This is a genomic window from Allomuricauda sp. CP2A (assembly GCF_001683915.1).
Classification (GTDB): domain Bacteria; phylum Bacteroidota; class Bacteroidia; order Flavobacteriales; family Flavobacteriaceae; genus Flagellimonas.
In genome coordinates this window covers 1-81,826 of record NZ_LXTT01000088.1, presented here as the reverse complement: position 1 = coordinate 81,826, position 81,826 = coordinate 1, and the positions used below count along the sequence as shown (strand labels likewise).

Genomic DNA, 81,826 nt, shown 5'->3' with positions numbered 1-81,826 from the left:
GGATGGAGAGTGGTACAGCTTCGAACAAAAAATAGATGGTAAATATGAAATGAAAAATTATGGTAATCCTAGACAACAATATGAATTACCAGAAGGAGTTAAATTTTTGAATTTCTATTCAGCTCTAAATGATATCCTAGATTTGGAAAAGAAATTTGCCTATTTTTTCGCAGATTTAAAAAATGGATGCTATTCGAAAAATGGGGAACATACAATTATTTGTAAAACCAGGAAATAGAGACATAACTGTAGGCAACATCGGTTAAGCGCAAATAGCGGGCAATCTGGTGAAAAGTGTTATTTTAGACACCAAGTAAAAAAACAACTAAGCCGACAAGAACGCGTCCCTACTCCACGCCACTTGCCTTAACCAAGAACGATAACGAAATCCCTTTTTAACCAAAAACCCCCTTTTTGTTCAAATCCGCCATCCGAGGCCATAAAAAATCCAAAAACTGTACCTTTAAGGTTAAAAGCAGTCTAAACCCATATGCCCAAAAAAGTTTTCCTCAGTTTACAGTACCCCCAGCTCGCCATTGACATGCTGGAACAAGCCGGATTCGACATCACCATCAATAAAAGCAACAACCCCATACCTCGGGAGGAACTGATCCACATTTGCAAAGACTACGATGCCCTGCTCAGTACGGGCTCCAATAAAATCGATGCGCATTTTTTGAAAAGCAGTCAGCATTTGGACATCATTTCGCAATTTGCCGTGGGCTATGACAATATCGATGTACAAGCCGCAAAACAATACGGCATTGTCATTGGTAACGCCCCCGGTGCCATGACCGAGGCCACGGCAGATGTGGCTTTCGGACTTATGATCATGGTCTCCCGAAAAATGGTACACATGCACAAAACCATAGAAAAAGGGCAGTGGAAGCACTTTGTCCCCACCGCTAACCTCGGTTTTGAACTCGATGGTAAAACCTTGGGGGTTTTTGGCCTGGGAACCATTGGCATGGTCAAGGCCAAACGCTGTAAGGCCGCTTATGGGATGGATATCATCTATCACAATCGGTCCAGAAACCAAGAGGCCGAGGGTACGCTCAATGCCCAATACGTCTCTTTTGACGAACTGTTGGCTCAAAGCGATGTCATCTCCGTGCACTGCAATCTAACCGAAGAAACCAAAGGTTTGTTTGATAAAAATGCCTTCGGTAAAATGAAAAACAGTGCCGTTTTTATCAACACCGCCCGAGGTGGAATCCATAATGAAACCGATTTGATAGCGGCCTTGAAAAATGGCTCCATTTGGGGTGCTGGCCTAGATGTGACCGACCCCGAGCCCATGCAACCCAACAATCCCTTGCTCCAAATGGAAAATGTGGCCGTACTGCCCCATATTGGCTCCTCCACCGTGGAAGCCCGCAACGAAATGGCCCGTATGTCCGCCCAAAACATCATCGATTTCTACAAAACAGGCAAAATACCCTATCCCGTGACCTAGTTGGAACCTTATATGGCTCAGGTATTGCACAAAAATCCATAACTTCAGCCATTACTAAAATCCGACTACTATGAAACTCCGTTTACTACTTCTGAGCCTTGTTGTTCTGGCAAGCTACTCCTGTAAAAATGAACCCACCTCTTCCTTGGCCGATTACCAAGGGGACGAAACCTACACCGTAATTGTGGGTGAAAACAAGGTAGGGCATCTTAAGACCCACATTTCTGGTGACACCATCCATATTGATTACGACTACAAAAACAATGGTCGTGGACCAACCATGAAGGAGACCATTGTCCTGAACGCCGAAGGTTTCCCAACCAGCTGGGAAGTTACCGGAAACACCACCTTTGGGAATGCCATTGACGAACACTTTTCGTTGGAAGGCGAAAATGCCTCATGGACCGATGCCACAGGCTCGGGAACTGCCACCCTTGAAGCACCTCAATTGTATGTCAACCAATTTGGAAGCCCCTACTCCACCGTTTTGGCGGCCCGTTTGTTGCTAAAAGCCCCAGAAAATACATTGCCCGTGCTTCCTGCCGGGAATTTGACCCTCACCAAAATGGAAGATGTGACCGTACCGAATGCTTCGGGCGAGGGTGAATTGGCACTTACGTCATACGCCCTGTCCGGCGCAGACCTTGACCCATCCTATTTTATTTTGGACGATGCCAAAAAGTTCTTCGCCTTCATTTCGCCGCGCTATATTGTTATCCGCGAAGGTTACGAGGCCGTTGAAAAAGACATGCGCCAACTATCTGAAAATTATTCTGCGGAACGCTACGAGAACCTCCAAAAACAATACGCCCACAACTACACTAAAAAAGTTCGCATTAAAAATGTAAAGGTTTTCGATCCCAAAACGCTTTCGTTGACCGATCCGGTTTCCGTGGTGGTGGAAGATGATAAAATTACCGCCATTGAGGCTGCTGATGCTTCCGGCGATGACGAAGTGGAAATTGAAGGCAATGGGGGCTCCCTGGTTCCCGGATTGTTTGAAATGCATGCCCATACCGGTGATGATGATGCACTTTTGAATGTGTTGGCGGGGGTTACATCATTTCGGGATATGGGGAATGATACCGAAGTGCTGAGCAGCCTTATCGAAAAAATTGAGTCGGGCGTTTTGGCCGGCCCACGGGTTACCCGATTGGGCTTTATTGAAGGGAAAAGCCCCTACAACAGCAACAATGGCATTCTGGTGGAAACCAAGGAAGAGGCACTGGCCGCAGTGGACACCTATGACAGTCTTGGGTTTTATGGGGTAAAACTCTACAACAGCATGAACGGCGATTGGGCTCCGGACATCGTGAAAAAAGCACATGACAAAGGGATGTTCGTAACCGGGCACGTACCTGCATTTTCCAATGCCAATGCCATGCTGAATGCCGATTTTGATGAAATGACCCACATCAACCAGACTATGTTGGGCTGGGTTTTGGAACCTGATGAGGACACCCGCACCTTGTTGCGCCTCACGGCCATGAAACGCTTCCCAGAGTTGGATTTGAACAGCCCCAAAGTGCAAGAGACCTTGGATTTGTTTGTGGCGAACAAAACGGCCATCGACCCAACCTTGGCCATCCACGAAATGTTGATGCTCTCCCGAAACGGAGAGGTTACCCCCGGAGCGGTGGATTATATTGACCACATGCCGCCCAACGAACAACGTAGCCTTAAAGTGGCCCTGGCGCAAATTGCGGATGACGAAGAGGACAAAGCCTACCGCGAAGCCTATGCTAAAATTGTGGAGACCCTGCGACTGATGAAGGACAAGGGTATTTTGATCGTGGCGGGGACCGATTTGGGCGGCGCCTTTAACCTGCACCGCGAGTTGGAACTCTATAACCAACAATTGGGCTACACCCCTGCCGAACTTCTAAAATTGGCCACCTACGACATGGCCGCGTATTTGGGAAAAGAAGATTTGGGCAGTATTGAGCCCGGTAAACTGGCCGATTTCTTTTTGGTGCCCGGCAACCCTGTGGAAGACATTAAGGCGATAAAGACCATTGCATTGGTCTCCAGAGGGGGAACGTTTTACTATCCCACCGAAGTCTACCCTGCTTTTGGTATAACCCCGTTTACGGAAAAACCTGAGGTGAAGGAATAATTCTTTTTCTTTAATGAATTATAAAGCCAGTGGCGTGTTGCTGCTGGTTTTTTTGTTGATAAAAGTTTAAAATGCTATTTGTCAACACATTGAATTTATGCGGTTTTTAGGCGAACTTGGTCATTTGTGCTGAAATCCTGACTGCTTAGCGGGCAGGCAGCCGAAGTATTTAAAACGAATCATACCTTAAGCGTTGGGTGAAATTTGAAAATAAAGAAATATTTTTTCTGTACGGTGATATTCCGTACATTTGTGTCATGGATACAAAAGTTGCCAGATTCGATACCAGATGGACAGAGGAACAAAAGCGTTTGTTCGAACGTGCATCCACATTAGGTGGTTTTCGCTCACTTTCTGAGTTCGTGTTTTTTGCCGTACAACAACGTGCTGAAGAAATTATTGAAAAACATGAGAAAATTATCTCTACGAAAAGAGACCAAGAAATATTTGCAAACGCATTAATGAATCCTCCTAGTCCTAATTCCAAACTCAAGAAAGCCGCCAAAAGATATCTTGATTTAATTGAACCAGATGGGGTACGAAACAGGGCCACTAAAATCAAATCATAATCGAAGTAATTTTAACTGCGGCTATGATTTATTAGATAATTATCTCAAAAAGCAAGCGAGCCAAGATGTAAAGAGAAACCTCTCCATATGTTTCGTTTTATCTGACGAGTCATATGTTGTTAAAGGTTATTATACACTTTCAAATGCATCGATCAAGAGAGATTTGCTTCCAAATGCCATAACAAAGCGGCTTCCAAGAAACTATAAGGAATTACCTGTAACTCTGCTTGGTAGACTTGCAATTGACACCTCAACAAAAGGAAACGGATTCGGTGAATTGATGTTGGTCGATGCGCTAAAACGAGCATTTGATGTCTCTCAGGATACCATTGGTTCAATTGCAGTAATTGTGGATCCCATTGACGATAAAGCCAAAGGATTCTATTTAAAATATGGCTTTATTGACCTTCCCGATTGTGGCAAAATGTTTCTTCCAATGAAAACAATTGGGCAATTGTTTTCATAAAAACCTATTACCAACACGGTGTATGACCAACTCCTGCTATCAATTATTTTAGGAAATGGTAGGTATTATAATTTGAAAAATCCCTGTTACTCATATCCGAGAACGAAAACCAAGAAAAAACTAATACTTCCGCCACTTTTGCGTCAGCTCAAAAACGTGCTCCAAAATTTTGGCTTCGGTATCGTTGAATTCCATGTTGCGGCGTTTCATCATGGCAGTGGCCACTTCAAAAGCCTTGTCCGTTTTAAACGCTGTAAATCCTGAGGCACCGCCCCAACTAAAACTGGGAATAAAATTTCGGGGGTACCCGCTGCCAAAGATGTTGGCGCTCACCCCTACCACCGTTCCTGTATTGAACATGGTATTGATGCCGCACTTGCTATGATCGCCCATCATCAGCCCACAAAATTGCAGTCCGGTTTTGGCAAAACCTTCGGTTTGGTAATCCCATAAACGTATTGGAGCGTAATTGTTTTTCATATTGGAGGTATTGGTGTCCGCTCCCAGATTGCACCACTCCCCCAACACCGAATTGCCCAAAAACCCTTCATGCCCCTTATTGGAATAGGCAAACAAGACCGAATTGTTGACCTCACCCCCCAATTTACAGAAAGGTCCGGCTGTAGTGGGTCCGTAGATTTTTGCCCCCATTTTTACAATAGCACCTTCGCAGAGCGCAAAACCACCACGGATAATACAACCTTCCATTATCTCAGCATCCTTGCCTATGTAAATAGGCCCTGTGGACGCATTTAAAATACTGAACTCCACCTTTGCCCCTTCTTCCAAAAAAATATTTTCTGGGTTCACTGCCTGATTGGTACTGGATAGGGGTTGACTCTTCCGTCCGGCGGTCAATAGAGCAAAGTCGGATTGCAGGGCTTCCCCGTTTTTGGAGAAAATGTCCCATGTATTTTTTATGGTCAACCCTTTGGGTTGATGGTCCACAATCACAAAATTTGAAGGGTCGAAATCATTTTCAGCTTGGGCAGTGACATAGGCAATATAGGCCTCCCCCTCCATCAGGGCCTCCCCCATTTTCAGTTTTTTGATGGCTTGCACCAAATCTGTATCGGGAAGATAACTGCCGTTGATAATCACATTTTCCGAAGCGGTCTTTAGCGGGAACTTTGTGGAGAGGTAGTCCTCCGTCTTCACACTGACGGATGTCTTCAACCATTTTTCCCATTTTTCACGAATGGTCAGGATCCCCACCCGAATTTCGGCCACGGGCCTGGTGAACGTAAAGGGAAACAGGGATTCTCTATGGGTTCCGTCGGAAAGAATGTAGTTCATGGCTCAGTGTTGATGGTATAAAAATAAAAAACGCCCCTGAAAATCATCAGGAGCGTCCATATATTTCGTCAAAAAGAGTGACCTACTCGGTCTCCTTCTCTTCTTTGCTGAATTTCTTGTACTTGTTCTTGAACTTATCGATCCTACCTGCGGTATCCACCAATTTGGTTTTTCCGGTATAGTAAGGGTGCGAAGTTCTTGAAATCTCCAACTTTACCAAAGGATACTCCTGTCCATCCATAGTGATGGTTTCTTTCGCCTCTGCAGTGGATTTAGTGATGAACACATCGTCATTGGACATGTCTTTGAAAGCCACTAATCTATAATTCTCTGGGTGTATGCCTTTTTTCATCGTCTTAACTACTTAATCTCAGAATTTTCGAGGTGCAAATTTAAAGATTTCTTTGATTCTTCCAACTGAAAAAAGAAAAAAAGAAAAAAACTACCTTTAACTGTAACAAATTCCCCTCTCAATTTACTAATAAACCATAATCAACACTAAAAATAAACAAATGGAAGAACAACAACCAAAAGCCAGTAAATTTATGCTGAACTACGGCCTTATTCTGGGGCTGGTTTCAGTAGTATTCGGCGTAATGCTCTATACACAAAAGATGCATTACGAAATGAGCACGCCCATCATTGTAATTTCGATCCTATTGAGCGTGGTGGCCATTTTTCTGGGCATCAATGCGTACAAAAAAGCAAACGGAGGGTATTTAACCATTTCCGAAGCGCTAAAAATTGGGGTCGGGATAGCCTTGGTCTCGGCCATCATCTCCTTGCTCTACCAATATTTGCTCGTCAATTTTATTGAACCCGATTTTATGGACAAGGCCATAGAAATGGCAAAGCCCAAAGCTTTTGAGCAAAATCCATCCATGACAGAGGAACAATGGGAACAAGGGGTGGCCATGCAAAAAAGTTTGGGTTGGCTTCGCTATCCCATCGGTTTAATATTCAGTTGTGTCATTGGTTTGGTCGTTGGGCTCATCACTGGGCTTATCCTGAAAAAATCCAAGTCGGAATACTAAACCAAAAAATACTACTTTTGAAGGGAATTCGAGAAACAAGCAATGCAGATTTCCATTGTAATTCCTTTACTTAACGAGCAAGAATCGCTTAACGAACTACATGATTGGATTGTACGGGTAATGCAATCCAATCATTTTTTATATGAGATCATTTTTATTGACGATGGCAGTACGGATGGCTCTTGGGAGACCATTCAGGAGCTTTCCCAAAAAAATGAACACGTAAAGGGCATCCAATTTTTAAAGAATTATGGCAAGTCGCAGGCACTGCACGCTGGTTTTAAAGCGGCCCAGGGCGATGTGGTCATTACCATGGATGCCGACCTTCAGGACAATCCTGAAGAGATTCCGGCACTCTATGAATTGATCGCCAATGAAGGCAACCATATCGTTTCCGGCTGGAAAAAGAAGCGGTACGACTCCGTTATCACCAAAAACATCCCCTCCAAACTCTTTAATTGGGCGGCCCGAAGAACTTCTGGGGTCAAATTGCACGATTTTAATTGCGGGCTTAAGGCGTTTGACGGCCATGTGGTAAAAAATATTGATGTACATGGGGAGATGCACCGGTACATCCCGGTCTTGGCCAAAAATGCGGGCTTTTCCAAAATCACCGAAAAAGTGGTGCAGCACCAAGCCCGAAAATACGGGACCACCAAGTTTGGGGTGGAGCGTTTCATCAACGGTTTTTTGGATTTGATCACCATTTGGTTCGTATCCAAATTTGGTCGCCAACCCATGCACCTTTTTGGCGCTTTGGGTGTGCTCATGTTCATTGTAGGCCTCGGATTTGCCCTTTATCTGGGTATCGATAAGTTGTTTTTGAATCCCACTGGACGATTGATCACGGAACGACCCCAATTCTTCATCGCCCTAACCGCAATGATCATAGGGACACAACTTTTTTTGGCGGGGTTCATTGGGGAAATCATGGTACGGTCCCGAAAAAATGATACCCGCTACTCCATTTCCAACAAAATAAATATTTAGAAACGTCCAAAACGTATAATCTTTGTATTTTTAAAGCATTACTAAACAAGCCTATTCTATATGGATTCCATTACTTCTGCAGCGCAAGCTTGGTTGACCGATTTTTTTGACGAAAACACAAAAAAGGAAATTCAAAATTTGATAGAAAACGATACCGAGGAACTCAAGGATCGCTTTTACAAGGATTTGGAATTTGGTACCGGAGGTATGCGCGGTGTAATGGGGGTTGGAACCAATAGAATCAACAAATATACCTTGGGGAAAAATACCCAAGGGCTCAGCAATTATCTCAAGAAGTCGTACACCGATAGCGATCTTAGGGTGGTGATTGCCTATGATTGCCGACACAATTCGGATACCCTGGCCAGAACGGTGGCAGAGGTTTTTTCCGCCAATGGGATTAGGGTCCATTTGTTTTCTGAACTCCGTACCACCCCAGAGCTTTCCTTTGCGGTGCGTCATTTGGGCTGCCATGCCGGTATTGTGTTGACCGCTTCCCACAATCCGCCAGAGTACAACGGGTACAAGGTCTACTGGGCCGATGGAGGACAGATTGTGCCACCCCAAGATGGCGAGATCATCGATGAAATCAATGCGCTGTCTTTTGAGGACATCAATTTTAATGCGGATGAAAGTATTATTCACACTATTGATAAGGAAGTGGACGATGCCTTTTTTGAGGCTTCCGTAAAAAATGGAAGTTTTGATGCCAAGGGAAAAGACGATTTTAAGATTGTTTTCACTTCCCTGCACGGAACATCCATCACGGCCATCCCCGAAGTATTGAAACGTGCCGGATACCACAATGTCACCATTATTGAGGAACAGGCAAAGCCTGACGGTTCCTTTCCAACGGTTAAATCTCCCAATCCAGAAGAACCGGAAGCACTTTCCATGGCCATACAAAAAGCTGAAGAAATTGGGGCAGATATGGTTGTGGGCACCGACCCTGACAGTGACCGACTCGGCATTGCCGTGCGAAATCTGGAAGGGAAAATGGAACTGCTCAATGGAAACCAGACCATGGTGTTGATGACCAAGTTCCTACTGGACCAATACAAGGAAAAAGGATTCAAGGGCAACGAATTTATCGCCACCACCATTGTTTCCACCCCAATGATGGAGCAAATGGCCCGCGCTTATGGTGTGGAATACAAAACTGCCCTCACCGGGTTTAAATGGATCGGTAAAATGATCAAGGATTTTCCCAATTCCAAATTCATTGGTGGCGGGGAAGAAAGCTTTGGCTATATGGTGGGCGATTTTGTCCGGGACAAGGATGCCGTCACCGCTACCCTACTGGCCTGTGAAATTGCTGCGAACGCCAAGGCCAACGGCAGCTCTTTTTATAAGGATTTGATAGACTGCTACGTGCAGTTTGGATTCTACAAGGAAAAATTGATTTCCCTCACCAAAAAAGGGATTAGCGGCGCCGAGGAAATCAAACAAATGCTTAAAGACTTTAAAGAAAATCCGGTGGAATCGGTGCAAGGTTCAAAATTGTTGTGGATTGAGGATTATAACACCTCCGTGGCCAAAAACGTGCAGACCGGAAGGGAACGAACCATTCATTTGCCCAAATCCAACGTATTGATCTATGAAACCGAGGATGGCACCCGAATCGCGGCCAGACCCAGCGGTACCGAACCCAAAGTGAAGTTTTACATCAGCACCAATGCAAAATTGGATAAGGCCGAGGATTATAAATCCGTAAATTCGCAGTTGGATACCAAGATTGAAGGCATCCTTTCTGAACTGAATTTGTAGGTGAATGAACTACTTTAAAAAGATTCTCCGTTTTGCGGGACCTTACCGCAAATATGGTTATTTGAATATTTTCTTCAATATTCTCTATGCACTTTTCAGTGCCCTGTCCTTTGCTGCCCTTATTCCCATGCTGGATGTGCTGTTCAAACCAGAACAAAAGGTCTATGTAAAGCCTGTTTATGAAGGTTTTTCCAAATCAAAGGATTATTTGCAGGACTATATCAACTATCGGGTAACTGCCTATTCCGGGGATGACGATATGAAAGGTTTGGTACTCGTCATTAGTTTGGTGCTGGCCCTTTTCCTATTAAAAAATGCATTTAATTATCTGGCGATGTATTTCATTACATTTTTGAGAAACGGGGTGCTCAAGGATATCAGAAATAAGATGTACAAAAAAATAGTGGATCTCCCTATTTCCTATTTCTCGGAAAAACGAAAAGGAGATGTCATTGCACGCATCACTTCGGATGTTTTGGAAATACAACATTCCTTTCTGTCCATTTTGGAATTGATTGTAAGGGAGCCGCTCACCATCCTCTTCACCATTTTGGTGATGTTTGGAATCAGTACCAAACTGACCCTCTTTGTTTTTGTTTTCATCCCCATCGCCGGAATGTTGATTTCCAGAATCGGAAAATCCCTGAAACGAAAATCGGATAGGGTTCAAAAGGAACAAGGGGAATTTCTTTCCATTGTGGAGGAAACTTTGGGTGGGCTCCGGGTTATCAAAGCCTTTAATTCCGAATCCAGATTTTACAATACCTTCAAAAATTCAACAACCCGCTTTTTTAAGTTTTCCAACTCGCTTTTAAATAGACAGAACTTGGCCTCTCCCACGGGTGAGTTCTTGGGAATTCTGGTCATTGGGGTGTTGCTCTGGTTCGGCGGAAAAATGGTATTGGTGGACAAAACGTTGGATGCTTCATCATTCATCGCCTATATGGGTTTGGCCTATAACATCCTAACCCCGGCCAAGGCCATCAGTAAGGCATCCTACGGCGTTAAAAAAGGAAATGCAGCTGCAGAACGGGTCTTGGAAATCTTGGAATCTGAAAATCCCATCAAGGATATGGAAGGTGCCGTGGAGAAAACCGATTTCAATTCAGGTATCGAGCTCAAAAATATTTCCTTCAAGTACGAGGATGATTATGTGCTGAAAGATTTCAACCTAAAGGTTGATAAGGGAAATACGGTGGCCTTGGTGGGCCAATCTGGTAGTGGAAAAAGTACCGTGGCCAATTTGGTCACCCGTTTTTATGATGTCAATGAAGGCGAATTGTTGATTGATGGCACCAACATCAAGAACATCACCAAAAAATCGCTCCGCGGACTCATGGGCTTGGTCACCCAGGATTCCATTCTGTTCAATGATACAGTAAAGAACAATATCGGATTAGGCAAAGAAAATGCGACATCCGAAGAGATTATAGCTGCTGCCAAAGTGGCCAATGCCCACGATTTCATCATGGATCTACCCCATGGCTACGATACCAATATTGGCGATAGTGGCAATAAATTGAGTGGCGGGCAAAAACAGCGATTGTCCATTGCACGGGCTGTGCTCAAAAATCCGCCCATTATGATCTTGGACGAGGCTACTTCGGCCTTGGACACCGAAAGCGAGCGATTGGTACAGGATGCCCTGGAGAAAATGATGAAGAACAGGACCTCAATCGTCATTGCCCATAGATTGTCCACCATTCAAAATGCAGATTCCATTGTGGTGATGAGCAAAGGAAAAATTGTGGAGCAAGGCACACACGAAGAGCTGATGAAATCCAAAAAAGGCTATAAAAAGTTGGTGGAAATGCAATCGTTTTAAAGGAGATTCTTCGCTTTGCTCAGGATTACAATCCACTGTTCACTGCCAATTGTTGATTGTCAATTGTCTGTTGCATTAAACCTTTTACCTTTAGTGCAGTCAAAGCACCAAATTGTACAATCAATTGATTGCTGAAGAAGCCCTAGTCAACGAGCTCAAACAAAAAGAAAGCCAAGCAAAGGCCTTTGAGGTGTTGGTCAATACCTACAAAGAGCGTCTGTATTGGCATATCCGAAGGATAGTTTTGGACCATGATGATACCGATGATGTACTCCAGAATACTTTTATCAAAGTGTACAAAAACATCGATGGGTTTAAAGGAGAAAGCAAATTGTATTCTTGGATGTATCGGATCGCCACCAACGAATCCCTCACTTTTTTAAAGCAGAAGTCCAGAAAAATGGGGGTGAGTGACGAGGAACTCAAAAACCGGATGGTTGAAAACCTTCAAGCTGACGTGTATTTTGAAGGCGATGAAATACAACTGAAACTACAAAAGGCTTTGGCCACGCTTCCCGACAAACAAAAATTGGTCTTTACCATGAAATATTTTCAGGAAATGAAATATGATGGGATTTCCGAAGTGCTGGAAACCTCGGTTGGGGCTTTAAAGACCTCGTATCATTTGGCAGTAAAGAAAATTGAGGCGTATCTTAAGGAAGATTAAACCTTTGGTTTATTTTGATGTCTATACGTTAAATGAAAAAGGACAAACAAAATGGTTTCAATACCCCGGAAGGCTACTTTGAGAACTTCCATGAACGACTCATGGACAAAATCAAAAAAGAAAAGGCCCAAACGGAATCCATCATGCCCAAATCGGATGGGTTTGGTGTGCCTGAAGGATATTTTAGTGGGGTTACCAAAAAGGTGCTTTCCAAAACCGTTGCGGAAAATGGTAAAGTTATACAACTCAAGTCCTTCAGAAAATTCTATTACGGTGCTGCCGCAGTGGCCGCTGTATTCCTTTTGATTTTTGGTCTCAACTGGAAATCAGATAAGCCCATCAGCTTTGAAGATTTGGCCAATACAGAAATTGATGCCTATTTTGAGCGCACGGAAATTGATATGAGTACATATGAGATTGCTGAATTGATCCCATTGGAAAATCTGGAGCTAAATGACGTGTTGGACAAGGACATTGAGGCTGAGAGCATCTTAGAATATTTGGATGAAAATGTGGAGGATATTGAAGATTTAAACTTAGATTACACCAATTATGAATAAAAAAGTACTTATCCTGATTGTATTTCTGGCCGGAGCCTTATGGGTGAATGCCCAAGGCCCCAATAGAGATCGCATAAAGACCTTAAAGGTTGCCTTTATCACAGAAAGGGTTGGTTTAACCAGTCAAGAAGCCCAAGAGTTCTGGCCCGTATACAATGAACATGAAGATGCTTTGGAAGGTGTTAGAAGAAGGGAAAGGCAATATCGATTGTCATCTGCCCAGGATCTTTCCGAAAGTGAATCCGCTGCACTTTTGGATAATCTCCTTGCTCTCCAAACTGAAAAACACAATGCCGATAAGACCTTCATTTTAAAAATCAGAAAGATCATCTCCCCCAAAAAGGTATTGTCATTGCTAAAAGCGGAAGATGATTTTAAAAAACGTCTTTTACAACAATACCGAAGACGGCAAGAAGGGGGATGATTTTCAACATCTATCAGAAGGAGATAGCAAAATGTGGAAATGTAGACATTACTTTTTTAGATGATTTCATCGAGTTTTTGAATCCATTGAGCTAATCTACAGACATACATGATATTTGTCATATTTAGTGTAATCTTCTCCCATTATTTTGCTATATTATTTACAAAACTGGAGATATGCGGGTCATTCAGGATAGAAATGCTTGGACACAAGTAATTGATCAATGTGAGCAAGCAGATTTTTATCACACATACGATTACCATCAAATATCAAAAAAAACTGGTGAAAGCCCCATCTTAATTCAATATGAAAAGGGGGATGCTTTTATCGCACTTCCTTTGCTGGTGAGGGATATTGAAGGGTCTACGCTTAAGGATGCTACTTCCGTTTACGGCTATGCGGGTCCAGTTGGTAAAAATATTGGCCCAGATTTCAAGAATGAGCAATTTCGAAAACAGCTCAATGAGTTCCTGAAGGATAATCAGATTGTTTCTGTATTCTCCAGATTGCATCCATTTATTACCAAACAAGATGCCATTTTAAGGGGCATAGGAAAAATAGTGCCCCATGGGAATGTGGTGAACATAGACCTTACCCAAAGCTTGGAACAACAAAAACAACAATATAATAGGAGGCTTAGAACCTACATCAACAAAGAAGCCAAGGAATATGACATCATTGATGGGGTCCAAGAAAAGTACGTGGATGAGTTTATTGGAACGTACTGTGAAAATATGAAAAGACTTCATGCCAAACCCAACTACTTCTTTGGCAAGCAGTATTTTTATAAACTTTTGGGCAGCGGACGAATACATGCCGAGCTTTTGGTGGCGCAACATAAAAAATCAGGCGACTTTGCCGGCGGTGCTATTTTCACTAAAAATAATGGAACAGTACAATATCATCTATCGGGGGTTAAAAGTGAATATTTTCATCTGAATCCTATTAAGCTACTCATAGACCACGTCCGAAAAAAATGCACTGAGGAAGGTTGTGTCAACTTTAATTTAGGAGGTGGGCTAAACGGACAGGATGATGATTCTCTTTTTTATTTCAAATCTGGATTCTCAAAGGATTTTAGGAAATTTTGTACTTGGCAACATATCGTGGATGATACCCAATATGAGAAACTATTAAAGCAAAAAGAAGTGCAAAATGCCTCTGAAATTAATAAGAACTCATGCTTTTTCCCACTTTACCGCCAAGATTTCACCAATAAAACGGAAGTTTCTAAAATAAACTGCTTGGGCGATGATTGACAACCCATTTTTGTCTGAGAACTTTATTAAAACATGGACTAAAAGTTTCGGCAAAGAAAAGACACCAATTCAGGTTGAGGGAATTTTTGGCCCTAAGTTCCATCGAGAAAAATGGGAAATATATACCAATTGTGGAAGAACCCATACAAAGGGGGTGCAATACACCTTGGAGCATTCCTTGGACCTAAGAAATAAAACGTTGTTGATTTTTGATGTGCCAAGTTATTTCAAGAATCCAGAACCTTATGGTTCAAAACCCACAAAACTTATAAAAGTCAAACAATATCCTGGTTTCTTAATCGAGCTAAACCTTTTTTTGAACCTACAGGATTACATGCAGAAAAAGTTCAAGAAGTCAAGCAGGTACAAACTGAACAAGTACAGCAGAAGACTCTCTGAATGTTTCAATATAAAAACTAAGATGTATGTAGGTGATATGGCCCAAGAAGAGTACCATTTCCTCTTTGAAAGGTTCAGGGAGCTTTTGGAAAAACGATTTCTTGAAAAGGCAGAGCATAATAACAATTTGGATAAAAGGGAATGGGACTTCTACCAAAAGGTGGCATACCCTATGCTTCAAAAAAAGCTATCGGGATTGTTTGTTGTTTATAATGGAGAGCTCCCCATTGCCATAACATTGGTCTATTTTTCCAAAGAAATCATCTTTGATGCAATTACCGTTTTTGATATTGACTATGCCAAATTTCATTTAGGCTCTGTAAATATTATGTACCTTATTGAATGGGGTATGGCCAACAAATTCCAAATATTGGACTTCTCCAAAGGATATTTTGATTATAAGGCCAGATGGTCCACCAAAAAGTATGACTTTGAATACCACATTCTCTATAATTCCAAATCGCTTTCATCTACCGCAAAGGCCATCATAATCAAAAATTACTATACCATTAAACAACGCCTCAGGGAGAAGAACCTTAACCTACTGCTGAACAAAATCCTCTTTCGTTTACACAAAAAAGGGGCAGAACCCCCGATTAGCACTAATGAAAAGTACAAATCAATCGTTTTTGAAGAAATTGGAGCCCAAGATAATTCAAACCTTGTCAAAGTAGACGGGTATAATCCTCAGGTCATTAAAATTTTTTTTGAGTTTTTATACCTGAACAATGAAGACGCCAAAGATGTAGCCGTATTCCGTACTAATGGTGGGCAGTATCTGCTTCGGGGCAAAAATTCGGAAAAAGTCGCCTATTTCAGCTAATGTATCTTCCTGTTACCTTTGTACCTTATGGGTTTTTCCAATCGAATCCCTTCAGTTTATTGGACATCCGGCGGTAAAGTATCCGGTCCATACTGAACACTTTGCCCAAAATCCCCTTGTCCCGTAAATATTGCTTTAACCGTAACTTGGCTTTTGTAAACTGCATTTTTAGATAACCTACCATCGAACCAGCTTTATAAAACAAATGATGGTCGTACACGTAAGTGCGATTGGACCATTTGATTTTATAGTAAGTCTCCCCCATTAAAAAATCGAACACTTTGAAATTATGCTCTAACAACCAATCCAAACGCTCCACCATACATACATCGCCCATATAGTATTTTTGGTATTCCAAATCAAATACTTGAATATAGCCAAAGCAAATATCCTCCACATAAAAGTCCATGGCCATGGCAATAGGCTCTTTGTCATTATAAATAACAAACAATGAAGCTTCTTTACGCAAAATCATAGAATAGACTAGCTCGTGGTATTCTTTCCATACTAACAGATATCTGTTTTGCATTTTCTTCTCGTCAAACCTTTTTTTTAACAGCTCATGGAACCTGTCAAACAGAAAATCGTAATGTTCCTTTTCTATGTTCCCATAATGGTTTTTATAGACAATGTTGTAATGGATTTCCAACTGTCTCTTTTTGGCCCTAATGTTCTTGATGGATTTTTTACTGAACTTGGTTGCCATATATTCCATGGCTGTTTCGCAGCCCGACAAATCACATAAAAAACCTTGGTATTGTTTCACTGCCTTGCACCTAAATTGAACCAAATTTGGATCAACTTTAGTCTCAAGATAATCCGGAATATCGGTAACCATTGAAAAGTTGACATCCTTGGACGGAATAGGGCTAAAAGACATTGGGGCAAAGGTGCTGTTGGTAACTGAGTTCTGAATGGGATTGGAATAGTTCGGATGAAGTTCCCGCCTCAAAAATAGATCAAAAATAAAACCAGAAGCATGAGTCATAATATCCAATGCCATTTTGAAAGTCAATCGTCAGTAAGCAAGAGACTTAAACTCTCGAACAACTTGAAATATAAAGGTAAGGCACATCAATAAGTTTTCCATGAAAAAACGATAAGTGGGTGCTTCACCCAGATGTATAAACAAGGATTGTTCTCTATTGAAAAACCAACTTCGCAATTCGGTTCTTGCCAGCAGCATAAGCCACAGAATCGTTCAAAAATCGAAGGGTGTAAAAAGACGCATCACTTAAGGATTTCCAATGCGCTCCCCCATCCCCAGAGTACGAAACCCCAGTAAATCCAACGGCCACCAGTCCCCTTCCTTCAGCATTGGGAACAAATTGCACACAACTTTTGTAATTGGGTTCTTGTCCGTCCGCAATCAGGTTCCACGTTTTTCCACCATCACGGGTGATAATTTTGTTGGCTTTATTGGATTCAGGTTGGGTATAATCCCCTCCAATGGCAAACCCTGTGTTCCCATCATAAAAATCCATGGAATATATGCCTTGGGTCTCTTCTTTGTGAACAATTGGAGTTTGTTGCACATCCCAGGTGCTGCCTTTGTCATCGGAATGATAGACCCGTCCCGCCGTGGTGCCAATCCAAGCCTGGTTTCCTGCCACGGCAATATTACTGTTGCTTGCGGCAAAAGCACCTTCGCCTTCAATACCTTCCGGTAGGTCTTCACATGGGATTTTGCTCCAGGTTTGTCCGCCATCCCTGGTAATGATAATGGACAGGCATCCACCAACAGTATCACCCACTGCAATACCTTCGGTATCGTTCCAAAATGTCATGCAATCATAAAACACCCCTTCACCGTCTTCTTTGTACACCAATTCCATCTTCCCACCATCTCCCGTTTTATAAAGTAAGGCCGGACTATCGATGGAAAGCATGAAAAAATCATTGGATGTTTTTGCCACGGCCCGAAACGCAGGCACAATGGAATCGTATAGTTGGATGCTGGACCGAACCTTCTGACTGGTCACATCAACAGTTCCGTACATCCCTCCGCTTCCTGCGAACGCCAAAGTCCTGCCATCCAAAAATGTAATGGCCCTGATACTGACCGAATCTTCATAAACTGGAGTGATTGAGACCGTTTGGAAAGGTCGGTAGCGCTGTTCTTCGGCACAAGAAACCAAAATCAAGGCCAAGAAAAGAAAAAGGGGAAATCGCATGCTATTTATTTTCCGTAAAAGTAAGCAGAAATGATACCTTTGCAACCTTATTTTATACCATGCGTTTACACCGAAACCTTGTTTTTGCCGTAATTGATGCCTTGAATATGATCTTCAATGAAGGGGAATATGCCGATAAGGTCATTGAAAAAGTGTTGCGTTACGATAAACGCTGGGGTGCCCGTGATCGTGCTTTCATTGCCGAGACCACGTATGATATTGTTCGCTGGAAACGGCTTTATTCTGAAATTGCTGAAGTCCATGACCCCTACACGCGTCCAAATTTGTTCCGATTGTTTGCCGTTTGGTGTGTATTACGGGGCATTCGCCTCCCGGATTGGAAACAGTTGGAAGAAACCCCGGAACGTCGCATCAAAGGAAGGTTCGATGAGTTGTCAAAAATCCGAAAGTTCAGAGAGTCCATTCCAGATTGGATGGATGAATTGGGTGAAAAAGCATTGGGAAACGAACTTTGGACCAAGGAAATTGCCGCACTCAACCAACAAGCCGATGTAATCCTTCGCACCAACACCCTCAAAATCCAAAAAGAACAATTACAGGCCTTTTTGGCCAAGGACGAAATTGAAACCGAAGTCTTGGAAGGCTACCCAGATGCTTTGCGACTCAAGGAACGAAAGAACGTTTTTACCACCCAAGCCTTCAAGGATGGACTATTTGAGGTACAGGACGCTTCTTCCCAATTGGTTGCCCCATTTTTAGAGGTAAAACCAGGCCAACGTGTGGTTGATGCCTGTGCGGGTGCCGGAGGCAAATCCCTCCACTTGGCTTCGCAAATGGAAAACAAGGGACAACTGATCGCGTTGGATATTTACGAGAGTAAATTGAAAAAACTCAAAATAAGAGCACGACGAAACGGGGTTCACAATTTTGAGACGAGGGTGATTGATTCCACCAAAGTCATCAAAAAATTGCACAACAGTGCGGACCGATTGTTATTGGATGCTCCCTGTTCCGGTCTTGGGGTGCTTCGTAGAAATCCAGACTCCAAATGGAAACTGGAACCTGAGTTCATTGACCGCATCATGGGCGTGCAGCAGGACATTCTTCAGAATTACAGCAAAATGCTCAAAAAAGGTGGACAAATGGTCTACGCCACCTGTTCCATCCTACCCCAAGAAAATACGGAGCAGATCAAAAAATTCCTAGCATCCGAAGCGGGACAAGATTTTGAGTTCATCAAAGAGAAAAACGTCTATGCTTCAGAAAGTGGCTTTGACGGGTTTTATATGGCATTGCTAAAAAAGAACGCTTAAATGCTATATCGAGCGCAGTCGAGATGTGCCTTGAAGGGTTCTCGACTGCGCTCGAACTGACAATTCACTTTACTTTTACTCCTTCACCGTAGGATACTCAATTCCCAATTGCTCCAAGTACGTATCGTATTTAGTCTCGTCGTAGTAATACTGCTCCAATTCACTTCGGAACGTATCCTGCTTGTCCTTGTTTAAATAAATTGGGGGCATATCGTCCGCAGCAATCATGGGCCGATACTTGGTCTCCTTGCTCTGTTCATTGTTGAAATAATCCCAAGCCCCTTTTAGCAATTCAGGTTTCAACAAAAAGTCCAACAAAGTCATCGCTTCCGCTTTTGCCCCTGCCGTTACGCCTTTATGTGCAATGGGTGTGGCCATGGCTATGGCATTGCTCCAATGGTGCCCTTGCAGGCCGGGAATGTTGGAGGGAAAACGCATCGTAACGGTTGGAACCTTCCAGGAAATGTCCCCAATATCATCAGAACCACCACTTACAGGCTCTAGAACCGGAAGACCCAATTCAGATATCTCGGTGGGCAAGCCCTCAATCTCATCGGAACCGACCTCAGTTTGAACGGCCATGGCCAACTCTTGGTCTGCTTCGGACCAGGTGGGCAACCCAACTTCCTTAATGTTTTCATACATGGTCTCGGCAATTACTTTGTTGTAGTGTCTGGGCCAAGCCGTTCCCAAAACCCGAGACGTCATTTTGGTTCCCGTCATCAAAGCAGCACCTTTGGCAATATCGTTCGCCTCTTCGTACATCTCCATAATGCCTTCATATTTTATATCCCTAAAATAGAACCAAATAGCTGCTTTGGAAGGTACCACATTGGGCTGGTCACCAGCATCCGTAAAAATGGAGTGAGATCGTTTTAAAGGGTGCAAATGTTCCCGTTTATAGTTCCAGCCAATGTTCATCAACTCGGCGGCATCCAAGGCACTTCGTCCACGCCAAGGTGCACCGGCAGAGTGTGCGGCTTCCCCTTCAAAAAGATACTCCACTGAAATTAATCCGGTACCTCGGGTGGGGCCCCAAGAAACTCCAAAATTGTTTCCTACGTGGGTAAAAATGCACATATCAATGTCATCAAAAAGACCATCACGCACATACCATGCTTTGGCAGCCACCAATTCCTCTGCGATTCCGGGCCAAAGAATCAAGGTGCCGCCAATGTTTTCGCGTTCCATGATTTCTTTCACGGCCAGTGCCGATGTAATGTTCAATGGAATTCCGGAGTTGTGGCCTTCACCATGGCCGGGAGCACCTTCCACAATGGGCTTGTGATAGGCCACGCCGGGATATTGTGATGCTTTGGGAATACAGTCCACATCGCTGCCTAAGGCAATTACGGGACCATCGCCATTAGTCCACGTGGCAAACCAAGCGGTGGGAATCCCCGAAATGGAATGCTCTATGGCAAAGCCATTCTCTTCGAGAATGCCTGTGAGATATTTGGAGCTCTCCACCTCTTGGAAACCGAGTTCAGCAAAGCTAAAAATCTTGTCCACCATCACTTGGGACTGTTTTTTATGGTCCTCTACGATTTGGGCGACCTCGGTCTTTAATTTTTCTATTTGTCTTTTGGAGTATTTTTTTTGGGCGGTTGCGGTGGCAACACAGCAAAGAAGTACCACCCCGGACAACAGGGTCTTGACAGTTTTCATACGGTTGGATTTTGAATTAGCGTTAATCCTTCTAAGATAGGGAAACAGGATGAAAACTACCAATTGCCATGCAGATGCATTTCAATAATAGATACTTCATAAAATTCAGGTCAAATTATTGCATTTCAAATCAATTAAATACCTGTGGTTTGAAATTTGTGAACTACCATTCGTTAGCAATTGTTCAACGCATTGAAATATCCATCAAAATATTCTTCGGAAGATATTTTTTAATAGGTGCTTAAATAGGAGAATCCAGTCTCCCTCGTTCAAAATGCTCACCAAAATCAATAGGATTGATAAAAATGTAGCAAAAATGAGCAAGTGCTTGATGGTTTCCTTTCTTTTCTCTTTCATTTTGAGTGCAAGTAAATGTTTTTAAAGCTAGTAAAACCAACTTGTCACCCACATGATGAATTCATCCATGATGGTTTTCAGTTGATAAATCAACTATCAACATATATGGTTCAAAACTCTATCATTGAAAATCATAAAATCCAGCCCAAAATCGTAAATTTGCACTTTCTTAAACCGTTCAACGCAAAGATTGTATGATCCATTTTTTTGGGGACAAGGCTACCAAGGTTTTTGCCGTCCAGACTACTCAGGAAATCAATAAGGAAGATAATGAAAAGTTAACATGGTTGTTCGGCAACCAACCCAAGATAGAAGCGGCGTCACTCGACGCCTTTTTTGTTGGGCCACGTGCGGCCATGATTACCCCATGGAGTACCAACGCCACCGAGATTACCCAAAACATGGGGATTACAGGAATCCTTCGAATTGAGGAATTCCATGCCGTTTCGGAGGACTACACGGATTACGACCCCATGCTAAAGCAAAAATACAAGGGGTTGGGTCAGGATATTTATACCATCAACATCGTCCCCGAGCCCGTTTTGGAGATTGAGGACATTGCCGCCTACAACCAAAAAGAGGGGCTTGCTTTGAGTGATGAAGAAGTGGATTACCTTGAGGATCTTTCCAAAAAACTAAATCGCAAGTTGACCGATTCGGAAGTGTTCGGCTTTAGTCAGGTGAATTCGGAGCACTGCCGTCATAAAATTTTCAACGGTACTTTTATCATTGATGGGCAAGAGATGCCTTCTTCCCTGTTCAAGCTCATCAAAAAGACATCTGAAGCCAACCCAAATGATATTGTTTCGGCCTATAAAGACAATGTGGCCTTCATCAAAGGCCCTAAAGCGATGCAGTTTGCCCCAAAAAGTGCAGACCAACCCGATTTTTACGAGGAAAAAGAATTTGATTCGGTCTTATCCTTGAAGGCCGAAACCCACAACTTCCCCACCACCGTGGAGCCCTTTAACGGGGCAGCAACAGGTTCCGGAGGGGAAATCCGTGACCGTTTGGCGGGTGGAAAAGGATCATTGCCCTTGGCAGGAACGGCAGTATATATGACTTCCTATTCCCGACTTGAGGAAAACCGTCCCTGGGAGAAAGGAATGAAAGAAAGGGATTGGCTGTACCAAACCCCAATGGATATTTTGATCAAGGCCTCCAACGGTGCATCCGATTTTGGAAACAAATTTGGGCAGCCACTTATTGCGGGTTCTGTACTCACTTTTGAGCATGATGAATCTAAAAACATCTCTGCTGTGTTCGATATGACACCTCGAAAACTGGGCTTCGACAAGGTGATTATGATGGCCGGAGGTATTGGCTATGGAAAAACAGACCAAGCTTTAAAGGATACACCCAAAAAAGGAGACAGAATAGTCGTTCTGGGTGGTGATAATTACCGGATCGGAATGGGTGGTGCAGCGGTTTCCAGTGCCGATACAGGAGAATTCAGTTCCGCAATAGAACTGAATGCCGTGCAACGTTCCAACCCAGAAATGCAGAAACGGGCCTCCAATGCCATTCGTGGACTCTTGGAAAGTCATGATAACCCCATTGTGTCCATCCACGATCACGGTGCTGGTGGACACCTCAACTGTCTTTCGGAATTGGTAGAAGAGACCGGAGGAAATATCAATACGGACAAATTGCCCATTGGGGACCCCACCCTTTCCAAAAAAGAATTGATCGGGAACGAATCCCAAGAACGCATGGGATTGGTGATTGGCGAAAAAGATTTGGATTTATTGGATCGCGTAGCGGCCCGTGAACGTTCGCCCATGTACAATGTGGGTGAAGTCACTGGTAACCATAAATTCACCTTTGAATCTCAGAAATCTGGTGAAAAACCGATGGATTTGGAACTTTCGGATATGTTTGGAAGCTCTCCCAAGACCATTATGGATGACAAATCCACACAGCAGACCTATCCTTCCCTCTCCTATGCGTTGGAGCATTTCCATGATTATCTGGAGCAAGTGCTGCAATTGGAAGCCGTGGCCTGCAAGGATTGGTTGACCAACAAAGTGGATCGCTGCGTGGGTGGACATGTGGCCAAACAACAATGTGCGGGACCACTGCAATTGCCCTTGAACAACTGTGGAGTGATGGCCTTGGATTTTAAAGGAAAAGAGGGTGTTGCCACCACGATTGGACACTCCCCCATTTCAGCCCTGATTGATCCTGTTGCTGGAAGCCGAAACAGTGTCACCGAATCCTTGACCAATATGGTTTGGGCCCCTTTGAAGGACGGTTTAAAGTCCGTTTCCCTATCTGCTAACTGGATGTGGCCCTGCCGTAACGAAGGTGAAGATGCCCGTTTGTACAAGGCTGTGGAGTCGCTATCGGATTTTGTGATTGAACTGGGCATCAACGTGCCCACCGGAAAGGACTCGCTTTCCATGAAACAAAAATACAAGGATGATGAGGTGCTGTCACCGGGAACCGTGATCATTTCTGCAGCTGGGAATTGCAATGATATCACCAAAGTTGTGGAACCCGTATTGCAAAAAGATGGCGGGGACATCTACTACATCAACATATCAAAGGACGACCACAAGCTGGGTGGCTCATCTTTTGCCCAAATACTAAATGGTATCGGGGATGAAGCCCCTTCAGTTTTGGATGCCGATTATGTAAAGACGGTTTTCAACACCCTTCAGAAACTCATCAAGAACGACCAGATTTTGGCAGGTCACGATGTGGCTTCGGGTGGATTGATCACCACCCTTTTGGAACTCTGCTTTGCAGATAATGATTTGGGTGCGAAATTGGATTTGACCCCCATCGGGGAATCGGACAGCATCAAATTGTTGTTTTCAGAAAACGCCGGGCTTGTTTTTCAAGCCAAGGATGTTTCCATAGAAAAAATATTGAAAGATGCTGGTGTTGACTTCCATAAAATCGGAAGTGTCACTTCGGAAAGCACCTTGAAAATCAAAAATAACGGGGTGGAAGTCGGGTTGAACATTGCTTCACTCCGAGATACCTGGTTCAAAACCTCCTTTCTGTTGGACAACAAACAGACCGCCAACGGTTTGGCCAAGGAGCGGTATGCCAATTACAAGAATCAGGCATTGGATTATGTTTTTCCGAAAGATTTTGATGGTAAATTGTCACCTCGAGCGCAGTCGAGAGGTACTGACAGACCAAAAGCCGCCATCCTCCGTGAAAAAGGAAGCAATTCCGAACGGGAAATGGCCAACGCCATGTACTTGGCAGGTTTTGATGTGAAGGATGTGCACATGACCGACCTTATCACAGGCCGGGAAACCTTGGAGGACATTCAATTTATTGGTGCTGTGGGTGGTTTCTCCAATTCCGATGTTCTCGGAAGTGCCAAAGGTTGGGCCGGAGCTTTTAAGTACAATGAAAAGGCCAACAAGGCACTAAAGGACTTTTTCGCCCGTCCCGATACCTTATCCATAGGTATTTGCAATGGTTGTCAATTATTTATGGAGCTGGATTTGATCAATCCAGAACATGAAACCCACGGCAGACTAACGTATAATGATTCCCACAAGCACGAAAGTGGTTTTACTTCGGTGAAAATTCAAAAAAACAATTCCGTGATGCTCTCCAACATGGCTGGCACCACACTTGGGGTCTGGATTTCACATGGTGAGGGCAAATTTAGTCTTCCACATGCTGAAAATGAATATGACATTGTGGCCAAATATGGCTATGAAGGCTACCCTGCCAATCCCAATGGAAGTGATTACAATACCGCCATGCTCTGCGACAAAACGGGTAGGCACTTGGTGACCATGCCGCATATAGAGCGGTCCACTTTCCCATGGAACTGGGCCCACTATCCAAAGGATAGAAACGATGTGGTTTCTCCCTGGCTACAGGCTTTTGTGAATGCGAGGGAATGGGTGGAAAAAACAAACCATGAAAATTCGGAAAGCTAAAAAAGAAGACGTTCCTGCCATAGTGCAAATGCTGGCCAATGACAAGCTGGGAAGGCTTCGGGAAGATTATAGAGACCCTCTTCCCGATACATATTATCACGCATTTGAAAATATACGCAAAGACCCCAACCAAGAATTGGTTGTTATAGAAAATGAGGATGGCCGGGTCATTGGAACGCTGCAATTGAGCTTCATTCAATACCTTACCTACCAAGGAGGGATTCGGGCACAGATAGAGGCCGTGAGAGTCCATGAAGCCTATCGGGGAAAAGGGATAGGGAAAAAATTATTCCAATGGGCCATAGCCAAATCAGAAGAAAAAGGTGCCCATGTGGTACAACTCACCACGGACAAAAAACGACCTGAGGCGGTGGCATTTTACAAATCATTGGGGTTTACTGATTCCCATGAAGGCATGAAATTACATTTTGTGTAAAATTGGCAGCTATTTATGCCTTTTTTTAAATAACTCGTTTTAAAATACCGTTTCCTTTCCCTATTTTGCAATTACTTTACAGAAACTTACTATGCAAAAAGTTACCCGATTATTCGATTTTCCATACTACCAAATGGAAAAACTCCCCCTCGAAAAGGCATTGGTCACCAAAAAAAACGGCCAATGGGTAGCAACCTCAACAAAGGAATATATTGATAAAGCCAATGCGGTGAGCCGCGCCCTTCTGCGGATGGGCGTAAAACCCAATGACAAAATTGCGGTCATCTCCATGACCAACCGCACCGAATGGAACATTGTGGACATCGGCATCTTGCAATTGGGAGCGCAAAACGTGCCCATTTATCCCACTATTTCGGAAGAGGATTATGAATACATTTTAAATCATTCTGAGGCAAAGTATTGTTTCGTTTCCTGCGAAGAGGTATTGGAAAAGGTACTGGCCATAAGCTCCAATCTCACCAATTTGGAGGAAATCTACTCCTTTGATGAACTGAAAAATTGCAAAAATTGGACAGAAGTTTTGGAACTCGGGGCAGATGATTCCAACCAAGATGAAGTGGAGAAGTTGAAAGCCGAGGTGAACCCCATGGATTTGGCCACCTTGATATACACTTCGGGGACGACAGGAAGGCCAAAGGGCGTAATGCTGTCACATAATAATATTGTATCCAATGTCATTGCCAGTGAAGTTCGCGTACCTTTTGAGGCGGGAGGAACCGCACTTAGTTTCCTTCCCGTTTGCCACATTTTTGAGCGAATGATATTGTACCTCTATCAATATTGTGGTATCGAGATCCATTTTGCCGAGGGATTGGACAAAATCAGCGACAACATCAAGGAAGTCAAACCAGATGTGATGACCGTGGTTCCACGATTGCTGGAAAAGGTATATGATGCCATTATCGCCAAAGGTGCCCAGCAGAAAGGCATTAAAAAAAAGCTTTTCTTTTGGGCCGTTGAACTTGGACTCAAATTTGAGCCTTATGATGCCAACGGTTGGTGGTACAAATTTCAATTGGGCATTGCCCGAAAATTGATTTTTAGCAAGTGGCAAGCTGGCCTTGGTGGAAATCTTTCGTGTATGGTGTCCGGTAGTGCTGCCCTTCAACCAAGATTGGCACGGGTTTTTGCGGCCGCTGACATGCCTGTCATGGAAGGGTATGGCCTTACCGAAACTTCACCCGTGATTTCGGTTAATGACCAACGCAATAAAGGTTGGAAAATAGGTACGGTGGGTAGAATCATTGACGATGTGGAAGTGAAGATTGCCGAAGATGGGGAAATCCTTTGCAAAGGCCCCAATGTAATGATGGGCTACTACAAAGACCCGGAAAAAACGGCAGAGGTCATGACGGGGGATTATTTCCATACCGGTGATATTGGTGAAGTGGATGCAGACGGTTTCCTTAAGATTACCGACCGTAAAAAAGAGATGTTCAAAACCTCGGGCGGCAAATATGTCGCCCCCCAATTATTGGAAAACCGATTCAAGCAATCCCGTTTTATTGAACAGATCATGGTTATAGGCGAAGGTGAAAAAATGCCCGCCGCTTTGATTCAGCCTAATTTTGACTTTGTTCGTGAGTGGGCCAAAAGACATCGGGTTGCGATTGGAGAAAACTCGGATTTGGTCAAAAATGAAAAGGTCATAGCCCGTTTTCAGGAAGAAGTGGACCTCTCCAATGAGGACTTTGCCAAATGGGAAAAAGTAAAACAGTTTCGGTTGACCCCAGATACTTGGAGCGTGGAAGAGGGACACCTTACCCCTACCATGAAGCTAAAGCGGAAAATTGTGAAGGAGAAATATTTAGACCTTTACAACGACATTTATGGGCATTGATATTCCCAATGGCATTCTAAAATCATAAGCCTAAAGTAACAATCTAACCTACTTAACTTTCATAGGGTATTTTGTTGTAATTTATTATGCATGCATAATAAAATTTCCTATATTTGAAAACACCAAACCTGTTCCATGAAAGATTTGACCATTGATTATGCTTTGAGAGCCACATGGCAAGCCGTCAGCAAAATGTACAATGAAGAGGCCAAGAATTACGGAGTTACCATGGCCATTGGCTTTACGCTCTTGAGCATTGACCCAAAGCAAGGCACTCCAAGTACTGCGTTGGGGCCCAAAATGGGAATGGAGTCCACAAGTTTATCCAGGATCTTAAAAAATATTGAGGAAAAGGGATTTATCCAACGAAAACCAAACCCCAAAGATGGCAGGGGGGTATTGATTCACCTCACCGCCCTGGGTCTGGAAAAAAGAAAGGAATCCAAGGACGTTGTGCTTCGCTTTAATGAAGTGGTCAAAGAACACGTTTCCGAAGAGGATTTATCCGGTTTTTTTAAGACTGTGGATATCATCAACAAACTGATTTCAGATAAGAAAGTTTACATAAAAACAACTAATTAAAACAAACATACATCAATGAAAAGGCATATCAACAAAGTTGCCGTTATCGGTTCTGGTATCATGGGAAGTGGCATTGCATGCCATTTTGCCAATATCGGGGTCGAGGTTTTATTGCTGGATATTGTACCAAGGGAACTCAACGACAAGGAAAAGGCCAAAGGGCTGACCTTGGAGGACAAAGTTGTTCGAAACCGATTGGTGAACGACGCCTTGGCCACAGCACTAAAATCAAAACCCTCCCCTATTTACCATCAAAAATTTGCAAACCGAATCACTACCGGAAATCTGGAAGATGACATTTCCAAAGTTTCCGAAGTGGACTGGATTATTGAGGTGGTCGTGGAACGGTTGGACATTAAAAAACAAGTTTTGGAAAACTTGGAAAAACATAGAACGCCCGGCACCCTCATTACTTCCAATACCTCCGGTATTCCCATTAAGTTTATGAGCGAAGGGCGAAGCTTGGATTTCAAGGAACATTTCTGCGGAACCCACTTTTTTAACCCGCCACGGTATCTAAAGCTTTTTGAAATTATCCCCGGACCTGAAACGTCCCCGGAAGTATTGGAATTCCTGAACCGCTACGGCGAACAGTATTTGGGCAAAACTTCCGTGTTGGCCAAGGACACCCCGGCCTTTATTGGGAATCGAATCGGGATTTTCAGTATTCAGAGCCTTTTCCATGCTGTGAAGGATTTGGGAATGACCGTTGAGGAAATTGATAAACTTACCGGACCTGTCATTGGCAGACCGAAATCGGCTACGTTCCGTACTGTGGATGTAGTGGGGTTGGACACTTTGGTGCATGTTGCCAATGGCATCAGTGAAAATTGCACGAACGATGAACGCCACGAAGTCTTCCAATTGCCTGATTTCATCAAAACCATGGTGGACAACAAGTGGTTGGGGAGCAAGTCTGGGCAAGGTTTCTACAAAAAAGTACAGGGCGACGATGGCAAGAGCGAAATCCTAACGTTGGATTTGGACACGATGAATTATCGCGCCAAAAAAAGTGCAAAATTTGCCACTTTGGAGCTTACCAAGACCATTGATAAAGTCATTGATAGGTTTCCGGTGTTGGTGGATGGCAAGGACAAGGCCGGTGAATTTTACCGAAAAAGTTTTGGAGCATTGTTTGCCTACGTCACCCATCGTATTCCCGAAATCACGGATGAGCTTTACAAAATTGATGATGCCATGAAAGCCGGATTTGGATGGGAACACGGCCCATTCCAGATTTGGGATGCCGTAGGACTGGAAAAAGGTTTGGAATTCATCAAAGCCGAAGGATTGGAAGCTGCCCCTTGGGTGGCCGAAATGAAAGCAGCTGGGATTGATTCATTCTATTCCGTGAAAGACGGGGCCACTTATTTTTATGACATCCCCACAAAGGCCATGGAAAAAGTTCCAGGGCAGGATGCCTTTATCATTTTGGACAACATCCGTAAATCCAAAGAAGTATTTAAGAATAGTGGTGTGGTCATCGAGGACTTGGGCGATGGAATTTTGAACTGTGAATTCCAATCCAAAATGAATACCATTGGCGGTGATGTCCTCGCCGGATTGAACAAAGCCGTTGATTTGGCCGAAAAGGATTTTCAAGGATTGGTGGTCGGAAACCAAGCTGCCAATTTCTCTGTTGGAGCCAATATTGGTATGATATTCATGATGGCCGTGGAACAGGAATATGACGAACTGAACATGGCCATAAAATATTTTCAGGACACCATGATGCGAATGCGGTATTCCTCCATCCCCACCATTTCAGCACCACATGGCATGTGCCTGGGGGGTGGTTGTGAGCTTTCCATGCATGCCGACAAAGTGGTCGCAGCCGCAGAAACCTATATTGGATTGGTGGAGTTTGGCGTTGGGGTCATTCCCGGTGGCGGTGGTTCCAAGGAAATGACGCTTCGGGCATCCGATACTTTCAGGAAAAATGATGTGGAACTGAATGTGCTGCAAGAGTACTTCCTCACCATCGGTATGGCAAAAGTGTCCACTTCGGCTTATGAAGCCTTCGATTTGGGCATACTCCAGAAAGGAAAAGATGTAGTGGTCGTGAATAAAGACCGTCAAATTGCTACCGCCAAGGCTTATGCCCAATTAATGGCAGAAGCAGGATACACCAAACCCATACAACGAAAAGACGTGAAAGTCCTTGGTAAACAAGCGCTAGGAATGTTCTTGGTAGGAACCGATTCCATGGAAGCGGGTCACTATATTTCGGAACATGACAAGAAAATAGCGAACAAACTGGCCTATGTCATGGCCGGTGGAGACCTCTCGGAAGCTAATTACGTTTCAGAACAATACTTGTTGGATTTGGAGCGCGAAGCATTCCTTTCGCTATGTACAGAACGAAAGACTTTGGAACGCATTCAACATATGTTGAAAACAGGGAAACCACTAAGAAATTAGATTTTGGACATATGGCTAAAAAATATAAAGGTAAATACCGAATCGATACAACCCGAGCCAAATGGTGGGACTATAGTCAAAACGGGACTTACTTTATTACACTAAACACGCTTAATAGAGAACGTTTTTTTGGAATTATAAGCAAAGGAAAAATGAACTTGTCAAATATTGGAAAAATAGCTCAACATTGTTGGGAAGAAATCCCAAATCATTTTCCATTTGTCAATCTTGGTGCCTTTGTTATTATGCCCGACCACGTACATGGCATACTGAACATCAATAAAAAGAAGAAGGTTGATAAATCAGAAAAACAATACTCAACCAACACTTTTGGGCCGCAATCAAAAAACCTCGCATCAGTTATCCGAGGTTATAAAATAGGCGTAACGAAAAGCGCTCGTAAGACTGTTTCAAACTTTACTTGGCAAAGTAGGTATCACGATCATATAATAAGAAACCCTTTTGAATACAAACGTATTGAAAACTATATCATAGACAACCCCAAAAACTGGGTGAATAGTTAAAACCTCAACAACCAGCTGAATTGGAAAGCCGCAAAATATTGCGGCTCAACTAATCAGAAACTAAAAATATAATTATGAGCAAGACTGCATATATCGTAAAAGCATACAGAACCGCAGTGGGGAAAGCTCCACGAGGTTTGTTCCGATTCAAAAGACCGGATGAACTGGCAGCTGAGACCATCGAATACATGATGAAGGAATTGCCCCAACTCGATAAAAAACGCATTGATGATGTCATTGTGGGGAACGCCATGCCAGAAGCCGAGCAAGGCCTGAATATGGCCCGACTCATTTCCCTAATGGGATTGGACATCGAAGATGTTCCCGGGGTAACGGTCAATCGTTATTGTGCCTCTGGATTGGAGACCATTGGCATTGCTACTGCAAAAATTCAATCTGGAATGGCAGATTGCATCATTGCTGGCGGTGCCGAGAGCATGAGTTACATTCCCATGGGTGGCTACAAGCCCACCCCGGATTATGCCACGGCCAAGGAAGGTCATGAAGATTATTATTGGGGTATGGGCCTTACCGCAGAGGCTGTGGCCAAACAATTCAAGGTTTCGCGTGAGGATCAGGATGTGTTTGCCTATAATTCCCACATGAAAGCATTGAAGGCCCAAGAGGAAAATCGATTTCAGGACCAAATCGTTCCCATTGAGGTAGAACACACCTTTGTGAACGAAGCTGGTAAAAAAGAGACCAAGAGCTATACCGTCAACAAGGACGAAGGACCAAGAAAGGGTACCAACATCCCCACTTTGAACAAATTGAGACCCGTTTTTGCTGAAGGTGGCAGCGTTACGGCCGGTAACTCATCACAAATGAGTGATGGAGCAGCATTTGTGTTGGTGATGAGCGAAGAAATGGTGAAGGAATTGAATCTGGAACCCATTGCCCGTTTGATCAACTATGCTGCAGCCGGAGTTGAACCACGAATCATGGGAATCGGCCCGGTAAAAGCCATTCCAAAGGCATTGAAGCAAGCTGGAATGAAGCAAAACGATGTGGAACTCATTGAATTGAACGAGGCCTTTGCTTCGCAATCCTTGGCCGTTATCCGTGAATTGGGCTTGGACCCGGAAATGGTCAATGTAAATGGCGGAGCCATCGCTTTGGGCCATCCATTGGGGTGTACCGGAGCTAAGCTATCCGTCCAACTTTTTGATGAAATGCGAAAACGCAATATGAAAGGAAAATATGGAATGGTAACCATGTGCGTGGGAACAGGTCAAGGAGCGGCAGGGATATTTGAATTCTTTAACTAAACTTCAGAAAATAGATTAGAGAGTAAAGAAAAAAGACTTATCAAAATGGCAAAAAGGCATAACTATAAAAACTTGAAAATATGGCAACTTGGCCTTGATATTGCCAATAATATTTCTGATGTTCTGATGAAATTTCCAAAGCATGAAAGATATGACTTATGCTCCCAGTTGAGCAGATGTTCGATTTCTATACCAAGTAATATTGCCGAAGGTTCAGCCAGAACAGATAAGTCATTCAAGATTTTCATTGATTATTCGCTTGGTTCTTCCTTTGAATTGGGTACCCAGCTTTTAGTAGCGAACCATAGAAATTATATCGATGGTGAAACTTTGAAACTTCTTGAAAATAAAATAGAGGAGTGGCAAAGAATGACCATGGGGTTTCAAAACAACCTTGAATAAAAATCTCTTGTCTCTATTCTATTTTCTTTTCTCTAAAACAATAAAAACATGAGCACAGAAACAACAAACAAAGACATATTGAGAGGTGGCCAATTTTTGGTCAAGGAAACCAATTGTGAGGACATTTTCACATTGGAAGACCTCAACGAAGAACAAAAAATGATGCGTGAAAGCACCAAGGAATTTGTAGATCGGGAGCTTTGGGCGCACTGGGAACGTTTTGAGAAAAAAGACTACGCCTATACCGAAGAATGTATGCGAAAAGCTGGTGAACTGGGGCTTTTGAGTGTTGCGGTTCCTGAAGCTTATGGCGGAATGGGAATGGGATTTGTCTCCACCATGCTGGTATGTGACTATATTTCAGGGGCCACGGGTTCGTTTAGTACGGCGTTTGGCGCGCACACAGGGATTGGGACTATGCCCATCACCCTGTATGGGACTGAGGAGCAAAAACAAAAATATGTTCCAAAACTGGCTTCGGGCGAATGGTTTGGTGCCTACTGTTTGACAGAACCAGGAGCGGGTTCCGATGCCAATTCAGGGAAGACCAAGGCCGTTCTCTCCGAAGATGGAAAATACTACAGCATCACGGGACAGAAAATGTGGATTTCCAACGCAGGATTCTGCAATATGTTCATTGTTTTTGCCCGAATCGAAGATGATAAATACATCACCGGATTTATCGTTGAAAACGACCCGGAAAATGGCATTTCCTTTGGGGATGAAGAAAAGAAACTGGGCATCCACTCCTCCTCTACCCGTCAGGTATTCTTCAACGAGACGAAAGTTCCTGTCGAAAATATGCTGTCTGAGCGAGGTAATGGTTTCAAAATTGCCATGAACGCCCTCAACATTGGTAGAATCAAATTGGCTGCGGCCTGTTTGGAGGCACAAAGACGTGTCCTTAATGAGGCGACCAAATATGCCAATGAACGGGTGCAATTCAAAACGCCCATCATAAACTTTGGTGCCATCAAAGCTAAGATTGCCGATATGGCCACCAATGCCTATGTGGATGAATCCGCCTGTTACCGAGCTGCCAAAAATATTGAGGACAGGATAGCCATTCGCGAAGCCGGAGGCAACTCCCACCAAGAAGCAGAGCTTAAAGGTGTTGAGGAATATGCCATTGAATGTTCCATATTAAAAGTGGCCGTTTCCGAACACGTACAACACACCACCGATGAAGGCATCCAAATTTTTGGAGGGATGGGCTTTAGTGCCGATACCCCCATGGAATCCGCTTGGCGTGATGCCCGTATTTCCAGGATTTATGAAGGAACCAACGAAATCAACAGAATGTTGTCCGTGGGTATGTTGGTAAAAAAGGCCATGAAAGGTCATGTGGATTTACTGGGGCCAGCCACAGCCGTTGGAGAGGAATTGATGGGCATTCCGTCTTTTGATACTCCAGATTTCTCGGCATTGCTTTCCGAGGAAAAAGATATGGTTGCCCGTTTGAAAAAAGTGTTCTTGATGATTGCTGGTAAAGCCGTTCAAAAATATGGCCCAGATTTGGAAGAGCACCAAATGCTATTGATGTCCGCTGCTGATATTTTGATTCAAGTGTATCTGGCAGAATCCACCATCCTTCGTGCCGAGAAAAATGCAAAACGATTTGGTGAGGATGCACAAGCGGCTCAAATAGCCATGGCCAAACTCTATTTGTACAGAGCCGTGGATATCGTCAGCCAAAAAGGAAAAGAAGCCATTGTTTCCTTTACTGAGGGTGATGAACAACGCATGATGCTCATGGGACTAAAACGTTTCACGAAATATACAAATCAACCCAACGTTGTGGCACTCCGCACCCAGATTGCGGACAAGGTAGCTGCGGATAATGGGTATACCTTCGACTAATTCAAATAATGCTGAAACAAAGCTAATTTTGGAAACCGTCTCTGTTGAGGCGGTTTTTTTGTTTGCCTCAATACATGATATACTGATGTCAGGTCGAGCGCAGTCGAGACCTTATTGAAATTTCACATGTTAAAGACCTCCCGACTGCCTGACCGTCCGGCAGGTGGGCGCTTGAGGTGACATAATTTTCTGTATTGAACCCAAGTCAACTTATCGACTCCAAAATCCGTTCCTCACTTCGTTTTCGGGAGAAGTTGATGGCACACTCGATCAGAGCCAAATGCGAATAGGCCTGCGGGAAATTCCCCAACAATCGCTTGGTCTTAAAGTCAATATCCTCACTAAAAAGCCCCAAATGATTGCTGTAGCTCAACAAACGCTCAAAATGTTCCAAGGCTTTCTCCTCTTCCCCAATTTTAAAGAGACTATTGATGAACCAAAAGGTACAAATGGTAAAAGATGAGGAAGGAAGCCCAAAATCATCTTCATTTTTATAACGGTACAACAGCCCATCATTGCTCAGACCTTCCTCAATGGCACGTACCGTATTTACAAATTTTGGGTCTCTGGCATGGATAAAACCGTAGGATTCCATCAACAGCACCGAAGCGTCCAAATGTCGGGAACCATAACACTGTACAAATGCATTGATATCGCTGTTCCAAGCGTTATTATGGATATCCTCCTTAATTTCCTGTTCCAGTGCGGTCCATTTTTCAATTTTATGGGTCTTTCCAAAAATTTTGGCCACTTTTATGGCTCGGTCCAGAGCCACCCAGCACAGCACCTTGGAAAAGGTGAAATGCTTGTCCTCTCCTCTAAATTCCCAAATCCCTTTATCTGGCTCTTGCCAGTGTTTGCCCACAATCCAGACAATTCCCTTGGTAATGCTCCAAAGTTCTTCCCCATTTTCAATATCAGTGCTGAATTTCATCAACTGTTCATAGATCACATCCATCAAAATGCCGTAAATGTCATTTTGACGTTGTTTATAAGCAGCATTCCCAACCCGGACAGGTTTGGAACCCTTGTACCCATCCAAATGGTCCAAAGTTTTCTCGGTAAGGGTCTTTTCCTTATTGATGCCATACATGATCTGGAGTTTTTCATCCTTATCGGGCATCAAATCAATAATAAACTGCAAATATCGTTTGGCTGAATTCTTGTGGCCCAATTCAGAGACCACTTTTATAACCATGGAAGCATCCCTGATCCAACAGAAACGATAGTCCCAATTACGCACTTCGCCAATGGTTTCTGGCAAAGAAGTGGTGGCCGCGGCCAAAACGGCTCCTGTTTTATCGTAGGTGAGTAGCTTAAGGGTAATGGCACTTCTAATGATTTGCTCCCCAAATCGATGATAATTGGGGGTTTTATCCGCCCAATCCAGCCAATATACCTTGGTCCTTTCCAGTTCCAAGGCCATTTTATCGGTGGTGGCTTTCAAAATTTTTTCATTGTAGCAAATCAAAAAGTAGCCGTCTTGGGTAAGGGTTATCTCACTCCCATCCAAAATGGCATTTTTATCAAAGGAAGTATACAAAAATAAGGTGTCGTATTTCTGTTTATGGGTAAGGCTCGCTATAAAATCCTTTTTCACGTAGTGCTTGGTCTGGCCAAGTCCGTACTCAAGTCTGGGGTCGTACTTTACACTGAATTTTGGTTTTCCAGAAACAAATTTGATGTACCGTACAATTTCAGGTGGGGCATTGTATTTTCCATTATTGAGCTTGTGATGCCTGGGCATAAAGTCATGCACTTCAAAGATATCCTCTCCGTTGGAAAAACGAGTGATCAATATAGCCGTGTTGGGGTGATACTTTTGGTGAACACTGTACCCTTCATCCAATTTGAACCCAAAACTGCCTCCTTTTTCTTCATCCAATATCTTCGCAAAGACCGAGGCAGAGTCAAACTGGGGCAGACAGCACCAATCCAATGAACCTGCTTTTGAAATCAAAGCGGCCGTTCTACAATTTCCAATAATTCCGTAATTCAAGTTGTCCATAGGTCAATTTTCCTCAAAAGGTTTCTTATGAATTGGTTTTAAGCCCGAATTTCCCGAAATTTAAAGAAACAAAAAACTAAAATCTGACAAAAGCATCCTTTTATGGGCAAAACTATCATAATCTCAAATCGACTACCCGTTCAATTGCAAATTAACAATGGAAGTATTGATGCAGTGCCAAGTGTGGGTGGGCTGGCCACAGGTATGAAATCCGTACACAGTGGCGGTGAAAGTTTATGGATTGGATGGTCTGGACTTACCGATGAAGACATCCCCCCGGAACTTGAGGGTGATATTGACGAGGCCCTTAAAAAAAATGGGTGCTCCAAGGTAGGACTCAATGCCCAAGAAATTGATGGCTTCTACTATGGTTTTAGCAACAGAACGGTATGGCCCCTTTTCCATTATTTTTTGGAATATTCGGAGTTTGAACTCGAATTTTGGGATACGTACAAGTCCGTAAACCAAAAATTCGCGGATGCCATTATTGAAAACTCGGACGACGACGATACCATTTGGGTGCATGACTACCAGTTGATGTTGGTGCCGCAAATGGTACGGGAAAAACGCCCGGACACTACTATTGGATTCTTTTTGCACATTCCATTTCCTTCCTACGAAATTTTTAGGACCATTCCATGGCGGGAAGAAATTTTGGAAGGATTGTTGGGCTCAGACCTCATCGGTTTCCATACCTATGACTATGAAAGACATTTTCTAAGTTCGGCTCGAAGGCTTCTGGGGCTGGAAGTCAGCTTCAATGAGATTTTTATGGACAATCGTATCATTAAGGTGGATTCATTCCCCATGGGGATCGACTATAAAAAGTTCAAGGAGGCTGCCATGTACCATGATCAAAATAAAAAGGGCGGGCAGAGCGACCTTCAAAAACGATTGGACAGTCATAAGGCTTCGGCACCGGACACAAAACTGATTCTCTCCATAGACCGATTGGATTACAGTAAGGGTATCGCCAAGCGACTCAATGCCTTTGAATATTTCCTGAAAAAATATCCAGAATACAAGGAAAAGGTACGGCTGATCATTCTTGCCGTTCCTTCCCGATCTAATGTTCCCCAATACCAATTGCTGAAAAAAGAGATAGATGAACTGGTTGGGCGCATCAATGGGGAACTGTCCACGGTAAACTGGACACCCATTTGGTACTTTTACCGTTCCTTACCTTTTGAAAACCTCATCGACCTGTACACCTTCAGTGATATTGCGTGGTTGACACCACTGCGTGATGGAATGAACTTGGTGGCCAAAGAGTACATCGCCACGCGAACGGACAAGACGGGGGTCCTCATTTTAAGTGAAATGGCAGGCTCTGCGTATGAGATGAACGAAGCTCTTTTGATCAATCCCAATAATTTTGAAGAACAGGCCGATACCCTGAAGCAGGCCATTAACATGCCCGTGGAGGAGCAAATATCTCGAAATACCTTCCTGCAAAATCGTTTGGAGCGGTACAATGTGGAGGTTTGGGCCAATGAATTTATGAATTCCTTGAACCAAAAAAAGGAGCTGGGCCATGCCTTTATCTCCCAAAAAATTACGGAGGATCGTTTAAAGAAAATTGCCAAAGAATACTCCGAGGCCTCTAAACGTCTCTTGTTCTTGGATTATGACGGTACGCTGTCCGGATTCCACAAAGACCCCCAAAAAGCGTCTCCCGATGAGGAATTGTATGAACTTTTGGATCAACTGAACAGTCAGGAAAACACAACCTTATTTTTAATAAGCGGAAGGGACAAACAGACTTTTGGCCGATGGTTTCTCCCTAAAAAGTACAATATGATAGTGGAACACGGCGTGTGGATATCCAAGAATGGGGAGGATTTTAAGATGCTGGAAAAAGTAAAAGGGGAATGGATGGAAAAAATACGTCCTGTTTTGGAATCGTTCGTGGATCGTACCCCGGGCTCCTTTATTGAGGAAAAAAACTATTCCCTGGCTTGGCATTACAGAAACACGGACCCGGATTTCGGGAATAAAAGAGCCACTGAATTGAACACGGTATTGACAAGCTTGATCGGTAATGATGACATTAGTGTCCTCAATGGAAACAAGGTCATGGAAGTAAAGAGCAGCAACGTGAACAAAGGACGGGCCGCTACGCGGATGCTAAATGAAGATGAGTACGATTTTGTGTTTGCCATTGGCGATGATTGGACCGATGAATTCATGTTTCAAGATCTTCCGGATTCGGCCATTACGGTAAAAGTGGGTTTGAAAAAAACCCAGGCCAAGTACCATGTTGAAAACACCAAAAGGGTAAGGGAACTTTTAAAACGGTTTGCAAAACCATGACATCCAAATTAATTACACTGTTGTGCCTCTTCACCGTATTCCATATGAGTGGGCAGGCAAATACCGAGGTCTATCTTTTTGACCTTGGCCTGAACAGTGGAAATCCAGTTTTGTCCAATCCAAAAAATATCTCAAATAACGAAGGGTATGACAACCAGCCTTCATTTTTGGACGACGATACCGTGTTATTTTCCTCTACAAGGGAAGACCAAACCGATGTTCTACGCCTCAACATCAATGAAGGCAGTACCACGTCATGGGTGACCAATACCCCTATTGGAAGCGAATATTCACCGCTTAAAATTCCGGGAAAGAATGCCATATCGGCCATTCGATTGGATTTGGACGGACTGCAACGCTTATACGAATATGATTTGAAAACGGGAAAGTCCACTCCAATCTCAGATCTTAAAATAGGATACCACGTTTGGTACAACGATCATGTTTTGGTTGCCACGGTCTTGAGAGAAAATCGGATGGATTTGGTGGTGATCAACCTTAAGGATAACACCAATACCACTTCACAAAGGAATGTGGGAAGGTCACTGCACAAAATTCCGGGAACAGATCTGGTTAGTTATATCAGCAAGGAAAACAAAACTTGGGAAATTAAATCCTTGAATCCTATGTCAGGAGCTACCAAAAAAATTACGGACACCTATAAAAATGAAGAGGATGTCTGTTGGTTGGACAAGAACACGCTGGTAACGGGCTCTGGGAAATCCATTCTAACCTATGACATACGGACTGAGGTTGCGTGGGATCCCGTTATCCGTTTTGAGCAAGAAGAAATCAACAATATTACCCGAATCGCCATCAATACCTCCAAAACCCGGTTGGCTTTTGTGGCCGAGGAATCACCAAGGACCATTGTTCAAAAACAGCTTGAAGCCTACAATGCACGGGATATTGAAGCATTTATGGCAACCTATTCAGAAAATATCAAACTCTACCATTACCCCAACAACCTCTTTTTGGAAGGTCAAGCAAAAATGAGGGAGCACTACAGAACTTTTTTCAAAAGCACTCCGGATTTATATTGTGAAATCAAAAATAGGATTGTCATTGGCAATAAGGTAATTGATGAAGAATACGTTACGGTCAATGGTTCAAAAATCAGTGCCGTGGCCATCTACGAAGTAGAAAAAGGCAAAATTGTGAAGGTGACCTTTATTGATTGAACGTAATTCCCAATTAGGCCTATTGGGTTTTTACTTTGGCCCTTTTTTGCTACTTTCATGCGCTATAACTATTCAAACCGCAACAAAATGAAACGTCTTTTCCTAACCCCGATTTTTATGGTACTGGCATTAAGTCTTTGTCAGGCCCAAAACGAAGTTGAAAACCCTTCCATTTCCATTGCCATGATCGCATCGGACATGGACACCTCTTACGATTTTTACACCAACATTATTGGTATGGTTGAAACTGGAGGTTTCAGTATTGATGAATCTTTCGGTAAAAAATCTGGTTTGACCGGAGGTGCGCCCTATGATGTGAAAATCCTAAAACTTGTTGATGACCCGCATTCCACAGAATTCAAATTGGCATCCTTTGGCAATCCAAAGGTCGATGCCGGAAACGTCATACAAGACAAAAATGGCCTTCGATACATAACTATTTACCTTAAATCAACGGAGGGTGTATGGCAACGCATCAAGGATAACAACATTAAAACCTTGGGGGATACTCCCTTGCAATTGCCCAACGGAAAAACTTTTATTCTAATCCAAGATCCCGATGGGTTGTTCATTGAACTCATCGGAAACTAAACCGTACCCATGAAGAAATTTCACATACTGCTATTTGTACTTTCGAGCATTCCCGTGCTCCAGGCACAAACGGATACACGTTTGTACGATATCATCAACTCCGTATCTGCGGAGCGCATTGAAAAAGATGTGACCAAACTGGCCAATTTTGGTACGAGGCACACTTTGAGTGATACCGTTTCACAAACTCGTGGAATTGGAGCGGCCCGTCGTTGGATAAAATCTGAGTTTGAAAATATCTCCACAGCCTGCAATGATTGCTTGGAGGTTTTTTATCAAAAGGATTTGATCAAAAAAGGTGACAATGCCCGAATCGTGAAGGATGTTTGGGTGGTGAATGTGGTGGCCATTAAGCGTGGCACCAAATACCCCAATCGGTTTATTATTATGAGTGGGGATATTGATTCCAGGGTGAGCGACCCCACAAACTATACTTCAGATTCACCCGGGGCCAATGACAATGCCAGTGGAATGGCAGGAACCATCGAAGCTGCACGAGTATTATCCAAATACGATTTTGAAAGCAGCATTATCTTTGTTGGGCTTTCCGGAGAAGAACAAGGGCTTTACGGTGGTAAGGGATTGGCCGCTTATGCCAAGGAAAACAATTGGGATATTGTTGGGATTCTCAATAACGATATGATAGGCAACATCACCGGGGTGGATGGCGTTGTCAGTAACCGTGATTTCCGAATTTTTTCTGAACCTGTTCCCCCAACCGAAACCGAGGAAGAACGGAATGCAAGACGCTTTTACGGTGGTGAAGTGGATGGCATCTCCCGTCAATTGGCGCGATATGTTTACAAAACCACAAAAACCTATATGCCCGAAATGAATCCCATGCTCATTTACCGTTTGGACCGATTTGGCCGGGGAGGGCACCACAGACCGTTCAATGATGCAGGTTTTGCCGGCATCCGAATCATGGAGGCCCATGAAAACTACACCCAACAGCATCAGGACATTCGAGTGGAGGATGGCATTGCGTATGGTGATGTTTTGGAGCATGTAAACTTTGAATATGCCAAAAAACTGACTTCGGTGAATGCCATTAACCTGGCCTCCATAGCTTGGGCTCCCCCTGCCCCAGAAACTGTGGAAATAGGGGGTGTTGTGGAACCCAACGCCAAGCTTAGATGGAGCAAAGTGGATGGTGCTGAAGGATATAAAATTTACTGGCGGGACACCACTTCACCTACTTGGGACAATTTCAGATATGTTGGCGATGTGACCGAACATACCTTAAAAGGTATTGTCATTGATAATTTTTTCTTTGGGGTAGCGGCTGTTGGCAAGGACGGCCATGAGAGTCCTGTGGTTTTCCCGAACAAAGTTTTTAGATAGAAAATGCCAATCATCATTCAATCAAAAATGAACATCATTATTAATACTACATGAAACAATTTCTTATTACAGCATCATTTATAGTGGGCATATTGACTGCCAATGCCCAAAATTTTACCCGTCAAGACAGCTTGAGGGGCAGTATAACCCCAGAACGGGAATGGTGGGACTTGAACTATTACGACCTGCATGTGAAAGTGGAACCAGAGAAAGAGTTTATTTCTGGGCACAATGTGGTTAGATATAAAGTCCTAGAGGCCTCAGATGTGCTTCAAATCGACCTGCAAGAGCCCATGCAGATAGCATCTATCACCCAAGATGGCAAAAAATTGAAATTTACCTCAGAAGGGGCTGCCCATTTTATCAAACTAAAGAAAAAACAGGTGCCGGGGGAATTCAATGAAATCAAGATTCAGTATTCCGGAAATCCTAGAAAAGCGGTACGGGCACCATGGGATGGCGGTTTCTCATGGAAAAAAGATTCGGAAGGCAATCCGTTTGTGGCCACATCCTGCCAAGGATTGGGTGCCAGTGTTTGGTGGCCCAACAAGGACCACATGTACGATGAGGTGGACAGTATGCGCATCAATGTAACGGTTCCCAAAGATTTGATGGATGTTTCCAATGGAAAACTGGAAGGTGTTACTGAGGATGGGGACTTCAAAACCTATCACTGGTTTGTTGCCAATCCCATCAATAATTATGGGGTCAACGTAAACATTGGAAACTATGTTCATTTTGGTGAAAAATATGAAGGTGAAAAAGGCACGTTGGATTTGGACTATTACGTACTTCCCGAAAATTTGGAGAAAGCCAAGAAACAATTCGTGCAGGTGCCCATGATGCTTCAGGCCTTTGAATATTGGTTTGGCCCCTACCCTTTTTATGAAGATGGGTTTAAATTGGTGGAAGTTCCCTATTTGGGTATGGAGCACCAGAGCTCGGTCACCTATGGAAACCAATACGCCAATGGGTATTTGGGTCGAGATCTATCTGGTTCTGGTTGGGGACTTGAGTTTGATTTTATCATCATCCATGAGGCGGGCCATGAGTGGTTTGCTAACAACATCACCTACAAGGATATTGCAGACATGTGGATTCATGAAGGATTTACCGCCTATTCCGAAAACCTGTATTTGGATTACCATTTTGGAACAAAAGCCTCTTCCGAATATGTGGTCGGTACCAAAGCCAATATACAGAACGATATTCCCATTATTGGCCCGTATGATGTCAATACCAGTGGTTCTGGGGATATGTACTACAAAGGCGCCAATATGCTGCACACCTTACGTCAACTTATTGAGGATGATGACCTTTGGCGAAAAATCCTAAGGGGATTAAATGCCGATTTCTACCATCAAACCGTGACCACAAAGCAAATAGAGGATTATCTCAGTGAAAAAACAGGAAAGGACCTCACGGCTTTCTTCAATCAATTTTTACGGACCACCATGATTCCCAAATTGGAATATAAAGTGGAAGGTGACTCCATTACCTATCGTTATGTGGATGTTGTTGCGGATTTTGATATGCCCATTCGTGTATTTGTGGAAGGTAAGGAACACTGGCTTTTTCCCAATTCGGAATGGAAAACTGAAAAGCTAAACGGGGCCAACATGGTTTTTGACGAGAATTTCTACATTGAAACCGAAAAACAATAGCCTTCAAAACCCTGAATAAAATAACACTTCAGCGAAATAAAAAGGGCCCGCATTAACGGGCCCTTTTTTTGGTTGGTTGTCATTTAATTAATCAGTTAAACCGAACCTGTGTCAAGGCAAATGTACTTGGCTCTTCGCCTTCTGCTTTGTAGGTCAGGTACAGCTCTTTCTGAACGCCTTCGGTTTTTTCTATAGATATTGGAATGGTTCCACCTTGACCAGAAAGACCACTTGGGTTCATTTTTCCGGTACCCAAGACTTTTCCATCTGGAGCTCCTGAACGAAGTTCCATGATATAGGGTATAGTGGGCGGAGCTTGCCAACCAATGACCGCGGTTAAAGTGCTCACCCCGGACAAATCCACATCTTCAATTTTCAACCATCCATTGGTGGCATTCAACAATTGTAGTTGTCTTCCACCAAAAGCAATGGACTGCATACCTTCCGTTGGCGTACCCTCTGGGAAACTCATGGTATTGCTTGCCAAAACAACAGTTTCTGAACCTGTTAGCGGTAAGGCCGCTTCAGTTCCTTGATCCGTATAACTTGCCGTCAATAAAAATACCTCTCCATTTTCCTTGGCCTCCGGCGTAACCGTACCTATCAGCGGAAGTGATGGTTTTTTGTTCCCATCTCCCGTCAATGACTGAATATACTGTGCAATTTGTCTGGCCTCCAATTGGGATACATTAGGATGGGCAGGCATTACAACCTCTCCCCAAACACCAGAGCCTCCTCCAATGATTTTTGCCATTAAATAATTGGTGGCGCCACGTTGGGCCTTATACTTTTCGGAAACCTCAAGATAATTGGGTCCAATGGAGGCTTCTTTTTCTTTGTGGCAAGATTTACAATCCAAGCTCAGAGTGAGTGCTTTACCCATAACAGCGCCAGATACTTGTTGATGGCCCAAATTCATATCCACCTCGTCCATCCCAGAACGGTATTCAACCGATACATAAACATTGGCCTCATCAACCTCACTATCCGCATCAGAAACCGAAACTTTATAGTTAATGGGCTGTCCAGGTACGTAAAATGATGTGTTTGCCTGTTCCAAATCTATTGTTACGACTGGACGTTCGTTACCAGCAACAATGGTTTGGTCCATACTTGAAGCTTCTTCACCATCTGAATCCTTAGCGGTCACATTCAATTTATAAGAACCGGCCTCGCTGTAGGTGTAGGTCAACGTTGGTTCGGTGGTTTCTTGGGTTGTGCCATCGCCCAAATCCCAAACATAGGTCATGTCATCACCTTCCCTATCATGGGCTTCAACTGTTGCCGTAACCGAGAGTGGAAGGGAGCCAGAGTCATTGTTTACCACAAAACTATCTATGACAGGAGGACGGTTACCTCCATTGAATTCAATATAACCCAATCCACTGTCCGGGTTTGCAGAGAACCAGCCACTCCCGTATTCCAATAGGTAAACCCGCCCATCGGGACCCATTTCCATATCAATCAAGTTGCTCAATTCAATATCGGAGGCAAAAGGTTCTGTTTTGTTTATGGAGCCGTCTTCAAAAAGATGTACGGCTTTCATCCAGTTCCTCATCCAATCATAGATGATCACCTTCCCGTCATAATAGGCCGGTAATCCACCGCCATTGGGGTACAAATCTGACCAATAGGTAGGCCCTGCCATTGCATTTCTTCCTCCAGTACCAAATTCTGGAAATTCTTGACTCTCTCCATAGTGATAATACGCATAGGCAGGTTTGGCAGGTGGCAACTCACTTAATCCGGTGTTGTTCTTGGAGTCGTTTATGGGTTTTTCTGGATTAAAAACCCTACCTGATTCACCCGTTGCATAGTCGTATTTTCTATACGCAAAATTGTCTCCGATAAACATGGGCCAACCATAATTTCCTGGGCCACGGGCTTGGTTCATTTCATCATATCCACGAGGACCACGGGTTCCAAGACTGTCCACACGGGCATCTGGTCCAATATCACCCCAATACAGGTAGCCCCGTTTTACATCCACAGAGATCCTGTATGGGTTACGATGCCCCATGGTGTATATTTCTGGTCGAGTTTTTTCAGTACCCTCAGGAAAAAGATTCCCTTCGGGAATATCATAGCTTCCGTCTTCGTTAACCTTGATTCTAAGTATTTTACCTCGAAGGTCATTGGTGTTTCCAGAAGAACGTCTCGCATCATACTGTTCTTTTCCCGGTAAATCATTTAAGGGAGCGTACCCGTTGTTCACATATTTTACACCACGTTCGTTAAAGGGTGTGGAATTATCCCCTGTGGATAGATACAGAAGGTTATCGGGTCCAAAGGCAATAGATCCTCCAGTATGGCAGCAAATTTCCCTTTGGCTGTCCACCTCTAGGATAATTTGCTCAGAATCCAAGTCAAAATTGCCATCTATATACTTAAAACGTGAAAGTCGGTTTATCCAGTCATCCCCAGTGGGGGAATAATAAACGTAAATCCAATGGTTCTCTGCATAATTTGGATCTTTTTGCAATCCCATCACTCCTTCTTCGGCATTTACTCCCGGAGCATCCAAGGCTTTATAATACACATCCAAAAAGGCTACTTGGGAGAGCTCTTGGTTCGCATCGGAAAATAACAGTATTTCACCCCTGCGCTGGGCAATCAGCACATCATTGTTTGGCAGAACGGTCATTTCCGTAGGCTCAAAAAATTGCCCTTTGGACAGAACAACCTTGCTAAAGCGATCGGCCTCAGGTGGTGTCTGGGATTTGGCCTTGGTATAATCCAATTCCAAATTTTCACCAATGGCATAGTTGATTCCTCCCAAAAGATGTTTTAAGAACAAATCTTCTGAAAAACTCTCATCGGTATGTCCGCCGGCTGTGTAAAAGGCCCTTCCCCCATCAAAATCATGGTACCAGGCCATCGGATGGTGGTCGCCGTTCTCACCACCCTCATAGGTAGACTCATCCACTGTGACCAAAACGTTTACATCATCATTTAAGTTTTTAAAGTTGTACAGTTCATCGGTTCGGTGCCAAATGCTGTCTGTAAAAAATTCGGTGGACGGGTGATTTTTATCCTTAATGATAAAATCTGCTTCTGGGGTTCCTCTGGGATGACTCAGGAATTGTGCTCCCACCAATTTGTTGTACCAACTCCAGTCATATTCGGTATCGGTGGCCGCATGGATTCCAACAAATCCGCCACCTGATTGAATATAGCGCTCAAAAGCTGCTTCTTGCCTGTAGTCCAACACATTTCCGGTAGTGCTTAAAAAAACAATCGCTGAATAATTTTTCAGCTGATCATCTGTAAAGCGTTCGGCATTGGCAGTGGTATCCACCTCAAAACCGTTTGCAGAACCTAACTTTTGAATGGCTTCCGCCCCTGCGGGAATTGAGGCGTGTACATAGCCCGCAGTTTTTGAAAAGACCAACACTTTTGGTGGGCCATTTCTCTTTTTACTGCAGCTTGTAAGGCCCAATACAAGTGCCACAGCGGTCAATACCAATAAATTTTTCATTAAAGCTAATTTAAGTGCTGTTAAAAATACACATAACTGAATCACTGCGCCAAATTCATTTTTTAAATCTTGCCCCAGTATTTAACATTTACACCTTTTGATGATATATTCAAAACAGCTTTTTATGAAAATTTTAGGATATACGGGCTTGCGTAAGGGGAACTGTATTGGCCGTTCCCACCAAATGAGAGGAAAACCTCCCCAAAAGAATACAGGAAATCGTAGCTTTATAAGCGTAAACCAAAATACCAGAACCGAAGGTGAAGAACCCCAAAAACACATTGCTATTTCTATTGACCGTATTGGTCTTGGCAGCTTGTCAGGACAAAAAAACTGAAGTTGTGGATTTGGCTATTCTAAATGCCAATGTAATTGACCTGGAATCTGGAGAAGTTACGGTAAAAAATATTTATATCACCAATGGTGAAATCAAAGCATTGCTGGCATCAGATTCGGAGAACATATATAAAGCTGATTCTTTAATCGATGCTACCGGAAAATATGTCCTTCCCGGCTTTTGGGACAACCACATTCACCTACGAGGCGGTGACACTTTGATTGCCAACAACAAAAATTTTCTAAAACTCTTTATTGCCAATGGCGTTACAACCGTCAGGGATGCTGGAGGTGATTTGACCACCTCGGTCATGGAATGGAAAAAACAGATTGCCAATGAACGTTTGGTGGGCCCCACCATATTCACCGCAGGCCCAAAAATTGATGGCCCCAATGCTACCTGGGCCGGGTCACTTGTAGTGGATAATGAAGCGGATATTTCTGTGGCATTGGACTCCCTGCAAGCACTGAAGGTTGATTTCGTAAAGCTGTATGATAGTCGATTTTCCGGGGAACTTTACCTCAAAACCATCGAGGAAACCGAAAAAAGGGGACTTACCGTTTCCGGTCACATGCCCTTTACCGTTACTTTGGATGAAACCATAAATGCCGGTATGGATGCCATTGAGCATTTATATTATGTGATGAAGGGTTGCGCCAGCAACGAAGCAGAGGTTACCGAGAAATTGAAAAGTGGGGAAATGGCTTTTTGGGATGCCATGCCCTCCTTGATGAATGGATATACGGACAGTACCGCCCAAAGCACATTTCAAAAATTGAGGGAGAATGAGGTTTTTGTGGTCCCAACCCTTTTCATTGGAAATACGTTGAGCTACCTGGACGAAGTGGACCATTCCAAAGACCCTTATCTAAACTATATGGGCAAAGGGGTTGTTAAAACCTACGAAGGTAGAATTCAAAGCGCATTGCGGTCATCCGAGGATGCACGAAAGAACAGAAAGGCATTGAACACCTTTTTTGGTCAATTGGCCAAATCGCTCAATGCTGCCAATGTCGGTCTTTTGGCAGGTTCGGATTGTGGAGCCTTCAACTCCTATGTGTATCCCGGGATTTCGTTGCACAATGAATTGAAGGCCATGGTAGAAAATGGAATCTCCCCATTGGATGCCTTACGAAGCTCGGCCTACAACGGCGCAACATTTTTGCATAAATCCAACGTCTATGGAACCATTTCCGAAGGAAAAGTATCGGATTTGGTCATTTTAGAAGGCAATCCCTTGGAAAATATCGAGCAGACCCAAAATATTTACACCGTTATCAAGGGAACCCAAGTGTTCAGCAAAGAACAGCTCAACGAACTACTGGAAAGTGCTGCAATGGAATAAAATTATACCATGTCAAATTTTGTTGTTCCTAAAATCTGAATCGACCTGAATATTTGGGATTTGTACTGTTACCCAGTTTGCCAATCCCGATTACAGCTTTTCAGTTAACATCCTTTTAAGAAATCCACTTTGGGTTTTTGGTATCTTTAGCCGACTAATTGACTCAACAATGAAAAAGCTTCTTTACCTCTTGATGCTTCTTGCATCCGCACCCCTATTTTCCCAAAATTTTTCCATGGATTTGGTCCAGGACATGAAACCCAGAAACATCGGCCCTGCCGGAATGAGCGGTCGTGTCACCGCCATTGATGTGCTACATTCCAACCCAGATGTCATGTATGTGGGCACCGCTTCCGGTGGGTTGTGGAAATCTACTTCAGGGGGAATCAAATGGGAACCTATTTTTGATGATCAGGTCACCGCTTCCATTGGAGCCGTGGCCCTCCAACAATCCAATCCCTCTGTTATTTGGGTGGGAACGGGTGAAGGAAACCCCCGGAACAGTCTCAATGGTGGATATGGGATCTATAAATCCTTGGATGGCGGAAAGACTTGGAAATCCATGGGGTTGGAAAAAACCCGGCACATTCATCGGGTTATCATAGACCCCACGGACCCGAATACTGTTTATGTTGGCGCCATTGGCTCACCATGGGGCGAGCATCCGGAGCGTGGTGTATTCAAAACCACGGATGGCGGAAAGACTTGGGAAAAGATTTTGTTCGTCAATAACAAAACGGGGGTGGCCGATTTGGTCATGGACCCCTCCAATCCCAATAAATTGATAGTAGCGATGTGGGAACACAAGCGTGAGCCTTGGTTCTTTAAATCCGGTGGAGAAGGCAGTGGATTGTACATGACCCATGATGGCGGTGTTACCTGGAAAGAAATTACTGATAAAGATGGTTTGCCCAAAGGTGAACTCGGAAGAATTGGAATTGCCATAGCCCGAAACAAGCCCAATATTGTCTATGCTTTGGTCGAAGCAAAGAAAAATGCCCTATACAAATCCACAGATGGTGGGTTTAAATGGGAAAAAATCAATGATAAAAACGACATTGGCAATCGTCCCTTTTATTATTCTGAAATTTATGTGGACCCCCAGAATGAAAATAGGGTGTATTCGGTTTTTACCTATATCAATGTTTCAGAGGATGGTGGCAAAAACTTCACACAGTTGATGCCCGCTTATGGTGTGAGCAATGGAGTGCATCCCGACCATCATGCATGGTGGATACATCCCGAAAATGGCCAGTTTATGTTGGACGGCAATGACGGCGGATTGAACATCACCAAAAATGGAGGCAAAACTTGGCGTTTTATTGGGAATTTGCCCGTGGCCCAGTTTTACCATATCAATGTAGACAATGAGTTTCCCTATAATGTGTACGGAGGCATGCAGGACAATGGTTCCTGGCGCGGACCCGCTTATGTTTGGAAAGAGCAGGGCATTCGCAACAGCTATTGGCAGGAAATTGCTTTCGGGGATGGTTTTGATGTCGTTCCAGATAAAGATGACAGTCAATATGGCTACGCCATGAGCCAGCAGGGCAATGTACGGCGTTACGATTGGGTAACGGGAAACAATTATACGGTTCGCCCTACTCCACCCGACCCGGAGACCATGCTCCGTTTCAATTGGAATGCGGCCATTGGGCAGGACCCTTTTGATAACAGCACCGTGTACTTTGGAAGTCAGTTTGTACATAAATCAACCGATAAGGGTTTGACTTGGGAAGTGATTTCCCCCGATTTGACCACCAACGACAAGGAAAAACAAAAGCAGAGCGAAAGTGGCGGGCTTACCATGGATGCCACTGGTGCTGAAAACCATTGTACCATCATTGTTATTGAGCCTTCTCCGGTTGAAAAGGACATGCTATGGGTAGGAACCGACGATGGCCGGGTACATTATTCCCAAAACGGTGGGGCTTCATGGGTTGAGGTAACCAATAACATCAAAGGACTGCCCAAAGGCAGTTGGATTCCCCAAATTAAAGCTTCCCACAACAATAAAGGTGAGGCACTTTTAATCGCCAATGATTACCGACGGTTCAACTATACCCCCTATGCGTATAGAACCAAGGATTATGGAAAAACTTGGACCCGAATTGTTGACCAAAATGATGTGGAAAGCTATACCCTTTCCATCATTGAAGACCCAGAAAATCCAAATTTGATGTTCTTGGGTACGGATGATGGGCTTTATATTTCCCTCGATGCTGGGAATCAATGGCAAAAATGGAACAAGGGTTTTCCAACGGTATCCACAAAGGATTTGGCCATTCACCCCAGAGAGCAGGACTTGGTGATCGGTACCTTTGGGAGGGCCGCTTGGGTGTTGGATGATATTCGTCCGCTCAGGGCATTGGCGGGAAACACTTCCATTTTACAAAAAGAAATTGGGCTCTTTAACAGCCCGGATGCGTACTTGGCCGCTTACCAACAGCCAACCGGGAGTCGTTTTGGCGGCGATGCACTCTACAATGCCGAAAACAGGAAATCTGGCGCCATGATTACCTATTATCTCAAGGAAGGGAACAAAAAGGAGGAGAAAGCAGAAAAGAAAGATGAAGGAGATGAAGCGTCCAATTCAGAAGAGAAAACCAAGGAAAAAACCAAAGATTCCATCTTCTTTGAATTTTATGATGGGGACAGATTGATACGGACCCTAAAATATAAAACCCCTGAAAAGGGCGGTTTTCACAGGGTTTATTGGAATCTGGATGAAAAAGGCCCTGATTCGCCATCCAGGACCCTCTCAAAAAGTAAAACAGAATCTGGGGGAATCACTGTAAAGCCAGGCACTTACAAGGTAAAAGTCAGCTATGGGGAAGCAACCGATTCCACATCGGTAACCGTAAAAACGGACCCAAGATTGAATACCTCCTTGGCTTCCATCAATGCGGTCCATGCTTTAGGGATGAAACTGCAAGAATATACACAGACCGCTGCAGATGCTGTAAAACAATTGGTAGAGAGCAAGAATTTGGCCAACAAGTATCAAAAAGAACTCCAAGACATGGACAAGGAAAAATACAAGGAGCAGATTGAGGCTTCCAAGACCATTGCAAAGCAAATCGATTCTGTGATCGCCCTTTATCTTGGCAAAGAGGACAAGCGCCAAGGCATTACCCGAAACCCCGAACCATCGGTTATGCTGCGCTTGAATACGGCTGAATCCTACGTCAATTCCAGAAAAACAGGGATTACTGCCACAGAAAAAACGTTGGTGGAATTTGCGGAAGCTGAATTAAAAAATGCTTTGGACAAAACCAATGCATTCTTCAATGAAAAGTGGAAACCCTATCGGAAATCCATAGAATCATTAAATTTGTCGCCCTTTAAAGAAACCGAAACCTTTAGCTTAGATTAATGAAGAGAATATCAAAAAGAGTAACGACCCTATTGGTCGTATTGAGTACTGTAATAGGAAATGCCCAAGAAACGGGAGAGGATAAATGGGGAGCATGGTACATGTATTTTGGAACCAATAAGATTGCAGAACGTTTCAGTGTCCATACCGAGGCCCAGTTCCGTTTTTATGAAACCACCAGTAATTTCAACCAATTATTGCTTCGCACGGGGCTCAATTATCACATCAACCCCAATGCCATAGCCACTGGGGGGTATGGTTTCATTTCAACCGATGGTACGTTTGAAGAGTTTCCCAATGAAACAAACAGCAAGGAGCATCGGATTTTTGAGCAGTTTATTCTAAAGAATAAAGTCTGGGAATTTCTCTTTGAACACCGTTATCGGTTGGAGCAGCGTTTCCTCGATTTTGGTGAAACTACAGACACCCAGCACCGGGCAAGGTACCGTATTCAAATGACCTTCCCGCTGACAGATACCTTTTTCCTGAACTTTTATGATGAACTGTTCATCAATCTACAGGATGATTTGTTTGGCCAAAATAGATTATATGGAGCGGTAGGTGCACATATTACCGAAAACAGCAGCATTCAAGTTGGATACTTAAGGAACCAATTCGCCAATGCGGTCTATGATCGTTTGCAAATTGGGTTCTTTTACAACCCAGATTTAAGGGGACTTTTCAAAAAGCAGGGTGTGGATGGGGATTAACCCTCAAAGGCGCATGTGTCGGATATCAAAATAGTCCAATTCCAGTTCAATGGTGGCATTGTATATTTTACGTAAGGATTTTGCGTAATCTTTTTGATCAATATACCCCTTTAGTTTGTTTTGCCTCAAACGTTGATACCCTTTGCAAAAAGATTTTCTCTTTTTGCAATAGATCAAAAAGTTGATGTAGTTAGAAGCTAAATGAGTCAATATTTGAATGCTTTACGGTTAACGTATTGGACATATTTTTATAACGATTGAACTTGAAAATTCGTATTGTCTTAAATTAAAACTCATTGTCCGTAATCAATCATAAGATGTTGTCTCCTCGAGCGCAGTCGAGAAGTTATTTGAACTTAACATCTTAAAAATGAGGTATCGACTGCGCTCGACCTGACAATGATATTGTCTATATGATCGATTACGGATATTCAAAAATTAAAATCAAAAAATGGATTGATGGCACAAATTATTGACATCACTCCAAATATTGAGTACCTTAGACTTAAACCTAAAAATACTTACGATGAAAAAATTACAAGCACTTGCATTGGGGCTGATTTTAGTAACGGCCTTTAGCTGCAAGCAAGTAAAAAAAGAAGCGGAGGAAACCTCCGAAGAAATAGAAGAAACGGTTGACCAAATGGCCGAAAAAGTGGAGCCAACGGTCATCACGTTTAACATGGAGCCCAAAAGCGATAGTGGTGTAAGTGGAGAGGTCACTTTTACGGAGCATGATGGAAAGGTAGTCATGAAGGCCGTTTTCTCAGGTCTTTCCGAGGGCGAGCATGCCATCCACCTTCACGAAAAAGCAGATTGCTCCGCAGATGACGGGACTTCCACAGGAGGTCACTGGAACCCAACATTCCAACCTCATGGCAAATGGGGCGCCGAAGAAGGGTTTCACAAAGGCGACATCGGTAATTTTACCGCTGATGCTGATGGCAATGCCACTGTGGAGTTTGAAACCGACCAATGGTGTATTGGCTGTGATGATGAGACCATGAACATTTTGGGCAAGGCGGTTATTGTTCACCAAGGTGTGGATGATTTCACTTCGCAACCCAGTGGAGCAGCTGGTGCCCGGATTTCCTGTACCGGTATTATCCAATAAACTATAAAGGAGGGTGTCTAAAAAGTATTGAAACACGTCATTCTGAGAACCTGAATCAACTTCAGGTTGACGAAAACTGACTTTTTAGACAACCCTCTTTTCACCTATCACTCACCTAAAACTAACTGCTATGAAAGACAAAACCTATTCCAATGGTGAAATCACCGTGGTCTGGAAACCCAAGCTTTGCCAGCATGCCGGAGTTTGCGTAAAAATGCTGCCCAAGGTGTACAACCCGAAAGAAAGACCTTGGATCAAAGTTGAAAATGCAACCACACAAGAATTGAAGGACCAGATATCCAAATGTCCCTCTGGGGCATTGAGCTATTACTAAAAACGCCCAGGGCTATGGAAAAGGAATATAAGCTTGTTGACAACATTGAGGCCAAACAGTTTCAATTTGATTTGGGCGATGCCATCGCAAAAATTGAATACATAAAGGCCAAGGAAAAAATCTATCTGACCCATACCGAAGTCCCCAACTCTTATGAAGGCAAAGGCATTGGTTCAGAACTCATAAAGCAGACGCTTGAGCATATCAAATCCCAAGATTGGACCCTTATTCCGCTCTGCCCCTTTGTGGCCCTTTACCTAAAACGGCATCCCCAATGGAAAGAATTGGTGTTGAAAGGAATCAATATCGCATAATCCAGTTTGCCAAGGTTTTCTTGTTGTCAAAACCCCTACTTTTGTCAGCTGACAACCAACCATGTCCAAATTCCAGAACAGTATTACCATCAATCCTGCAAAAAGTCCATTTTTTTATGGCTACGTCATCCTGTTTATGGGCACGCTGGGGGTGTATTGCAGTATTCCCGGACAAACCATTGGGGTTTCGGTCTTTACCGATCCCGTAAAAGATGCCTTGGGACTCAGCCGTAATCAATTTAGCAATGCCTATATGATCGGAACCATTATGAGTTCCCTGTTCATTAGCCGTGGTGGTGTTTGGTTTGACCGTTATGGTGCCCGCTATGTGGCCTTTTTTGCCACTTTGGTCTTGGCAGCAACCCTCTTGCTCTGTTCGTGGTCGGCACAGATGAGCGAGTTCATCAAACAAGCCTTGAACCAAGAAACATGGATCATTCCTTTTGTGTTGATTACCTGCCTGTTCTTTCTCTTGCGTTTTACGGGTCAAGGCATCTTGACAATGGCCTCCCGAAACATGATCATGATCTGGTTCGATAAAAACCGGGGAAAGGTAAACATGTTCAGCAGCGTTGCCCTTTCCTTTGGGTTTTCCTCCTCACCGCTTTGGGTCAGTGCATTGATAGACGGAAATGGGTGGCAGAATGCATGGCGCTATTTGGCATTGGGATTATTTGTTTTCAGCATTTTGGTGTTTCTTTTTTATAAAAACAAACCCGAGGAGCATGGACTTTTCCCCGATGGGTATAAGAACGGTACGGAAACGGACGACAAAACTCCACAAATTGGGTACAAACAATTCAACCTTAAGGAAGCCATGGCAACCCGTGCCTTTTGGATGTATGCCTTTATGTTGGCTTTCAACAGTTTTTTTATTACTGGATTGACGTTTCATGTCATCTCCATTTTTGCCAGCGAAGGCTATCCGAAAGAAGATGCCATCGCCATTTTTCTGCCGGGTTCAGTGGTCGCAGTTACCGTCTCTACCGTCTTCAATTGGTTGAGTGACAGTCTTCCCTTAAAATTATATCTCTATTTGATGCTGGCTGGCGGTATTTTGGCCGCGTCGGGCTTTTTGTTCCTGGCCTACCCTTTTGGAATCCCTTTTTTAGTGGCCGGGTTTGGAATCATGGGCGGTTTTTTTGCAGTATTGAACGCCATTGCCTGGCCTCGCTTCTATGGGCGTGACCACTTGGGTGCCATTACGGGAAAAGTGATGAGTTTTTTGGTCTTGGCCAGTGCTTTGGCCCCACCTATTTTTAGTTTCTTTTTCTCCACTTTTGGGTCCTATCGCTTGGTTGGGTATTTGGGTTTGGCCTTCCTTACCTTTATGGCTCTGGCTAGTATCAAAGCCAAAAATCCACAATAACCAATATCCTAGTGGAGAGCCCATTTCCACTCTTTTTAAAGAGCTCTATAAAAATAAAGAACCAACACTATTTTTTATATCTTTAGCTGCCTTGCTATGGATCTAGATAACCTCATACAACAATTCCAAAAGAAAGATAAGGTCGCGTTTGAGACGTTGTACGATATGTATGCTGAAAACATTTGTGGGGTCATCAATGTAATCCTCAAGGACCCAGAGCGTTCCCAAGAACTTTGTCAGGATGTGTTTGTGAAGATTTGGAACAAATCCGATCAGTACGACACCTCCAAAGGCCGTTTTTTTACTTGGATATTGAATATTGCACGGAACACCGCAATCGATGAACTGCGCTCAAAATCCCATAAAAACCAAAAGAAAAACCTAGCTGTTGATTCTCTCGTAGGTATTTATGAAAATAGTGAGGACCTCAATGGTAAAATTGATACGATTGGGCTACAATCCCTGTTAAAAGGGCTAAAAGACAAGTGTATCATTCTGATAGACATGCTCTATTTTAAGGGATTTACCCAAAAAGAAGCTGCCAAGGAGCTTAAAACACCCATTGGCACCATAAAAACAAGAATACGAAGCTGTATTTCCGAGATTCGGAAAAAAATGGCATAACACATGGACGTTGAAAAGTACATAGCATCCGGAATTTTGGAACTCTACGTTGCTGGGGCATTGTCGCCCGAGGAAAACTTGGAGGTGCAGCACTATGCCATACAATATCCCGAAGTAAAGAAGGAAATCGAGGCCATTGAGGCGGCCATGTTAGAGCTTACACGCACAACCTCCCCAAAAATGCCCGCAGATGCCTTTTCCAAAATACGGGCCGAATTGGATGAGGTGATTCCATTTATGCCTACGGCATCCGAAAAGAAGACACCGTGGAGCAATTACCTAGGTTGGGCTGCATCAATACTATTTGCAGTAGGTATGTTATGGATGTATATGCAGAACAGTGACTTAAAATCGGAAATTGAGGTCACCCATCAAGAAAAAGAGAGTCTGGAAGAAATCATTTCAACCACCCGTGAAGAAGTTGCTGACAAAGAGAGCTTATTGCAAGAGCTTCGGGATAGAAATGTGACCGTTGTGGCTCTTGGTGGCCAAACCGTTTCCCCAAACTCCTATGCAAAGGCATACTGGAACAAAGAAGAGCAAAAAGTGATTATAGATGCCCAGGGACTTCCCGATCCACCGCCAGGATTCACCTATCAGGTCTGGTCCTTGAAATTGGATCCCTTGACCCCCACCAGCCTTGGTTTGTTGGATGATTTGGCATCAGACGACACAAAATTGTTCACCCTTGAAAACCCAAATGCATCAGAAGCTTTTGGTATTACTTTAGAACCAGAAGGCGGAAGCGAGACTCCTACTCTGGAGCAATTGTACACACTGGGCGCGGTTGGAGCCTAATCCATTCTTTTTTAAATATAGTTTTATGTAACTGGTTACTTATTTTTAATATATTTGCGTAACTAGTTACGTATTTATATGGAGGCCGATTTTTTACAGGAAATACAACATTTAGGATTTACCGCACGTATAAAAAGACTCAATGAAAAACTTGTCGCAAGTACGTTAGAGCACTATTCGGATTTAGGCTTTGGTGTTGAGCCCAATTGGCATGTCATATTTTTGCTGTTGAAGGAAAGGGAAAAACTTACCGTGACAGAAATTGCCAGTACTTTGGGGTTTTCACATCCAGCCATAATCAAAATTACTCGAAAAATGAAGGCTCAGGGATATCTTGAAAGCCATAAAGACCCGAATGATGCCCGGAAGACTTTTATTCAACTCTCCAAAAAAGGAGAAGATGCGTTGCCTTCTTTTGAGAAAGAATGGGATCGGATTAGGGAGATACTAAAAGAGTTCGTCAGTGATGTATTTCTTGAAAACCTGAATCAGTTGGAGCAAAATCTTAATACTGCAAGCTTTAAAGAGCGTTACCAGAAACGTTTTGGACCAAAAGCGTACACCATTCGAAATGCTAGACCACAAGATTTTAAGGCTATCGGCAAACTTATGGTAGATGTGTACTCTGGCCTGGAAGGGTTCCCCAAAGCGAATGAACAGCCGCAATACTATAAAACCTTGGCCAACATAGGGGATTTTACCCAAAAACCTGAGGTGGAACTTTTGATGGCCCTATCTCATGATGCAAAAATCCTTGGTGCCGTTCTTTACTTTGGGGATATGCAGCATTATGGTGCCGGGGGAACGGCTACCCAAGAAAAAAATGCCTCAGGATTTCGATTGTTGGCTGTTGACCCTTCAACCCGAGGGTTGGGCATAGGAAAGGCCTTAAGTGTTGCTTGTATTGAAAAGGCAAGAAAAAAAGGACATTCACAGGTTGTTATCCACAGTACCGCATATATGAAGGTTGCTTGGAAAATGTATGAAAAACTGGGATTCGTCCGCTCAGAGGATTTGGATTTTAAACAAGAGGACCTCCAAGTATATGGGTTTCGGTTACAACTGGAATGATATAGTCTTCGCAATGATGTAAATGAAAACAGCTTGGTATTGCCAAGCTGTTTTCCCCGAATCAATTAACGTACCAAAAACCGTCAACTTAAAGTTTCACTCCCACTCCAAATCCAAAAATCCATGGATTGATATCCACATCTGCAACCACTGTGGCTCCCAATGCCGTAGTAGCGTTTACCGTCACATCAGTATTCAAGAATAATTTTTTGACATCAAGGTTTAGAAACCATTTATCATTGAGCATGAAGTCAAAACCTCCCTGCAAGGCATAACCTACGGCAGTATCATAATCCACATCATCTGCAACAGGGCCTTCATCCACCCCATAGAACAAGGTAAGGTTTAGCCCGGCACCCAAATAGGGCACAAAATCTCCTCCGGTAAAATGGTATTGACCTGTCAACGTTGGGGGCAGCAACCAAACATGGCCCAAATCTATATCACCTGCTGCGGTTCCAACGGCTTCAACATCATGTTTTGTGGTGGCCAAAATCAATTCCATTGACCATTTTTCATCAAAGAAATATGAGATATCAAATTCAGGCACAAATGCCGTAGAAATGGATGCATCTCCCCCAATCGCTTCAATATCCGCGCTTTCATCCGGGGTCACCACAATGCCCCGCAGGCGGAACTGCCATGGACCTCCATCATTGCTCGAAGAAGAATCTTGGGCCATTATGCCATTCATCATTCCCATTAACGCTACCACTGCTAAAAGTGCTGTTTTTCTCATTGTTTTGTATTTTAAGGTTGAGCAAAACTACCTAGCAGTGGTTTCCAAGAATATGATGTTTATCATTGGAAAATAGTTTTTGGCACTATATTCACAGTAATCTATTATGATGTTTAAATCAAAAAAAAGGCAACTAAAACCATTTTTTACGCTTAAAGATGATAATGGAAATCAAGGTAACGACCAACATCAATCCTAAAAGGATAAAATAGCCATAATGCCATTTTAACTCTGGAATATTTTCAAAATTCATTCCATAGATACCAACCATGAAAGTGAGTGGGATAAAAATTACGGAGAAAATGGTGAGCGTTTTCATCACCTCGTTCAATCGGTGTCCCTGGATACTGAAAAAGAGGTTGATCTGACTTTCCAACTCGTGGATATCCGAATCAATGTCGTTGGTGAGCCCGTTGATTTGCTCCCGAAGTTCACTGAAATATTTGGTCTGAAATCCTTTTACCTCCACTCGCTCCAGTCGTACCACAATATCACGGAGTCCATGTGATGCCTTTTTAAATTGATGGATCATGGCCTTTTTTTGTTCCACTTCAAACATAAACTCCGGGGTGGGTTCCAAATTGGTGGCGCGGTCCAGCATATTCTCCATTAACACGATTTCTTCGTACTTCTCCCTATAATTGGAAATTATGGTCTCCAGTATAAAGTATAGCAAATAGTCTGCCCGCTTCTTCCTGATGATGCCTTTGTTGTCAAAAATCCGGGCGCGAATCCAATCAAAATGATCTCCACGCTTTTCTTGGATGCACCAAATAAAGTCCTTACCTGCCACAAAAAATAGTTGTTCAGATTCCAAATTTTGGTTTTCTGTTTTTAAAATCCGAACAGCAATGAAAAGCTGTTCTTCCAACTCAATGACCTTATTCCCCAGATTTTGATTAGCCAATAGTCTTAAAAGAAAATCATCCAGTTCATTGTTCAGCACCACGATCCTAAACTCATCCATATAATTTAATCCATAGGTATTGATCCATGTGATGGTCTTGTCCTTTTTGGAAAGTTGCATATCCTCCGCCAAGGAAAACTTACGGTTGTAGTATTCATCGGTGGAGTAGTTGATGACCCATGTATTATTTTCAAAATCTGTTGTCATTGTAGTAAAAGTAAATACGTTATTTGTAGTTTAGAGTAATAAGTTAACCCAAATTAATTAAGTATAGCGCATGTTAGATCCAATGTCCTTTAAAAACGAGATCCTGTTCACCGTAATTCTACTGGTGGTGATCATTGCCGTTAATTCGTTAAGCAAACGGGCCATCCGAAGGTATGGAAAGACCAGTTCCATTGATATGAACAGCAGGAAGATTATTTTTTATCTGAGCAATCTTTTTTTCTATGTCTTGGCGTTCGTGGGGATTTCCTTGATTTGGGGTGTCAATTTAAAGGATTTTTCCCTTTTTCTCTCATCCGTACTTGCTATTGTGGGCATTGGTTTTGTGGCCCAATGGTCCATTCTTTCCAATTTAACGGCCAGTGTCATCTTGTTTTTTAGCCATCCATTGCGATTGGGGGACCGTATCAGGGTCCAGGACAAGGATTTTGATTGGACGGGCAAGGTTGAGGACATCAGTGGCTTTTATCTTTTTATGCGAACAGATGATGGACGAAGGATCACCATTCCCACCAATTTGGTCATCCAAAAGGGAATTGAGATTCTTAAAAACGAAGAAGAGGAGGCCCAAGAACAAACAGCAAAGGATTAAATGCAATACGCCACGGAAAAACCATGGCGTATCCAAAACAACAACCAAGCAATAGCATGAACCACCGCTAAATTTTAACTAGTAATGCCCAGAGCCAGTTATAAACTCAAGATTTGGGATTCTTTTACGGGCCCCAGTTCATAAATGGCACCTACCAATTCCTGCTTTAGTTCCTTTACCTTTTTATAGTTGCCATTGGCTTTATAGATTTCTGCAGCTTGGGAAAGCACTTCGGGCTCAAAGGTTTTGCCTGCGATATGTTTTTCCACCAGCTCCAATGCCTTTTCTTTGTCTCCTTTTTTGTAGTAACTATAGGCCAAAAGTCCATACGATTCTGGGGTAGGCCTGTTTTCAACTTCCTTTTTGGCCAGTTTCATTGCCTTTTCCTGAACTTCCATGTCAATGTAAAAATCCACATTATGGGCATTGTACATAGCGCCATAATCTGTTCGTTGCACTTTTTTATAGTAGTTGTCCAAGGCCTCAAGCTTAAGCACTTCGTCACCTATGAATTCTGCAATTTCCGCCTTCAACAGATAGTAGTCGGGGGACTGGTATTTCACAAGGATGGAATCCAAGATTCGCAAAGCCTCCTCCCCATTGCGCTCATGGGAGTACACAATCCATGCAATTCCTTTTTTGGCATAGGCATTTTGTGGGTCAAGTTGCAATGCCTTTAAGTACAATTGGTATGAATCTTCAATGCGTCCGGCATGGCCATAAAAATCAGCCAAGTTGGTATAGGACCATAAGAGCATGTTTTTATTTTTGGACGATTCTGCCTTTTGGGCCGCCTTTTCCATAAAACGGATAGCGGTATCCAAATCACCTTTATGATCGTTCCATTTGGCCAATCGAATCAAATACCCAAAATCTGACATGTTACTGATACTATCCAGATACGCATGGGCTTCGTCATAATTGCCCAATTCCATGTGAACATCAAAGAACAGTCCTTGGGTAGCTTTAGCGCCACTTCCCATTTTTTGGGCTTTTTGGGCCAATTCCAAGGCTTCCCTAAATCGGTGTTGGGAAATATAATTACGTGCCAAGGCCCTGTAGTAACCTGCTTTTCCAACGGCAGCAATATCAACTGCCTTTTGCAGCGATTGCTCTGCCATTTTTAAATATTTGATGTCACCAGTTCCCTGGAAAAATCGATTGTACTCCCCTGCCACATTTCCCAGGCTCAACAATTGCAAGCTGTCTGGTCTTATCTTGGAATCCCAAAGCTTAAAGTACTTTGAAGTGGTCTTTACCGGTTCCGCTGCCAAATAGTGATTATAATCTTCTTGATTGGTACTGAAACCCATTTCTTGTTTGCATGACAATAAAACCATTGTCATCAAAAAAAGTAGTGTGTATTTTAATTTAAAAGTGTCCATAATTGAATTGTGTTGTTGTTAAAAAAGGGAGAGGACGAGCCTCTCCCCGCTCCTTTTCATAGCAATTACTCAGGATCTCCCAAATAAGGGAAAGTTGTTGAAATGTTTGCTGTAAGTCCAACACCATCTGATGTCAGTCTTGGCAAATCTGCCATTCCGTCGTCATCCAAATCCTGACCACTGAAACGATCTCCTTCAGCTCCACCGAAGAACAAAATCAGGGAAACGTCAATGATGTCATCATTGGGATGTCTTCCCGTCAAGGCTACCTCATCACCATCCGGCACCAAGATTCTGCCGTCATTATCAAAATCCGTTCCCGGATTGAAATAGGTAGTGGGTAAATCCGGGGCCACTTCCAAGACATCTGCTGCCAACACGGTAGTGAGTGTGGCTGCATCCAACCCTAAAATGTTGTTTTCATAGTTTACATCTGCTGGATCTAGACCCAGTTTTAGGGCATACACATCATGATACTGCTCCAATCTGGCCTGAAAACCTGCTTGAAAGGTAGCTCCCATCTCTGATGGAATAGTAGTGTTGTGCGCATCCTTTACGCTGGGTTCTCCCTCCATGTCAAAGCTCAGGGTTGTATTGATTCCGGGTCTTCCCAAGTGGTCTACTTGTGCATAGGTTCCGCTGAAATCAACCCCCATCATGTCATCATCATCCATCATCATGTCATCATCCATCATCATATCATCATCCATACCTGTGAAGTCTGGAGATTCGTCATCATTACTACATCCTGTTGCCAAACCTAAACTTAGCGTCAAGGCCATTACATATGTTATCTGTTTTAGTCTCATGTTTTTTCTTTTTGAAGTTTTTATTGTTTTCTATTTGTGGTCACCCAAGTTTTGTACACGGTGAGTCCCAAGGCATTGGTGGCCGTGGGTGCTCCCAACATATCATTGGGGATTTCCACGATGATGGACAAGGTATTTGCACCATCAAATGTGTCCGCTGCCTCTTCCAGTGGAAGGAATCCACCCGGCGCTGAATCTGTTTCAGGAGAAATCACTGCATTGAATTGGAAGAAATCAAAAAAGAAAGGGTCTTGTCTGGGACCTGCGAACAGCGAAACACCATCTGATGTGGTCTCCACGGTTGGGGTTGTACCAGAAATCTCCACATCACCCAATGGATAATCGGTAAGTACCTGACTGTTCAATCCTGTTTGACCAGGAGCAGTTGGTCCAAAAAAGTACATTCTGCCATCCCTTGCAATAGCTTGAATGACCTGATCTTCGACCAAATCGCCATCCAAATCTATGTTGATCTCCGTGAGCACATCTTCATCAAAAGTACCATAGGCCAATTCGGGAAGGACATCGGATTGTACATCCACTACAAATACCGTATTGTCCGAACCCTCACTGGGCTCAAAGGCATAAAAGTCGGCAATGTCCGCTGTGGAACCTGCCGCTGACGGTGCGTCAATGTGATCTGCTGATACCAATGCAATGGCCAAAAAAGCCAAGGCTCCAAAGCCCATTACAATTTTTGTTGTTTTTTTCATGTCATCTGTTTTTTAAGATTCTTACACCTCTACCTACGGAACCTTGTGAAGGGCGGTTTGGTTTTTATTTGTTAAAAAATTCTTAACGGGTTTTTAACGGTGGAAAGGGGTTCCCCTCTTAAAATGTCCTATAATTTGCGTTACTTTGACCCGCAAACATGACACAATGAACCCTTCAGCTTCTGGATGGATTAGTAAGTTTGGCCACCTTGTTGACAAGGAGACCGAAATTTTTTCTGATTTTGAGAGCTTGTACCAAGAACTTAAAAGGAATGGGTTCGTATATGGTGTGCATCTGGACATCCCCCCTTTTATTGAGGTGGAACACACCCTCAGCGAGGACGAGATTGCAAAGATCAATTTGCTCACCGCGCTCTATTTTACCTTTCAATTTGAAAAGAAAAATGCTGACTTTACCGATTTTGTCAATACTATTTTTGAGTATTACAAAGCCTTGGAAGTGGGCCAAATTTCTATTCTCAACAAGATTTTGAGCGGTTCCAAAACTGAGTCACAGCTGGAAAAGTTGATTGATTCCCGAATCTATTTGGGAGGAAATGCGTTCAACCGTGCCTTTGGCAATAGTTTGACCAATTCCCTTCTCTATGTGGATGTATTGATTTTTAGAATCTATTTGCATGGCAAGATTCCAATGATGGCGCACGCCCAATTGTTGGAATATGTTACCATTAACATTGCATACCACGCCCTGAACTCCAAAGAGACCCACGAAACAGATGCCAAATTACTACAACTGTTGGCCTCTTCCCTAACGTATGTCAATCTGGATGAGGCAAAATTTGATGGTTCCTACCGTGATCTGTTCAGTCAGAATTTTACCCAGATCGAGAAGAATTATTTTCTGGATATGGCCTGCTTGACCATCTGGGAGGACAAGTCTTTGGACTATACCGAATCCGACTACATTTTTGGCCTTGGAAAGGACTTGGGAAAGTCGGAAAAAGAAGTGCAATCTGAACTGAATTTTGTGAAGAATTTTTTTGAAAACAACAAGGACAAAATTGCCTACTTGAACGACAAAAATTTAGCCGTCCAATTCTATGACGGCATGTCAAAAAATGTGAGTAAATTAATTCTCAGAAATAGCAAAAGACTCAAAAAAGAGCTTTTGGAAAGTAGGGAACTTTTGGCGCTTTTATCCAAGTCAACCGTCAAGGATCTAAGTGCCGAAGAGAAGAAAAAAGTGCAGAACCAATTGTTGGATATTTGTAAAAGTATTCCCTCCTTGGCCATTTTTATGCTACCGGGCGGAGCTCTTTTGTTGCCCATTTTCATCAAGCTGATTCCCAAATTGCTTCCGTCCGCTTTTGATGACAACCGCATAGAGGAAAACTAGCCTTTTTGAAGCAAAAAAGCCACTATAAGAAAAATTTATAGTGACTTTTTATATATCTTAATATTTTGATTTTCAGATTTTTATTATATTTCACTCCAACCATAACTTAAAATCTTTTACACGCTCCCTGCTCACAATGATTTCTTGCTCAGTAAAGCGTTTCATCTTGATTTGAAGCCTGGAATTGGTATATGAAATGATGTCGTTTATGTGGCTGACGTTCACATAAAATTTTCGGCTCACCCTAAAAAAAAATTTTGGGGATAGCTCCTCCTCCAACTGCTCCAAAGTGGTGTCCAACAAATAATTTCTTCCATCGGAAGTTGCCGCATAGGTTCCCTTGTTCTCCGAATAAAAACATTCCACATCATCCGCATTTACAATTTTTAAATGCTGTCCCACTTTTACCGTAAAGCGTTTTTTGTACTCCCGATCCAGAGGGTCTATCAACAATTTTTTAATGTCGTTGAAATCCACCGAAATTTTTCGGTTTTCCGGTTTAAAATTCTGGTACTTTTTTACGGCACTTTCCAGATCTTCGTCATCGATGGGTTTGAGCAAATAATCGATGCTGTTCAACTTGAATGCTTGGAGTGCATATTCATCAAAAGCGGTAGTGAAAATAATGGCGCTTTTTACATCGACCACATCAAAAATTTCAAACGACAGACCATCGGATAATTGAATGTCCAGAAAAATAAGATCAGGTTGCGGATTGTTCTGGAACCACTCAATGGATTCATCCACGGAATGCAACATGGTGGAAACATCCACGCCCAGTTCTGCCAGCAATCGACTTAATCGTCTTGCGGCCGGTTTTTCATCTTCGATGATGATTACGTTCATTGTTTTTGGTATTGGCTATTTTTTCTGTTATCGGTACTTCTTGGTTTCGTTTTCCTCTTTTTCCAAATATTTTTGGATTTGGCGCTCCTCCCATTTTTGAAGGAAGGTCAATTTATATCGAAATAGATATGCTGCATGCACCGCCAATATTGCTATCCAAATTACCAGATGGATGTCCACCCAATTAAAATAATAGGGCTTTAAAGGGAATCCTTCTGGAAGGAACGATTGCAACACCCCACTTTTCATCAGGTATAGAAAGACGTTTACTGCTACAAATATTAGTACGTGTCGGTAAAAATCCTTCAATTCTTTGACCCGCTTGCTTGCCTTGGCGTATTTGTTCTCTAGGTTTTCCATGTTGTATGCCTATACGTACTTGTCCGCGTCTTTCTTGTCTTTATCAATATACTTTTGGATTTGCCGCTCTTCCCAGTTTTTTCCAAATATCAAGCTAAATCCAAATACCTTCGCCCCATGCATGGTTAAACCTATGCCCCAAGCAAACAGGGTGATGAAATGGGGCCACTGCCAAAAATGATCGGAATGCAGATAGATATTCAAAAGTATAAATGTATTGATCACCAGGTAGATGGAAAGGTGAATATAAAATCCTTTCATTTCTTCCACCCGTTTTTTGGCCCTTTTATATTTGTCTTTTTCCAAATTTTCCATGATCATCTCCATTTTTTTGTTTCTTCATCGTCTTTCATAAATTCTTTGATCTTTCTTTCTTCCCAACCTTTTCCAAAGAATGGATTAAGGTTAAAAGTACCCACGGCATGGAAAAACACCCCAATGCCCCAACCGAAGGCGGCCCATAAGAACCACATATAACTAAACCCATTGGTCAGGTAATTGATCAAGGCCAAAACCGAAATGACCAGAATATAGGACCAAAGATTGGCGTAGAACTTTTTAAGCTCATCAACCCGTTCCTTTGCCCTCATGTATTTGCTTTCCTTATCTAAATTTTCCATGTGTCTTACTTTGGATAGTACACCTAAATATAGGTATTGTTAGAATTCTTTGTCCTTCATAAGTTCCTGAATCTTACGCTCCTCCCAATCTTTTCCCAAAATAGGGTTGTATCCCTTGGCGCACATCCATAGAAACACAAGTCCAATTCCCCAACCCACGGCAGGGAAAACCACCCAAGGAAAATCAGTGGTCCTGTAGTTTAAGTACGCTAAAATTGGAATTACAATGCAATAGGCCAACAGGCTTGAATAAAAGGCCTTGATTTTCTCGATCTTTTCCTTTGCTTTAATATACCGGTATTCATCTAAGTTTTCCATAACTGATCGGATTTGTTTTTTTGATTACACTTCAAAATTCGCAATACTGACAGGTATGGGAAAAAGTAGTTTCCTGAACTGTTATTTTTTTGGGATGAGTTGTGGGGATGGTGATGGGTGATGGGTGATGGGTGATGGGTGATGGGTTATGGGTGATGGAAGATGCCCATTTTCTTTCGTCTCTTGTCTCTTGTCTCTTGTCTCTTGTCTCTTGTCTCTCAAAAAAAATCAAAAATCCTCACTGTCCATAAGCTCCCGGATTTTTCGTTCTTGCCAACGTTTGCCCCATAACGGGTTGTACCCAAACGCCTCCATGCCATGGGCCAATACCCCAAACCCCCAACCTATGGTGGGAAAAAATGCCCAAAGAAAATCGGTTGTCCGAAAGTTGATCCACCACAAAAACGGAATCACAACGCAATAGGCAATCAAATTGCTATAGAAGTCCTTAATGGCTTTGACATGCTCTTTGGCCTTGGCGTAGCGTTTTTCCTCAATATAACTCTTTTGCGTCTCTGAAGCGGATACTTGCTGGGTAAGCATGGGCAGGGAAACACTAAAATCCAATGTATTTTTCTCTATGACCACCTCACGGTCCGTTAAAATATTGTACCGCTGTTTTATGTTCTGCAGCCCCACGCCACTACTTTTCTTCACCACCTGTTTTTCCTGAAGGTTATTGCTCACCACCAACATCCCCTCTTGTTCAAATACTTTGATATGTAAGGGTCTAGTGGCCGTAACCACATTATGCTTCACTGCATTTTCCAGCAATAATTGCAAGGAAAGGGGAACGATTTTAGCATCGGGGATGGAACACTTTTCAGGAATTTCAAAAACAATGCTATCCTCAAACCGCATTTTCAGGAGTCGTACATAGGTATGGGCAAAATTGAGTTCTTCATCCACAGTGACCAAGTCCTTGTTCTTCTGTTCCAACACATACCGATATACTTTGGACAGGGAAGTCGTGAAGCGTTGTGCTTGGTCTGGGTCTTCTTCAATAAGGCTGGTGAGCACATTCAAGCTATTGAACAAAAAATGGGGGTCCAACTGGTTTTTCAAGGCATCAAAACGCGCTGATGCCGTCCCGGCTATGATCTTTTGCTCCTTGACCCGTTTCTCCTGCCAGTTTTTATAGAAATAAACGGCATGGAAAAAAACAGAAACCACCATGGTGATCAAAAGGGCCACAACGTAAAATGCAAGCTCCTCGCCCTCTACAAAGGTTTCCCAGTCCACTCCTTCAAAACCTAACCGCAGCACCATTCTAATCCACAAAATGCCCAGCATGGTGACCAGGACGCCTCCAAGGGCACTTATGGCCAAACGATACTTGGCATACCGTTTCCAGGTCACCTTATGGTTTACGTAGTCGTAGTAGAAACTATTGAGGAAGGTCAGTACTATGGAATAAAAAATATAATACCCCACCTCGCGCATCATTTCGGCATCAAAAGCCACATCCCCACCAGAGAGTGCTTCCAAACCAATGAAAATAGTGGCCAAAACAAGACCAACCAGTATTGCTACGGATAATAGTTTGCCTATATATTTAATCGCTTTTTCCATTCCCGGTCTTGTTTACGGCTCTTTTTCTCATATTAAAAAGGGCGTATACCTGCTAAAATTAGCAAAAAGTTTTTACGCCCTTTTCATTGTCTTGACTGATGATTCTTTGATTGATGCATCAAAAATGACCCAAAAAAAGGCTGCAGGAAAGAAAGAAGTGCCGAGTTGTGGATTTAAGAGGATGAACCGTAAACAAAAAAAGCCCGACAACACCAGTGGGTCATCGGGCAAACACTCGGCAATTAAACAACTATTTTACACTGTACGTTTTGTGGATGGCCTCATCAAAGGCTTTCCAATGGGCTTCGGTCATTCTTCCGGGAGTGAACAAGCAAATTCCCGTTGCCCCATTCTCCATGGACCCTTGAATGGCCGCGCCTATTTCCTCTGGGAGCAACCCGTGGTTTTCGGGATCCTTTTCGCTTCCTTTTTTCTCAGGTCTTGGGCAAATGAACAGTCCGCTGTAGACCGGAGTTCCTTTTTTTGCAGTGGCCACTTCTTCTTCCACCATTTCGCCTACCCATTCCGGTCCTTTCAGGTAAAAGTCATTATAGTTCATGGGATAGATGGCATCCAAATTCCATTTGCCCCAATCCTGTCGCACCAATTTTTTGGCAATGGAGGGGCCAGGGAAAACCGCTGCGTTTATTTTTTTGTTCTTGGCATGCACCACATCCGCCAATCGATTGACGATACTGGTAATAAGGTCATATCGGAATTGTTTCCATTCAGGCACTTGCGAAGGGTCTTCAGCTTCATTGATGTCAATTCCTGTCTTTTCTTTAAAGGCCGATGTACAATCATCGCAATAGCAATAATCAAACTGGGGGTATTCCTTATCCATCACCAAACCGTATTTGTCCCAAAGGCCGCGGGCCAAAATCACATCGGGAAAGCGAATGTAATCCAAATGAATCCCATCTACCTCTTCTATATCGGCCACACTTCCATAGAGATCGGCCAAAAAATTATAAACTCCTTCCTTACTCGGACATAGAAAGGTGTAATGGGGCACATAGACTGGTTTTTCAAAGGCCGACTCCCCTTTTCCATTTATGGCATACCACTCTTTCTTCAATTTTGGATTTTCGCCCTGCACCATGGTGGGGATCCAGGTATGGAATTCCATTCCGGCCTCTTTCACCAATTTTCCCACCCTTTTATAGGTTTGTGGGTCATGTCCTCCATTGTACATCAATCCATCCACTCCCTTTTCTTTCAAATCTGAAAATTGAGCTGCCAATTCTTGGTCAGTGGCATCACCGGGACCTCCAATCCAAGCATAAACGGGAATCTTATTTTTTTCTGTACAAGCGGTCAAGGATAAAACCAAGGCCATCGCTAAAAGGAATCTATTCATTGTAATGCTATTATGTGATGAAGGGAATTTAGGCAATCTTTTTGGTCACCCCTATGAAACTTAGACGAACAACGTCTCTGCCCAAACGAACACCCCCAGTACCCTGTTAACTTCTTTTTTTCTCGCTCCATGCAACCCTTGCTTTTTTGAAATGTCATTAAGGCGAACATATCAAAAAACGAATATTAAATTCTCAATCAAATCATCAAATGAAACAAAACGAGAAAAGGAGTGGACCCGCCCTTGGGTGTATGGTCCTGTGCCTTCTATTGGGCGCATCATTCATGTATGCCCAAAACAATTTCACCATCAGCGGAAAAGTGACCGACCAGAGCAACGGGGAAACCCTTTTTGGCACTTCCATTTTTTTAAAGGGAACGGACATTGGGGCCATTACCAATGAATATGGATTTTACTCCATAAGTGCTCCCCGGGGTTCATATACCCTTGTTTTTTCCTATATGGGCTTCAATGAAATCACCAAAGAGGTGGTTTTGGACCAAAATATGACCTTGGATGTTGAGTTGGTGGAATTTTCCACTCAATTGGATGAGGTTGAAGTCACCGCCGATGAACCGGAACGTGCCGTGCTCCGAAAGCCAGAAATGAGTGTTTCCAAACTCAACATTAAGACCGTGAAGCAGATGCCCGTGGTTTTGGGCGAGGTGGATATCATTAAATCGCTGCAAATTCTTCCCGGGGTCACCAGCAACGGTGAAGGCTCCAGTGGTTTTCACGTGCGCGGAGGTGCCGTGGACCAAAACCTGGTGCTGCTGGATGAAGCAATTATCTACAATACCTCGCACCTATTGGGCTTCTTTTCGGTGTTCAATGCGGATGCGGTAAAGGACCTGAAACTATACAAGGGAGGTATTCCCGCCAGATTTGGAGGACGGGTGTCTTCGGTGCTGGATGTTCGGCAAAAGGATGGCAACAGTAAGAATTTTGAAATGACCGGAGGTATTGGGGCCATATCGAGCCGACTTGCCCTTGAAGGGCCCATGTTCAAGGATCGCGGTTCCTTTTTGGTCGCTGGGAGGGGTTCGTATGCCCATCTCTTCTTAAAACTTGCGGGTGAGGATAACAGTGCCAGTTTTTACGACCTCAACCTAAAGACCAATTACAACCTCAACAAAAACAACCGACTCTACCTTTCCGGATATTTTGGACGCGATCTTTTTGACATCGGGGGGTCTTTCAGCAGTAGTTATGGAAATGCTTCCGGAAACTTGAGGTGGAACCATATTTTCAACGACAGGCTTTTTTCCAATCTGTCCTTGATCTACAGTAATTATGATTACGAACTCAATATCAACGATTTTGAGTTTGATTGGGTTTCTTCCATTCAAAACTATAATATTAAGTATGATCTGAAGTATTATTTCAACGATGCCTTTAAGTTGGATTTTGGGGCTAGTACCATAAAGTATGTATTTGATCCAGGGCAGATAAAGCCCACAAGTCCAACCTCTGCCATCAACGAACTGCAGCTGGACGAGAAAAGGGCCTTGGAAAGTGCGGTCTACATCAATGCGGAGCATAAACTCACGGACAACCTAACCGCCCAATACGGGATTCGGTTCAGTCATTTTAACCGGATGGGCGGCCAGCCCTTGAACAACTATCTGGATGATCGTCCACTGGTGTACAACAGCTCCCTTCGGATTTATGAACGACAAGACCCCATTGGTGAAACGGTCTATTCAAAAAGTGAGCGCATTGAAACCTTCAGCAATTTTGAACCACGTGTATCCTTGGCCTATCAGCTTAATGGGCTTTCTTCGGTAAAAGCAGGGTATTCCCGAGCAGCGCAGTACATCCATTTACTGTCCAACACCTCGGCGGTCACCCCTATTGATGTATGGACTCCCAGTGGCAAATACATCAAGCCGCAACTGTCCGATCAGTTTGCTTTGGGGTATTTCCGAAATTTTAAGGACAAGGAGTATTCGATGGAAGTGGAAACCTTCTACAAAACAGTTGATAATCGAATTGACTACATTGACGGCTCTGACCTCATCGGCAACAACACCATTGAACGGGAAGTGCTATCGGGCGAATCCAGGGCTTATGGTCTTGAGGTATTGCTACGCAAAAACGAAGGGGCTTTTACTGGATGGGTGGCCTATACCCTTGCAAAATCAGAGCAGCGAACTCCCGGGGGCAATGCGGGCGGTCCCGGAATCAACAACGGGGATTGGTACAGCACGCCTTATGATCGCACCCACGATATTTCCGTGACAGGGGCCTATCAATTGAATGAAAAATGGAGTTTTGGCACCAATGCTATCTTCCAAACAGGTCGACCTGTCACCTACCCCAACGGACAATATCAGTATGAGGGTGTTTCCATTGCCAGTTATTCGGACCGGAATGCAGACCGATTGCCCGCCTATTACCGATTGGATGTTTCCGCTACCTATCGCCCCAACAGAAAACCGAACAACAGGTGGAAGGGCGAATGGGTCTTTGGCATTTACAATGTGTTCAACCGGAAAAATGCGGCTTCCATATCCTTTGGCCAAAATCTGGAGACCGGTGCCAATGAAGCTACCCGAACCGCCATCTTTGGCATTGTCCCTTCTGTAACCTATAATTTTAAATTCTAAATTGATGAAACCATTTTATATCATTTATATCTGCCTTTTGTTTGTTGGTGTTTCCTGTACCGATGTCATAGAAGTTGATGTTCCAGAAGCACCTCCAAGACTCACCATTGAAGCTTCGCTGGATTGGGAACAGGGCACCTCCGGAAGTGACCAGACGATTTTGTTGAGCACTTCCACCCCTTATTTTGCTGAACAGAAGATTGCCCCTGTTCTTGGAGCATCGGTAAGGGTCACCAATGAAGATTCCGGTGCGGAATTTATCTTTGAAGACCAAAACAATGGTGAGTATACCACATCCAACTTCATTCCTGTCATAGGAGATACATACGCACTCGAAGTAATCTATAATGATGAACGGTATACGGCCACAGAGACCTTGGTTCCCGTCAGTGACATTGTTGATGTGTTTCAATCCACGGAAGGCGGTGAGGACAAAGATGCACTCGAAGTGAATGTTACCTTTGATGACCCTGCCGATATTGAGAACTATTACTTCCTTCGATTTAAAAGTGATGGTGATCTGTTTCCCGAGCTCTATTACATCAAAGATGAATTTATTGACGGAAATGAATTCACCATCTATTATGAGAAAATTGAGGATGAAGATGACGCTATCAAGGAATTTCAGCCCGGAGAAACGGTTGATATTGCCTTTTACGGGATATCCAAACAATATCACGACTACCTACGGCTTTTGGTGGATCAATATGAAAATTCCGGGAGTCCATTCAGCCCCACTCCAGTGCCTTTGGTGGGCAACTGTGTGAATATTGACAACCCCAATACTATTGCCTACGGATACTTTCGGGTCACGGAGGCGATAAAAACCAGTTATACGATTGAATAAGCCTTACCCAACATGCCCAGTTCTCCAGAAATCTGGGCATGTTTTCTTTTACTTTATAGCAACCAGCTCACCAAAGGATGTTTTTGAAAGTATAAATTTCATATTTGTAAGAAAAAGGGTGTTTTTTTGAAATTATTTTAAGTATGTTTTTAAAAAAGTAAAATAATTATATTTTATTAACATTTTTTTAATACATTTAAAGGAGATAATTGTTCACCTGTTACCCGTCCCTCATTTTTAGTTTCCCTATAGATTAAAGTAGACCTTCCACTTGCAAGGGGATTGATTCACGACGTTGAAAATTGGGCAAGTTGTTTTTCACAATCGAATACATTTTACAAATGGTAAGATTCAAGAACCAAGAGCCAGGAACCAAGACTCAAGAATCAGTCTTGATTCTTAAGCCATAGCGCTCAGCGGTCTTTTGTCCGACCTAGATTGCACATACGTAACACATTAAACCTAAATATCAACATTATGAAAACATTCTTATTTAAAAAAGTTCTTTTTCTATGCGCTGGCCTTGCGTTGGTTTTAAATGCCTGCCAAGAAGCTCCGGTTAGGTACACCCAAAATTCCCCGGAAATTGATACTGTCAAAAAATTGATTTCCAATTATGACAGCAAAAACTTTGACACCAGCATGTACGCGGACACTTCAAAAACATACTACAACACCAATGATGTTGCCATGTCTGCCAGTGAAGCCATGGACTATCACAAACAAACCGATATCAATTATGCCTCACGAGGCTTTGGAAATGAAAATCAAGAATATGAAATGGTTGTGACCGACGATGGTGAAACTTGGGTAAACTCCTGGTTGGATTGGAAAGGCACAATGGCAATAACAGGGAAGGAAATTGAAATCCCGATCCATTTGACCTTTCAATTTGTGGATGGCAAAATTGTTAGGGAACATGGGTACTGGGACCCCACTGAAATTGTTTTGGAGCTTCAAAAGATTGAAGCCGAATCCAAAATGATGGAGGAAGAGCAAGAAGAGCAAACTGAATAACCAAAACTAAACAACTGAAGATGAAACAACTACTATTGATCCTAGCATTAGTGCCGCTTATCGCAATGGCACAAAACGAGCAACCCCCAATTTTCATGAACTTGATGATGACTCCGCAACCGGATAAAATTGACGCTTTTGAATCAGGTTTGGCGGCACACAACAAAAAATACCATGCAGAGGGCGCAAGCACCGTAAGTGTTTTTTGGGTGGCCAGCGGCAAGAATTCCGGAAAATATATCTGGAGTTTGGGGCCAACAGCTTGGGCTGCTATCGACGATGCAAACAATTATGACGCAGCCCATACCTCGGACTGGAACACCAACGTGGCTGCAAACGCCCTGCCCGAAATGGAGACCAATTATTGGGAAAACGACCTTGCCCATTCCAATTTCACAAAAGATTTCAGTCTAAAAAACCTTTCCATTTTTATGGTGGACATCAAAAGATTCAAACAAATGGAATTTGGCTCTATCCTGGATAGGGTCTTCAAGGTGTACAAGACCAAAGATCCCGATCACCAATGGGGTGTGTACTATAACGAAATGCCCAACATGGATGGGCAGGATTTTGTCTGGGTCGATTTTTTTGAGAAATCTTCATGGATGGGTCGTGAGGACAAATTTCCACAATGGTATGAAGAAGTCCATGGTGCTGGTAGCTTTGCCGGTTTTCTGAAAGATGTGGAAGCTGCAACTAATGGGGACATGGGCGAACTATGGATCTATAGAAAAGATCTTAGCGGTTCCACTGGCGAGGTTCAAGCCGTAGGAGGGCAGTAATTTTGCTGAATTTTGGCTCAAAAATTGCCAAAAAATCATGTAATTCATCGAAAAACTGAAGTTCTATCCGTCTATGGCGGGGTTTTCTGCGTATTTAGTTTAGTTACTAATAATAAATAAAACCCCGATTTATGAGAACTAAAATCTTTTTTTATGCAGTAAGCCTAGCTTTTTTGGCATTTATTGGCTGCTCTGAAGATGAAAACAACGGAAATCCTGGTGATACTACCGGAAGAATGACCGTTCAACTTACAGACGCCCCCTTTCCATTTGATATGGTCGCGGAAGCCAATGTTACCATCTTTAAAGTAGATGCGCGATTAAAAGATAGCGAAGATGAAGAAATGGATGATGATACGGAAGAATCTTCTTTTGTTACATTGATGGAAGAAGAAGTATCCGTGAACCTGCTAGACCTTACCAATGGTGTCACCGAAGAGTTGGCCGATGTAGAGGTCCCTGCCGGCACCTATGACTTGGTTCGGGTGCATGTAAGAGGCGTAAATGTTGTCCTAACCGATGAACGAACTTTTGAACTGGACGTTCCCAGCGGGGAACAGACCGGTATCAAAATATTCATCGACCCAGGATTGACCGTTGCAGGAGGCTTGTCCAGCGATTTGTTATTGGATTTTGATGTAAGCCGTTCCTTTGTTGCCAAAGGCAACATAAACAGTGTGGATGGCATTACCGGATTTAATTTCAAACCTGTCATCAAGGCTTCGAACCTTTCCACAGCAGGAACCCTAAGTGGAACTGTGACCACAATGGATGGTGAAAACACCTTTGTTTTGGAAGATGCACAAATTTCAATCTTGGATGCAGATGATGAGCCCATCACCTCTGGCGCCACCAACATCGATGGAAATTACGCCATCATGGGTCTTGAAGCTGGCACCTACAAAGCTTTTGCGTCTTTGTCAGGCTATGTCAACAGTGATACCTTGGAAGTCAACATTGTGGCTGCAAACAAAACAGTCCAGGATTTTGTTTTGGAAGCTGAAGTGGTTGAGGAAGGAGAAAGCAATTAAGTTTCCACATAATATATAGAAAGGAGCGGGGCATACGTCCCGCTTTTTTATTGTGATATTTTTTGATTTCACAGGCTTTGATGTCAATTTGCCCTATCTTTAATCAAACAATATTCATAAAATCAAGCGATAATGGCTTGATTACCTGAGACCCATGAAAAATAATATCCCTTTCCTGTTTTGTATCCTTTTCTTTTTCTCCTTGCAGTCTTACGCCGCTGACCCTGTCTTGGATTTTCTGAATGCACTTGATGATGCCCAACTCAGCAAGACCCAATTACAGTTTGATGATGTGTCCCGCGAAACCTGGCACTATTTTCCGGCTACCATGTGGCCCAGATCTGGGATTCAATTGGGGGAGCTGAATGCCAAACAGAAGGAATTGTTCCATAAAATGCTACAGGACCACCTAAGTCAATCTGGGTACAACAAGACCATGGACATCATGAGTTTGGAAAACGTTTTGGCCCAGGAAACGGGAGACACCCATATGCGGGACATCAATAAATACCATATTTCCATATATGGCGATCCGGCAAAGGATGAGGTTTGGAGCTGGACTTTTGAAGGGCATCACATTTTATTGAGTTTCACTGTTGTTGATGACAAAATTTCATTCACGCCCCTTTTTTTTGGTGCCAATCCCGCCATTATCCAATCTGGCCCACGAAAAGGGGAACACACCTTGGCCATGGAAGAAAATTTGGGGTTGGAACTTATCAACTCACTATCCGATGAGCAGAAAGCCAAAGCAATTTTTAATGAAAAGGCCCCTTGGGACATCTTAACAAAAAACACTGTCAGAATCTCGGCGGATAACCCCAAAGGCATCCCGCTTCCCGAATTGGATAAATCACAACAAGACGCTTTGATGGGACTCATCAATGAATATATCTCTGCAGTACCTGACGAGGTGGCCAAAACCCGAATGGCAACACTGGAATCCGAAGAAAAACAGGACATTCATTTTGCGTGGGCCGGAGAGACCGTTTTGGGCGAGCCCCACTATTACAGCATCCAAGGAAAAACCTTTTTAATTGAATTTGACAATTCCCAGAACAATGCCAACCATATCCATTCCGTTTGGCGCGATTTTGATGGCGATTTTGGCAGGGACCTCATTCAAGAACACTACAGTAACCATCATCAGAATTAATTTAGAGCACTCTTTTTAATCCATGTACATTCCCCAGCACTACAAGAATGAAAACCTTGATGAAATAAAGGATTTTTTGGTCAACAACAGTTTTGGAATCTTGGTTAATACTGTTGACAATAAACCTTGGGCCACCCATATTCCTTTGGAATTGGATAAAACCAATAATGGAAAAGACATTCTTGTAGGGCATATTGCCAAAGCGAATCCCCAATGGAAGCACTTTTCAGAAGATCAAGAGGTGCTCTGCATTTTCAATGGCCCGCATAGCTATATTTCCTCTTCGTGGTACAAGGAAGAAGAGGTTCCAACATGGAACTACATAGCGGTGCATGTGTACGGTAGGTTAAAAATCTTATCGGAAGAGGATACCATGGCTTCCATGCACAAGTTGGTGGAGAAATATGAACAGGGCTCCAAGCACCCTATATCACTTAAAGAAATGTCACCCAAAACATTGCGTCAGGTAAAGGGAGTGGTCGGTTTTCAAATTGAGATCAGTGATATCCAAGCCACCTACAAGCTTTCACAAACCCGAACTGAGGACCATCCCAAAATCATCTCAGAGCTTCAAGAACGCGATGCGGGCAGTAGATCCATTGCTTCAGAAATGAAGAACAGAAAAACGTAGGGCACTCTATTCAATATCTTGGAAAATGGCATCGGCCCAATTGGAATATCGAGGATTATCCACGTGCATGATCCAAATTTCATCGCTGTATTTCCCTTTCATTTGGGATTGATATGCCGCATAGGCTTCGTTATCCTGATCATACTTGGCCAAGTACACATAATTGAGCCCATTATCCGGGTTCTTAAAGTACTTTGGGTTTAGGCCCTGTGCCTTAAGTTTGGCCATAAAGCTCTTGAGGTATTTCTCGTTCTTAAAAACATTGGCCACAATGTAATGCCCCTTTCCAACCCCTTCCAAACTGATGAACTTCTCAACAGGTTTGTAGGCTCCCCCATTGAATGTTCCCTTTTTCTCTGGAGCTTCCTTTTTGGCAACGGTTGAATTGTCTGCCAAACGTTCATTGGCCATGGAATTGTAAATGGAGTCCAAATCCTCATTCTCAGCAAAATACAGTTTTTGTGCCTTAGCCTCAATATCTGGACGTTTCTTGTCATCCGTTTGCCTTTTTACCATCCGCATCACCATTTCAAATCGCTTTTCAAGATCCTTTTGGCGACTCTCCTTTAAAGAGTCCATTTTAAAAAGCAATTCATCGATCACGGCATGACTATCTTCTTGTTGGGCCTTTAACATTGCTATTTGTTCTTCCCAAAACGCCAAATCCTCTCTATTGGTGGGACGCAAAGTGGTATCAACATCCAACTTGCCCTTTTTCTCCTCTTTTTCTTTCTTGGTGTCTGCCACTAGACCACCCTCAATGGGTTTTGGAGCTTTAGGGTCATCCTCGTTGTTCACCATAATGTTCTTGGCCATCATGGGGACAAAGGAGTACGCAATTGAGATTTCGTGCGTAACACCCAGGTTTATGAAGTCATTGTTCAGGTTTTTCTCAAAGTTGTATCCGAAGGAAAGCCTTCTATTGAGATTGAACCCCGTACCGGCCGAGGCCCCATAAAACTGATCGTAGCCACCTTGGATCCATCCCAGTTTGGGGAGATCCAAGATGATACCCCCGCCAAAAATAGGGTCATTGCCCCCTTCAAGCCGTGCCCGTGCCAAGGGCAACAGCCTTCCATCTTCAAAGATTCCAGAGCCATTCTTAAATTCTTGGGCAAATTGTATATGACCGGAGAATGTTTTTTGATTCAGGTCGGTCAATGATTTCCCCGAACTCACATTATAGTCCAACAAGTTATGGGCAAACACCCCAAAATCAAACTTACCAACGGATAGGTTCAATCCGGGTTGGAAAGATACAATGGAGTTTTTGGAGGTATCGTTGAGCACAGGATCTTCCTCAACGGTGACCGCTCTATCTGGATCAAAACTGCTCACATAATAGGGAATATTAACCCCAAAGGTAAGGCTGCTCTCCCTTCCCAATTGAATGCCGTGTGCATAATTGGCCATTACCCCCAAATTGGAGATGACCCCCTCTTGCTGGTTGTACAGACTGAAACCTAAGCCAATCCTATCGTTCACTTGACCGCTGTAACTCAAAAAATAATTCTGGCTGTTGTTTTCAAAGTCTGCACTTTGACTTCTGTGAAATAAGTTTACATACGATTTGTCTTCCCTAACAGAGGAAAAGGTTGGGTTGATCAAAAATCGGTTGAACTTCAGCAAATTCTGAAACGGCACATTGTAGGTGACGTAGGGGTTACTGTCCTGGGAATGAGCAATGGGACCCAGCAAAAAGCAACATAAAATCAAATAAAAAACCCGGTCAAATGAAAACAGGGTTATGTCTTTGGAAAATAAATGTAGTTTTATATCCATAGCCGATGGGGGTTTGTAGGTTAATGGGCCTGTTTGGGTCAGGCAGATACTTTTTGTATGGTCTCATTAGCAAGATTTGGGAACTTGTAAGAGTTTTATTACTTAAATACTATACAATCTTAGGTATTTTCTCGGTAAACAGCTAATTTTTTCGTTAAATAACCAGCTTACTTTCTAAGTAAACGTAATTAACCAAGAAAAATTGAGTGATTTAGCTAGAAAAGAGCAAGTTGCCCGTTATCTTTTTTTATTCATTCCGACTAATTTTGCGGTATTCTTGATACAAATGTTTATTTATGGGGAACCCAATAACCATAGTTCCATATTCTGATGCGTATGCTTCTGACTTCAAGTCACTTAATGAGGAATGGATTGTAAAGTATTTTAAAATGGAGGAAATGGATCATGCCTCGTTGAACCATCCAAGGGAATACATCTTGGATAAAGGTGGATATATAGTCGTTGCCCTGCTCCATGATGAAGCCGTTGGTGTTTGCGCCCTTATTCCCAGTCTTCACAAAGACTATGATTTTGAACTGGCCAAAATGGGCGTATCCCCTAAAGCACAAGGAAAGGGCATTGGAAAACTATTGGGGCAGCACATGGTGGAAAAGGCCAAGGCTATGGGGGCCAAAAAATTATATTTGGAAAGCAACCGGATTTTAAAACCTGCCTTAAATCTGTATCAAAAATTAGGGTTCAAAGAAGTTGTTGGTGCCACCTCACCCTATGAACGCAGTGATATTCAGATGGAGTTATATTTAACCGATTCCTCATTGGAATAGAGCTATATTCGTTTACTTGAACCAAAGTAATACCATCTATTGAATGATATAAAGCATTTTATCAGCTTTGTTATATTCCAACCTTGTTCCGTTATCATAAAAATCAACAATGTCGTTCAAATTAATCAATATGGCATCCTTATAGCTTCCAATGGTTTTGCCAGGATAAGGATTTTCCACCACCCATAAATTTTTGACGATACAATTTTTTTCTGCTTTAGGTTTGGGAAACCTTACATATACAATTTCGTGGGATTTGTTGGATACAGTATTCGTTATGGTAATGACTTCCTTGTTGATTTGTTCACCAATCTTATCGGTGTTTTCAGGTTTTAAGGAAAATGAATAGATTTCTTCATCCCCAAATGCAACATATCCATCATGGGTTTTTTCCTCTTTTTTATACAGAATGTAATTACCGGCAATTACATTAAAAATGCGCTCAAAATTGCTAGGTTCAACATATAGAGAGCCATTATCCTCCACAATTCGCACAAATTTAAAAATGGTGGGGGTTTCATTTTTAGATAATTGATGTTCAATAATATTTTTATCTGCCATGAAAGGCACTACATAGACTTCCTTTCCCTTTTTTAGGGCTATGTTAACAAATTTTCTATCCTCGGAACAACTTACCAAAAGGAACAACAAAATGAGAATTGACAACGTGTTTTTCATTTTCTAATCCAATTTAGGGTTAAGAACAAGCAAAATATACTTTAAATGTCCAGAGACCAACATGACAAATTCACGTATGCCCTGTATCATTTGACTGATTTTTGAACAGATTTCATTTACCATCCAAGTATCCTATTTCCGCTGTCTCAATTTGAAAAGCACTATCATATACATGTACATTCAATAAGCTTGTGTCTACTTTGATGGCTGGCTGTTCATGTAGGTACAAAATCACTTATTTTCACATCTCACTAAAAATGAGTATATTAAAATGTAAATTCTAAATTTAGAAACCATGGGAACAGTTAAAAACCTGAACAAATGGGCCAATGCCCACACCTA

At 43.1% G+C, this 81,826-nt stretch carries 70 protein-coding genes; 49 read left to right on the top strand and 21 right to left on the bottom strand.

Annotated elements, in window-relative coordinates; translation table 11 throughout:
- The 5 genes from A7D14_RS20230 to A7D14_RS10675 form a co-directional block, all read left to right on the top strand.
- Nucleotides 1-238, top strand: a 238-nt coding sequence (locus A7D14_RS20230) for a hypothetical protein (protein WP_218058526.1), incomplete at its 5' end; no start/stop codon positions are given.
- Nucleotides 239-490: 252 nt separating this feature from the next.
- Complete coding sequence (locus tag A7D14_RS10690) at nucleotides 491-1,456, top strand: 2-hydroxyacid dehydrogenase (protein WP_067034037.1); 966 nt, start codon at nucleotides 491-493, stop codon at nucleotides 1,454-1,456.
- A 70-nt stretch (nucleotides 1,457-1,526) separates the two neighbouring features.
- Nucleotides 1,527-3,572, top strand: coding sequence for an amidohydrolase family protein (locus tag A7D14_RS10685; RefSeq protein ID WP_067034035.1), 2,046 nt, complete (start codon nucleotides 1,527-1,529; stop codon nucleotides 3,570-3,572).
- Between the two features lie 257 nt (nucleotides 3,573-3,829).
- On the top strand, nucleotides 3,830-4,141 hold the full coding sequence (locus A7D14_RS10680; protein WP_067034059.1) for a DUF1778 domain-containing protein: 312 nt from the start codon (nucleotides 3,830-3,832) through the stop codon (nucleotides 4,139-4,141).
- Nucleotides 4,104-4,607 (top strand): GCN5 family acetyltransferase, encoded by a 504-nt coding sequence (locus A7D14_RS10675; protein WP_067034032.1) that lies wholly within the window; start codon nucleotides 4,104-4,106, stop codon nucleotides 4,605-4,607. The genes A7D14_RS10680 and A7D14_RS10675 overlap by 38 nt, the downstream gene beginning before the upstream one ends.
- Nucleotides 4,608-4,727: 120 nt before the next feature.
- On the opposite strand, the gene A7D14_RS10670 is transcribed toward A7D14_RS10675, so the two are convergent.
- The gene (locus A7D14_RS10670) at nucleotides 4,728-5,903 is read right to left on the bottom strand and encodes a GlmU family protein (protein WP_067034029.1); all 1,176 of its coding nucleotides are present in this window, start codon (nucleotides 5,901-5,903) and stop codon (nucleotides 4,728-4,730) included.
- 82 nt (nucleotides 5,904-5,985) lie between these two features.
- Nucleotides 5,986-6,255 carry a type B 50S ribosomal protein L31 gene (locus tag A7D14_RS10665; RefSeq protein ID WP_067034026.1) on the bottom strand — a complete coding sequence of 90 codons (270 nt, stop codon included), beginning with the start codon at nucleotides 6,253-6,255 and terminating at the stop codon, nucleotides 5,986-5,988.
- 160 nt (nucleotides 6,256-6,415) lie between these two features.
- Between A7D14_RS10665 and A7D14_RS10660 the strand changes: the two genes are divergently transcribed.
- From A7D14_RS10660 to A7D14_RS10620, 9 genes are all read left to right on the top strand, one after another.
- Nucleotides 6,416-6,937 carry a DUF4199 domain-containing protein gene (locus A7D14_RS10660; RefSeq protein ID WP_067034023.1) on the top strand — a complete coding sequence of 174 codons (522 nt, stop codon included), beginning with the start codon at nucleotides 6,416-6,418 and terminating at the stop codon, nucleotides 6,935-6,937.
- A gap of 42 nt (nucleotides 6,938-6,979) precedes the next feature.
- Complete coding sequence (locus A7D14_RS10655; RefSeq protein ID WP_067034020.1) at nucleotides 6,980-7,927, top strand: glycosyltransferase family 2 protein; 948 nt, start codon at nucleotides 6,980-6,982, stop codon at nucleotides 7,925-7,927.
- 60 nt (nucleotides 7,928-7,987) lie between these two features.
- Nucleotides 7,988-9,694: a phospho-sugar mutase gene (locus tag A7D14_RS10650; RefSeq protein WP_067034017.1), complete on the top strand. Its 1,707-nt coding sequence runs from the start codon at nucleotides 7,988-7,990 to the stop codon at nucleotides 9,692-9,694.
- A 4-nt stretch (nucleotides 9,695-9,698) separates the two neighbouring features.
- Complete coding sequence (locus tag A7D14_RS10645) at nucleotides 9,699-11,519, top strand: ABC transporter ATP-binding protein (protein ID WP_067034015.1); 1,821 nt, start codon at nucleotides 9,699-9,701, stop codon at nucleotides 11,517-11,519.
- A gap of 124 nt (nucleotides 11,520-11,643) precedes the next feature.
- Nucleotides 11,644-12,186: an RNA polymerase sigma factor gene (locus A7D14_RS10640; RefSeq protein WP_067034056.1), complete on the top strand. Its 543-nt coding sequence runs from the start codon at nucleotides 11,644-11,646 to the stop codon at nucleotides 12,184-12,186.
- Between the two features lie 32 nt (nucleotides 12,187-12,218).
- The gene (locus A7D14_RS10635; protein ID WP_067034012.1) at nucleotides 12,219-12,746 is read left to right on the top strand and encodes a hypothetical protein; all 528 of its coding nucleotides are present in this window, start codon (nucleotides 12,219-12,221) and stop codon (nucleotides 12,744-12,746) included.
- Nucleotides 12,739-13,170, top strand: a complete 432-nt coding sequence (locus tag A7D14_RS10630; RefSeq protein ID WP_067034008.1) for a periplasmic heavy metal sensor — start codon at nucleotides 12,739-12,741, stop codon at nucleotides 13,168-13,170. The genes A7D14_RS10635 and A7D14_RS10630 overlap by 8 nt, the downstream gene beginning before the upstream one ends.
- Before the next feature lie 176 nt (nucleotides 13,171-13,346).
- Nucleotides 13,347-14,429 (top strand): GNAT family N-acetyltransferase, encoded by a 1,083-nt coding sequence (locus A7D14_RS10625; RefSeq protein ID WP_067034005.1) that lies wholly within the window; start codon nucleotides 13,347-13,349, stop codon nucleotides 14,427-14,429.
- Nucleotides 14,422-15,651 carry a GNAT family N-acetyltransferase gene (locus tag A7D14_RS10620; RefSeq protein WP_067034002.1) on the top strand — a complete coding sequence of 410 codons (1,230 nt, stop codon included), beginning with the start codon at nucleotides 14,422-14,424 and terminating at the stop codon, nucleotides 15,649-15,651. Before A7D14_RS10625 ends, A7D14_RS10620 begins: the two co-directional genes overlap by 8 nt.
- A 25-nt stretch (nucleotides 15,652-15,676) precedes the next feature.
- Here the strand turns inward: A7D14_RS10620 and A7D14_RS10615 are convergent, their stop codons facing one another.
- Together A7D14_RS10615 and A7D14_RS10610 are read right to left on the bottom strand one after the other, a co-directional pair.
- Entirely contained in the window at nucleotides 15,677-16,639 is a 963-nt protein-coding gene (locus A7D14_RS10615) for a GNAT family N-acetyltransferase (protein ID WP_176712405.1), read from the bottom strand.
- Between the two features lie 154 nt (nucleotides 16,640-16,793).
- Nucleotides 16,794-17,825, bottom strand: a complete 1,032-nt coding sequence (locus A7D14_RS10610; protein ID WP_067033997.1) for a WD40/YVTN/BNR-like repeat-containing protein — start codon at nucleotides 17,823-17,825, stop codon at nucleotides 16,794-16,796.
- Nucleotides 17,826-17,884: 59 nt separating this feature from the next.
- Between A7D14_RS10610 and A7D14_RS10605 the strand changes: the two genes are divergently transcribed.
- Nucleotides 17,885-19,099, top strand: a complete 1,215-nt coding sequence (locus A7D14_RS10605; protein WP_067033995.1) for an RsmB/NOP family class I SAM-dependent RNA methyltransferase — start codon at nucleotides 17,885-17,887, stop codon at nucleotides 19,097-19,099.
- A 75-nt stretch (nucleotides 19,100-19,174) separates the two neighbouring features.
- On the opposite strand, the gene A7D14_RS10600 is transcribed toward A7D14_RS10605, so the two are convergent.
- The gene (locus A7D14_RS10600) at nucleotides 19,175-20,767 is read right to left on the bottom strand and encodes an amidohydrolase (RefSeq protein WP_067033993.1); all 1,593 of its coding nucleotides are present in this window, start codon (nucleotides 20,765-20,767) and stop codon (nucleotides 19,175-19,177) included.
- Between the two features lie 551 nt (nucleotides 20,768-21,318).
- Here A7D14_RS10600 and purL point away from each other — a divergent pair.
- The 9 genes from purL to A7D14_RS10550 all read left to right on the top strand — a co-directional run bounded on the left by purL (nucleotide 21,319) and on the right by A7D14_RS10550 (nucleotide 34,392).
- Complete coding sequence (purL, locus tag A7D14_RS10590; protein WP_067033988.1) at nucleotides 21,319-25,038, top strand: phosphoribosylformylglycinamidine synthase; 3,720 nt, start codon at nucleotides 21,319-21,321, stop codon at nucleotides 25,036-25,038.
- Complete coding sequence (locus A7D14_RS10585) at nucleotides 25,019-25,474, top strand: GNAT family N-acetyltransferase (RefSeq protein WP_067033985.1); 456 nt, start codon at nucleotides 25,019-25,021, stop codon at nucleotides 25,472-25,474. The genes purL and A7D14_RS10585 overlap by 20 nt, the downstream gene beginning before the upstream one ends.
- A gap of 91 nt (nucleotides 25,475-25,565) precedes the next feature.
- Nucleotides 25,566-27,335, top strand: coding sequence for an AMP-dependent synthetase/ligase (locus A7D14_RS10580; RefSeq protein WP_067033982.1), 1,770 nt, complete (start codon nucleotides 25,566-25,568; stop codon nucleotides 27,333-27,335).
- Nucleotides 27,336-27,470: 135 nt separating this feature from the next.
- Nucleotides 27,471-27,917 (top strand): MarR family winged helix-turn-helix transcriptional regulator, encoded by a 447-nt coding sequence (locus tag A7D14_RS10575; protein WP_067033980.1) that lies wholly within the window; start codon nucleotides 27,471-27,473, stop codon nucleotides 27,915-27,917.
- A 15-nt stretch (nucleotides 27,918-27,932) separates the two neighbouring features.
- Complete coding sequence (locus A7D14_RS10570) at nucleotides 27,933-30,338, top strand: 3-hydroxyacyl-CoA dehydrogenase/enoyl-CoA hydratase family protein (RefSeq protein WP_067033977.1); 2,406 nt, start codon at nucleotides 27,933-27,935, stop codon at nucleotides 30,336-30,338.
- Entirely contained in the window at nucleotides 30,269-30,862 is a 594-nt protein-coding gene (locus A7D14_RS10565) for a transposase (RefSeq protein WP_255307436.1), read from the top strand. Before A7D14_RS10570 ends, A7D14_RS10565 begins: the two co-directional genes overlap by 70 nt.
- A gap of 74 nt (nucleotides 30,863-30,936) precedes the next feature.
- Complete coding sequence (locus tag A7D14_RS10560) at nucleotides 30,937-32,130, top strand: acetyl-CoA C-acyltransferase (RefSeq protein ID WP_067033973.1); 1,194 nt, start codon at nucleotides 30,937-30,939, stop codon at nucleotides 32,128-32,130.
- Between the two features lie 45 nt (nucleotides 32,131-32,175).
- A complete protein-coding gene (locus tag A7D14_RS10555; RefSeq protein ID WP_067033971.1) occupies nucleotides 32,176-32,532 on the top strand; it encodes a four helix bundle protein in 357 nt (118 codons plus the stop codon).
- Between the two features lie 48 nt (nucleotides 32,533-32,580).
- Nucleotides 32,581-34,392, top strand: coding sequence for an acyl-CoA dehydrogenase family protein (locus A7D14_RS10550; protein ID WP_067033970.1), 1,812 nt, complete (start codon nucleotides 32,581-32,583; stop codon nucleotides 34,390-34,392).
- A 205-nt stretch (nucleotides 34,393-34,597) separates the two neighbouring features.
- On the opposite strand, the gene A7D14_RS10545 is transcribed toward A7D14_RS10550, so the two are convergent.
- Nucleotides 34,598-36,400: a glycoside hydrolase family 15 protein gene (locus tag A7D14_RS10545; protein ID WP_067033969.1), complete on the bottom strand. Its 1,803-nt coding sequence runs from the start codon at nucleotides 36,398-36,400 to the stop codon at nucleotides 34,598-34,600.
- Nucleotides 36,401-36,502: 102 nt separating this feature from the next.
- On the opposite strand from A7D14_RS10545, the gene A7D14_RS10540 reads away from it, so the two are divergent.
- The 5 genes from A7D14_RS10540 to A7D14_RS10520 all read left to right on the top strand — a co-directional run bounded on the left by A7D14_RS10540 (nucleotide 36,503) and on the right by A7D14_RS10520 (nucleotide 43,493).
- Complete coding sequence (locus A7D14_RS10540) at nucleotides 36,503-38,713, top strand: bifunctional alpha,alpha-trehalose-phosphate synthase (UDP-forming)/trehalose-phosphatase (RefSeq protein ID WP_067033968.1); 2,211 nt, start codon at nucleotides 36,503-36,505, stop codon at nucleotides 38,711-38,713.
- Nucleotides 38,710-39,894 (top strand): nuclear transport factor 2 family protein, encoded by a 1,185-nt coding sequence (locus A7D14_RS19660; protein WP_083158058.1) that lies wholly within the window; start codon nucleotides 38,710-38,712, stop codon nucleotides 39,892-39,894. Before A7D14_RS10540 ends, A7D14_RS19660 begins: the two co-directional genes overlap by 4 nt.
- Before the next feature lie 87 nt (nucleotides 39,895-39,981).
- Nucleotides 39,982-40,485, top strand: coding sequence for a VOC family protein (locus A7D14_RS10530; protein WP_067034051.1), 504 nt, complete (start codon nucleotides 39,982-39,984; stop codon nucleotides 40,483-40,485).
- 9 nt (nucleotides 40,486-40,494) lie between these two features.
- Nucleotides 40,495-41,829: a M28 family metallopeptidase gene (locus A7D14_RS10525; RefSeq protein WP_067033966.1), complete on the top strand. Its 1,335-nt coding sequence runs from the start codon at nucleotides 40,495-40,497 to the stop codon at nucleotides 41,827-41,829.
- A 50-nt stretch (nucleotides 41,830-41,879) separates the two neighbouring features.
- Complete coding sequence (locus A7D14_RS10520; RefSeq protein ID WP_067033964.1) at nucleotides 41,880-43,493, top strand: M1 family metallopeptidase; 1,614 nt, start codon at nucleotides 41,880-41,882, stop codon at nucleotides 43,491-43,493.
- Nucleotides 43,494-43,584: 91 nt separating this feature from the next.
- On the opposite strand, the gene A7D14_RS10515 is transcribed toward A7D14_RS10520, so the two are convergent.
- Nucleotides 43,585-46,971 carry a ThuA domain-containing protein gene (locus A7D14_RS10515; protein ID WP_067033963.1) on the bottom strand — a complete coding sequence of 1,129 codons (3,387 nt, stop codon included), beginning with the start codon at nucleotides 46,969-46,971 and terminating at the stop codon, nucleotides 43,585-43,587.
- Nucleotides 46,972-47,231: 260 nt separating this feature from the next.
- Here A7D14_RS10515 and A7D14_RS10510 point away from each other — a divergent pair, with 260 nt between their 5' ends.
- The 10 genes from A7D14_RS10510 to A7D14_RS19655 all read left to right on the top strand — a co-directional run bounded on the left by A7D14_RS10510 (nucleotide 47,232) and on the right by A7D14_RS19655 (nucleotide 58,363).
- Complete coding sequence (locus tag A7D14_RS10510) at nucleotides 47,232-48,653, top strand: amidohydrolase family protein (RefSeq protein ID WP_067033961.1); 1,422 nt, start codon at nucleotides 47,232-47,234, stop codon at nucleotides 48,651-48,653.
- A 169-nt stretch (nucleotides 48,654-48,822) separates the two neighbouring features.
- The gene (locus tag A7D14_RS10505; RefSeq protein WP_067033960.1) at nucleotides 48,823-52,029 is read left to right on the top strand and encodes a VPS10 domain-containing protein; all 3,207 of its coding nucleotides are present in this window, start codon (nucleotides 48,823-48,825) and stop codon (nucleotides 52,027-52,029) included.
- On the top strand, nucleotides 52,029-52,739 hold the full coding sequence (locus tag A7D14_RS10500) for a DUF2490 domain-containing protein (protein WP_067033959.1): 711 nt from the start codon (nucleotides 52,029-52,031) through the stop codon (nucleotides 52,737-52,739). Before A7D14_RS10505 ends, A7D14_RS10500 begins: the two co-directional genes overlap by 1 nt.
- Before the next feature lie 526 nt (nucleotides 52,740-53,265).
- A complete protein-coding gene (locus A7D14_RS10495; RefSeq protein ID WP_067033958.1) occupies nucleotides 53,266-53,853 on the top strand; it encodes a superoxide dismutase family protein in 588 nt (195 codons plus the stop codon).
- A 130-nt stretch (nucleotides 53,854-53,983) separates the two neighbouring features.
- Nucleotides 53,984-54,187, top strand: coding sequence for a (4Fe-4S)-binding protein (locus tag A7D14_RS10490; RefSeq protein WP_067033957.1), 204 nt, complete (start codon nucleotides 53,984-53,986; stop codon nucleotides 54,185-54,187).
- A 14-nt stretch (nucleotides 54,188-54,201) separates the two neighbouring features.
- Nucleotides 54,202-54,501 (top strand): GNAT family N-acetyltransferase, encoded by a 300-nt coding sequence (locus A7D14_RS10485; protein WP_067033955.1) that lies wholly within the window; start codon nucleotides 54,202-54,204, stop codon nucleotides 54,499-54,501.
- Between the two features lie 61 nt (nucleotides 54,502-54,562).
- Nucleotides 54,563-55,870 carry an MFS transporter gene (locus A7D14_RS10480; RefSeq protein ID WP_067033954.1) on the top strand — a complete coding sequence of 436 codons (1,308 nt, stop codon included), beginning with the start codon at nucleotides 54,563-54,565 and terminating at the stop codon, nucleotides 55,868-55,870.
- Between the two features lie 96 nt (nucleotides 55,871-55,966).
- The gene (locus A7D14_RS10475; protein WP_067033953.1) at nucleotides 55,967-56,494 is read left to right on the top strand and encodes an RNA polymerase sigma factor; all 528 of its coding nucleotides are present in this window, start codon (nucleotides 55,967-55,969) and stop codon (nucleotides 56,492-56,494) included.
- Between the two features lie 3 nt (nucleotides 56,495-56,497).
- On the top strand, nucleotides 56,498-57,292 hold the full coding sequence (locus A7D14_RS10470) for an anti-sigma factor domain-containing protein (RefSeq protein WP_067033951.1): 795 nt from the start codon (nucleotides 56,498-56,500) through the stop codon (nucleotides 57,290-57,292).
- Between the two features lie 78 nt (nucleotides 57,293-57,370).
- The gene (locus tag A7D14_RS19655) at nucleotides 57,371-58,363 is read left to right on the top strand and encodes a bifunctional helix-turn-helix transcriptional regulator/GNAT family N-acetyltransferase (RefSeq protein ID WP_083158056.1); all 993 of its coding nucleotides are present in this window, start codon (nucleotides 57,371-57,373) and stop codon (nucleotides 58,361-58,363) included.
- Nucleotides 58,364-58,451: 88 nt separating this feature from the next.
- On the opposite strand, the gene A7D14_RS10460 is transcribed toward A7D14_RS19655, so the two are convergent.
- Entirely contained in the window at nucleotides 58,452-59,102 is a 651-nt protein-coding gene (locus A7D14_RS10460; protein WP_067033950.1) for an OmpW/AlkL family protein, read from the bottom strand.
- A 133-nt stretch (nucleotides 59,103-59,235) separates the two neighbouring features.
- Nucleotides 59,236-60,216 carry a CorA family divalent cation transporter gene (locus tag A7D14_RS10455; protein WP_067033949.1) on the bottom strand — a complete coding sequence of 327 codons (981 nt, stop codon included), beginning with the start codon at nucleotides 60,214-60,216 and terminating at the stop codon, nucleotides 59,236-59,238.
- A 70-nt stretch (nucleotides 60,217-60,286) separates the two neighbouring features.
- Here A7D14_RS10455 and A7D14_RS10450 point away from each other — a divergent pair, with 70 nt between their 5' ends.
- Nucleotides 60,287-60,826, top strand: coding sequence for a mechanosensitive ion channel family protein (locus tag A7D14_RS10450; RefSeq protein ID WP_067033948.1), 540 nt, complete (start codon nucleotides 60,287-60,289; stop codon nucleotides 60,824-60,826).
- 98 nt (nucleotides 60,827-60,924) lie between these two features.
- Here A7D14_RS10450 and A7D14_RS10445 read toward each other — a convergent pair whose 3' ends face one another.
- From A7D14_RS10445 to A7D14_RS10435, 3 genes are all read right to left on the bottom strand, one after another.
- Complete coding sequence (locus tag A7D14_RS10445; protein WP_067033947.1) at nucleotides 60,925-62,211, bottom strand: tetratricopeptide repeat protein; 1,287 nt, start codon at nucleotides 62,209-62,211, stop codon at nucleotides 60,925-60,927.
- Nucleotides 62,212-62,276: 65 nt separating this feature from the next.
- Complete coding sequence (locus A7D14_RS10440; RefSeq protein WP_067033946.1) at nucleotides 62,277-63,020, bottom strand: DUF4331 family protein; 744 nt, start codon at nucleotides 63,018-63,020, stop codon at nucleotides 62,277-62,279.
- Between the two features lie 20 nt (nucleotides 63,021-63,040).
- Complete coding sequence (locus A7D14_RS10435; RefSeq protein ID WP_067033944.1) at nucleotides 63,041-63,733, bottom strand: DUF4331 family protein; 693 nt, start codon at nucleotides 63,731-63,733, stop codon at nucleotides 63,041-63,043.
- 166 nt (nucleotides 63,734-63,899) lie between these two features.
- Here A7D14_RS10435 and A7D14_RS10430 point away from each other — a divergent pair, with 166 nt between their 5' ends.
- The gene (locus tag A7D14_RS10430) at nucleotides 63,900-65,090 is read left to right on the top strand and encodes an LETM1-related biofilm-associated protein (RefSeq protein ID WP_067033942.1); all 1,191 of its coding nucleotides are present in this window, start codon (nucleotides 63,900-63,902) and stop codon (nucleotides 65,088-65,090) included.
- A 90-nt stretch (nucleotides 65,091-65,180) separates the two neighbouring features.
- Here the strand turns inward: A7D14_RS10430 and A7D14_RS10425 are convergent, their stop codons facing one another.
- From A7D14_RS10425 to A7D14_RS10395, 7 genes are all read right to left on the bottom strand, one after another.
- A complete protein-coding gene (locus tag A7D14_RS10425) occupies nucleotides 65,181-65,936 on the bottom strand; it encodes a LytR/AlgR family response regulator transcription factor (RefSeq protein ID WP_067033940.1) in 756 nt (251 codons plus the stop codon).
- Between the two features lie 27 nt (nucleotides 65,937-65,963).
- Nucleotides 65,964-66,296, bottom strand: a complete 333-nt coding sequence (locus A7D14_RS10420) for a 2TM domain-containing protein (RefSeq protein ID WP_067033938.1) — start codon at nucleotides 66,294-66,296, stop codon at nucleotides 65,964-65,966.
- Nucleotides 66,297-66,305: 9 nt separating this feature from the next.
- A complete protein-coding gene (locus A7D14_RS10415) occupies nucleotides 66,306-66,611 on the bottom strand; it encodes a 2TM domain-containing protein (protein WP_067034046.1) in 306 nt (101 codons plus the stop codon).
- A 2-nt stretch (nucleotides 66,612-66,613) separates the two neighbouring features.
- Complete coding sequence (locus tag A7D14_RS10410; protein ID WP_067033936.1) at nucleotides 66,614-66,916, bottom strand: 2TM domain-containing protein; 303 nt, start codon at nucleotides 66,914-66,916, stop codon at nucleotides 66,614-66,616.
- Nucleotides 66,917-66,955: 39 nt separating this feature from the next.
- Nucleotides 66,956-67,234 (bottom strand): 2TM domain-containing protein, encoded by a 279-nt coding sequence (locus A7D14_RS10405; RefSeq protein WP_067033930.1) that lies wholly within the window; start codon nucleotides 67,232-67,234, stop codon nucleotides 66,956-66,958.
- Nucleotides 67,235-67,462: 228 nt separating this feature from the next.
- Complete coding sequence (locus A7D14_RS10400; RefSeq protein ID WP_176712404.1) at nucleotides 67,463-68,806, bottom strand: 2TM domain-containing protein; 1,344 nt, start codon at nucleotides 68,804-68,806, stop codon at nucleotides 67,463-67,465.
- Nucleotides 68,807-69,056: 250 nt separating this feature from the next.
- Nucleotides 69,057-70,166: a hypothetical protein gene (locus A7D14_RS10395; RefSeq protein WP_067033928.1), complete on the bottom strand. Its 1,110-nt coding sequence runs from the start codon at nucleotides 70,164-70,166 to the stop codon at nucleotides 69,057-69,059.
- Between the two features lie 209 nt (nucleotides 70,167-70,375).
- On the opposite strand from A7D14_RS10395, the gene A7D14_RS10390 reads away from it, so the two are divergent.
- From A7D14_RS10390 to A7D14_RS10360, 7 genes are all read left to right on the top strand, one after another.
- Nucleotides 70,376-72,775, top strand: a complete 2,400-nt coding sequence (locus tag A7D14_RS10390) for a TonB-dependent receptor (RefSeq protein WP_255307435.1) — start codon at nucleotides 70,376-70,378, stop codon at nucleotides 72,773-72,775.
- 4 nt (nucleotides 72,776-72,779) lie between these two features.
- A complete protein-coding gene (locus A7D14_RS10385) occupies nucleotides 72,780-73,622 on the top strand; it encodes a DUF4249 domain-containing protein (protein WP_067033926.1) in 843 nt (280 codons plus the stop codon).
- A 477-nt stretch (nucleotides 73,623-74,099) separates the two neighbouring features.
- Nucleotides 74,100-74,639: a nuclear transport factor 2 family protein gene (locus A7D14_RS10380; protein WP_067033924.1), complete on the top strand. Its 540-nt coding sequence runs from the start codon at nucleotides 74,100-74,102 to the stop codon at nucleotides 74,637-74,639.
- A gap of 20 nt (nucleotides 74,640-74,659) precedes the next feature.
- Nucleotides 74,660-75,421, top strand: coding sequence for a hypothetical protein (locus A7D14_RS10375; protein WP_067033922.1), 762 nt, complete (start codon nucleotides 74,660-74,662; stop codon nucleotides 75,419-75,421).
- Nucleotides 75,422-75,552: 131 nt separating this feature from the next.
- Nucleotides 75,553-76,452 carry a DUF4382 domain-containing protein gene (locus tag A7D14_RS10370; RefSeq protein WP_067033920.1) on the top strand — a complete coding sequence of 300 codons (900 nt, stop codon included), beginning with the start codon at nucleotides 75,553-75,555 and terminating at the stop codon, nucleotides 76,450-76,452.
- Between the two features lie 154 nt (nucleotides 76,453-76,606).
- The gene (locus tag A7D14_RS10365; protein ID WP_067033918.1) at nucleotides 76,607-77,608 is read left to right on the top strand and encodes a DUF3500 domain-containing protein; all 1,002 of its coding nucleotides are present in this window, start codon (nucleotides 76,607-76,609) and stop codon (nucleotides 77,606-77,608) included.
- Between the two features lie 22 nt (nucleotides 77,609-77,630).
- Nucleotides 77,631-78,239, top strand: coding sequence for an FMN-binding negative transcriptional regulator (locus A7D14_RS10360; RefSeq protein WP_067033915.1), 609 nt, complete (start codon nucleotides 77,631-77,633; stop codon nucleotides 78,237-78,239).
- Between the two features lie 6 nt (nucleotides 78,240-78,245).
- Here A7D14_RS10360 and A7D14_RS10355 read toward each other — a convergent pair whose 3' ends face one another.
- Nucleotides 78,246-80,021 carry a PorP/SprF family type IX secretion system membrane protein gene (locus tag A7D14_RS10355; RefSeq protein ID WP_067033913.1) on the bottom strand — a complete coding sequence of 592 codons (1,776 nt, stop codon included), beginning with the start codon at nucleotides 80,019-80,021 and terminating at the stop codon, nucleotides 78,246-78,248.
- 296 nt (nucleotides 80,022-80,317) lie between these two features.
- Here A7D14_RS10355 and A7D14_RS10350 point away from each other — a divergent pair, with 296 nt between their 5' ends.
- A complete protein-coding gene (locus A7D14_RS10350; protein WP_067033911.1) occupies nucleotides 80,318-80,806 on the top strand; it encodes a GNAT family N-acetyltransferase in 489 nt (162 codons plus the stop codon).
- Between the two features lie 36 nt (nucleotides 80,807-80,842).
- Here the strand turns inward: A7D14_RS10350 and A7D14_RS10345 are convergent, their stop codons facing one another.
- Nucleotides 80,843-81,484: a hypothetical protein gene (locus A7D14_RS10345; protein WP_067033910.1), complete on the bottom strand. Its 642-nt coding sequence runs from the start codon at nucleotides 81,482-81,484 to the stop codon at nucleotides 80,843-80,845.
- Nucleotides 81,485-81,826 lie beyond the last annotated feature (342 nt).

Excerpts from the sequence above, each read along its gene's own strand:
- A7D14_RS10400 (WP_176712404.1), bottom strand. The coding sequence starts at position 68,806 with ATGGAAAAAGCGATTAAATATATAGGCAAACTATTATCCGTAGCAATA.
- A7D14_RS10675 (WP_067034032.1), top strand. The coding sequence starts at position 4,104 with ATGGGGTACGAAACAGGGCCACTAAAATCAAATCATAATCGAAGTAAT.
- A7D14_RS10410 (WP_067033936.1), bottom strand. The coding sequence starts at position 66,916 with ATGGAAAATTTAGATAAGGAAAGCAAATACATGAGGGCAAAGGAACGG.
- A7D14_RS10605 (WP_067033995.1), top strand. The coding sequence starts at position 17,885 with ATGCGTTTACACCGAAACCTTGTTTTTGCCGTAATTGATGCCTTGAAT.
- A7D14_RS10405 (WP_067033930.1), bottom strand. The coding sequence starts at position 67,234 with ATGGAAAACTTAGATGAATACCGGTATATTAAAGCAAAGGAAAAGATC.
- A7D14_RS10490 (WP_067033957.1), top strand. The coding sequence starts at position 53,984 with ATGAAAGACAAAACCTATTCCAATGGTGAAATCACCGTGGTCTGGAAA.
- A7D14_RS10685 (WP_067034035.1), top strand. The coding sequence starts at position 1,527 with ATGAAACTCCGTTTACTACTTCTGAGCCTTGTTGTTCTGGCAAGCTAC.
- A7D14_RS10440 (WP_067033946.1), bottom strand. The coding sequence starts at position 63,020 with ATGAGACTAAAACAGATAACATATGTAATGGCCTTGACGCTAAGTTTA.
- A7D14_RS10650 (WP_067034017.1), top strand. The coding sequence starts at position 7,988 with ATGGATTCCATTACTTCTGCAGCGCAAGCTTGGTTGACCGATTTTTTT.
- A7D14_RS10670 (WP_067034029.1), bottom strand. The coding sequence starts at position 5,903 with ATGAACTACATTCTTTCCGACGGAACCCATAGAGAATCCCTGTTTCCC.
- A7D14_RS10420 (WP_067033938.1), bottom strand. The coding sequence starts at position 66,296 with ATGGAAAACCTAGAGAACAAATACGCCAAGGCAAGCAAGCGGGTCAAA.
- A7D14_RS10485 (WP_067033955.1), top strand. The coding sequence starts at position 54,202 with ATGGAAAAGGAATATAAGCTTGTTGACAACATTGAGGCCAAACAGTTT.
- A7D14_RS19660 (WP_083158058.1), top strand. The coding sequence starts at position 38,710 with ATGACATCCAAATTAATTACACTGTTGTGCCTCTTCACCGTATTCCAT.
- A7D14_RS10635 (WP_067034012.1), top strand. The coding sequence starts at position 12,219 with ATGAAAAAGGACAAACAAAATGGTTTCAATACCCCGGAAGGCTACTTT.
- A7D14_RS10645 (WP_067034015.1), top strand. The coding sequence starts at position 9,699 with ATGAACTACTTTAAAAAGATTCTCCGTTTTGCGGGACCTTACCGCAAA.
- purL (WP_067033988.1), top strand. The coding sequence starts at position 21,319 with ATGATCCATTTTTTTGGGGACAAGGCTACCAAGGTTTTTGCCGTCCAG.
- A7D14_RS10380 (WP_067033924.1), top strand. The coding sequence starts at position 74,100 with ATGAAAACATTCTTATTTAAAAAAGTTCTTTTTCTATGCGCTGGCCTT.
- A7D14_RS10570 (WP_067033977.1), top strand. The coding sequence starts at position 27,933 with ATGAAAAGGCATATCAACAAAGTTGCCGTTATCGGTTCTGGTATCATG.
- A7D14_RS10615 (WP_176712405.1), bottom strand. The coding sequence starts at position 16,639 with ATGACTCATGCTTCTGGTTTTATTTTTGATCTATTTTTGAGGCGGGAA.
- A7D14_RS19655 (WP_083158056.1), top strand. The coding sequence starts at position 57,371 with ATGGAGGCCGATTTTTTACAGGAAATACAACATTTAGGATTTACCGCA.
- A7D14_RS10540 (WP_067033968.1), top strand. The coding sequence starts at position 36,503 with ATGGGCAAAACTATCATAATCTCAAATCGACTACCCGTTCAATTGCAA.
- A7D14_RS10365 (WP_067033918.1), top strand. The coding sequence starts at position 76,607 with ATGAAAAATAATATCCCTTTCCTGTTTTGTATCCTTTTCTTTTTCTCC.
- A7D14_RS10525 (WP_067033966.1), top strand. The coding sequence starts at position 40,495 with ATGAAGAAATTTCACATACTGCTATTTGTACTTTCGAGCATTCCCGTG.
- A7D14_RS10555 (WP_067033971.1), top strand. The coding sequence starts at position 32,176 with ATGGCAAAAAGGCATAACTATAAAAACTTGAAAATATGGCAACTTGGC.
- A7D14_RS10565 (WP_255307436.1), top strand. The coding sequence starts at position 30,269 with ATGTACAGAACGAAAGACTTTGGAACGCATTCAACATATGTTGAAAAC.
- A7D14_RS10620 (WP_067034002.1), top strand. The coding sequence starts at position 14,422 with ATGATTGACAACCCATTTTTGTCTGAGAACTTTATTAAAACATGGACT.
- A7D14_RS10370 (WP_067033920.1), top strand. The coding sequence starts at position 75,553 with ATGAGAACTAAAATCTTTTTTTATGCAGTAAGCCTAGCTTTTTTGGCA.
- A7D14_RS10345 (WP_067033910.1), bottom strand. The coding sequence starts at position 81,484 with ATGAAAAACACGTTGTCAATTCTCATTTTGTTGTTCCTTTTGGTAAGT.
- A7D14_RS10665 (WP_067034026.1), bottom strand. The coding sequence starts at position 6,255 with ATGAAAAAAGGCATACACCCAGAGAATTATAGATTAGTGGCTTTCAAA.
- A7D14_RS10475 (WP_067033953.1), top strand. The coding sequence starts at position 55,967 with ATGGATCTAGATAACCTCATACAACAATTCCAAAAGAAAGATAAGGTC.
- A7D14_RS10560 (WP_067033973.1), top strand. The coding sequence starts at position 30,937 with ATGAGCAAGACTGCATATATCGTAAAAGCATACAGAACCGCAGTGGGG.
- A7D14_RS10470 (WP_067033951.1), top strand. The coding sequence starts at position 56,498 with ATGGACGTTGAAAAGTACATAGCATCCGGAATTTTGGAACTCTACGTT.
- A7D14_RS10360 (WP_067033915.1), top strand. The coding sequence starts at position 77,631 with ATGTACATTCCCCAGCACTACAAGAATGAAAACCTTGATGAAATAAAG.
- A7D14_RS10585 (WP_067033985.1), top strand. The coding sequence starts at position 25,019 with ATGAAAATTCGGAAAGCTAAAAAAGAAGACGTTCCTGCCATAGTGCAA.
- A7D14_RS10580 (WP_067033982.1), top strand. The coding sequence starts at position 25,566 with ATGCAAAAAGTTACCCGATTATTCGATTTTCCATACTACCAAATGGAA.
- A7D14_RS10690 (WP_067034037.1), top strand. The coding sequence starts at position 491 with ATGCCCAAAAAAGTTTTCCTCAGTTTACAGTACCCCCAGCTCGCCATT.
- A7D14_RS10350 (WP_067033911.1), top strand. The coding sequence starts at position 80,318 with ATGGGGAACCCAATAACCATAGTTCCATATTCTGATGCGTATGCTTCT.
- A7D14_RS10545 (WP_067033969.1), bottom strand. The coding sequence starts at position 36,400 with ATGGACAACTTGAATTACGGAATTATTGGAAATTGTAGAACGGCCGCT.
- A7D14_RS10460 (WP_067033950.1), bottom strand. The coding sequence starts at position 59,102 with ATGAGAAAAACAGCACTTTTAGCAGTGGTAGCGTTAATGGGAATGATG.
- A7D14_RS10385 (WP_067033926.1), top strand. The coding sequence starts at position 72,780 with ATGAAACCATTTTATATCATTTATATCTGCCTTTTGTTTGTTGGTGTT.
- A7D14_RS10390 (WP_255307435.1), top strand. The coding sequence starts at position 70,376 with ATGAAACAAAACGAGAAAAGGAGTGGACCCGCCCTTGGGTGTATGGTC.
- A7D14_RS10550 (WP_067033970.1), top strand. The coding sequence starts at position 32,581 with ATGAGCACAGAAACAACAAACAAAGACATATTGAGAGGTGGCCAATTT.
- A7D14_RS10505 (WP_067033960.1), top strand. The coding sequence starts at position 48,823 with ATGAAAAAGCTTCTTTACCTCTTGATGCTTCTTGCATCCGCACCCCTA.
- A7D14_RS10575 (WP_067033980.1), top strand. The coding sequence starts at position 27,471 with ATGAAAGATTTGACCATTGATTATGCTTTGAGAGCCACATGGCAAGCC.
- A7D14_RS10375 (WP_067033922.1), top strand. The coding sequence starts at position 74,660 with ATGAAACAACTACTATTGATCCTAGCATTAGTGCCGCTTATCGCAATG.
- A7D14_RS10355 (WP_067033913.1), bottom strand. The coding sequence starts at position 80,021 with ATGGATATAAAACTACATTTATTTTCCAAAGACATAACCCTGTTTTCA.
- A7D14_RS10480 (WP_067033954.1), top strand. The coding sequence starts at position 54,563 with ATGTCCAAATTCCAGAACAGTATTACCATCAATCCTGCAAAAAGTCCA.
- A7D14_RS10450 (WP_067033948.1), top strand. The coding sequence starts at position 60,287 with ATGTTAGATCCAATGTCCTTTAAAAACGAGATCCTGTTCACCGTAATT.
- A7D14_RS10495 (WP_067033958.1), top strand. The coding sequence starts at position 53,266 with ATGAAAAAATTACAAGCACTTGCATTGGGGCTGATTTTAGTAACGGCC.
- A7D14_RS10500 (WP_067033959.1), top strand. The coding sequence starts at position 52,029 with ATGAAGAGAATATCAAAAAGAGTAACGACCCTATTGGTCGTATTGAGT.
- A7D14_RS10630 (WP_067034008.1), top strand. The coding sequence starts at position 12,739 with ATGAATAAAAAAGTACTTATCCTGATTGTATTTCTGGCCGGAGCCTTA.
- A7D14_RS10515 (WP_067033963.1), bottom strand. The coding sequence starts at position 46,971 with ATGAAAAATTTATTGGTATTGACCGCTGTGGCACTTGTATTGGGCCTT.
- A7D14_RS10660 (WP_067034023.1), top strand. The coding sequence starts at position 6,416 with ATGGAAGAACAACAACCAAAAGCCAGTAAATTTATGCTGAACTACGGC.
- A7D14_RS10415 (WP_067034046.1), bottom strand. The coding sequence starts at position 66,611 with ATGGAAAATTTGGAAAAAGACAAATATAAAAGGGCCAAAAAACGGGTG.
- A7D14_RS10600 (WP_067033993.1), bottom strand. The coding sequence starts at position 20,767 with ATGAAAACTGTCAAGACCCTGTTGTCCGGGGTGGTACTTCTTTGCTGT.
- A7D14_RS10625 (WP_067034005.1), top strand. The coding sequence starts at position 13,347 with ATGCGGGTCATTCAGGATAGAAATGCTTGGACACAAGTAATTGATCAA.
- A7D14_RS10395 (WP_067033928.1), bottom strand. The coding sequence starts at position 70,166 with ATGAATAGATTCCTTTTAGCGATGGCCTTGGTTTTATCCTTGACCGCT.
- A7D14_RS10425 (WP_067033940.1), bottom strand. The coding sequence starts at position 65,936 with ATGAACGTAATCATCATCGAAGATGAAAAACCGGCCGCAAGACGATTA.
- A7D14_RS10520 (WP_067033964.1), top strand. The coding sequence starts at position 41,880 with ATGAAACAATTTCTTATTACAGCATCATTTATAGTGGGCATATTGACT.
- A7D14_RS10435 (WP_067033944.1), bottom strand. The coding sequence starts at position 63,733 with ATGAAAAAAACAACAAAAATTGTAATGGGCTTTGGAGCCTTGGCTTTT.
- A7D14_RS10455 (WP_067033949.1), bottom strand. The coding sequence starts at position 60,216 with ATGACAACAGATTTTGAAAATAATACATGGGTCATCAACTACTCCACC.
- A7D14_RS10680 (WP_067034059.1), top strand. The coding sequence starts at position 3,830 with ATGGATACAAAAGTTGCCAGATTCGATACCAGATGGACAGAGGAACAA.
- A7D14_RS10445 (WP_067033947.1), bottom strand. The coding sequence starts at position 62,211 with ATGGACACTTTTAAATTAAAATACACACTACTTTTTTTGATGACAATG.
- A7D14_RS10530 (WP_067034051.1), top strand. The coding sequence starts at position 39,982 with ATGAAACGTCTTTTCCTAACCCCGATTTTTATGGTACTGGCATTAAGT.
- A7D14_RS10610 (WP_067033997.1), bottom strand. The coding sequence starts at position 17,825 with ATGCGATTTCCCCTTTTTCTTTTCTTGGCCTTGATTTTGGTTTCTTGT.
- A7D14_RS10430 (WP_067033942.1), top strand. The coding sequence starts at position 63,900 with ATGAACCCTTCAGCTTCTGGATGGATTAGTAAGTTTGGCCACCTTGTT.
- A7D14_RS10655 (WP_067034020.1), top strand. The coding sequence starts at position 6,980 with ATGCAGATTTCCATTGTAATTCCTTTACTTAACGAGCAAGAATCGCTT.